A 115,343-nucleotide genomic window follows, 5' to 3' on the forward strand; every position below is an offset into this window, starting at 1 on the left:
CAGAACCTACAGAGAGCCATGGTGCTAAGCAAGTCCTTAACTGAGACTACAACCAGCTTGGCTATGGCGCTTAAGACCATATCAGAGGTTGAAATGCCGTTATGCGGTATCACAGCGGACGACTTCAAACAATCAGATCAAGACCGCCGCCGAGGGGCATTGGCCGCATTGGGTGATATTGATCAAAAAGAGCGCGAAGCACGCGAACGTTTGCAGCCTGAATTGCATGAGCGCTTGAATCGCATTAAGGCAGCAGAGGCAAGCGCTGATTTTGGCCTTGATGATGAAGGTAATGAGGGCGGCGCCAATGACATTGATGAGGTAGATTATACAGACGTTGATTAAGGAAGTTCTAAATTGGACCAGTAGGAACACCAAGACCGCCGTATCGCTTAGCAGTGCCATAATCTAATGACCGAATTATCAAAAGGCATAGATCATGACATACCTAAACTATGATGCTGGCGGCTTTATCGTTGGCGTTAACAAAATGAATGATGGGATTGACCGCGTGCACGATGACACGCAAGAGATCATCCAAATATTAAAGAGCCAAAATCAAATTGCTAATACGCGCATGACTGAACTAACCAGGGCGGTGAGGAAGGCGACCTATCAAGCCAGCAGTCAGAGCAGCGTTAACAGTAACCGAGAACGTGCCACCAGTGGTCGCACCTCATCCTCCAGTCGCATTACTGGTGAACCCGCCAGCATAACCCGACAAGCGCCAAGCGCCAGCCGGCGCACGCAACCAAACAGCAATACTCAAAACATTGGCAGTCAGGCGCGCGCCGCAAGACGCAACCAAGGCAGTGATCAGGCTGGTAGCGACACCGTACCGATCAGCCGTGACAGCACTAATGCCAGCAGTCGAACGCGCAGCCCTAACAACGACAGCCCCGCCAGTACGGACACAGCAGGGCGCGAACGTGACGCGAACGGTCGTTTCATTGGGGGTGGCGGCTCAAGATCGAGTACGGCGGGTAAAAACGGCGGTTTTGGCTCACTGGGTGTAGGTCGTAGTGATACCACTGGCATTGACCCGCTGGTAGACAGTTTTAAAGAAGCAAAAGATCTTCTATCCCCGCTTGGTCGTGCTGGCAAGCTGGCAACACGCGGCGCTAAATTTAGCCTATCAAAACTAAAGGCCATGAAGCGGCGGGAACCGTTGCCAAATGATCAAGATCGCCACAACAACGAGAATGAGAAGCTACTAGACAAGATATTAAAAGCCATTAGAAAACAGCGCGGCGGCGCTGGCGGTGGGTTGCTTGGCGGCTTACTTGGCGGCAGTGGTCGTGGCGGCGGCCTTAAAAAGCTATTCAAAAGTATGGGTGGCCTAAAGGGGTTGGGCGTTATTGGGGCGCTGGCTGGTACAGCCGGGCTTGCGATGGACTGGGATAACCTCGATCATCAAGGCAAGTCGGAGGGTGTGGGTAAACTGGCTGGCGCTGGCGCTGGTGCAATCGCTGGTGCTACCGTTGGATCAGTCGTGCCAGTCGTCGGCACAGTGGTTGGCGCAGTCGTTGGTGGCTGGCTTGGTAGTGAGGGCGGCGAATGGCTTGGCGGGGTTGCCTCACCATACATTGAGAGTTGGACAAGTGCGATCACAGCCTACAACTTGCCAGCAAAAATGAGCGATACATGGGATAACGGTATTAAGCCGTTTTTTGATCGTATGGACGCCCTGGCGGGTAAAATGAGCGCGTGGCTGGATAAAAAAGCGTCCGACATTGGTGATGCGGTATCATCTACTGGGGCTGGGCTTAGTGAAGCGCTTGGACTGGCAGATCTTGGCTCAGTGTCCGAGAAGTACGAGTCAGGCGGTCGCGGGGTTGATACGGTATCGACTGGTGCTGGGGATCATGGCGGCGTGTCTTATGGTACACACCAACTATCGTCAAAAACTGGCACTATGGCCGCTTACCTAAAAAGCCCTGAAGGACAGAAATTCGCTGGCGAGTTTGCGGGGTTGTCAGCAGGATCAGCAGCGTTTAATAGTCGTTATAAAGACGTAGTGAGCCGACGCGGTGATGAGTTTAAGAAGTCGCAAAAAGACTATATTACCCGAACTCATTACATGCCAGTCAAACAGGTGGCTGAAAGTTACGGATTCGACACCAAAAACCGTGGCATTCAAGAGGCTATTTATTCGCACGGCACACAATACGGCCCAGGCCATCATTCACGGTTTAAGCGCGTGGCGCAGTCAGGCGTTGATATGACCGATAACGAGGCTGTTTTAAAGGCGTTCTATGCGGACAAAGCGCGTCGTGTGAATAGTGACTTTCCTAGCAGCTCAGCAGACACTAGGGCTAGCGTGCGAAATCGCATCAAGAGTGAGCAAGCGGACGTATTGGCTATTGCCAAGGTATCGGACGTTAAAAACTTGGTTAAAGATGCCGTCACGCAAAAACAGCCTGAGAGCAAGGAGGTTGAAGGTTCGCTGGCAAGCAAGGCTAAAAACAACAGTAGTGCGCTTGGTGTTCAGCTTGGCAATATGACACCTGATAAGAGCGCCGCTGGCGTTAGCGGTAACTTTAGCGACAACACACCCATGATTTTTGACTCAAGCAAGCCAGCTGGCAAGGATCTTGGTTATGCCCCCGCAAACTTTCCTACCGCGCCTATGCTAAGCGTGCCTAACATGCCAAAAGTTAAGCAGCGCGTCGATAGTGGCGGTGCTGACAAGCCGATCATGATACAGAGTAGTAATGACGGTATTAATCAAAACGTATCAGATCGTAGCTTGGCTCATGCTATTACTGGCGGGTTAGGTCAACAGCGCCAGTGGGGGTGACGTGGCGCTACTGGCGGTGATACAATCGGCGAAATATCAGATAAAAGGACGGAGTATGCGGTTACAAGTGCGAGAAAGAGTTATTGTAGCGGCTGTTTTTGGGGTGTTGTCGCTTACCGCCTGTGATAACCAGTCTAATGATGATGTCGATGATGCGATCGCAGCGACTTCTGTGCAAGATTCAGACGCAATAGCAGAGAATAATAGCGAAATTGCCGCTAACCCTTGTTTAGATCCAATAGTTATATGGTCTATGAAAGAAAAAATCATAGACAGTGCGATCAATAATGTTAAAAATAACTACGCATCAGACACGATTGATCCAACTGTGATTCGTGACGCTGAGATAGATTTTGACTATATTACGCAGCCGACTAGCACCAATGATGGCGGGTGGTCTTGCGGGGCGCAAGCAAATGTAACCTACATAAGTAGTCTAAATGACGATTTAATGGTAACGGTTAATCAGGTGATGAAATCAAATCATTCCCGCGCCCTTCCTGATATGGGTATCAATTCATACAATATAGATGATTTTCAAGATATAAGCGGGAACAGCTTTTCTACACCTATTGAGTATCAAATAAATACGACCTACTCAGAATCCGGTGAGGAACAACAAAGCTGGCAAGCGTCAATAGTTGATATCTCTAATATGTTGGCGTTGATCGCAGTCGCTGAGGATCGAATACAACGTAATAGAGCTTGGGAAAATAGGAATACAAAATACCAAGAAGATGAGGTGGTTGAAAACACGTCTTATCAAGATGAGCTGGCGACTGAGCGTAAGCAACAAGAGATTGACGGTGCAACCCGCGCTGACAGTTATTATGAAGATCAATCTATCGAAGATACAGAGCAAGGCATGTCGGAGGAAGATACTTACTAACTAGGAACACCCCACCAGCCAGCCCCCGCAAGCCCCTTAAACTAGACGTATTCACTACGTTTACTTAAGGGGCCTTTTTTATGTCAAAAAGAACAGATCCAATCACCTACAACCTAGCAGACCGTGACCGCAAGCATGTTGGCGTTGATCGATCAGACATGAACATTCGATCGATGATTGAGCGTATTAACGCGCCTGATACACAAGAGCTTGTCGCCAGCGGCGATCTATACGGCTATTACGGCCATGAGATACGCGCACGTTTTGGCATGAACCCGCCTGATGTTTGGGTGAACCCTAAAACTGGCGAAAATATCCGTATCGAGCCAGCCCTACGCACAATCGAGCTGAGCGCCGACAGTGACGGCAATGTCACATCAACACATGAGTTTTTAGATACCGATACTGGTAAATACTCACAAAATCTTTATACGAGCAAGGCTGGCGGGTTTAGCAGCGCTGTTATGCGTAAGCGCGGCGCAGCTGGCAAGTTTGATATCACAGGTTTTTATGGGTTCGACTATGTTCGCCAGCCAAACTACAACACCAACCGTGGCAATGGCATGTTCGACAGCTTGTTTTGGCTTGATGAAGATGAAGCTGAAATGGCTTTTGACAGCATGGACGGTTTAACCCCGCAGCAAGCCAGCCACAAGTCAGCACTTGAGGCTGCTATTTTGCACCAGTACGACAGTATAGTAACCGCCAATAACGCCGACACCATGATCAGCCATTACCAAAACGAGCTAATGCAATCACAGGACGAGCAGATCAGCCGCCGAGAGAAGTTGGAGCGCCTACGCCAGCGCCGCCACGATCGCAAACTAGAGGTTTTTGACAGCATGATTTGTCCGTCAGTGTCGTTTGATGAAGCCGTGGCACAGTGGGATAGTTTCAACACACAGGGCACAAGCGATGCCGACCTACGCACGATAAGCGATAGTAAGAAAGCTGATGCCAATCAAAAGAGACAGCAGCGCCGCGAACGCACCCGCATTTTTAAAGGTCGCTAATTAGGGGGTTGTATGAGTAAGCACTATAAGGCTGGCTGTGTGTTTTGTGATCACTCAAAAATACAGGCTGGGGATATAAGAGAGCACCACTTAAGAGGGGCTGACTTTCTATCTTTTACGCCGCTTAACCCTATAACGCGGGGGCACTTGGTGGTTATACCAGTGCCTCACGTTAACGATGCCAGCGCCGCGCCTGATATTACTGGCGCAACATTCGAGCTTGCCGCCATGATCGCTAACGATCTTGGTATCGATCATTACAACTTGATTGTGAAGAAGGGCGCTCATGCAGATCAAATCGTTTTTCATTTGCATGTTCACATTGTGCCGCGCTTTAAAGGCGATGAAACAATCACCGTTTGGAATACCAGTGAGGCAGTACAAGCACGCTCAGAATTTACCGACCGACCAACCATTTTTAGACGTACTTAGGAGATTATTTTGAGCAAGGTTAGCCGTTTGTTATCCCCGCTTGAGTCAATGCAGAACGCATGGGGATTGTTGCTTAGGGATTTTCGCCAGTGGTGCACGCCAGCTGGCCAAAAGTCCATTAGAGACTGGAAAACGCGCCGCATTGAGGGCGCTATCATCGTAGCCAAAGGCAGCATGGTTGATGATGTTGAAAAAATGCTAAAGGCGGTACAACAGAACGAGAACGCCGAGGCGATGGGTGACACGACCAATTCAGGTACGTCAGTCAATCTACCAGTCATGGTGACGGCAATCAGTGCTATTGAGTCGTCGCCTGAACGAGAAGTCGTTATTGGTTCCTCAACGTGGCAAAACGTGGTGATCCCAACCGACCCGCTACAGCGTGTCGTACAGGCGAGAACAGCGGCCGTGGGTTATCGATGCCAAATTGCCTTTTTTGCGCCTGATCCTCACGCCGCGTCATCGATTACTAACCAGCTTGTCAGTTTTTGGAAGCACGAAGCCAAGCGCAGTTTCAAGGTTAATTATGAATTGGGTTTTGCTGGCGAGTCGATCATTAGTGATCAATGGGATTTTAGAGTGGTAGAAAACAGCCTATACCCTGATAAGGCAGAAGTAGGCATTGAGACAGTGCACGCCGTGACGATTGATTGCGTTGTGGTAGGCGTTGAGCCAAACGTGGTGGGCTTGGGCGGCTATGACGATGACATTACCGATACTGGCGAACCTGACGGCAGCATACCGCCACACTTGCCACCAGTAGGCGGCCACCGTGACCCACCTGAGAAGCTAAACAGCTTTGTGATCGAAGCGGACGTGATCGAGCGTGAAGCGAACCGACACACCCGCGTAACCGCCGATCCGATTACTGGTGAGATCAATCAATACGATATTAAGGACGACACACCATGAGTGATAAAAAACCCGCCAATCCAAACGCCGTTTATATCGACGCACGCGCCGCTACCTATGACGGCGAAGCCATACGCATTTTAGCCGTTACCCTTACTGACAGCGGCAAGATCTTGATTAGTAAAGAGGCTGAGTGGCGCGACCAACCGACAGCCAAGGGCGACACGATCGTTGTTACCGACACGCCAAGTGTTTTTAACCACTGGGGCTTGGCGTTCAACGAAAAAGAGCAGATGCAAGCGGTTATGTCTGCTTATAAAGCCGTACAAGCCGCTGGCTTGTTGGTTCTCAGTAGCGAGGTGCAGCGCTACGATCCCAAACAGGTTATTCAGACGCGTAAGGTTGATGAACGCGGCAAGGCGCTCGACTTTGACAGCATGGGGATTAATAACGGCCATATTGCGGTATTACTGGCAGTATGGGCGGCAAGATCAGCACACGGTGGTTATGTCATGACCCGCCAGCCCGAAGCCGAACAGGGCGAGGCGCAGGACGACGAGTTCGACATGATGCCGTTTAGCGTTTAGGCGGTGGCGGTATGGTTGATAGTTTATTAGAGCTACCCGAATGGCTAGAAGTGTGCGACCGATACCGCTATGACATAACACGTTTTGCGGTTGAAGCGTTAGACATGACGATCGAAGCAGGTCAGGCCGTAACCCCGCAGCAGGAATTGCTTTTTGAGTCTATCCAAATTCCAAGTAGTCGCACGTCCGTTGCGTCAGGTCACGGTACAGGTAAATCACGTAGCGCTGGCATCATTGCGCTATGGCACTTACTTTTTTACCCTGAATCGGTCATGCTTTTTACCGCGCCGCAAATTGGCCAGCTAAGGACGGTCGTTTGGAAAGAGATTAATATTTGTATTCAGCGTTTACGCAACAACCCCGCGCTGGGCTGGCTTGCTGATTTTGTCGTGGTACTGGCAGAGAAGATCTACATCAAAGGTTTTAAAGATACGTGGTTCGTTTTCGCCAAGACCGCGCCTAAACATCAACCGACTAACATTGCTGGCCAGCATGGTGATCACTACATGGTGTGGGCTGACGAGGCTTGCGGTATCGATGATGCGGTGATGGAGGTCGCTATCGGTGCACTGACCCATGAAAACAACAGAGCCGTACTGACAAGCCAGCCAGCGACCAATACTGGCTTTTTCTATGACACCCACCACAAACTAAGCTACACAAACGGCGGCGTTTGGATATCGTTAGAATTTAACGGCGAATTATCCCCGCTGGTGAGTGAGTCCAAGTTGATCGAGGCGCTATACCAGTATGGCAGCCGTGATCATGCGGGTTATATGATTCGCATACGTGGCAAGTTCCCCGAGCTAAAGGGTAAATTCTTACTGACGCGCTCAGAAATAACACAAATGCTTAAGCGTAAGCCAGTGGTCACGGAGGACGACGAGTACGGCTATATCATAACTGTGGACGTTGGCGGTGACGTTGGCCGTGATAGCAGCGTGATTAGTGTGTTTAAGGTGGTCGATAAAGACTACCAAGGCCGCATTGAGCGCCATGCGCACTTGATCGATATACCGCTATTTAGCAACCGCGCCAATATTAACGAGTTGAAAGCCAAGATCTATGCCACCGTTGCCGAATATGCTGGCGCGACCATTGTTATCGATCCTATGGGCGCTGGCATGGGATTATGCCAGTCGCTTAAGGCCGAGGGCTTGTATTTTGAGACTGTAAACTGGGGCGTGCCTTGTTTTAACAACAACCTAAAAACGCTTTACTTCAACAAACGTGCTCACGCCTATGTGACCATGGCAAAAACCGTTGAGCGTGGCATATTCAGTATTGCGCCAAAAGTGCGCCGTATGCACCAAACAATAACTAACCTTGAAACGCAAATGAGCCGCTTGCCGTACTTCTTTGATGAAAAATCACGCTGGGGCATTACCAGTAAAAAGGACATGCTAAAAGACGGTATCACGTCACCTGATATTGCCGATACATTCGCGTTCGCCTTTATGGAGAACATCAATTACACGCCAGCAAACAAGGTCGGTTTTAAAGGCAGTGACAAGGACAAGCAGCAATGGGAGGACTTGGACGAATTAGCCGAGCTAATGGGATAAAGCAAACATTAGTTTTATTCTATTTTTTTTGGCCAAAAACGCGTTTGTATATATATCAATAACTTATGCCTTAAATAAATTCTGCAGGATTGATAAATAACTAAACGGTTGTTTGTTGGATAAAGACGGAGCCACAAGCAAAAAAAACCCGCCGTGACCGTCACATGACCGTCACATGACCCTAATAAAAGCGATGGAACACAGCCCAGCACGCCAGCTGGCACGCGGTAAAATTATTCATACTCATTAATTGAATAGCGAATAATAATTATGACGGCAAGCACAACACCCATTGTTCTTAAGATCACCAGTGCTGGCAAGCAAGCGGCGCTACAAGCCAGCGGCGATGATACGAAAATACTTATCGATCTAACCCATGTTGCCGTTGGTAGTAGCGGGTACACACCGTCAGGCGGTGAAGTCTCACTGGCTAATGAAGTCGGTCGCAGCGATATCGTGTCAGGCGAGGTGGTAGGCGATACCTTACGCTTTACCAGCACCATGCACACGGACGAAGTGACACCAGTTTATGAAATGGGCGTATTTACCAAGACAGGCGTTTTGTTTGCGGTGGCCGCATCGAGTACAGACCCACTTGTCACGCTTTACCCTAACATTGCGTTTGTGGCCGCGTTTGGTATAACGATAACCGATATCGATACAGGTAGCGTCACAGTCAACGTAGACCCTAACGCCAGCCTAGCAACTGCTGTTATGCAAAACCACTTGGCGGCAACCGATCCACACCCGCAGTACGTGCCGTTAAGCCGCTTTCAGCTTTTACTTGATGTTATGTTCCCAGTCGGTTACTTGCACCACACCAACAGCACAGCCAACCCAAAACCTGAGTTTGACCAGCTGCTAGGCATCGATACCGCTTGGCGTAGGCTGGCGGGTAAGATCATCGTAGGTACAGATCCAAGCGACGACTATATCAAGGACGTGGGCTTGGTTTTAGGTCAAAAAGGTATGACAACCCCCGCAGTCAATAACGAGCGTCCGAACGTTTACCCGCTTTACACTAAAAACATTTTTGAGCGTTACAACCCTGATGACGTGATCGAGACTGTGTGGAATGTGACCGCCGATAAAACATCGATCACCGAGGGCGGGGCGGTGCGTTTTTCGGTGACGGCAAATAACGTTCCTGATGGTCAGATCCTTAACTGGGCGGTAAAAGAGGGCGCGTTAAACAGCGGTAGCAATGACATAACCGCGCCTGATAAGTCCGAAAGCGGCACGGTTATCTTAAGAAATGGCATAGCGTATATCGACTTTATCACCACGCCTGATGACAACGCCGACGAATCCCAAAAGCATGTACAGCTAACCATAGGCGCACCAGCCAGCCTATCGATCAATGTACCGATCAATGATCTTGGTAACACTGAATCGATCGTCCATATCACCCAAAGCACAACCAACGGCATACAGCTTGACGAGTATTACAAGCAACAAAGCGGCGCTTATCCTACGTCAACCGATAATATCCGTTTTATCGTTGACGAGGGCGTGGACATTATCGCGCCTGATACTGACACGCCAGCCATAACAGAGGGTGCAAACTGGCCAGCTGAATCACAGCCAGTCGTTGAGAACCACGGACGTATTTTAGGGCGCGGCGGTGATGGTGGGAAAGCGGCAACGACTTACTATACATTTGACAGGACTGATGAGCGCGTAAGTTTATATTCTAGGCAAGCAGAGCTAGGCGGCAATGGCGGCACGGCGATAAAAGGCGATATCACAGTAGATAATTACGGTTTGATAGCTGGCGGCGGTGGTGGCGGTGGCGGCGCAGGTTTGTTTATTAGCGGTGAGGGTAACTTAAACGGCAGTGATACTGGTGATGGTAGCACTAGAGGTATGGGTAATAGTGGCGGTGCTGGTGGTGGCGCACCACTAGGCAGACGTTACCCTAACCCTCATTCGTATGAGGAATATTTAGAGTTCTTCCCTACAGAAGAAAAGTATATGTTACCGCCGCTAAACAACCCCACAACAGGGCGTACTTACGATGTTTACAATGAGCTTGATATTAAAGATCCCAGCGGCACTGAGTCTTATCAAAGAAGCTATATCAGGGGCGAAGTCTTTAACCCTCAAAACGGAGGGCTAAAGAGCGAAATTATTAGATTTGACGGTTTTAGGCATTATGAGGCTGGACTTTCAGCCACCTTTTACATCCCTTATTATCTTGATGATAGCAAGACAACTTACAAACAGTGGTCTTGGACTAGCGATAGCGGGTGGGTAGACATAGGATTGCGACAGTCAAGCAGTGCAACGATAGACCAAAAAGGACTAGGCGGGATGGGCTTAAGCAGCGCAGGAGGGGTGGCGGGAACGAAGCGAATATCGGAGATCCCAAATTTTGATATTACCAAAAACAAAGGTGGTGACGGCGGCGCGTTCGGTGAGTCAGGGCAAGAATCATTGCTTGATTTAATATATATGACCGTTTATGACGGCTATACCACTACGACCGCAGAAATTATACCAAGGTCAGAAGCCACCGTAATAATGGAACCAAAAGACGGCGGCTTGGCGGGTTTTGTTAAAGAGGGTGACGTAACGATCACCAACTACTCAGCTGGCACAACCAAGGGGCGTTAATCATGGCTGACGCTATCATATTTAAAGTGACCAACGCTGGCAAGCAAGCACTAGCCAGCGGGGGCGTTATGCTGTCTCACTTGGCGATCGGTACAGGCAGACATGCCAGCACTGGTAATGAAACCCAGCTTGTAAGTGAAGCGGCGCGATACGCGATCATTAGCGGGGGCGTTGAGACAATCAGCAACGTACTACGGTTTAGCGCCGAGGTTTTTGTTAGTAGCAATCAATCTGTGTTTGAGGTGGGCGTGATCACTGATGACGGCGTGTTATTCGCTATCGCCAGTTCAAATGCAGCGCCATTTTTTGCCGTAAGCCCAACCCAAAGCCTTATGGCCTCGTTTGGCATGTTGCTTGATGACAGCGAAGCCGCTGGCGTGTCGGTTGCCAATAACAACCACAACAAGCCGCTGGCGATTATGGAGGGGCATTTAAGCACACCTAACCCGCATGGCCAGTATTTAGACATACTAAAAATGCAGCACTTGCTTGATACCGCAATCCCTATCGGTTACTTGTACTTTAGCCACAGCGATATAGACCCAAAGCCGTTGTTTGACGAGCTTTTAGGGGTAGAGACTTACTGGTGGCGCGTTAAAGGCAAAATTATCGTTGGCTCAGATGGTAATGACAAGTTTGTTGAGGTGGGCGGCTTTACGTTAGGGCAAGAGGGTATGACGACCGAGGCGGTACAGCAACAACCGTCTATGTATAAATTGCATACAACGCATATATGGGAACGAATATTACCGTACAGGTACTTCTACGACGGCAAACACAACTACGACGGCAGCGCCAGCTACCAGTAACCAATATCAATCAAGGACAAAAAAATGAGCAATTTATCCCTAACCCCGCGTTGGAACCCTGATATCAATCAAGTTGACATAAACGAGCCAATTTTAGGCGGTGACGGCGGTAACGCCAACCAAGCAACCCGCCAGCTGGGTGAGAATGTACTATGGTTGCGTGAATTGATTGAGAAGCTAGAACCAATCAAGGTGAATGACATTTACACCACCACTATAAACCACGCCAACGCCGCCGCCGTAGCAGCGCATCATGGCTATGGGGAGTGGGAACGATACGCGGAGGGTAGAGCGCTTGTGGGTTTTTCTACCAAGTCAAGCGACCCTGACGACTACAAAACCATGGGTAATGAGTTTGGGGCTAACACGCATCAATTAATCGAAGATGAAATGCCTATTCATGATCACGAGTTGGGAATATCTACTAGAACCAAAATCGCTCATGATGACTCACAAGAAAGCGATAGGACTGTAGACACAACAGGTACAAATGAGGATGGTTATGTAGGCGAAGCTGGCGGGAACCAGCCGCATAACAACATACAGCCGTCACACGTTGTCGGTCATTGGTTGCGCACAGCTTAATAAGGCGATCTTTTATGCAAAATATCTACCTAAACGCCGTTAGAACACACGTTGACTTACTGGTACGCCGATCGCGTACCGATAAGCTGATCGTGTGGGATATTGGCACGGACGAAGTGCACGACCCCAGCTTGATTGCTTACCGCGCCTATGGGAACCGCGATAATGCAGACATTGTAATGTTATGCGCTGGCACGAACCGCATAGGGGAACCGTTGCCGCGCCGTACAATCTTTTTACCCTTGCCAGCAAACTTAGCACAGCTTAAGCGTGAGCACATGAGTACAGGGGATAGCATCAATGGATGATTACCCCGAGGACTTTTTAAGCCCTGATCGTGAAGACAGCACCAGCTATCAAGATCGACAGCTTAACGGCATGACGCTTGACGAGCTTAGACGCTGGCGAACACAAACAGGTAAAACCGTTGGTCAGCAGCGCAAGCACGCCAGCCGCCAAAAACAGTATTTTAAGGACGTGCTACAGGATATCGAGCACGGCGAACGCCTGACGACCAAAAAACTACAGTCATTGGTTAAAACAGCCAAAAACCGCGCTGGCATTAGTGCTGGCGAGTTATTGGAATTTACACTAGGCGATACCAAGCGCAACCGCGAGTTAAAAAAGACGCTTAACGCCGCGATACTTGATGCCTATCTTGCCAATGTCAAAGCGGCCTCAAACAAGTTCTTAGGCGGTATCACGCCCCAACAAGTGATCAACCAATCCCGCGTAGAAGATATCAAGCGTGCTAATACTCAGATCCACCTTGCCAGCGTGTTTAAGCGCAAGGGTAACGTGATTCATTTTGTCACGAACGCGGGTATCGGTAGTAAGGATACGCACCACTATGTCACGGTACAGTTGCTCGACTATCCAAACTTGCTGCTAGGTCGCACCAAAGCGCCAACCGTTGTTGACGTTAAAAATGCGGTTATTGACGGCAAGATTCGCTTTGACTGTGATTGCGGTCGTCATCGCTACTGGTACAGGTATGTGGCCACCGTTGGTAAGTATAATTACGGCATTGACGAGAACCGTTACCCCTCAACACGTAACCCTAAATTAACTGGCGTGGCTTGCAAACATGCCTTACGTGTCATGAAGTACGTCACCAGTGCGCACATGATCGCCAAGATCAAAGATTATGCGCGTGAAGACATAGCCAAGGCCAACAACCAAGTCAAGTCGCACCGTAGGCCAGCCAAGACGCTAGAACGTGAAGCCATGAAGCAAACCGAGGCGCTTAACAACTGGAATGGCCGTTTGCATTGGAGTAAGCGGATTAAGCAAGCCGTTACCGCCGCTGAGAAGCAGATCAAGGCTGAGCAGAAGCGCCAGCAAACCAATTCGCCCCACCAGCCCACACAAGCCGAACGCGCCAGCTACCAGTACGCTAAAGGACAGATGGGTAAAAAGAACGTGCCAGCCAATTTTAAAGAGATCTATCAAACCGAGATTAACAACTATCAGAAAAAATGGGGCAATAAATGAGCTTACGGATAGAAAACGAGCTAGTAACCAATGGCCAGCGCTTAACCAATCGCATTATCACCTTGCGCAGTCAGGGAGTGATACCGACATTCGCTTTTAGACGTGTGGTTATACCAGTCGGTAACAGCACTGACGACCGCGCCAGCGATACATGGTCAGGACTTGGTACGGTAAGCAATAGCGACGAGCACGCGATCGACTATGAGCCATTAGGTCATGCAATGGTGTTAATGCTCGATAGCTTAGGCGGCGCGTTTCACGATACTGGCGGTTTTGTCTTGCCCGAGGAAATGTCATCAATCGTACTGGTTGAGCCTTACGATATCGAATTAGAGGGCGATGAACGCTTAAAAAATATGCCAAACTGGGAACCAAAAAAAGGCGATCTTCTTTGTTTTATGTTGAATGGTCATAAGGAGTACCACGAAGTCACAGGTATTATGGCACAAGCAATGCTTGCCAGCGCTGGCAAGCGATACGCATTGTCGCAGCGGTTCGATCTTGATTATCTTGATGCGTTTGATGAAGCTAAGATCAAGGACGTTGCCACGCCCTATGAGTAAAAACCGACACGCCAGCCATTAAACAAGCCGCCTAACAAGCGGCTTTTTTGCGTTTGGAACACCCCTAAAACGCCCATTTGAAAGCCTATTAATATTAATCCTATCAGTTTAGACGTTCTATCACTATCCAACCGACCATATAGGATTAATCCCATGGATAAGAAGCAAGCAGCACAATTCGACTCAGCAGCACATAAAGAGGTGCAAGCAACGCGCCGCCTTATGCGTTTTTTGGGCGACCAACACAACAACGGCGATCAGGTTGCCGCGTTTGACTCAATGCTGGCAAGTCACAGCAAAGGCCGTGATGCGGCTATGAGTGAATTACCTGAGTCGCTACAACGTATTTTAAACAGTAAATACATGGAAGACGGCCAGCAAGCGGTATTTGATGGTTTAGAAGACGGTATTATCGAATTTAAGCGCCGTAACGGTGGTGAAATGCCGTCAGAATATGCGCTTGCAGCAGCATTGACCACAGCGGCCGCGCCGTTTGGTGGTGGTGAGAAGCAAGACGCTGGCGCTGAATATGCGTTTGATAGCTTAACACTTGGTCATCATGAGGCGCTATCAATCGTGCCAGCCGCAACACAGGTGATCATTGCCTACGGTATCTCTAACTCACTACCGCTACTGTCAATGCTACCTAACCCAATGGGTAGTAATGAATTGCCAATCGTTTACGGTACAGCGGTTGCAGGTTTAGACATGGGCGTTATGACTCGTGGCGAATTGATGGACGGCGACAAAGCGGGTATGCCATACCTTGAAAACCGTCATACATTGGCTATGGAAAAGACGGCCGCTGGCACGTTCTCTCTTGAATCGCATGTGGCCTACACAGCACACAAGCACACCGATAAAACGATCAAATTTGTGGTGGATAAAAACTCAACTACAGCGCCGTTCTTAGGCGGCCGCGTTACCGTTATGGTAAAAGGTGTTGAGATTGCCAATGACAAACATCGTGATCACCCAACCAACGGTGGCCGCAGTGTGTTACAGCCGCTAGACCCAGTAGAGATCGGTTCAGATACTTATATCGTAACGACCGCCGTTGCTGATCTTGATACCAACACCGTTACCGTTAATTTTGACACAGCAAACGGCGTTGATCCTGAAGACTACGATGTAACCGTCGAATTGATCTTTGACTACGAGCGTAAAGACAGCAACGGTAACAGCATTTTGCGCGAACCATCGGTAGATATGGAGTTCTTACACCGTTCTATCTATGCACACCCGCACCGTTCACGTTCAACCGCGTCAATCGATGCAATCACTCAGCTATCTAATGAGCTTGGTATTAACTGGTACGGCGCGGCGCAAACAATCGCTATGCAGCGTTACTACTTTGAGCAGACAGGCCGCTTATTACGCACCGCGTTTAATATGTGTATGTCTAACCAAGATCCTAAAAATGGCCGCGTGGTTACGTTCGACTTTAACAAGACAGGCGTATCACCAACCAACCTACCTGATGCGTTCTCTAACATCAATATCACGTTGGGGCTGGCGCGTACTCGCTTATCTCGTTCTATCAATATGGCGATCGCAGGTTACGATCTTTATGTATCAGATCGCGGCGCGGCGTTCTTCTCAGGCATGGGTGGCCAAAACTACGAATCAACAGGCGTACCGTTTGGTGATCAGTATTCGGTCTACCGTATTGGCCGTCTTAAAAACAACGGTGCAAACGTTTATTACGTGCCAACAAGCATGGGCGTTTTTGACGAAGAAAACGACACCACAACCGCACACGCTTTGTTAGTGCCACGCGCTATCACGCCAGCACAAGCGCCGTTCGTAGGCTTTACCGCAGTACCGCCGATGGTACTAGCGTCTAATGCTAACGCGTTTGAAAAAGACGTGGCTATTTATAGCCGTATGGCTGGCGAAGTAAACCCAGTTCCACGCTATCGCAACCAGTGCATGTTGATTGAAATGATCAACTTGCCAGCGCTTTAATAAGTAAGCACAGGTTTAGCCACTAAAAGCCTTGCTGTCATAAGTGGCAGCAAGGCTTTTTTTAATCATAATTTTAACCACTACCCAAGGATTACCAATATGTCAGACGTAAAAGCATTGCCTGAAAACCTAGAGCAGCTAGAGCAGCTAACAGAGTTCAAGCGCGTATATAAAAAATATACGGTTGATCAGCTAGAAGATCTATTAACCGAAGCCGAAGTAGACTACCTAAGCGCTGATAATAAGTCAGAGCTTACATGGCGTTTGCTCGATCATCGTAACTTTGATTTTGAAGCCGCGCTTGCCGAAGCGAACGGCGAACAGTCAGAGCCACAACCTGAGCCACAACCTGAGCCACAACCTGAGCCACAGGACGCGCCAGCTGACGAAGCAGACGAGTCGACCGATCAGCAAGTGGATGAAGCAGAGCCAGCACCACAGGACGCGCCAGCAGACGAAGCAGCAAGTCGCCCTCAACGGATGAACCCTAGAGAAAGACACCAAAGAATGTTTAGAGCTTTGAACCCTACGCCAGCTGGCACGGCAGAAGCCGATCATGTGGCTGTTTTTAATGCAGGTTCGTTCCCTTTTTTCGAGACAGCGACCAGTACGCTAGTTCCCGCTAAAAAAACAACTAAGATCTATCCTAAAGCCTCAGCTGATAAAGATCAGATCTTGCGCAATATTAAGCAGTACAACCATACACGCGGTAATAAGCTACGCGTGAACAACTAAAGTGCTGGCGCGTTGGTGGCGATCGTAAGCAATTTCGATCGCCATTTTTTAAATATCATAAGGGGTTGATTATGATCGAGAGTAAAACACTAGGTAGCGCGGCTGGTATCCAGTATCAAGGCGTTATCGATAAGACAGAGACAAGCAGTTTACCGTCATTGGCCAATGGGGTTGTTACTGGTAAATTCAAACGTGGCCGCATGGACAAACCGTTCAAAGTTACGGCAAGCAACTATCAGGCGTTGTTAGGTCGTGATCCGTCTAATCCAAGCTATTTAGCGGTAGAAGACGCGTTCAAGCGTGGTATCAGTCAGCTTAGCGTATTGCGCACTGGCAGCAGCGCAAGCGGGGCAGCCAAGCCAGCGATCCCAGTTAACACAGGAACCGTTATTTTTAGCGTTGAGAGCTACGAGAACCCATCTAGCGAATATCCAGTATATATTTATATGGAAGATCCAGTGGGTGACTGGGCGCTTACGGAGTCAGGCGAAGTTATTGCTGATTCCACAGGTTTTACCGCTGATGGTGTTGAGGTGGATTTGTTCGAGGGCGGCGTAGATATATCGCTCACAGTTGTTACACCTGAAAAGAGAGATTTTGAGCTTGATGTAACCGCCGCTTATGTTGAGCTTTATTACGACGGTAATCACGACTACTACAACTCAGTAGGGATGGGTGCTGAGCCTATCGACAATCCACTGGGTGAGGTTGTTATTAGTCAGTTTTCGTCAAAAGTACCCAGTTTTTCAACAACACTTTTTAATACGCTCTTAACCGTGCCTGAGCATATACCGCCTGAGTTGGTTGATATTAGTTATTTGTTTTACCAAGCCTCACGCTTTAACCAAGACATTAGCATGTGGGATGTAAGCCATATAGTTAATATGAATAGCATGTTGGAACAGGCTGGCATGTTCAACCAAGATCTGTCTAATTGGTGCACACCTAATCTACCGTTTGGTGCAGCTAATATTGATAAAGGCGCTGACGCATGGGTGTTACCTCGTCCAGTATGGGGCACTTGTCCACGCGGTGAGAACGGTCGAACCGATTATACCGCTGATCTACCACTACCAAGCCAGCAACCAAGCGCACCTAACAGCTATATTCGAGTAACCCCAGTAACGCCAGTAGACGGTCTATTGGTTGGAGAGTCAAACAATACAGGAGAGGGCTTATGGCTGTCATAGCAGCTTGTTTAAAGACACGAATTAACAGTCAACCATTCGAGATTCAAAATTTTGTCGATCTTGATTATAACGAAGCGCCAATATCCAGCAACGAACAATTATCAGCTATGCGTCTGCTAAAGCGCTTTTTTACAGGGCTTGATAGATGGAAGGCTGTTATGCCTGATATGCCTGATCCGTTTGGCGGCTTAGGCGGCTTAGGCGGCATGGGTGATTTAAGCGCACCACCTGATGAAAGCGGGTTTATGATCGGTTCTCTTTTTGGTATCGAACACCCGCAATCGTTGACGGCCTACAATGAGCAGGAATTTAGATTAATGCTAAGCAATCTAAAGTCTGTGTTTACACCTTTTGAGTTTAGCGATCTAGTTGCTGCTACTGATCTTAACGACTTGCAACAGCTTATTGATACTGAGATCAACAGTCAAAACCCAACATATCAAATAACCGTTTATGTGGAACCCATAACCCTAGAGATCCACCGATGCAGCGAAAGCGATATAAACTCGCTTTTTGTGGAAGGTGTGCAAAGGCACGTTGATATGTTTGATTCGATAGTAGAAATGCTACCGCACCACTCACCAACGCTTGATGCAGACAATTACGCGCCAGCATGGTATGACCCATTTTTAGATACGATATTTTTTAAATCTCAATACGGTATCCATCAAGAGGCATTAAACGTAGCATGATAACGGAACACGCCAAAAGCCCTTAGTGCAACAGAGCCTATACTATAAAAACAGTATAGGCTTTTTAATAGGATTAATTATGATCGAGAGTAAAACACTAGGTAGCGCGGCTGGTATCCAGTATCAAGGCGTTATCGATAAGACAGAAACGGCCAGTTTGCCAGCGTTAGCTAACGGCGTGGTCATTGGCAAGTTTAAGCGCGGCCGTATGGATAAGCCGTTCAAGGTCACAGCCAGTAATTATCAAGCGTTACTTGGCCGCGACCCCACAAACCCTAATTACTTAGTCGTTGAGGACGCGTTCAAGCGCGGTATTAGCGAGGTAAATATACTGCGTACAGGTGGCGGCACAGGTGGCACAATCGTTGAGCCAACAAGGTACAGCTATCTTGATTTATCGCTAGGTAATCCTGATCCAAGTATCGCTATTCTTTCAAACACCTAAATTATTATATTTAACGACTAATAAACAAGAGGTAATTTATGTTTTATGCCGCATGTGCCAAGGTACAGATGAATGATGGTGCGCCATTTTTAATCAGTTTTTCAGATACTTATTTTCGTGATATTGTCGATCAGATGCCAGACGCAGACTTTGAGGACGCGGCTATTTTGGCATTACTAAACGGCTTTTTTCTAGCTGGTGATAGTTTTTTCAATGAGGGCTGGGGGCAGTATACCCCCATGGTTAATTTTAATAGCCCCGAAGCAGAACCCATTATTATAGGGGTGGTGTTAAGTCCTAATACTTATAGCGACTACCCAAATCAAACGACAAACAGCCTCGCTTGCTTTACTCAGGAGCTAGTGAGAGATTTTTTCAGTATAAGCGCACCCGTTAGTGAAATGTACACCCCTGAGCAGTGGCTAGAGGCGATCAGAACAACGCCGTTTGACGAGCTACAGGACTTAATCAGCCAAGCGTCAAGTGGCGGCATAGAATTTACAATCAATAACGCGCCAGCCACGCTAAGGGTGATGCCTTGCACGGACGATGACATGGCAGAGCTTGACCCATGGGGCGGCCTTGACTTTCCTAGAAAAGATATCTTTGATCTTGTAAAGGCGCGACTGACTAATACCAACAGCGCTTTAAATGAAAAAGGCTTAGCACCCGCCACGTATAATGCTGACGGTGATTATGTTGAGTTTCTATCAGAGTGCTCTATGGGTTTTTCATTTCCCGAAGCAGTAGTGGGCTTGCCGCGCTAATAATATTGGCTATGGAACACCCCTAAAAGCACAAATCAAACCTTGCCTATACTGATGGAATACCAACACAGTATAGGCAATTTATTATGAGCGCTCAGACCCTTTATTTAAGTATTCTAGCGTCTTCTATGACGCTTACGGAATCACCCAACCCCGCAGCGCTGGCAAGCGTTGAGCTTGTCACACAATACGCGTTTGACTCAAACGTTGTGGCAAAAGTTGTGGCGGTCGATGAAAAGACTTTTGCACCCAGTGAAGATCCCCTAAATAACCTTGTTTTTAAGATCAGTTTTAGCGACAAGATCGACGGCAGCGTATTAACGGAATTAAAAGGACGTTTATACACTGGTGGCGGCGTTGAAGCGTTAGAGGAACAGCACGCCGACGATTTTAGCTATATCACAGGTAAGCTAGACTTTTACGGCGCACTAGATAGCAATTACGACTTTTTCGAGTCGGTCAATACCAGTTATAGCGCAAACGATGCCGCCGCGATCATGACGGCGCTTGATGCTATGGGCGCGTTAAACGAGCTTGGCGCGTTTAGAACCAAAGAAGTTGAGTTGGCCGTACCAGCCAGCACCGTAACCGATCTTACGCCAAAAGAGATCAAAAACGCGTTGCTAGACATGCGCGACCGTCCACGCTACCTAGTCTCTTGTGAGGTGGCCAGCCTACCTAACATTGAAGCGCTGGCAGAGGTTATGGGTAAGATCAACTGTCACGTATTGCTTGATATTGGCAATATCACGGACTGGCAATCAGCGGTCGCACTGACTGAAACGCTAAGCATTAACGACCATCGTTTTTGGGTGTTTTGGAACCCTAACAAGTCACGCCCTAGCACCGCAACAACCGTACTGGCGCGTAAAAAATGGCGACCTTGTGTTGGTGACTACCTCGCACAACTATTGATTCGCAATGCCGCCAGTAACGCCGCAGGTATCCCGCCGATCTATCGCCCGATTGCGGGTTACGACTTCCCAGTATCATTCCGTGATATGGAAAAGATCAGCGGCTTAACGCTTGACGAAGAAGCGCAAAACGCCCTTGCCAGCGCTGGCGTGAACGTGGTCATCAATGAACGCTTTGAGGGCGGCGACCGCTTTATCTATGGCGATGCGCTAACCCAGTACAACAGCAAGACAAGCGCCTTACGCTTGATCAACTCGTCCGAGATTGAGACTTATACCGCCAATGTCGTGATCGGTATTGTTAAAAAGCATTTACTAAAGGGTATGAGCAGCTTTATTAAAGATGCGACCAGTGAGTGTGAGCGCTTTTTAGACGCGTGCGTTGTTGATGATAGCGGTAAGGGCTTATTGGTGCGCTCGTCGGAGCTTGGCGGCCGTTATTACGCGCTCAGTATCACACCACGCGCTGATGATCCGTTCAGCAAGGTAGATATCAAGTTTAGCCGCCGTCCGCAAGGTTGTGCACGCCAAGCATTTTTAGAAACCACAGTAACGAAGTAATAACCCCGCTGATCGCCAGCACGCCAGCGTTAGCGATCAGTACCAACCACAGTGTAAACACCTATTTTTTCAAGGAATAATTATGTTAAACCCAATGATGAGCCAACGCCGCCGCGATCGTAACCATGAGCGCCAACAAGCCCAGTTTGACGCGCTAAACCCAAAAGATGCCGCCGACAAGTTGGGCGCTGATCCAATCAGTGAACGTATGGCCATGGTCGCAACCAGTCAAATGCGTATTCAGGCACTATCTGTGTCCTTTATGCTTGCCGCCACGCTATCAGAAGCCGACTATGACGACGAAGATATCTTGCCAAGCGAAGTATTAGACGCGCTAATGCTTGAAGCGTTTGTCGATGATGACGACGAAGATATCGAGGGTATCGATCAAGACGTTAAAAACGTATTTTCAGCCCACGTTGCCGACGCACTATCTACCCTTGGCGTTGAAGACTCAGTGATCGATGATATGTTTGATGATGACGTTGAAGTGGCAGATGCCGCAACGCTTGCCGCCGCCGAAACGGTACTAGAAAACATGCCTGATGATGGTGATGATTTTGATGTGTTTGTGGCCGCGTTCGCTTATAGCGATGAAGACGTAGATGATGCCGAGGAATCAGGCGCGTTTGACAGCATGGACGGCCAACAGCCGCAGTTTGATGCCGCTGGCAAGAAATTACGCGTTGGCAAAAAGACGGTGAAAAAAGTCAACGGTAAAACACTGACTTACAAAGCAGTCAAGGCGATCCGTAATGGTAAAAAAGTGACCATCAACAAGCGTATCGGTGGTAAGCCATTGCTTAAGGCTGGCCAAAAAGCCGCGCTTAAAAAAGCACGCCGTAAAGCGGGTACTGGTTCCGCGATCAAAAAGCAAATGAGATCGTTTGGCAAAGGTATGCGCATGAATATTTACAAAGGCAATAAAAACCGCCTAAACGCCTTACAAAAAGCAGGGTCAGCGCGTTATTTTAACTCCTAATAACGACCAGCCAGCCGTAAAAAACCGCCTCAATATGGGGCGGTTTTTTTATTGGAACACCGCCAACGACCCGCCAAGCTATCCACCTACAATAGAGAAATAAACCAACATTCATTTTATACAGGTGGCACATGAAACTATCCGAGATCACAAAAAAGACCAAATTGGTTGCCGACTTCTCAAAACGACTGGCGTACAGCACAAAGCAAAAGGTAGTAGACACCGCCATTGAAAAGGTAAAGCGCATATCAGGCGCAAGCGTTCGCCCAGTCAGCATGGCGCTAGAGAATGGCCAAACGGTCAAGATCTATTTACGCTTGGTTGATGACGGCGAAAAATACGACATTTTCCGTATCGATGTTAACGGTAAGATGATTCCATTATCAGGCGATTTTGATAACGGTTATGACGACTCGTTTAATGCCTCAGTCGATGCACTGGCAACCATGATCAAGACAGGGCAAAAGAAATTTGATACCAAGCGTGCCAAGATGAAAGTGCGTAAAACCCCCGCTAAAAGTGGCGGCGGTAGCGCTAATCGACCAATGAATAAAGCCCAGCAACGTAACGCCTTGCTTGATGAGGTCAAAGAGCTGGACGTTATTATTCAAAACAAAGCCACCGAAAAGGCTGAGTTAACAGAGCAGTTGGCCAAGATCAAAGAATCCAATAAATAATAGGTGACACCATGCAAAACAGCTACATAGTAGACGCTTTTTTAACTGGCGCGGCGTGGATGATCCTTATCTTCTTATTTTTCGATTGTAAGGCACGCATTAAAGCGCTGGGTGACATGATGAGTAGTACCACATTAGGTGTGGCGCTAACCAAATCAGCCAAGGGTGCAACCAGTGTTGCCGTGCCGCTTGCCGCGTTCTACTTGTTTTTACTATGGCGCTTTTACGCTTTGATGGTGCAGACGCAAACGTGGGGCGCTGGCGGGGTAGGCTTACTGGCGATACTGGCGATTATGGGTGTGGGGCTGTTATGGCTGCTAATGATGCTTGTTTTTGTGGCACACAGTCCGTTTGCTCAGTTGGCCGCGATCGATGATGCAGCACGTAAGCGACCTATTAAAACAGACCAAGATATGCAGGACTGGCCATGATTGATGCCCCAAAAATAAAAGACATGATTGATCACTGGCTGGCCACGCCGCCAAATGGTTATTTTGGCCAAAGTTACGGTGCAGACGTGCGTACTATGCTATTGCGTGAGCTTAGCACTGATAACGCCGATGGTTTTTTAGCGCAGTTACGCCGTGATATTCCGCTATTAAACCAGCTTAGTGATAGTCAGCTTAGTATCAACACGGCCACCGCTGGCTATGACAAGTTATATATCTACCTAAGCGTAGGCGGTATTGATATCGAGCTTGGCGAGTCAACAACAGAAACCGTAGATCAGGACTACTACAATGTTCGAGCGCAATAATATACTAGAAAGCATAAACAGCAACATTAACGATTATCCCGAAGTGGCCGAACGCTGGCGTGCTGGCGATCCAACCGTTCGTGCCATGTTAACGTCCATCGTTGAGGTGGCGTTATTCCTAAAACGTGACAACGATGTGAACGCGATTGAGCCGTTTATTAAGTCAAAAAACCGCACCATTATTGCTGATGCAATCAATAAAGGCGTGCTACCAACGGCCACACCTTGCCAGCACCTTTTGACCGTTGAAAACAACGCCCAAAGCACCTTGAATATGTCGCAAGGCCGACTGATCGAGGACGGTACAGGGCGACAATGGCGCTTGCTTGCCTCACTCACGCTGGGGGCGGGTGAGGTTAAAACCGTTTTAGTTGAGCAAAGTATTATCAACCGCGTCAGCATGACCGTACCAGTAAATGAGCCGTTTTATACCGTGTCGCTATCAACCACAGACGGCGCGTACTTTTCAGGCATTGGCGTTACCAATACGACTACTGGTGAGATCTACCAGCACGCGCCTAAATTCATGAACGCCGCAATAGACGCGCCAGCCTATACCTTGCAAAGCGATGATCTCGTTAAGATCAACGTTATTTTTGGGGCGAGTGATCGCGCTGGCAAGACCGTACAGGCGGGTGAGGTTTACGAGTTTGCATTGACACAGAGTTACGGCGAGGTCGATACCGCCAGTCTAGGGCAAGCGGCGCTCAGTGAGATCAATACCAGCGATGAAAGCAAGCTAAACCTATATTTCAAAGCTGGCGATATGATCCGCGCTGGCGCTAACCCATTGACCATCAATCAACTTAGATTGTTAGCCAGTTTTCCATCAATGTATGACCGTAACGCGGTTTTCATGGGTAATTTTACCTTTTTGATCATGCAGCACTTTATGAGCCGCTTTGATTACATGGCGATATGGAATGAAGCCACGCATGAAAAATACTATGGCGCGTCATTGGATAGCATCAATCACTTAAACCTTGCGATCGTGGCTAAAAATGACGGTTCCAGCGAAGAAGCCCAGCTGATCACCGATATCAAGCAATTAGTCGCACGCGCCGACAGTTTGTTAGATGGGCGCGTTAGGGTTAGATCTGTGGTCGAGCGACCATACAACATAACCATTACAGGGCGTTTGGCCGCCGTGCACGATATGGACGCGGTACGCACACAGATTAAAGAGTTGCTATTGATCGGTTACGGCAAAGGTTCGCTTGCCGCAATCCACCATAACGCCGATGGGTTCAATCAGCTAGAGATTGCAACGCGCTTGCGTACTGATATATCAGCGTTCCAAGATCGCATTAGTGACTTTACCGTGAGCAGTGAAGACGTGAGCGCTAACCCAGTGAAACCGCATGAATGGGCGTTTTTGAATAGCGACAGTATCACCATTAACCTAACCCGAACAGCAGACAGTGGTAACGCGATATGGACGATGTAAGCCTAACAGCCAGCGACTTTTTATCACCGATTTTGAGTAGCAGCGCAGCCAATGAATTAGAACGCGCTATGGCTGGCGTGTTTGTCGCTACCATTCAAGATCAGATGATCGACCAGCTGAATGATATTTACAACTACGGCGTGCCTTGGCAGGGTGGTCGTACCGTTGTTGAGCGCTTTACTAAGCTAAACGGCCTTGCAGTGCTACGGCGCAATGATGACGGCTTAAGCGACAAGCTAATGAGCATTATTTATGCAAACTGGGAGTCTATGGCCAGTGAGCGCGGGTTAGGGTTTTTGCAATTTGTTTTAGACATGCTGTACCCGAACCAAAGCGAGGTCAAACAATTATGGCACTCAAAAGCGCTAGCTGACAGCTACCCAAACCACGTCAGAGAAACGAGCGCCGATGGGCTGTTTTTAACCAGCCGCGTGCGTATCAAGATCGATGCGTCAGTAAATATTGCTGAGCTATCAGAGCTTGCCCCAACAATGACTCGCCTTGTACCGTGGCAAGTTGTGCCTGAGATCGCCGTTAGCCTGAGCACCGAGGACACAGGGTTAACCGTGGCCGCCGCTGGCACGTTGCACCAAATAGCCAATTTTTCACCTTACTAACCTTAGATCGTAACGCGATCGATGGAACACCCCTAAAAACCCCGCCTAATAACTTGTCAAAATAGCTTTATCACTCATTCATTGATAAGGCTATTTTTTCATGAAAACAAAAACCCCCAGTCTTGCAGCCTACCGCAAGCAATACAACACGATGAAGTCGCTAGGCGCGGCTATGCTGGCGTGTAATGCGGTGTTGGTCATTGATGGTTACGAAGACCTATATATGCTGCTACAGAACTTCCAGCGCCCGATCTCAAGCCACCATGACCCCGCTGATGTAGATTTAGCACGCGGCCTACAAGCACACGCCGCTGGCACGCGTAAGACCAACTTTGAGAGCCAATGGACGTTTATTGAAACCGAAAGCGGCGCGATCTCACGATTTGCTGATGATCTCGTCAATATTCATGACGGCGTTATTCCACTGGTACGCATTTATGACGGCTTTGTTGATGACGGCGATAACATCAAAGGCGTGCGCGAATATGAGCTTATTGATTGCGCGATCACGTTTGCTGACGGCGGCGGTGAGATTGATGCGGCCAGCCGCAGCCAAATTTTGCAGGTACAGGCAGCATGTCGTTATAACTATTTTGGTGATGCAAGCAAACTTGGCTCAACAGGTACGGACGTTTTCGCTAACACCTTGAACAGCGCACTAAGCGCCCTTGGTGGCTTAACGCCTACTTTTTCATCAAATGACGTTACCATTTTTGGTTAAGGTGGCCTTGTGAGCGTTAATGATACAGACGTAAATCACGTTATTGGCACGATCGAAGATGCAGCCAATGATTTGTATGATGAACTTTTAACGACTGGATATTCTTTATTGCTCAGTGACGTTATCAAGGTGTTTGTTATTAATACCAAAAAGTATGCGGGGTGGTCAGGCGAGTTGCAGCATTGCCCCAAAAGCGATCAATCATGCGATAAACCGCTATTGGTTATTGATAGCAATACCGTTTTAGGTGTGGATAACTGGCTTATTGTTGAGCCAGTTATCCGCGCTCATTGCGATCTAGTACAGGCGCGGCGTATGGAGGGGGCGCAGAATTTGGGCGTTCAACCCGCTGGCATGTCATCAAGTGAAGCACGCCAGTTGTACGACGAAGCCGTAAGGGTTATGCAAAAAGAGGCGTTCCAATTCCAGCCGTTTAGTATTGAGATACCCGATGATGACCCGCGCTATCCCAACACTAGCCCTTGGCTGGTATGGCAATCATAAGACATGGCCGCCGATCTACTGGTGGCCACACCACCTAAACCATTATTACTTTTGAGACAAACGCGTGAATATTCAGCTTGAAGATGGTAGTCAAATTGGCGGCGGTAATTTAATCAGCGCAATCTATCGAACCGACCTTGTGCCAGTACCAGTGACATTAGAACTGGTGGTAAAGGCTGATGATAGATTGCGTGATTTATTTACCATTGGTCGCAAGATGACCACACCAAAAGGCGTGCCGCTGGTAATTATTAAGTCACAAGTGATCAACGAGCAGTCGGTTAAAGCTGGTCGCCGCGTTGCTGCTATCCATGTGATCGCCGTTCTTGCTGGCTGTGAAGCATTGCTTGGCGTGACCAGTAAGGCCGTGCACTTGGAAAAAACCAGTTTTAACGAGGTTTACCGAGCGCTTGGCGCGAAAGTGAGAATAACGCGTGATATCAAACTTGCCAGCTTTACATGCCTAAAAGGACAGCTACCAACCGTACCGATTGCACTGGCATTGCAGCGAGAAGCCGCCGTGGTATGCAATACCGAAAGCGGTCTATCTGTTATACGCCTAAACGAGCTTACGAACGGTAACGCTATCCTTTTTGATAAAAGCGCGGTTCAGTGGGTAGACAACCCTAACGAGGTCAGGCACGGCAACGTTAACTACCTATCGATCGATGACAATGGATCAGATATTTTAGGCACGGCAAAAGCTGAGCGCTCAATACAATACTATCCCCGCGCCGATACCCGCGAACTACAGAACCTACGCCGCATTTTGATCACTAAAGCCACAATCACGCGCCAGCTGGACGAGCGCTTGGACGCTGGCGCGGCCATAACGGTTGACGATCAATTATTGGTCACACTTACTGGCGTTCACAAGTACGAATCAGGCGCGTTAGGCGGTCGGTCAGTCGCCGCAACAAAAGCATGGCTGGCTCAGGTCGAGGACACCAAACAATGAGCTTTATATCCCCTTATATGCACCCCGCCAAACTGGTGAGCTATGACAAGGTTAACCGTACCGCCAAAGTCGCTATTGCTGGACTCACAGACGGCGTGGCAGACGGTATCACCGCAATGCTGGCATATCCCATTGGCGATGACGACTTGGACACCGAGCGTGAGCTATTGGCGGGGGCTGATGTATGGGTGTTTTTTGAGCAAGGTGATGTATCAATGCCAGTGGTGGCGTTTTACCGCCGTCACGGACAAGGCCGCGCAACCGTAGACGTGCGCCGCATACGTCAAGAGAATATCGAGCTATTGGCGCGTACCAGCATAACGCTAAGTGCTAAAGATTTTATCGACTTAAAAGCCAGCAAAATAAACCTTGATGCCGATACCGTGACCATTAACGCCAGTGAGCTAAATATCAATGCTGAGACAAACGCAAAAGGCGATATTAACCAAGTTGGCAATTACTTTATGACAGGCAATCAGCTGATCAATGGTGGCCAAACGATCAACGGCAACAGCGTGTCATACGGCAATCAGACTATTAACGGTAGCGTAAGCGCCACGGTAGACATTAAAGCCGCTGGCGTGTCGGTTAAATCGCACACACACGGCGGCGTGAAGTCAGGCGGCAGCGACACCAGTACACCCAACTAATTAATCAGGCGGTAATATGAAACTTTTTAAAAGAATGGCGGGTATGCTTATAACCGACCGCGAAACGAGACACGCACGCACGCCGTCAAGTATTCATGATGCAAATCATCAATACGATGCCATGAACCAATTTGAGCTTGGCACGTTCTACAACAAAGAAAAAATACCTCGCACACGCCAGCAGATCTACACCATGTGGGAGATTATGCAAAAAGACCCACAGATAGCGGAGGCGTTAAATTTGCACACTACCGCCGCGCTGGGTGGCCACGAAACGACAGGGGATATGATCTTTATGACCCCGCATGATCGCATTAGAGGCAAAGGCCGCCGCGCCAAAGAGCTACGCGATAAGGTAGAGCGTGAATCGCGTCACATGACCGAGATTATCAATCGTCACATATTCCCGCTGGCACGTCAGGCGGTCGGTTTTGGTGATAGTTATGCGCGTATCTATACCGACAAACGTACTGGCGTGGTTGGCTTGATGAATAACCGACACACCGCGCCGCCGCTAATCATGCCGTTTGAGCAAGCGGGGGATACAATCGGTTTTCATGCGTTAGAAGAAGAAGACTTTGAACGTTCAATCGCCAAGCTAACGCCGATGCAAATGCTGCGGGTAAAAATGCCGCGTATTACCAACGTACCGCAAATGTCGCTACAAGTTTGGCAAGATGAAAAAACACTGATCTATGACAACCGCTATGACAATCCGATCTTACCAAGCGAGGTTGGCGGCTCATTCCTATACCCAATCGAGGAACCGTGGCAGGACGTGACTATTAGCCGCGCTGGACTTAATAACCAACAGATTGCAGACAGCGTAAAGCAAGCCTTTTTAACGATAAACATGGAGGGTATGCCCCCATCGCAAGCTAAGAAGTATAGAGAGGGGCTTACCAAAATGCTTAGCAACTATCGCGGACAGGTAGAAGACGCGTTTAAGGGCGGCGAAGCGTTGTACGGTACAAGCTATCACGTTATGCCGCAATGGGGCGATAAGCAGATCTTGCAGTCAGTGGGCGATCTATCACAGCGCCAAGCGCCGCTTAATGAGGGTACGTTGATGCTTAACCTAAGACGCTTAGCGGGTGGCCTTGGTATTGATCTCGCACTGATGGGGTGGGCTGACATGCTGGCGGGTGGTTTAGGCGATGGGGCAGCGTTCCATACGTCAGCACAGATCATGAATAGATCTATGTTAATTCGTCAGGCAGTCATTGACGCGCTTAATCACCTAATGAGTATTCATTGGGGCATCAAGTACGGCGAACACTTTGATTCTAAAGAGTATCCATGGCAATTTGATTTTTACAGCGACCAAAACGCCGCCGCCTCACAAGCGCTCAACAACAAGCAAAACCGCGCTAATACAACAACCATTCAGGCGCAAGCTATACAAATGATCAAAGAGCTGGGCTTGGACAAAGAAACCTCGCAATTAATGCTAGAAGACGAAATGGGTTATGACATGGCCATGGCTGAGAAGATCGCTATTTCCATTACCGCGCCGCCACCAACTGAGGGCGATCACATGATGATGCCTGATGGACAACCCGCGCCGCCGCAAGACGACGAGCTACCCGACGAATTGGACTTTGACGATGAAGACTAACTTTTTTAACAGTGCAGCCAACAACGCTACCAGCTATGCCAAAAGCTATGCCAACAACGCTATCAACGCCGCTAAGAGCTACTTGCCAATACAGGATCTTAGAAAAATGTATGGCGAAGCTAGAGCGCATGAGATTTTGTTGCAGTGTATGTATGTCGTGACGATCGAAGATATCTACGGTATTGGCGGCGGCATACCGTGGTTTACTGATCAGACCTTAAGTTACCTTGTGACCGAGGCTGACTTGTCACTTGGTAGCGCCGATGCTGAATCGTTTTACGCTGGCGCGTTACCCGCCAGCTATCTAACGCAAAAGACCGCCGATGAAATGGACATGACGTTTATTGAAACCAGTACAGGCGCGATATTTAAGTCGTTCAGAGCGTGTTACGACTTGGCGTTCAACAAAGATGGTACGGTCAACGTACCAAAGGATTATTGTTTTAAGTTAACCATTGGCTTGATCAACCATAAAAAACCGCATGACCCGCCAGCCGTCACGCGATCTTGGATTGTGGCGGCCAAAAGCGGTCGTGCTGAGACTGGCGCGACTGGCAGAAGTGAAGTTGTAAAAGAATCAATCACTTTTCAAAAAATGCGGCCGTTAATTTTCGAGCGTTAACCCACGGAACACCCCTAAAGCACCTACCTCAAAACTTGTCAGAATAACCGTATCTTATTAATTACTCATAGGTACGGCGAAATGGCATACACCACACAGAATAAAGCGCACAGCACCCACCACATTACAACCCCCAACGGTCAATCGCTCAGTCGGTACAGTCGTTATGAGACTGGCCGCATTACTGGGCGCTATCGTGATATCCCAGCGGTACTAGCAGACAGCACAGGCTTTGACAGCGTGAGCTTTGATAGCGCCGTTGGTAGTGCTGATGACAGCTGGCACGTTGTAAACATTTTTGACTCAATAAATACCTATATCGACAGCATGGCCATTGGTGGCGCGATGGACAGCAACCACGCCCTACAGGTCGCCAAGACTCAGCTAGACAGTTTGGGCGGCACTCATTGCAAGCTGATCGCCAATAACGCCATGCAGTTTGACGGTATCGATCAAGATCACGCATGGTCGATTGACGCTATCAACAAGTTAATGAATAACCCTTCACAAAACAAAGGCTATCTACCAGTAATTACCGCGCCTGAATTGGTCGTTGAGTCCGAGCGCGTCACGTTTGACAGCGTTGAATGGGATCATAACGACAGCCTAGTCAGTCATGGCGGCAAAGATCGCAATTTGTACCTTGATCTTACCCGCGCCGATACCCGCCACGAGCTTGTCACTGATTTTGACTTGGCAGACGCGCTTTTTGAAATGGACGCGGAGGAAGCAGAGTTTGATGCGTTGATGGACACTAAAAGCCGTCTACCACTGCTAAAAGACCGTTTGTTCAAGGCGCTTAGCGGCCTAAGCAGCGACGATCTATCTGTAACCAACGTCACGCAAACTAAAGAATTTAAGCGCCAAGGCGTGATTAACATTGCGTTTGTCTTTGATCTATCGGACGGCCAAAAGCTGTCTATTTGGTTCCATAAGCCGCTAGAGTCGTCGTCAAAACTACTACCAACCGATTACATGGTGTCGTGGAAATGGATGTTAAACAAGCGTGACGTAACCGCCGCTTTGTCACCAAAACACGGCGAGAACGTGCAGCTACCCGCGCTGGCACGCCGCATCATGCGACTGGCAGCTAAGAACTCTAAACGCTTTAAAGCCGCGCAAGCACGCAAAGCCAAGGTTGAGCAAGAGCTATTGGACGCAGAACAGACGGTCGCTGATAGAAAGTCTACGATCAGCATGTTAGATATCGACATTATGGACTTAAACAAAAAAATCGATATGGCCATGCAAGAGCGTAAGAATGAAAGCGAAAAACCGCCTGAGCCTGAGAAGCCAAAGGGCGGCGCTTTTTCAGAGGGTGATGCGGTTATATGGATGGGTGAGTACGGCGAGATCAGCCGTGGCATATTCAAAAGCTATTCACCTGATGGAACTACGGGAATCTTTATTGATGACGGCGGCTCAATGAGAGCGCCCATAAGCCAGCTTGTTTTTAATCCTGACGTGCAGCTTACCGATGAACAGATCGCAGCCAAAAGCGAGGCCGACAAGTACAACGAAATGGAAGCGATTATCAACAGTTTGTCATCTTCTAGTATGCGCTTTAAAAAATGGGATATGACCGTAGAGTCTGTCCAAGCGCTACCTAAAGAGCAGTTTTTTAGACTGGCTGATGCACTAGCAAAGGCAGCCTTGCCAGCATACGAGCAGCTATTGATTGCTTATCGCGTAGGCCGTCAAGACTTAATCGGTATGGCTCAAAGTATCATGGATAATGAGAGAGCCGCTGGTGAAACGACCCCTGAAATCACCAAACGCCGTGATCGTTTGGCGCAGATATTAAACACCGAATTAACGTTGGCGGGATCAAAAAAAGACGATGACGATACGCCAGTTTCTATCACAGGCAATGAGATAAACGTAAGCGAGGGCGTAGACTTCAAAACAGCCAAAAACAATGCAATGGCTTATTTTGATGAAAACCTGAGAGACAAAGTGATTTTTTGCCAAGCCGTTGATAGCGATGTTCTTCTAAGAAGACGTGGCGGTAAACATATTGCAAAAGCAAATCATACATTCCGCGATAAATTGCAGCTGGTGGCCGCTATACCTGAAATGATTAAGAAGGGTAAGTTTGCCAATTATACAGATGCAAGCAAAAGTAAAGACTCAAACATTGAGGGATATTATGTTTTGCATGTTGATGTTGCGGTAGATGATGTTTTGAAAAGCGCAAGAGTGGTTCTTGAAAAAAACAATGAAGGCAAGGTTTTATATGACATTGGTATAAACAAAAAAGAAGCCTTGGCAGCTCTAGGGGATACTAACACAAACGCAATGTTTGATGGGTTCACCGAATCTAGCCAATACCAAGACTTCTTAGGTAAATCCTATCAAGATGATCATGAAAATGTCAAGCAATTTGACAAATTATCAACAAATGATGCAGCAGCTAGCGATCTCATCTTAAATATTTTCTTTGATGAAGATTTAGACCTTGCCAGCGACACTACCACGGATGACAAAGTAACCAAAGGCAGCGTCAACGAGTCAACGACAGTCAAAGGCACTAAGATCAGCAGTAATTTTGCGCTAGTAGAAGCAAAAAAACTAATCGTATCGCATGATGCGGCAGGTGTTGCCAATCCTGATTTTCCACAAGCATTACAGCCGCGTGATCGTAGCGATAAAAAATCCGTTGAGGCGATCAAGGCTAATGCTAAAAAACTTCAAACCGAAAAACTAGGTCAAACAGACCGAGTGGGGAACGGTGCACCTATCGTGGGCGATGACTTAATTGTTGAAAGCGGCAACGGTAGAGCTATGGCCGTAAAGCTGGCATACGATAATGGCGATGCCGAAAACTACCGCACATGGCTTATTGAAAACGCTGATGAGTTTGGGCTTAGCGCTGAACAGGTCGAAAACTACAAGCAACCAGTGCTAGTAAGAGTTCGTACTACTGCTATAGACAGAATGGATTTTGCTATTGAGGCAAACCAAGACGGCTACCCGCAGTATTTTGACAACGAAGAAAGCAGCAATGAAGTAGAAAAAACCGTTTCAGTCTATGTTAATAGCCGTGGTCGCGTATTGGCCACCGTAACCGAACAGGCTGGCAAGTACCATGTAAAAGGCGAGAACTTTAGCGGCGGTAACTATCCTGATGATGCCAGCGTTCTAAAACAGCTTGAGGTGGTCAAAGCAAATAATGCGTCTATGAAGTTGAAAGAGGGTAAAGAGTTTTTTAGCGCTGATGATACTGGCAAGAGCTACCCGCCAGTCGAGCGCGGCGAAAACGGTACTTATATCGCTTACATGAACAGCAAGAAAAAGGACAGCTGGCAAGCTATCCCTAATTCAGACGGTAGATTCACCGTTTACGCTGACAACGCACAAACCCGCGCTTATAGAACCAGCACGCCAAAAATATTTAACAGCCTTGATGAGTTGCTAGCCGCATACCCAGCGTTTAAAGGCATTAAAGAGCTTTATGCAGAAGATCAAGCCAGCGATGATGACGAGTACGACGAGATCGACAGCAGCGAATACCCGCAAATGTTCCTAGACCGTAACAAGGACAAGCTAAACATTTTAGGTATTGGCGATGATGATATTCATGTCGGACTTGAAGACGACTACGAAAACAAATCGAATTATAACGAGCTATACCACATTGATAACGGCCTTTTTGCACGACAAACGCTTAATTTTGCCGATGCCGTTTGTAAGACCGTGGACGCGGCGATCTCACTTGGCGCTGATGCTGTGGTCGGTGACTTCACAGCAACCGCTTATCAAGATTCAATGTTTGACGGCCTCGACAGTAAATCCAACCCAACTTACGGTATCACCGTTCAGATCGAAAAGGGTGGCGTTTACTTGCGTGCCAAGATCGATGCGTATGGCGAATGTAATATCTTAAAAGGCGCAAGCGGTACTGACGTTATCACCACGATTAAGCACGTATTCACTGACAACACTAACGAATATCAATCAGCGCTTGCAGACGCGCTAGACATACAGGTAGATGACGATATGAGCACAACAGACACGCATGATGAACCTGATACAACTGAGACAACTGAGACAACACCAGTAACGGAACCTGAGCCAGCAGAGAGCGCCGCCGCTAAACGTATTAACGAGATCGAGCAGCAAATGAGCGCCCCCGATTTTGACCCTATGACCGCCGATACTGACGAGCTTATCGACTTGGTAGATCAGGTTGAGGATGATGCGGAGCTGAGCGCGAAGCTGGACGCTATCAGCGTGACCTTGCAGCAAAAAATAGTTGCCGTCAGCATGAAAGTCCTTACTGATATGGCAGGTGCGTAATGCTGGACGCGCCAGCCAACAACAAAAGCCAAAAGCCTAACGGTAAAACGTTAGGCAGCGTTTGGCGTGAAAAAGGCTTAAACAAAAACCTTGTTGTAAACATTAGGCCAGTCGTTGAGGGCAATATCGAGGGTGGCCAAGGTCAACAAACCTATAGCGTTGATACCAGTCAGCCTACGGTTGAATCCATTTTTGAAGACGCTGATTTTTCGATTGAAAGCCAATACAGCACGCCTTTTGAGTCATCAAACCCCGAAGGGCGCTTACCTAACCTGATGGGTATGATTCAGTCAGGGCAAATCAATGCCGCTTATTACAGCTTGTTTGCCCTATCAAATGATCCAACTGGCGTGGGGGCTACGGTTGCCGAGGGCGTTTCAATGGCGGCTAATGTAACAGGCGTGGGTGATATGCTGAGTGAGGGCGCAGACAAACTTCAAGGCTTATTGGGGCGCTCAAACTTTACCAAGTTAAACAGCCGTCAGATCTTCACGTCTGCTAGCTCAATTCGTATCACTGGCACTCTATTTTTCCAAGCGTGGGCGAACGCGCAAACAGAAGTAGAAGACGCGTTGCAGCAATTACAAGTATGGTCGTCAGCCGCCGAGCTATCCAGTCAATCGCTATTGATTGGCGGGATAAAAGATGGTTTTTCAGAGGCCATGTTTCCCTCAATTATTCCCCCATTGGTACAACTTCAATACGGCGGTAAAACCTACAGCCCCATGGTGGTCGAAAGCGTATCAGCACCGATTACAGCGCCTATGACCAAAGACGGCAACCGTATCGCCGTTAGGGTACAGGTTGTTTTCTTATCATTAACCGCATGGGATGCACAAAACATCATTAATACAAGGCGTTAGTCATGACCACAACACTAGATATTAAATTATTAAACGAAAGCGTGAGCTTGCCTGATCTCAGTATTGGCGATGCCATAGACATTGCACACATACCGTCAGAATTTAACGAAAAACGCTTAAGCGCTTTAATTGGCCATTTAAGCGGTGATGCAGCGCTGGCAGGTCGATTAACCGCGCAAGAGCGTTATTACGTGCTGCTAAACCATCAAGCGACCACTGATCACAATTACAACGCCGATAGTGCTGGCGCGAACGATGAATACCTGATTCACACGATACAGCTAGACGTACCACATGAGGTGCAAGTGGGTACGTTGACTGTTAATCACTTGCTAGGCGCTCATGTCGTCGTTTTAGAGGGGATCTGTGAGAACGTGGCCGACTGGCTTATCGGACAAATGGTGTGCCAGCTTAGCGGTAACTTGGCCAGCGCTATTGGCGGCGATGATGTTATATGGGAACCAATACCGCCAACCATGACCGATAGCGAGATCAACGCTGTCATTCAAGAGCGTTTTAGCTTTATTAGCGGCTTGTCTGCTACAAGCCAGTTTAATGATCTTGTTGAGGCTTGCAGCAGCGGCGCAAGCCAGCTTACGCACTTTGTCAGATTAGGTAGCGACAACAGCGGGTTAACCGTACTAAAAACAGGAGGTGACGGCGCTATTGAGCCGTCACGATTTCACACCCTTGGCCATTTATCAGGGGCAGCCGCAAGACTTGCAACATGCGTTGCTTGAAGACGCTTTTACGATGGTGGAACACGGCAAAATGAGCTTGCCCGAAGCCCTTAAAATGGGATTGTCTTTTATAAAACTGTATCGAGACTCACCAAGTTTTGAGCGCGTATCAAAAACCATTGAGAACGAGCGTCTTTACAAGTCTGGAGTTATTGCTCGTTTAGATGCAGTGGTTACGACCAATTCAGCAAGACGGTAAATATATAAAATTTAGCATAATAAAAGGAGTGACACGGTATGAGCCACAAAGTCGCCACCGCAAAAATTGCGCTGGCAAACATTGTTGGTAACGGCGCGAATGTGGCTGCTGTCGGCGCAGGTGGTGAGGTTTTCGCCCGTGAGCTCGGTCAGACGCATTTGTTCTTATACCTAAATTTACCCATTTGGGTGTTCTTTATCTTGACCGTGGTGCTGGCCGCCATTGGATCGGTTGCATCCTTATACGTGGATGTAATGAAAGAGGCACGTTTGTCTTATACCCAAAAGTTTATGAATCTTGTGATGGGGTTTTTAGCGGGATTGATCGGCGCATTTATTATTTTACCTACGTTTGTATCGAGTCCAACAATGGCGATGCTGATGTTTACAGGGCTATGCTCAGGGTTTGCAGGCACGTTACTGGTCTTCAATCTTGGCGAGGCTATCCGTAGTACTGAGCTCTGGGATGGTCTAAGAAAAATATTTACTACCTTTACCCTTAACGGTATCAAAACAATGGCAATGAGCCGCCTTAGGTTATTGGCTGCGTGGATTTTAAAGGGGGATGACAAGTGAGCTACCTATACGCACTATTTGACTGGCGCTTGATCAATCTCATTGCCCCATTTATTGGTATTACCGTATGCGTTTACCTACTGATGAGTAAAAACACTTGCACGGTCCAAAAGTCAATATCAACCATATTGGCGCTGGGCGTACTGTCGTGGCTCATGCTCATTTGGGCGGACTGGGGCAGCACAATATTTGAGCCCTCTTATCAGAGTGCTTTAGCACGGGTAATCATGGTCTTTATGATGCTGATTGTGGCTTTTGTTTTACGCCGTGCGACCAAGCGCAATCGTTCTTTATCAATCAAAACAAGGATATTATCCGCTGAAAATGAGCTGCTAAAAGAACAGCTTAATATCATGCGCGGCAAAACCGAACCCACACAGGAGTAATGCTTTATGACTACTACCACAGTCACCGACACCGATATCTTTGCCAAATTGCGTGAGCACGTATCAGGTACCAGTATGCTGACACAACTGCTTGTTGATACTACCAATAAGGCAATGGAAGACGCAGCATTTCGCGATGAGCTGATTGAGCGCTTAGGCGTAATACCTGCCGTATCAACAGAGAACAGACCATACAATCTCACATTGGCGAACCTTCGTAAGGTTTATCCTGGCGTTAATGCTGAAGCGATTCCACTTATTTTAAAGTATGCACCGCAGTATGATATTTTGACTAAAAAGCAAATGTGTTCTTTCCTTTCAAACTGCATTGTTGAGTCCAACGGCTTTAATGCCAAGCGTGAAAGTTTTGCTTATACAGCGGGTCGATTGCGCCAAGTTTTTAGCACTCGCATTGCCTCTGTTTCGGCTGCCAAGAACCTGATCGCAAAAGGGCAAGTTGCCGTTGCCAATTATCTGTATGGTGGTCGTTATGGCAATCGCCCTGGTACTAACGATGGTTGGGATTATCGCGGTGGCGGCATCATTCAAAACACGTTCCGTAGTAACTACTATATCTTGCAGAACACGACAGGTATTCCGTTTGGCGACAACCCAAAGCATATTGAAGATTTAGAGAATGCAGTAAAAGCAGCAATGGCTTTTTGGCAGTTAAACGGCTGCAACGCCAAAGCTGAAAAAATCAATACGTATGATGATGGTTATACACTAAATACGCTGACTTCAAAGGGTATTGAAACCAAAGATTATAAGATGAATTATGGCGCTCGCATTGTCCGTGAGACGGTCAATGGTGGACTAAATGGCTATGAGCATTTTTGTCAGACATTAGAAAAGTGCTTGCGGTTTCTGTAATAACATTTATTCAAAGTCTAAATAGTAGTTGATAGGTTTAATAAAACCCCATCATTTTTGATGGGGTTTTTTGTTAGTACAGTGCAAAAATTGCCAGCCGTTTATGTGCCATATTTTGACTGGCATATAGAAGATTGACTTAGCGTGACGACATATTATATGTTATAGCTTAGCTCTATGTTACTTAAAATCTAATTTAGCATAGTGCTACATCCACTATACCTTTCATTATTGATATGGTCATCAATAATGAGAGGTATAAGCCTTAGTCTTATATACTAAATTTTTATACCCCATAATATTCTAACTTCTTGCAATAAAGCGTTTATTACTGGTTCATTAGCCCTGCTTTTAGCTACAACAAAATGTAATGTAGTAAAAAAATTTAATGTCGATATGATTTTAATATTGTTGTTTTTCTCAGCCAGAAGTGCTTCTTCCATTTCGAGAAAACTCAGACCTAGACCGCTTTTTACCAGTTCTAATCGAGTACCGTCATCACTGGTTTTTAATACAGAGGGTATGCCACTACCTAGCTTTCTTTTTAAAAATGTATCAAAAGGGCAATAGTCGCCCATCATTATCCACTGCTGCGTACTTAGATCTGCTTGTGTTAGTATTTTACTGCAATCAAGTGTTGTTGGTGCAATAGTCGTAATTTGTTGTTCCATAACTGCTACGCTAATAAAGTCATCGGGAATCTCACCAAAAATATAACCACCATCTAGTCGATTTTCTTTAATGTTATTAAGGGTTTTTCCAGTTGATTGTTGGTGAATATCCAAGCTAATACCTGGACAGTTTTCTTGTAGATTCTCGGCTAACTCATGAAGCTTTACCTGCTTTGCAGTTAAGTTAATACCTAGGCGGAATGTTCCTATTATTTCATGTTGGTTATTAGCCGCTAAATTTACTAGATCAAGAGCACTATCTAGGGTGATTTGTGCTTTTTCTAATAGAGCTTGACCTTTATCAGTTAAAGACATGCCTTTATGAGATCGGATAAATAAAGGGGTTGAGAGTTCTTCCTCAAGCGTTTTAATATGAGCACTTATCGCTGGAGGTGTTGTATACAAACGTTTTGCTGCTTTAGTTAAATTACCTGTTTGAGCAACGGCAACAAAAGAGCGTAAATGGTAAAATTCCAATGTCAATTTCCTCAATCAATTCAAAGAATACAGGATCGTATTCTCAGTCAGTATAAAGGCAAATTTAATACCTACTTCATTATTCCACCATTCATACTTATTGAACACTGCCTTCAGAAATCATGAATTTTGAATTAAATCAAATTGCGCTAATTTAGCTTCACTGAAGACGAACAGTATGATTCAGTCCCACACAACGAATAATACGAGGAATATTTATGCCTAACAATAGCAATGCATTTTCTTACCAAGCTGCTCTCACTCAACAATCAAACGAATTTTTTGCGACTAAACTAGTTTGCGAAACCGATTGTTCAGATGTTTACGCGGATATCAAGGAGCAAACTAAAAGCTATATATTATTAGACGTACGTTCTAGAGAGGCTTTTGATAAAAGCCATGCAATAACCGCTGTAAGTATGCCTCACAGTGAAATTAATAGTGAGTCATTTGCAATGTACGACAAAGACACTTTGTTTGTTGTTTATTGCTGGGGTCCTGGTTGTAATGGCGCGACTAAAGCAGGATTAAAAATATCAGCACTGGGATTTGCTGTAAAAGAAATGATCGGTGGAATTCATTACTGGGAAGATTTTGAACGATACCCTGTTAACCGTCGGGTGACTGAAATTCAAAAATAGCAATAAATATCTCAGTGCAACCACTGCTGATAGTAGTGGTTGCTATACTCACATACTCTAAAAATTAGCAATTTATATGATTACTTGTTTTGTTGAATATATTGTCCATACAAATAAAATCAAAGAGCTTTAATCGTACGCCAAACTCTGGATTCTATGAATGAATAAGTACTTTAGGAGTTAATATGGAATACTGTATTCGTGTAGCGCAAGTCAAAGATCATGAATTTCTATTATTATTGATGAAAGATCATGCTCATTTCGAGGGTCATGAACTTGTGTTATCTAAACAGCATCAACAGTTAGGTAGTTTAGAGTCACTTCCACTAACCATCTTCGTTGTGGAATCAAATAACAAGCTAATGGGTTATATGTCAGTAATAAAACAGTTTTCAACTTGGGACATGGACTGGTATCTATACCTTGACTGCTTATACTTGAATGAGGAAACTAGAGGCCAAGGAATTGGTATGGAGTTAATGCAAAAGATTAAACTTTTTTCACAAGAAAATAATATAAATACGATCCAGTGGCAAACACCGAAAGACAACCTTTCTGCCATTAAATTTTATCAGAAGCTCGGCGCAACTAACAAAGAGAAGCATCGATTTTTCTGGTCAGCGTGATGCTTTCCTAAATCCTGTGTAACTAAAGATCATTCAATCTGTAGAGGTCTCTAGAAATATACCTATGTCGAAATAATCAAGTGCTTCCACTGGTTCGGCATCCTAATGAGGACTTGGATATTAGGCTGTAAAAGAGTGATAGCAATGGTTTAGAAGAGTGAGGTATTATCCATGTACTTCGTTGTGTACATGCAGTGAGCTTTTGAATAGTAGATCACGTTATCCTTATTTACCGTAAACGCTATTATAGGAATAAGTACAGCTAACATCATATTGGCTGGCGCTTTCTTCCCAGTTTAATTTTCATATTCGCTAGTACCAATCCCGACAATATCAATGCCATTGCTAGCATCTTCCACCATGTCACGACCTCTCCTGTGAGCAGCACTGAGGTTGTCATACCGAATACTGGCACCAATAGAGCAAACGGCATAACCTTAGAAGCCGTATTTTGACTAAGCAGATGCGCCCACAGTCCAAAGCCTATTAACGTTGAGACATACACAATAAACCCAAGTGATAACCAAGACTTAAGCGATGCCTCGGTAAACGTCGCTAACTGCCATGCCTCGGTCTCAAATATGAGAGAAGATAGAGTTAAAATCACGCAAGCGATCAGACCACCCCAAACCACGAGAGTGAGAGCAGACAATGCGGATGCCTTATTCTTTCCAGTATTAGACGAAATAATAGCTCCGTCTGATCCTTGCTGCGTCGCTTGTGTTGACACCTGTTTTGAAGCAATGTTACCAAAGCTCCAGCCTATGGCCGCAATCAAGATACAGACAAACCCAGCCAAAGGCATATCACCACCAAGATTTAACGCGATGACGCTAAGCCCTAGAACACCAACCAGCATACCGATGATTTGCATGCGACTCACTGCCTCACCCAGTATAAAATACGCCAACAATACGGTGATAAAAATCTGAACTTGTAACAATAGTGCCGTCAATCCTGCTGATGCCCCTAAGTGCATGGCAGTAAATACAAAAGCATACTGCATGACAAACGTACCGATAGCATAGATAAATAATGTACGATTAAATTTTGGCAGCTTCAGAAAAAAAACCAGTGGCACAGCGGTAAAGAAGAAACGCAGGGCGGTGAGCATTAGCGGTGGAAAGCTTTCAAGTCCCCATGCAATAAAGGTAAAGTTCACACCCCAAATAAAGGTAACTAGTACAGCCAATGCGGTGTATATAGGAGTCATATCGTTGGCCTAAGAAATTATGGCTGGTTATTATATTTAAAAATTTTATGACAATCTCGTATTAACTATAGGAGGCTTTTAGAGAGCGAGCACCACACTTACAAACAATAGAACGGAAATGAACATCAATGTTACGCCGCCGATTTTTGTAATCAAGTATAGGTTATCTTGAGCTTTCCATAGATATCGACTGGCTAAAGCAAATACTTCTGCATAGCAGAAATGGATCAGTAAGACCAAGAAGCAAAAAGCTGAAGCTAAAATCAGAAATTGAGAAAGATAGGTTTGCTCAGTGTCGATAAATTGCGGAAATACAGCCATAAAAAATAAGATAGGTTTTGGGTTAGAAAGAGAAGTTAGCAAACCTTCTTTGAATAACCTACCAGCACTTGTACTACTCACATCTAACGTGTTGCCAGAATCTAGGACAAATGATTTTCTTTTTCCAATGGCCATTTTAAAACCCAAGTAAAATATATACATTGCACCCACCAATTGAATGGCCAAGAACATTTTCGTTGATGTTGCGATCACTAGTCCAATACTAGTAGCTGAGACAATAGCCACGCCTAGCATTCCTAGAGAGATACCTAAGATGCCATAAGCGGTCTTTTTTCGACCATGCGTGAGGGAGTTTGTAATACTTAGAATGACACCAGGACCTGGGCTAGCAATAGTGGCAGAGGCTATAAGGATATATAGGGCAATGTTATTCATTAAAATACGACTACCAGAGTAAGCTTTTGTTGGCATTCTAGCATTTAATTGATATTTTAAACTATGCTTATTTTAGAAAGGACAGTCATTCCGAAAAACGAAAGAGTATACGCCATAAAAACTTTCTATAGTCAATCCCCTACAAATTGGATACGGTGTCAGGCTCGCTTAGTCTACGACTTGTAGTGCTTTCACTCGCCTTCCTTGTATCCAAATTATATTGAACCGACTATAGTTTAAGCTATTTAAACTTACCAAAATTGGATTTGATAAAATATCTAATGACGAAAAACATTAAGATATTTCCCATAAATAACACAAGCATTAAGTAGGCATGGCCAACATTTACGAGAAGTTGATTCTTACCTTTGTGTATCTGATAAATAATTTCATCATCAGCGCTAATACTTATAAGTTGCTTATAAGGGTTGTGATACCAATATAATGTGGGTATTTTATACCAATGAACAGTAACTTCCTTACCTTGAATGAGTGTTATCTTTTCAGAAGGTATGCGACAACTGCCATTTCCATTAGGCATTCGCGCACCCAAATAACAATTGATAATCGTGTCGCTTCCATTGCTATTTAGGTTTAGCCAATACTCATTACTATAGGTTTCTCTTAGTGTTAAAACGCCTTCGCTGCTATAGATACTTGATTCATCAACCGGATATTCATCAGATTTTCTATCTACATCCATCACAATAAGCATGTAGATGGTACCTACTAAAACCATAAAGGTTAAACAAACAATGTATAGCTTTCCAAGGGTAGATAAATCACGAAAACTTAAGTTCATTTACTGATTTTTCCAAGTAGCAGCTTGTTGAATGTATTGTTAGTCTGCCAGATTCCAGTGTGAGTAGCTGGCATAGTCGTATTGAGTGCAAGACCTGTATAGCACACTGACCATAGATAGAATGTGTATGCTAAGTACACTGTGACTATTTCAGCGAGTTAAAACGTTGATATCATCACCCTACAGCCTATTATTAAATTTCTCACTAGGGTGCCATGCTTCTTCTGATAAGAGAGGTTATTGAATAATTGGAACAGAGAGTTATTTAAAATATCTAAGTGTTTATGTTTAATAAGAATGAGTGTTCACGTGGATCAATACCTTCCAAGTGTTGTTCAGTATGATATGTGATTACTAAAGATTAGCATTTTTAGATGACTTTTTTCCCTATGATACAATAAATAATTATCCTCAACCCATTTTTATCATAAATAAAATCAATGACTTAAAAATTTTCTAGTATGATAGGTGATTACTCAATGACTCATACATAAAATAAAAGTTAGAAGTCTTTAACCATTTAATCTACAGGAGGATTTGTTGTATTTCATGCACTTCTAACAGATTCATGCTTATGTAGGGTTTTTTTATTGGAACACTATAAAAAGCATACTTTTTTTGTTTGCCATAATTGATCATCTAAACACGATCAACTGGACCCATGGTTATGAAACAAAAACTCGCTCAATTAAAACGACTGCAGACAGCACTTGCCAGCTTGCAAGCGGCCACAGACATAAAGGCGCGCTTAATAGCCGCAAAAAAGCTCACTGACATATTGAAGGATATCGGTGCAATAAGCCCCCTAACGTTAAAAGAGGTCCAGCAAGCTGCTACTGTTTACGAATTGAATAATACGGGTGATGACGATTACAGTGACAATCCAAACGATGAGAATTATCGTTATGCCGATACCGGCTATATCGCAGGGTCGCACAAAGAACGTGCCAGTAGCCGTATTAAAGATTTGGCCAAAGACGGCATTACTGTTAAAGCTACTGATATTGAATGGGATGAAATCGAAGCTGATGCTTTAGTTGCTGAAGATGTGATTAAAAAATCTAACATTATGGGGAATGTGGACTATCAGGCGTTAAAAGATCAAAACGTGGAAGCCGGTACCGCCTATCTTATTCAAAAGGTTTTAGCCTCTGTGGCACCTGAGCCTTATTGGGATGTAATGGGTTTCTTGCAAAATAGCACATCAGGGCGCCGAGTTATTGGCGGCCGTACTGAAAATAAGCTAAGACTTGCTGCGCATTTTAACGCTATTCCAATTATTGATCAGAAGGCGCTGGCTCGTAGGGCCTATGTTAACGGTATCAATACGCTAAAATCACGCCTCACTGAGAATAAAAATATTATTGGTACCAGGGACCTGATTGCTGAGCTCAAAGCTATTGCCAGCGAAATGTCTGGTCACACTATTAGTGCATTGGATGAGGGCCAATATAATCAAGCAGTTATTAAAGTAACAGAGCAAAGAGAGTTTATCGAAAATAAGTCTTTTGAGTTTGAGAGCGAATACAAGGCGGCTGAAAAGCTTGCACTAGAAACCTTGGATGTGCCTAACGATACTGCCAAGGAGCAAGGTTTTGTAGAATATGTGGGTGGTAGCTTTAGGGCTGCTCGCAGCCGTGGTAGCTACTATGCACGTCAAACGTCAATGAGAAGCTGGCTTGCTGAGAAATATCCTAATATTGAATTCAACAAAAGATTTGCAAGAGATATAGCGCCGGTTGTCGTTAGTGAAGATATTGATAAGTATAAAGAGCTTGTGGACGACGTTGAACGAATCGCTCTGGCCAACAAGTTAGTGGCACTGGTTGACCCGCTATCAACCTTAGCATGGATATCGCTAGGAGAAAGATTCTGGAATATTGTAGAGCTGCAGTCAGACGCCTTTATCAAACATGCCAATAGGGCCATTAAAGGTAAATACAATGACTGGGAATTAACTATTAAGCCTGATAAAGGTCCATCAGATGAGCAAGGCAAGCATAAGGGTAAGAGAAAGAGCACTTTTGAGTTGATTGTTGCTGACAGTATTGAGCGTATTGGCGGTGACCCGGTAATGATTAACTCTACTGAAGAGTTAAAGGATACGTTTGGCTTTCGTGATATTCAGTCAGGTAATTGGGTACTGAAGGATAAAACCAGTGCTAAATTTCACGTTGAGAATGCGGCAGCCGCTATGATGGACCTGTCAGACATCGTGAAAATTGATCCTAAATCCTTGGCTTTTGGGGGCAGGCTAGCACTGGCTTTAGGTGCCCGTGGTACTAAAGGAGCTTTGGCACATTATGAACCGGTCCAGCGTGTCATCAATATTACTAAAATGAAAGGTGGTGGTTCGCTGGGCCATGAGTGGTTCCATGCGATCGACAATATCTTGGGCGAAGTGTTAGGCGTAGATGGTGCGACTGGTGCTGGCAAGTACTTAAGTATTGATCCTATGATGGTAGCTGAGAAGTCAATCAATCTGTCAGTAGCTTTTGCTAAGCTACAAGAGGCCATGAAGACGGGCGATGTTAGAGCACCTGAAGTATTTAGAATTACTGATAAGGATGTAGAACTTGCGCTACTTAATATCAAAGAAAATAGTACGCGCTTGGCTAAACTGATATTTGACGCTAAGGACGCCAAAGAAGCGGTAGATATTGTTGATTCAAAGCTTGGTTCGCCGCATAGGTCTAAGCGTAGGAAAAACCATAGCCAATGGCGCAAGGTTGCCGTTGCCTTTTTCAATCAAGATAAAGTAGGGGAGCCGATTGTTTTAAGCACTGGTGAGCCTATATCAGAGTTTTATGCCAATTCTAAGAAGCTTGATGCTGAGCGTTCAAGGCCTTACTGGTCAACCACACACGAGATGGCCGCACGTGCGTTTCAAGCTTTTTTAGAAGATAGTCTCAAAGACCAGAACAGACGTAATGATTATTTAAGCTATGGGGCAGATAATGCGCTATACGGCGGCTATCATCAGGCTTATCCTGAAGGCGAAGAACGTAGGAAAATTAATTTGGCCTTTGAGAGCTTGTTTGAGGTGATTAAAAGCGAGAAAATCTTTGAGAACGCTAGTGCTGACCAAGCCATGATGGATGCTATCTTCGGTTCGTCTAGTGTCTTCTTTGATGATAACTATAGAGATATACACTCACGGCAGTTATTTGATTAATGGATAGTAAATTATTTATAAATATAAAAACATAAGTAAGATAGTGATTTATCTAAAAATTCTTAAAAAACAATTGTAGATAATATACAATTGTTTTTTATTTTTATGATAGACACAATCATGTCATTTGCGAATCATCTAAAACCTGTTTTGATAACCAGTATCCAATTATGTAGCCTAGGTGGTCTTACCTGTCACGTCTATGCTCAAGCTGATCTAAATCAGATAGAGCAGCAACAATACAATCAATATCAACAGCGCCTTGATAATTTAGAGGATAAAACCTCTAAACCCTTTGTGAACTTCAGTGAACCAACGCCAGATACTAGCTTGAAACAGCCACCGCTTGGTGAAAGTCCTTGTTTTAATATCTATCAAGTTAATTTACAACTGCCTGATGAATCTGCTCTCAAAAGACAGTTTGCCACTATCTTAGGGCCTATAAAATACGGGCAGGGATCTATACTAGGTAAATGCATTGGTCAGCAAGGTCTGAATTATGCGTTGCGTAATGTACAGAATGAGCTAATCGAGCAAGGGTTTATTACCACTCAAGCGAGTTTACTTGCCCAAGACTTAACCAGTGGTACGCTTGAGATTACCATTACACCTGGTCGACTTGACAACGTATGGCGCGGTGAAGATGGTCACCCAAAGGTTAATGTTAGCAACGCCCTTGTGTTAGACAAAGGCGATGTTATCAATTTAAGGGATATTGAAACCAGTCTAGAGAACTTTAGATTACCGCAATCACATAGCACGACGATTGATATTATTCCAAGCATCAACGCGGCTGATAATGAGCAGTATGGCAGTAGTGATCTCGTTGTGACTCAAAAGCGTGCTAATCGTATACAGTGGCAGCTTGGTATTGATGACTCTGGAAACAAGGATACGGGTCAGTATCAAGGGACGGTGAGCGCCACCATCGATAGACCACTAGCATCAAACGATGTTCTTAATCTATCTTACACCCATACGATTGATCCTTGGAATAACGTAGATAGTGCCTCTAATAATGAAAGTATCTATGCGAACTACCGCTACCCCTATAAGAACTGGCAACTGCAACTAACACATAGTGATTATGGTTTCGATCAAACCTTAGCAGGACTGAATGAAGATATTATCTACAAAGGCAGATCCGATAATAGCGCTATTGATGTAAAAAGAATCATCCATAGAAATAGTAAGTCTAAGACGATTGCTACCATAGGTGGTTACCACGGTAATTCAAAAAACTTTTTTGATGACATCGAGATTGAAGTACAACGTCGTCGATTTGCAGGTTGGAAAGCCGGTATCACTCATCAACGCCAAACCAGCTTAGGTGAGTTTAATGCCAGTATGCAATACCAAAGAGGCACGGGTGCTTTCTCAGCAATAGCAGCTCCTGAGAGCTTTATCAGTGAAGCGGAATCACAGCCCAGTATATTGGAGGCGCAATTAAACCTCAGAAGTCCTTTTTATATCTCTGATGCCTCTTATCAATATAATCTGCAATGGCGCGGTCAATATAGTCCTGATGTTTTAATACCTCAGGACAGGTTCAGTATTGGTGGACGTTACACCCTCAAAGGGTCAAGTGAAGAACAAAGTCTATCAGGTGAGAAAGGAATGTTATTACAGCAAGAGATTGCGCGCATACTGCCGCTACCGAATCAGATGACGCTTATGCCCTATGTCACTGTGGATCAAGGCTGGGTCGATGGTGATAGTACGCAATTCTTAGCAGGGAAATATCTGGTCAGCTCAAGTCTTGGTGCTAGGCTCTATGCAAGCAATATCAGCATAGACGGTTTTGTAGGCAAGAGTCTGCAAGCGCCTGATTCATTTGATAAAGACACGGTCGGAGGTTTTAGAGTGACGGTGTATAATTAAAGATAATATAAAAATAAATATATAATCAGCAGATTTAAGTATACTTAGCTCATCTTAATTACTTTTAAGTATTGCATGTTGACTTTTTCGAATGTAAACCAGAATCTAGTAAAGCCTACAGTTATGTAGGCTTTTTTTATGCGTTAGAAATAATTTTAATAGCATTAAACCTTTGATATGGCTGTTTATATAGTATTAACTATAACATCAAAAAATAGTTGAAAATAAAGCTAGTATTTACAATAGTTCAGGATTACAATCTGAAAAATTAGTTACATTTGCTAACATTTATTAACTATTTAGAGTGATTTAGGACATGAATAAACAATGTTACCGCGTAGTGTTTAACAAAGCCCGTGGCATGATGATGGTGGTTAGTGAGGTAACCAAAAGTCAAAATAAAAAAGCAGGCAACAGCAGCGGCAAGAAATCTCCCGCTGCAAAATCAGAATCAAACTCCGGTATCAATGTCTCTTATCATCGTTTGGCCATGGCCATTCTATGCTGTCAAAGTATGGTCTACACCCAAGTACAAGCGGCAACCTCTGCCATACAAAATACGGCCAGTAATGTCCCAGTTGCCCAACGAGCGGCGCTCTTAAAAGCAGCCAACGGCACGCCTATTGTTAATATCCGCACCCCTAACAGTAATGGCTTATCGCACAATACGTATAACCAGTTTGATATCGGTAGTAACGGAGCTGTCCTTAATAACAGTATGGGATCTGCCAACACACACTTAGCAGGTAATATTGCGGGTAACCAATATCTTGCACAAGGCGTTGCCAATACTATCTTGAATGAAGTCCGTAGCAATGCTGCAGTCAAGTTTCAAGGCAATATTGAAATTGCAGGACAACGAGCTGATGTCATTATTGCCAGTCCGTCTGGACTGCAAGTACAAGGCGGCGGTTTTATTAATGCCAATCAAGCCACCTTAGCAACTGGTACGCCTAAGATTGACAGTGCTGGCAATCTGACAGGATTTGATATCAAGCAAGGACAGGTTCAATTTGATAATGCGGCGACAGGCAATGCACTGGGCGGCGATCTATACGATGGTAAAAACAAAAACCAAGCCAACTATGTAGATGTCCTAGCAAGGGCAGTAACAATTAACGGTCAGATTCATGCCAATCAAGATATTAATATCGTTAGTGGTAGTAACACTGTTGATTATGATACTGGCACAGCGACTAAGATCACTGGGACAGGAACTGCCCCAACCTTGGCAGTCGACGTCAGTGCGCTTGGTGGTATCTACGCCAACTCTATTAATCTTGTCGGAACGGAGAGCGGCTTAGGCGTTAGAAATGCTGGTAATATCAACGCTACTCAGCAGATTGTACTGACCAACTCGGGAAAAATTGAGAACACAGGTACGATAAAGACCACAAAAGCCCAAACCAGTTTAGTGAGTGTCAATGCCACAGGCACGACAGGTAGCATTGAGCACAGTGGCACCATCGGCAGCTATGGCATGATTGATATGCAAGCTGATAAAGACATTCTGCTAAATGGCGGTATCATCAGAAAGGAAAACCCCGGTACGAATGCTCAGTTGATGCCAGACATCTTACGAATGGATGCTGCTGGCGACCTGAAGATGTCAAATACCTCAGATGTTCGGAACTTCACTGTAGTAAACAATGAAGCAAATATTTACATGCATTCAGGTCGTGATACTTTCGTGGATAGTCAAAGTATCGTAGGCTCAAACGGCGGTATCTCTATAGATGCTGACCGCTATGTGCGTCTACTTGATGGTAGTAATACTTTTTCTCGTTATGCGCCACTGACCGTACACTCTCGAAATGGAACCTTGATTGATAATAGCAGAGTTACTAGTCGTGGTGATATACATATTAGCGCAAGTAAAGATGATAATACTAAGACTGCAGATACAGTGATTAGTAATAACAGTAAAATAACTGCCGAAAAAAACCTAACTGTTAGCGGTGAACGTGACGCTTATATCAAATCAGGTAGTAGTATCGCTGGAGCAAATGAATTTGCACTACAAGCTGGTCGCAATGCAGTAATTGACAACGCTGGTAGTATCAAAGTTACTAATGATGCTGCCCTACAAGCTGGAGAATTAGCCTATCTAAAGGACAGTATCCAACCTATCACTATTGGTAAACAGCTAAGTATTGAAGGTAAACAAGCAACAGTTTTAAATAGTACTGCTAATGCTAACGATGGTATTTACATCACCAGCCAAGGCAAAGCCACTACGATCACCAATAGCACTTTAAATAGTACAAAAGGGGCAGTTACGGCTATCGCCAATCAAGCAGCCCTAAACGTCAATAAGATGACCACCGATGCCAATAGTACTATCTTGGCAGCTGGTAGTAATGTCGGTGTTACGGCTAGTACCATTAAAGCCGATAATATAGTCGTTGAATCAGGAGCGACGACCACTATTAACGGACTTATGACCGCTGCTAAAGATACTAAGCAGATAGGTGGCACTAGTATATTGTCAAAAGAAAATATTAACGTCAGCAATAGCACATTAAATAGCACAGGCAATATAAATTTAGATAGTGATGGAAGCCTAATTCTCATAAATGATAAGATTAATGCTAAGGGTGTTAACTTAGAAACAGCTACTCCTAAAGTCGGTAGAAACGTTGAGACTAATAGAGTATCTGATGGTTATGTTGATTTTCAAGGAGAAGGAGATATTTATCTTCAGAAAACTGAAGTAGTATCAACTGGAACTTCAGGTACAGGAATTAATATAGTTTCTGGAAACTATTTAAATCTTGCCGATACTAAAACTAAATCTACAGGCAATACTACGCTAAAATCTAGCAATCTAATGGCTATCAATAATAGTGAAGTAAACTCTGATAAACATCTGGTCTTAGATAGTAATGATGAAATTCTTACCAATGCTCAACGTTATATATGGGGTATAGAGCCATTCGCACCATCGCTGGATAATCCATATTTTTATTGGAATCCAACTAACTTTGTGCCTGCTGAAAAAACTTGGATTACTAGCACAAGATCTCTGCCTGGAAATACAACGCTAAAGGCAGGCGAAGTATTATCTGTTGATAGCGCTTCAACTCAAAGCTATCAGAATACAGACATCATAGGTGGTGCTGTTCTTATCAATTCAGACTCTAATATTGCTCTTAATATTAATACTAGTATCGCAAGCACTGGAAATAATAAACTTGCTACCAGTAAAGAAAAACTTCCCGATGGCAAGGCTATCAGCACTCTTAATGGCGACCTATCAATCGCTAGCAAATCAAATTTAACCATTGACCCAAAAATTGTTAAGGTGCAATCAAGAGGTGATATCAGCTTAACCTCTAGAGAAGGCAAGCTTCATCTTAAAGGCTATGCGGGAGAAAGAAGTAGTTCTTTAGTTGTCTCACGCGGAGAAACTGTAAATTTAACAACTTCAGGAAATATTAATTTAACTGGCAAAGAAGTTCTGATCGAAGCTGCTATCTTGAAAAATGAGAACGACAAATCTATTGATTACATAGATTATACTAATGTAGATTTTACTAAATCAGACTATCAAGAACAAATAAATGCTATTGACCAAAAATATGTACCTGGTTTCAAAAGAGATTGGACAATTCCTTATACTCCAACTGGTCCAAATGAATATGTTAGAATCAATAATGAATATCAAGCCATAAGAGCGTTAGAAATTGCACAAGGGATTAACTCAACCAAACCTGTAGTAGGTGGTGTTAATATTACTGCTACTAATGGTAGCGTAGAGCTAAAGGGTATTAAAGAGAAAGTTAGTGATTTCACATGGGGTGTTTGGGAACCTATATTTTATGTTTCTAGTCATAGAGTTCAAGTTATTGAGGATCAAATCAAGTTAGTCAATGCTGAAATCACAAGTACGAGAGCTGATACTAAGCTATCAATACAGAACAAAAATATAGAGGTTGCTAAATTACAAGGAACGTTATCAGATCTCAATAAAATTTTAGAAACTTCAAAAAAAGCAAGTCGAGGTTATGAAAATAAAACAGTAACAATTGATTCTTATGGAACCGTTAACGTTAGTGCTCAGAATGGCGGCGTTTTGATGGAAGCTACAGATGTTACTAGTCGTAACGGTGGCATCAATGTTTTAGCCAAAGGCAATCTAAAGCCTATAGCCTTTACTGATGGTACAAGAAAGGACACTTACAACGATAGTATTCGTATTACGGGACTTGTCGATGTGTTCGAACAAGGAGATATTAGTGCAGGTAGGATTACAGGATCTAATTACTCTGATCATCAGATTGTTAATCAGCCAAAGCTTAAAGCAAAAGGTAATATACAAATATCAGGAGAAGGTAGTTTAGCTGAAGCCTCTGATACTTATAATTCTGCTACTAAATCCTACATTACTAATAATGGGGTTGTCTTAAACAGTGCTGACATCATCTCAACCGCTGGTAATGTTCGTATAGATGCCTCTACTGGTGATATAGATCTTGAGGCGTCTCAAGCATCCTTCTTAGATCGCTCTAAGTCAACGTCCACCTCTCGTAAGTGGTACGGCAAAAAGAAAAGTACTACAACTACTAAGGTTTCTAGCAACAACAACGCAGTTACAACGGATATTCAAGCGAATAATATTAGTCTAACATCTGATGGCAATATCAATATCTATGGTTCAGATATAGCAGCGCCTACTGGTACTATCAATATATCAGCAGGTAAATTACTCAATTTATATGCTGTTGATGATGTGAATTATAACAGTACTGAGATTCAGAAAAGATCTAGCTTCTTGGGTGTTCGCTACAATAAAGATAATACCAACGATACCCGCCAAGAGCTGACCCAACTACCAACCACACTGATTGGTGACAAGGCATACACTGCATCAGGTGGCAGCACGTTGTTGGAAGGTACAGTATTTAACACTTTACAAAAAGCTGTCATCAAAGTTGGTGTTGGGGAATATGCAGACGATAACGCTGTAGTGATCTTAGCACCTATTACTAATCAAATAACAACCACGCATACGCAAGATAGAGAAAGCACCGTTTGGATGAAAAAGGTCGATCAAGGCAGTGTCGTCACTATTGCATCGCTACCTAAGTTTAATCAGGTTCCAACGATCACTTCACCAGGTGGTGTGACAGTAGCTGTGCCAGTCGAAGTCACTGTCGATGCGAATAATAAAGCTAAGACTGATATTCAAAAGAGTTCAGCTGAGCTAGGCAAGATCGCACTTGATCTATCTAAACAACCAGGATATGAGTATCTTGCGACACTGGATAAAGATAACGATATCAATTGGGTACAAGTTGATCTGATTCAAAAGAATTGGGACTATACGCAAGAGGGTTTGACGCCAGGGGCAGCGGCTTTGATTGCTATTGCTATTACTGTCGCAGCAGGTCCAGCAGGTAGCGGCCTTACCGCATCTATGGTGGCTACTAATGCTGCTGGTCTTGCTTTGCAGACGCAAGCGGTTATTACACTGATTAATAACAAAGGCGACATTAGTAAAACGCTAAAAGATATGGCGAGTAGTGATACCATACGTAATATGGCAACGGCTGCGTTAACGGCTGGTTTAACTGCTAAGCTCAATTTACCACAAATGGCTAATAACGACTTTGCCAATAAGTTAGTAAATGGTGTTGCTGAAGGTGCGACTGGTGCATTTGTTAATGCTGCGGTCAACGGTGTGAACTTGGAAGATGCTCTAAAGAATAGTTTGCGTAGCTCATTAGTGGATGTATTTGCAGCTGAAACCTTTAGTAGCTTTGTAAAGAATATTGATACAAATGATTTTGCTGATAATCTTGCACATAAGCTTGTAGCCGCTGGTGTCGGTTGTGTGACTGCTAGTGCTAAGAAACAAAGCTGTGACGCTGGTGCACTTGGTGCAGCTGTTGGCGAGATGTTTGGAGATTATTTAGTTGATAATCCTAATGCGCTAACAGATATACAAAAGCAAGAAATTATCAATGCTGCTAAGTTACTTGCAGGATCTATAGCATTATTGACTAACGTGGATGTCAATGCAGCAGCTGAAATCGCTGGAACTGCCGTTAAAAATAATTCTTTGAAAAATATTGAAGATTACTGTGGTAGTTTTTCTGATTGTTTTGAAGAGTTCCGAAAGAAAGGTAGTATATCTCAAAGACCTACGGATATATATAAGGGGGACTGGCAGTTAATTGCAGTTTTGGACAAACAAGGTAAGACTATAGGCTATACTGCATATAACACTAAAACGAAAACTACAGATTTTATTGTACGTACAAATGAGGTTCAAGAATTTAAGAATGCAACACCTACATTAATAGAGAACGCTGTTGCTTTATTTGCTTTAACTCAAATGAAACCTAAGTATCAATACGATGCTGAAGTTGCTATTATGAATAGAGATGTAAATGCTTTTGGACAAGCATGGACTGATGCACTTTCTTCCCCTGGATATTATTTATTTGTCGGCTTAAACGCTACAGGAGGTGTAATTGCCAAAAATATTGGTAGTAAAGTTTATGTCTATAGAAAAATGTCCGTGGTGGAAGCTAACGTGACAAAAAGTTCCAATAGGTTACAACCTTCCATTTCTGGTTCTAACAGCAGTAAGTATTTATCAGAAGATCTTGCAAAAGTTAAGGCGTTCTCAAACAAAGGTGTAACTGAACCGCAAGTGATTGTCAGATTTGAGTTAGATCCTATACAGTATAATTCTATGATGGCAAAAGCAGTCAATCAAAATAACTCTAAAGGCATTAACGCTATAAAATTAAATAATGAAGGTATAACAAATCCTAAGTTAAATAACATTGGTGTTCCTAGTGGCATTTTAAATGACTTCAATAGAGCTATTAAACCTAATGGAGTGAAAATATATGAGTAGTACTAGAAAAAGTCAAAATATTATGAAAGAAATTACTGAAAACTTTAAAAATATGGATTTTGATACAGGTTATAATTTGCTCAATAATTCAGGTTTATCAGACGCGAATATTTTAGTATGCAGAGGAAATGCTGAATTCTATAAAAAGAATCACAGCAATGCCTTTGATTTTTATGGTCAAGCGATGGAAATAGATAGCACTCTGCGCATATCTAGAGATTTTTATTTATGGGCATCAAAGTATCTAGCTGAAGGAGATTTAGTACAAGCTTTTCAATATTATCAAGAAGCGATTGATATAGAGCCAGATTTTGTAGATGCTTATATTGACCTAGGAGCTTTAATGATAGAAATAGGAGAGTTTGCATCTGCAAAAAAATGTTATACAGATGCATTAGCCTTAGATCCAAACGATATTGGAATTAAGAAGAGTTTGGATAGCTTAAGTAAGTTTTAAAAGCACTTATAGAGTAGATTAAGGCAGTATTAGAAATTATGACTGAAATAGTTTAGCCCTTGTAAATAGACATCGAACAACTATTGCTTTTCGATGTCTATTTACCTAATTAATTTTGAATAGTTAAAACAATAATTGATTGAACGGAGCTTACTCAATAAATTACTTAAAATTTTCTGTTTAATAGTTTCTAAATAATTTTGGATTTATATTAAAGTTACTTCTAGACACTTCTCAATCAATTATTAATAATAATCGGATAAGAGATAACCCGTGGCTCAGGTGGTGGCGCCGTTCGCACTACCTCGGTCACGGGCTTATCTGTCGCTTTGTCTTTGATCCAAATATCAGCATAGCTGTCTTTACCAAACCATGCCGTACCGATATCAGTAGCGAAGTCCAGCTGATAATTCTTATTAGCTTCAGCATCAAAGGTAATCTTGGTCGGCTGCGTATAGTGCCCTGCCATACGGTAAGTGACGGTCATCGTATGCTCACCCGTCGTAATCGGGTAGACACTATCCCAAGTATCGCTGTAACTCTCTTTACGCTCTTTAGGGACGCGCTTACCATCGATCTCCATAATATAAGCGATGCGATCACCAACGAGTTTGGTATGTCGTGGTTCCATCCTACCCACGATAGTTGCGCTCGTACCTGATACGGGTGGCTGATAAATCAACTCAGGTGGTAACTCTTTTACATTTTTCATGCTCATACAAGCGGTCAACAACGGTAGCATACATACCAATACAGTCCATTTCATCGCTTATTCTCAGTAGAATTTATTTAATAATAGTCAGTTTTTCAAAACATCGGTTGGTAAAAATTCAATTGGTATAGTTTACCCATTTCTTCTTAAAACAGTAACGTTTTTATTAGAAATTATCATAATAGCTAGCGCGTGATGTGCTTTGAGACTGTTTAATCACTATTATTAAGATTTTTGGGTATACCCCAGCGGAACTCATTACTTCAACTTTCAAGCCTATTAATAGACTACTATAATGGAACCACTTACAACAGAGTTTTTTAATTCAAAAATTAAATAGTAAATTATTCTTCCTTTACTACAGTCATAATTATTAATCAGTAGTTGCTTTCAACTCGTCTAAATAATCAGCCCATGCTTGCATCATCACTTTGCGTTCTGGTAAGAACACAGTGCGATTATAGGCTCTGCCATGCATGTCTCTTACGCGATGAGCGAGCTGCTGCTCTACCAATGCTTCAGGAAAACCTAGCTTCTCTACAATCAAAGTCCTTGCTGTGGCTCTAAACCCATGTACTGTCTGTTTTGATCCACTGTAGCCAAGCCGCTTCAAAGCTTGATTCATCGTGTTTTCTGAAATTGGCTGGACAGTGGTATGAATAGCTGGGAATAGGTACTGGCTACGGGCGTGTAGGGATAACTCACGTATTAAAGCAATGGCTTGCGTAGGTAGTGGAACGATAAGAGATAGGCCAGTTCTGCGTTGAGTTTTTCTTGGCGTAAAAGTCCAGGTGCCTTCATCAAGATCAAAGTCATCCCAGAGAGCGTAACGTAGCTCGCCAGCCCTTACGAAAAGCATAGGCATTAGCTTGATAGCGATCCTAACTTCAAATGACCCTTGATACTCATCAATATCGTTAAGCAATCTACCAAGCTCATCCGTATCTAAGATAGTAGCATGATGTTGTACGACTGGTGTCTTTAATGCACCCAATAAATCTTGCGTAATATCACGCTCACAGCGTCCAGTCTGCACAGCATACCTAAATACTTGTCCTGCCATCGTACGCATCTTTACCGCTGTCTCAATAAGCCCTTGTGCTTCAGCCGATCTACATGCTTCTAATACATCCATTGGCTTGATATCAGTTATAGGCATGCTACCAAGGTATGCATTTAGCCGTTTCAGCTGCCTATAGTTATTTTTGATAGTAGAGGGGGCTATATGAGTCTTGCGGCTCATATACTCTTCAGCAACCATAGCGAATGTATTTTTAGACTCAAGCAACTGCTTGCGCTCTTCATCTCTTTTGATATCGCGTGGATCATCACCGTTAGCAAGATGATACTTAATATCAGTCCGCATCTGTCTTGCAGCTGCTAAAGTGATCTCTGGGTATTGACCTAGTGTTACTGTGACACGCTTTCTTGTGATAGGTGTCGTGTAGTCAATGCGCCAGGCTTTTGTGCCGGCCTTGCTAATATGTAAATAAAGACCACCGCCATCCGTTAAGGTATAGGGTTTGTCCAAAGGCTTGGCCTTATCGACTTGAGTATTGGTAAGGGGTTTGACGGTTTTTGCCATTTTTACAGTATCCTCTACAGTATTTTTGCGCTCATACTGTATAGAATACTGTAAAAATTACAGTAAGCAAGGGGTAATTATGGGTATATAAGGTAAGTTTTGGACAATAAAAAACCCCTGAAAGCCTCGTTTGTGGGGCGTTAAGGGGTTTTTTAGTGTATTCATGTGGTGCGCCCACCAAGACTCGAACTCGGATCGATCGCTTAGGAGGCAATTGCTCTATCCTGTTGAGCTATAGGCGCATTGTGGAGTGACATTGTAGAAAAAAGCAGTCGTAAAAGCAATCAGCAAAAAGGTAAATACAAATAATTTATTGCGATTCGCTATTACCAAGCGCATCAGCGACATTTACTGGGTTATCACCGGATGCCTTGCTCGCCTGTGAGGATGGTTCAAATAAGTCGTTTACACTGTTCTCATAACCATTAATATTATAGTACTCGTATTTTTCTAATATAGTTTGACCGGCACTTGAGAGTAAAAAGTTACGGAAACTAACGGCAACAGGATTATCGGTCAAAACCACACCTTCAAGTGCTTGATCGTCTTTTAGAGCATAATTGAAAGAGGTTAGCGTGCGTGCTTCTTTGTTGGTGCTATTGGCAGTAATGTCATCACTGTCAGTCTTATCGTCATCCGTATTGCTATTGACCGAGTTAGTACCTGTTTGATTTTGATTGCTACTGTGTTGAGTGGCTTTTAGCTTCTCTTGTATGGGCGAGAGACGCTCTTTGGACAGCTCGTTATTGGCAATAATAATATCTGTATCAGAGATAAGATCAGAGCGTTCGTCGTTCGATATCGTTAGTAACGTATTAGCAGGAATATAATTCGCCAAAACTTGTATATGAGGATAGCGAGACTCAAAGCTTACAATAACGTCATCTATCGGTACTTGTAGGCTTTGTTCCGCACGAATAGAAAGCGTACTATCAGGGGAGGTGTCCGTGCTTTCTTCGTTTGCGGCAGGTGCAGGTTGCCTCTCATTGGTCATAATAGGCAGCGGATCTGTATTTTTGTGATTACTGGTCCACAACCAAGTAAAGAGAGCGATAAAAATTGCTACTAGCAGCGAAATTAGTCCAACCAGTAGCAGTTTGTAGTCTTTCATATATTACTGCTCTCTATCTATTAATGGGTTCGTCTCAAAAGTTGTATCAGTCACTATATAGGATATAGCGTTTCTTTAAAGCTTGTGATCCATGACTTCATCAGTTAGCTCTGCCAACATATCCGCAAACACATCCTTTTCTATGGCAGATGATTCTAACGATTCATCGTGTTTATTGCTATCACTGTCATTAGTATTGAAATTAGAGGGTTGAACGCTTGCATCAATAAACTCATTAGCAGTCGTTCTTTCAAAGCCCATTGCTTGATGAGCTGCTAATGGTGATTGTCCCGCTGTCAGTCTGTCTTTTAACCATTTAAAGCCATGTGTCTCCCACCACAACTCAAAACGCGATAACGTGCTACCCCGCACTGCAGCAGGTAAATCTAAGGTGCGTAGTTTTTGTGCCAGTATAGGGTCGCTAATAGCTTGGTGAATACTAAGATATAGTGAGCGACTGTCATCAACATACGGGCGCCTGTTTTGCCATGATCTGTCATCGATTTTCATCCGTGGTAGGCACCAAAGCTCACCACGATAATAAACAACGTACAAACGCTGCTTAGGATGGACAAAAATAGCATCAATAGGACGTAATGGCATAATATTCAATAACCCCGTAAAAGTGTCGTTTTAATATAGGGTGTAACAGCTGATTTGAAAAAGCCACGCCCTTCATTTTTCATAGTCAAAACACTTATAACTATGCTCATGCTCAATGCGACAATAGATGTCGCAAGGTATTACAATATTGGTATTTATACTAGCAAACGATAACCATCAATGGCACACTGATAAATAAAGTGATTTTTTATCCTCTCAATATCTATTACTATCGTTTCCAATGCGCTTGGGTCATATATATAATGACTTTTGCTCATGATAACTAGCATAACGACCCATATACTAGCAGAAATGCCATACAGTAACGACTACCAAACATGCATTGATGAGTGTTGTTTTCAGCGCTGTCCATGCAGTGGCTGATTACTGACATGAGGCTTTTACTAGTATGTTTTAGCCTGTCAGTCACAATAAACAGCCTTTCTTAACATTCATATTCTACGCCTACTTTAATCAGATTATTGTCTATGTTTACCATCATTCAGTCGCACCGTACCGAAAACCTTGTCGATCAACTACTTGAACAATACCAGTCAAAAAGCCAGCATGTTTTTGAGCCCTTTATTGTTATTGTGCCCTCGATGGTATTGGGTGATTGGTTGGATAAAACAATTGCCAGCCGTGCGGGGATTAGTACATTGGTGCGTACTAAGTTTTGGGGCCAGTATCAATGGACACTCATGCAAGATGTGCTCACCAGGCACAATGCCTATTTGTTAGAAGCAGATCCTGAAGCGGCTACATTGAATGTGCCTGAAGTTGCTGTGTTGTCACCAACGGTGATGCAGTGGCGCCTGTTTGGTTATCTCACTTACTATCAAGATTTGATTGTTAAGGATGACACCCACCCAGTACATCCGCTATTGGCATCCTTGATTGATGAGCCGCAAGTAGCAACGACGCAAGAGGGCGTACAACAAGATAAGGCACAACAAGACGCCCGTATTTGGCAGCTGGCAAGTGATTTGGCAAGAGTGTTTAATCGTTACTTAACCCACCGTGAGGACTGGCTTGCGCTATGGTCACATAATACGCCGCTCAATGTAGACGCATTGATAGCAGATAAAGATGCGTTATCACTACGCTTTGATCAGTACGCACGGGGGACGCCGGAGTGGTTGGTGGCGCATTATGTGGAGCTTGAGGCAGCGCAGCGATTCTTATGGTCGCATCTGTTTGCCGACGTGCATCAACACCGTGTAAGCATTGAAAACACTTTTTGGTCAGCTCTGGAAAATAATAACGCGAATGAGCGTGCTCAGTTGCCCAAAGTATTGCGTATTTTTACTATTCAGCAACTGCCGCAAACCGAGCTCGATTTTTTGCAGCAGTTGTCCAAATATATGAAGATCACCCTATTACATTATAATCCTTCTAAGCTATTCTGGGCAGATATTGTTGATAAGTCTTGGCTACAGCGCCAGCAAATCATTAACCCTGAAAGTGTATTTTTACGTGATTATGGACATAGCTTACTGTCACGTCTGGGCAAGCAGTCTCGTGATACTTTTGCCATGCTTGCCAATTTATCAGGTAACGAGCAATATCAAGATGATTTAGTAGAGTGGCACGATAGTTTTGATGATAATCTTAGCCGTATCAGTGATGAAAGTGAGCACAGCATGGCTGATTTTGGTCGCTCTCAAGCCATACAAAACAGCCCAAGTTTATTGCGACGTTTGCAAAATGACGTATTGATGCTTGATGAGCAATCGACCCAGCAAGCTGCGGCAACAACAGTCTCTCAAGCCGTAAATGAGCAAATAGTGTTGGGCGCTGAGCCAGAGTCGCCATGGTATGACGATGACGTACTAGAAAACAAGCGTTTTGAAAAGGATCGTTTGTGGGCAATCTCTGCTCAAGACAATAGCCTAAGCATTCACTCCTGTCATAATTTGCAGCGTCAGCTTGAAGTACTGCGTATTATGATTGGCCGTTGGCTCAATGAACCTATTAAAACTGGTGAGAAAAAACGCCATATATCAGATATCGTGGTGTTATTGCCAGATGTTGAGCGCCATCATGCGCTGATTGGCTCTATTTTTGTTAGTGGCAAGGGTCAAGATGGCTTAACCTTGCCTGCGAAGGTGACGGGTGTTGTTGATGCTGATATTCGTCAGTTGTGGGAAGCGATTATTGGGTTTTATAAGCTGCTCGGCAGTCATAGTGCCCGTTTTGAGGCGGCCGAGGTTTTAGACTGGCTGATGCTGCCGCCCTTATTTGAGAGTTTTGGATTGACCCGTGAGCAGATGAGCCGTGGCTGCGATCTGCTGCTAGAAGCAGGCTTTGTTCGTGGTTTTGATGAATGGCATCTGAAACAAACTTTAGATATTAACGACTATGATTATCGCTTTAGTTTTGCCCAAGCGTTAGACAGATTGACTTTAGGCCTTGTGATGCCAGAAGCGAGTCTTAGTGACTGTTTGTACCCTTTAGAGGAGGGTGAGTGGCCAACTACTGCTGTGCCCGAGATGAGCTTGCCACTGGCGCAGGTCAGCCTAAATGACGCCATGATTGTAGAGGCGCTTTGCCGTATCTATACAGGCTTGGTGGCAAGGCGTGATGATCATACACAAAAAATGAAAGCAGAAGATTGGTTGGATCAGATTGAGTCCCAAGTGATCCACCGCTACTTTGGTGATGTTGACCAAACGCGTACGATGCGTGCCATTTACAATGCGATGAATGGTTTTAAATCAAGCTTACGTGCCAATCGTCACTACAGACAGTACTCTAGTGGTGATATTGACAACAGAGAAGTGGAGCAAAAGCTGGCAGGCGTTGAGCAGCTGCCACTAAAACTGAGCTTTATGCTAGACAGTATCGAAGCTGAGCTTGAGAGTCAGCAGGTCAGTGCGGAGCCTACTGGAGTGATTACTTTTGGGCGGTTTGGGGCGCTCAGAAACGTGCCTTTTGAACTGGTGGTGATGCTCAATATGGATCTCTCTGAGTTTCCTGGACGTGATCGTGACAACCGGTATGATTTGATGAAAGCAACCAATTCACGTCGCGGTGATCGAGTCAGCGAAGATGACGACAATGGGGCATTTTTGGATGCGCTGCTATGTGCTCGCAGTGCATGCTGGATGTTCTACAATGGCCAAAGCTTGACCGATACCCATGAACACCTACCTGCCAACCCAGTGAGTGAGTTGCTACAGTTTTTACAAGGTGAGGTACAGTGGCAGGTCAACTCACTTGAGACGTTGTCTGAGGATGTCGATCCAACGACAGAAAGCCTTAAACGTTATCTACCAAAGCTCATCAAGCAGTGGCTGGTTACTGAGCATCCAGCCCTGCCTTTTCATAAGAGCTTATTTGAAACAGATATTGAACATCCCCCTGTGCAAAATATTGATACCTACAGTGTCAACATTGACCCAAGCAATGACCCAAGTAATCCCGCTGATGATGTTCAGAATAGCAGTCCTACCGCTGCGGCCGATGAGCTAGACAATTTATTAAGTAAAGCTATGCGAAGCACCAAACTTGCTCAGAAAAAACAATTCCCACCTGCGCCGCTGTGGCACGCTGTGTTTGAGACACTACAAAGAAGAGAAGCCAGCAAATACCTACAACTCGTTGGCCTACCTACAAAAGCACAGTATGAATCAATAGCTAAGCTGCTTGGTCGTAGTATGGGTCAGCTTGGACAGGTAGATGACCAAACCATGTCTACATTGGCTGATATGCTGGGTCTAGATACACTTTTAGGCAATAGCGATACTGACAGTATGAATAGAGCAGCGCTTATCCAAGCAGTATCTGATAGCGTATTCAACATCGGTGAGATCGATGTTGAAGGTATGTTGATATATCAAGTACGCCACCCTGCCAAAGCTTTTTTGCGTACCCAAAAGGTACATGTAGTACAGGGCGAAGATGCATTAGCACATCAGGAACCGCTATTTTTGGACAGCTTAACGACTTATCAAATCAAAGAATATTTAATCAATAAGCTGGCGGCTGATAAGCGTACTGACAATACTGCTCCGCAAGATATCTCAACCTTGATGTATCAAAAAATCATACCAGCAGGGGTAGCACGCCAAACCACCCTACCTAACCAACAACAAAAGCTGCAGCAGCAGTGCATAGAGTTTGAAGAGCAATTAATTGCTAATGGATTTGTTGATAGTAGCCTGCTAAGTGAAGGCGTAGCAGACAACACTACAGGCCTACAGTTACTAACGCCCACCGCTGAACATCCTATTCAGGTGGCGCTGCCAACGATCTTGAATGGTACTGATAACGAGATACTGTGCAAGCTATTACCCGAAAAGGTTAAGATTAAAGGGGTAGTGCCGATATTACAATCAAAATCAGAATTACAGGCACTAGCACCATCAGTCCCTATAGATAATCATGCTAGCCGCGCTGCTGTTGAGACAGCGACGGCCTATGCTGAGCAATCACCCAAGCAGTGGTTGAATATACTGCCCAATTCTGCCAGTCCAAAACACTTACTCAAATTTTGGCTGTCGCATTTATATTGGCAGGTTGCCAGACGGACCACTGCTGAGCAGATAGCTTTAGATGACGGCGTGAGTATTTGGCGCTTTAATAAACCCAGCTCACAGGTAAGTGCCTATAAAGATTTCATCGCATTTAAACTAAGCCCCATCGTCTATGAAGATGCAGTGATAGAACTGATAAAGTGGACGATTTTTGGCAACCTATCGGGCCAAGTTCCCATGACATTATTGCCTGAGTATGCGCTCAATTATCTGGCTAAGTGCTCCAAATCGCAAGAAGATGATAATGAAAACGACAGCTATTGGCCAAAACGAGCAGACTTCTCAGATTGGCTAAGACCTAATTATAACTCAGACATGGTATACGACACTTGCTCTCAGCATGCCATTTGGCAATATGTACTGCGTGATCAAGATGCCTTTAGAGCATTATCAGCATCATTAACTACTTTGGCGCAGCCGTTGTATGCGCCGATGCTTACGGCACTAAAAGGATTGGATAGCTAGTGCTTAGTGTCTTTTTTATTCTTTTGATCTCATTAATAATAATTAAAAGTATGCGCTTATATGACAGATTTTACTGATACAGCCGATATTATTGAACCTTCTGTACAACCAAATTTATTTGATGATCATTCAGATGTTTTGGGTGACTCAGGGGCTATAGCTGAAGAAAAAGAAGAAATAGCGCCAGCGGTTGCTGTTGCATTAACGGGTCGTCATCTTATCGAAGCCTCAGCGGGGACAGGAAAAACGTGGACGCTGACTGGCATTGTGCTACGACTATTGATTGAAGCGCGGCGTGCACCGGAGCAAATCATCGCCACAACCTTTACTCGAGCTGCCGCCGCCGAAATGCGTCAGCGCATCCACGACCGTTTGGTAGAGTTCTATCAGCTATTACAGTGGGTCAACAACCTGAGTGCAGATACCAATAATAAAGATAACTTATATCCCAACCTATTGCAGGTACTGCCTGACAGTGACGATAACAATAACAATAACAATAACAATAACAATAATAACAAGGGTAAGTCGGAAAGCAATGACTCAAGCGTCGAATCAAATACCGAAATAGATGTTGATGAGTTTAATCAAAATGCTAGCCATGATAAGCAGATGGCTAGAGAAAAGCGCGCACAAGTCAAAAAACAGCGTGAAGAGTGGTTAATAGAGCAAGCCGAACATGTACGCCTAGATGGCATCATGCAAGATCCCGTGAATCTGCACTTGGTCGGTTATTTGCTTGATCATGTGTATAGCTATCCTATGGCAGAGGCGATTCGGCGCACTGCATTAGTATTAACGACGTTAGATAAGCTATTCGTCGGGACGCTCGATAGCTTGGCGCAAAAGTGGCTGATCGAGTACAGTAGCGAAACGGGTCATCAGCAAGGCATGGCGATTATCGAAGACAGTAGTATCGAGCAGGTTACGGACAGTATTATTCATGATGAGCTGCGTCAGTTTCAAAGCCGTTTATATCACGAGCAGCCCAAACTGTATGCGCTTATGGATCAGCAAGGTAAGCTGACTGCAATAGGTGATCATAAAAAATTCGTTTCTCGTTCGCTGAATTTTATTTCTGCGCCGATTGATGAGATAACACTAGAGCAAGGTTTTGATTTTGATGCGTATGAAAAGCTGATTCATGATTTTGCCCAGTTAGATCTAGCAGATATTCAGCCCTATCTAAATTCTGATTACAGAAAATCTCAAGGATTTAATGGGCGTTCCAATCTATTTAAACAGTTCGATGCACTTGTTGATGTCCATCAAAAGGTAGCACAATATCAGCTGACATTTAACAGCTATTTGAATGAACGTGAAAATAAGATCTTAACGTCGTTGCAGGACGCCAGATATCCAAATGAAGATGGCAAAATTAAGAATTTCAATAAGAATAGAGAAAAAGAGCATCAATCCCTCTTTGAGCTAGAGACCATCAGTAAGTTGATGGCGCTTTTAGATATGATGGAAGGGTTAAATCAGCATATCCTATTGGTTTTAGCCAACCTTAATCGTCATATCGTGCTTGCGGTACGCAATAGACTGCCAGTGATTTTAGAGGAGCGAGGAGAGACCACATTTAGTCTACAAATGGTGCGCTTAAACCAAGCATTAACAGGTCGGCAAGGCGACAAGCTGGCGCGTTATATACGTCATCATTACCCCATTGCATTAATTGATGAGTCGCAAGATATTAATGGCGAGCAAGCCATTATGATCGAAAGTATTTACTTGCCAAAGAGTAAACGCAAACAGTCGGATAATGACAAGAAATCCACCACCAAAAAATCCAACCATGAGTTTTTGCTACTGGTTGGTGACCCAAAGCAGGCGATCTATGGGTTTCGTGGCGGTGACGTGACCAACTATAATTATATGAAAGCGCAGTTTGACAAAAGCACCATTTGGACGCTCAACACTAACCGGCGCTCCACTCTCAGTTTGATTAATGCCCTCAACTGCTGGTTTGGTATACCTACAGCAACAACTGCTGAGAACAAGCTGGCGCAGCTAGGCAGTGGTATTTATTATCAGCACAGCAAAGCCGCAAAAAAGCAGAGTGAATTGTCTTGGTTTAAGAGTTCAGACGAAAAAGATAGTGGTTTGATGACAGAGGTACTCTCTACTCAGCCAGTGAGTGTACTACACTTGCCTAATGGAAAAGATAGCGAGCTTGACTATGATGAGTATGAAATCACCGCACGTCATATTGCTAGCTTGCTCAGTAGTGGTCAGACATTAAACGATCAGCCGATTCAGCCCAGTGATATTGGGGTGCTAGCCCGTACCAAAAAAGATCTAAAACAGGTTGAAGATGAGCTAGTCAAACTGGGCGTACCCACCTTGACCACCAGCGACGTCAGCATCTTTGAAACGATCATGGCAGAAGATATCGCAGCGCTACTTAGTGCCATGCTATACCCGTATCGTCATGACATGATTAATCGAGTGTTGACCAGCCATCTGTACGGACTGAGCATCAAAGATGTCCAAGCTATGATGACGGATCATGAATCAGGTGTGGTTGAGAGTGATGACAGACTTAATAGTATTAATCCAAATAGTAGCGATGTTCGAAACATAGAATATAAAAAGAGCTATCAGGATTTTATTACGTATCTAAAGGAAGGGGCACAGCGTTGGCAGCACTTTGGTATCTTGTCAGCGCTGCACTATTTATTGGATAGAAGCCCCATACAGTCACAAGGCGTTTGGCAAGCTCTAGCCGCTCATCCAGAAGGTGATCGACATATCATGGATTTACGCCATGTGATGGATGTATTGGCACAGTATGGCTTAGGCATGGGTGAGCATGAGCTGCTGGCTTGGTTTAGGCAACACATAGAGACCGCACCCAATAGTGATTGGGCGAAGCAGTATCCGCTACCGACAGAGTCTGGCGTGCAGCTCATGACTATTCATAAGTCAAAAGGGCTTGAGTTCCCCATTGTCTATGTACTGGGTATGGGAGACGCCAGTAGGAAGTCAGGCAATAATGAGAAGCATGGTCTATATCTATATAATGCCCAGCAATCGCCTTCAGCGTTAGTACAGCAATCCACAGAAGGTCAGTCAATAGGTAATCAGCGCCGTTTTTCTGCGTTACAAGGATCTGCCACTAAAGATGCTTACTTCACTGATATCGAGACAAATGAAGGTTTTGATGAGCTGCGCCGGCTTGGATATGTGGCATTTACGCGGGCTAGTGAGCAACTTTATGTGGTGTTGCGAGATCCTAAGAAGAATACAAATCCTGAATTAAGGCCAGTATTTTATTGGTTTGACTCTGCAGACGCAAAATTTGAATTACCTGACAGGCTAAAAGGCACGATAGGCATGCTTAGAGGGCATAATATCAATGAGTTTTATAATAGTCATTATGCTAAAACAGTAACGTCGACAGATACCAAGCTTACCATCGCACCCACGACAGAAACTATTGAGTATGCTGCTTTTACTGATGTCATGAAAACGAGCTATTTTTATGGTTGGGCTAAGACCAGCTTTACGGCGTTAGCTCGTCAGCTAGACGAATCAACACAAGCAATGGCTGTCGTAGATGAGCGTATTGATGATGCGATAGATATTGATATGACAGACACCGCAGGATTGGTTGAGTCTTATCCTAATAGTAGCCTTAATAGTAATGCGTCTCTCGAAAAAATTGATGAGATGAGTCTCAAGTCTGAAGACGATATTCGCTTTACCTTCATAAAAGGCGCTAATGCAGGTACGTTCTTGCATGAGATATTCGAAAAAATTGACTTTAACAACAAACTGCAGTGGTCTGGTGTGCTCGATAGAGCTATCAGTAGTTATCAGCTACCGCTGGTGTATAGCAGTGCTGAATATCAAAGCCGTAGAGCACAAGGCAGCCGAGAAGAGAGTGCTGTCTCACTTAACGCTGACGCAATAGATACAACGAAGCATGAGGCGTTGATTGTTTGGATTGAAGAGGTTTTGCGCACCCCGTTATTGGCGTCCAGTCAGCCGCTTTATTCTCTCAATGTAGAGCAACGCTTCGCTGAATTAGAGTTTAACATGGGACTGTCAGAGCGCTTTAAAGCAGAGGATATCAGTAAACTATTTCAACAGTATTTACCTGATGAGACAGACAAACATGTCAACCTCGTGCCGCAAAATAGAACGCACTTGTATCGTTACTTGCGCGGTGAGATTGACTTGGTTTATGAGCATGCTGGCAAGTATTACGTAGTCGATTATAAGAGTAATTATTTAGGAAATAGCCTAAGCGATTATAATGAAAGTACACTCAAAAAAGCCATGTCTAAAGCAGGATACTGGTTACAAGCAGCGATTTACCAAGTAGCATTACATCGATTCCTTTCAATGAGAATCGCTGATTATGCGGGTAATGAGGACAAGTATTTGGGAGCGGTAGAGTATATCTTCCTACGAGGGGTATATAACCCCAACGGTCAAGCAGCTGCTAGCGTATCGCAAGCGGCTAATGAAACGAGCGAATCACCCTACAACGGTCGCTATGGGCTCGTTACTTGGGATATTCCAATTGATTTTATTAAGGGGTTGGATGCGCTGTTTGGCATGCCTGACTAGTGGGCTCTGTACAACGATTTGATACCCAAAAACATTATATTGATTCACCAGATCATCACAGAGACATATCATGAGTAACAAGAGCAACAACAAAAGCAAAGCGACGGTTGGCCTACAACAAAGCTGGGCCAATACTATTAGTGACTATATTCTACTGCGTCGCGGGCAAACCTACTCAGCATATCAAGCGATAGATATAGAAGCTGATACTGGTAGCAGCCTAACCGATGATCCAACCGATAAGTTAGAAGACAGCTACTTATTTACTGCTTTATTTATGATGTTAGCGACTCATTTAGAGGAGGGGCATACTGTATTGACTATCACCGCTATTGAGCATGAAGTACCGTTACAAGGTCAAATTAACCATGAAGTAGTCACGCTATATGGCTGGCAGCAACAGTTATTGGAAATGCTAGCTATGCCGCTTTTTGTTCTGATAGATGATGTACAGCCAAGTAATGACGCTGGCGCCGAAATGTCCTTGTTTGATTTATTAGATACTTTATTTAGTAAGCGAGATCAGCTTTGGACACAGCTCTCGCTCAGTAACCATGAAAAGGACATGCTAAACAAGCGTTTTGATACGATTGCTATGCTATATCAAGTACTAAGAGATATGGATTTAGTTTCTTTCATGCATTTAATTAATGTTCATGCTTTGTTCGAAAAAGTTGAAACTAGTAGCAATAATAATAAAAATAGCCTAAGCAAAAGAAATAAACCAGTTATGTACAAAGAAATCCGCAACAGAAGTGCAGGAAAGTCTATAACTTTTTGGCTTCATCGTGCATGGCAAGCTGAATTTAATTTAGCAAAAAATATCAACAATATTTTGAATCAAAAAGTAAGCCCTCTACAAATAGCAATACCTCAGAGTCTTCACGAAAATCAAATAAAGGCGATTAATGTCGCTAACAATAACGCGTTTAGTATTATTACCGGTGGCCCAGGGACGGGCAAGACATATACTGTGGCTCAGCTAGTGATCGCGCTACAACAGGCTTCAGAGGGTAAGGGTACTGAAGAGAATATTATATTTAGTACAGATAGTGCCAGCTTAGCGTTAGCAGCACCAACTGGGAAAGCAGCGCAGCGTATGCAAGAGTCTCTACAAGTGGCTCTAGATGCAGCAGATGTAAAGCTGCAATTGCAAGAAGCGAAAACGATTCATCGTTTATTAGGTATTGGTCGAACGGGTAGTCCACGCTATGGTGCTGATAATCCACTGGGCGAAGATATCATTATCGTTGACGAGGCATCAATGTTAGGGGTTGAGCTTGCAAATTATCTTGTCAGTGCGGTAAAACCAGGCGCAAGACTTATATTATTAGGAGACGCCAATCAACTAGCAGCAGTCGATGCAGGAGCAGTATTGGCAGACCTGTGCCGCATTCCATTACTACAACCTATACATGCGGAGTTAACTGAAAGTCGCCGATTTAGTGCCGATTCAGGTATCGGAAGATTAGCTTACGAAATCAACAATACAAAAGCAGACACAAAAGCAATTTGGCAACTCCTAAAAAATGATAACGCATTGAACTTTCAACATATAAATATGATCCAGACAGAAGACTCTAAAGGTAACAAACTAATAAATAGCCTAAGCAATGAAAAAAATATTTTAAAAATCACAGAGAATTATAAAAAATATCTGAGAAAAGTAGAGAGTCTTTTGGAAACCCCGATAGAAAAATCTGTGCCACATTCGGTAAAAACTACAGTCGCATCACTAACAGAAACCTTCAACGAATTTAGAATTTTGAGTGCTGGTCATAGTGGAGAATGGGGCGATCATTATATTAATAATTATCTTACCCAGTGGCATCTGACTGAGCTAAAACTACCACTCGGTCAAAACACATGGTTTCATGGTCGCCCAATCATGGTGCTACAGAACAATTATGAGTTAGGACTATTTAATGGTGATATTGGGTTTTGTTTACAAACCTTAGATGATCAGAGTAGGTTGGAGGTGTTTTTTGAAAATAAGACGCAAGGGATTGCGGTCAACTTACTGAATGAGGAACTGATTGCTACAGCATATACAATGACTATCCATAAGTCACAGGGGTCTGAGTTCGATCATGTGGCAATTACTTTTGACAACAGCCATACTAGATTGCTGAGCAAAGAGCTTATTTATACAGCAGTCACACGTGCCAAGAAAAAGGTGACGATATATAGCACCAAACATGCTTTTGAAATAGCAGTTAAGACACCAACAGAGCGTCACACTGGTTTAGCCTTGCAGTTTTAACCATTGTTATCTATTTACTCTGTTTTTCATGCAATAAAAAAGCATCCAAGTTGGATGCTTTTTTATGATTGACACATTTCAAAGAGTATAAGGCTTAAACTTTATCTTCTTTGATAGCATAAATACCGGGTAGGTGACGCAAGTAACCGTGGAAATCCATACCACAGCCATATACATAGCGATCCGCCACGTTGATACCTACAAAATCAACATCAAAATCTGCAACTTTACGCTCGTGTTCTTTGTTTAATAGTACACAGCACTCAAGCGATAAAGGTTTTTCTTTACTTAGCTCTTCGACAACGGCTTTTAGGGTAATACCTTCGTCAAAAATATCATCAATCAATAATACGTGCTCGCCCTCAATGCTCACGTCAGGCTTGAATTTCCAGTCGAGGTCATTAGTACCTTCGTTGTCACGATAACGCGTCGCATGGATATAGTGCATACGATGATAGAACGTCAGGTGGGTAAGTAACTGGCCAGCTGGAATCAATCCGCCATTCATAACAACCATTACAATTGGGTTCAGACCAGCGTAGTGTAGATTAAGTTGAGCGGCTAGGCGCTCATAAGCAGCGGCTACTTCGATACTGCTGATAAGGCACTCTGAGTTGCGTAATGTTTTTTCGATTTCTTGGTTACTGATTTGGGTCATCGGGTGCGCCTTTGGTAAAAAGTGCCGCTTATTTTAGCAAATTTTAGTGAATTTGCCCAACGTCATAAAGCGTTTAGGACAAAATTAATCTAACTTTTGGGGTTATTCTGGCTTTTCTACAATAAATGGGCGGTAATAATTTGCTAAACGGTTAAGCGAGTCATTGGGTAAGTCGGGTAATAGCTTATTGAGGGCCATATTCATACCCTTATCAATTGCAGATTTGGCAACCGGTACTGACTTACGCTTGATCATACCAAGCTTTAACGTTTCGGCATAGCGAGTTACAAAATGGGTTAGTGTGGCATCGTTCATCGTTTCTAGTGCTGTCTTGAATTTGGCTCTATCTACGTGGTCTGGCGTGATAGCAGCAAACCCTTCAACGATGGTTTTTGCGTTTGTTTCAGACAGTTTAAAGCCGACCCGTTTGGCTCCCTCATTATCGATAAATGTCGCATGATCTCTCAAAAAATGAAAGCTCGGTAATACTTCTTCGTTATTTTCTTTACCCAATAAGATATTGAGTAGGGTATCGGTGGTACTTTCAATCGTTCCAACGATTTTACGCATAGATGCTTGACGCTCAGGGTTTGGAATAATCTCTACCAAACCAATCAATAAATTGTCCGTCAAGTCACGAGCAGTCTGATGTGTAAGCGCGTCGCGATAAGGATAATATTCCACATGTTCATCTGAAGCAACGACTTGTTCGGCCTCACTAATTAATGCTTTTAATTTATCTGAAGGGTGGAATCCAAAATAATGTGCCATTGCGCTTCCTTTATTTGTTGTTTTTCATCTCTTACATACGTTACATTTGTCGTGAAATCGGTTACTATTCAACCAGAATTTTAAATAAAGACTCACAACACTATATGCTACTTAGTGACGTGCTCTAATTGTAAAATGCAAGATTGTACTGATATTTGTCTTTCAACATTCCTACGATTTATCCAACTATGGGTGAGATGAGTCACTCACCGCACACTAATTTAGCATATTTTTTATATTTTGATTTAAAAAGCTTGAACTTATACGGCTACCTACTACTTGTCTAGGGAGAGATAAGATGAATAGTGCTATTGTACTTCTATTCGGCGTTGCTGCCATGCTGTGCGGCTACGTGTTTTACTCAAAATTCATTGCTACTAAGATATTGGCATTGGATAACAGCCGTCCCACGCCAGCACACACTATGAAAGATGGGGTCGATTATGTCCCCACCAACAAGTATGTGCTTTGGGGACATCACTTTACATCGGTGGCAGGTGCTGCACCTATTATCGGTCCTGCAATTGCTGTCATTTGGGGCTGGGTACCTGCCGTTATTTGGGTAGTATTTGGTACCATCTTTATGGCTGGTGTACATGATATGTCTGCCATTTGGGCAAGTATGCGCAACAGAGGTCAGTCGATTGGCTCTATTGCTGGTACTGTCATGGGCACACGTGTCCGTAGTCTGATGATGGTTGTGATTTTCTTGCTATTGCTGATGGTTAACGCCGTATTTGGTGTCGCTATTGCAAACATGATGATCAAAACCCCATCTGCTGTACTGCCAGTTTGGGGTGCCTTGGTAGTTGCGCTTATCATCGGTCAGTGTATTTATCGCTACAAAATGAATCTCGTTTGGGTGTCTATCATCGGTGTTAGTGCACTATATGGCCTTATTTATCTTGGCCCTATGTTCCCGATTGTATTGCCTGAGACTGTCTTTGGACTGCCTGATAATGCCGTCTGGATTATTATTTTGTTCAGCTATGCAGCTATCGCCTCGTTATTACCTGTATGGATGCTGCTCCAGCCTCGTGATTACATCAACGGATTACAGTTATTTGTCGGTTTGATTCTGTTATATGCTGCTATTTTTATTGGTACGCCAGACATCGTGGCACCAGCAATAAATACAACATTGCCCGTTGATACACCGTCACTTATGCCACTATTGTTTGTGACCATTGCTTGTGGTGCGATATCTGGATTCCATGGACTGGTTGCGACAGGGACGACATCTAAGCAGATTGATAAAGAGGAAGACGCGCGTTTTGTTGGTTATTTTGGCGCATTAGGTGAGGGCATGTTGGCGCTTGGCGCAATTTTAGCAGCAACAGCAGGCTTTGCGACACTCGGAGATTGGCAAGCGGTCTATCAAAAATTTGGTGATGGTTCTATCGGTGCCTTTATTGATGGCGGTGCGACTATTTTGAATGCTGGTGTGGGTATCGATATGGTGTTATCGCAGACGATGCTTACAGTTATGGCAGCATTGTTTGCAGGTACGACCATGGATACTGGCGTACGCTTACAACGTTATATTTTCCAAGAGTTTGGCGAGTTTTATAATTTACCAATACTGAATAAAAGCGTCGTGGCAACGTTACTTGCTGTTGGCAGCTGTTTACTATTAGCCTTTGGTGCTGGTGGTATTGATGGTGCTGGTGGTATGATTATTTGGCCATTATTCGGTACGACTAACCAGCTCATGGCAGCCTTGACCTTAATGATTGTAACGGTAATTTTGCTACGCAAAGGCAAGCCAGTTTGGTACACCTTAGCACCGTTGTCGTTCCTGTTGGTCATGACTGTCTTTGCATTGCTAATTCAGCTAAAAACCTTCTTTACTGATGGAAATTGGCTACTGATCATTATGGATATTATTATCTTGATCGCTACGGTCTTAGTGACGTTTGAGAGTCTATCCGTACTCCGTAAAGAGTGGTCGATACATAAAGGTAAAGGCGGAGAAGTTTAAGCCTTTAGCTGTCTAACATATTTAACAAACAAAAACGCTAGCAGCAATTGCTGGCGTTTTTTGTATCATATAGGCATGATAGATAACAATAAATAGGAAAAGGGGTGAGTGTATTATGGAAAATAAAAATATCTTAGCAGACACCAAAAATGTCCAACCATGGTGGCAACGGTTTGCTGCTGGTCTAAATGAGTTTTATCATGCGCCTTATCGACAGACAATGGCACGAGCTGCCCGTGATGAAGAAGATTTTTTTATGCTACTCATGTTTGCTGAGAGTTTGGGCATCGATAATCCTGCCAGCTTTTATACGTTAGAGTTGCAGCCATTATTTTTAGAGAACTTTCATGAGTGGCATACGCGTATGGGCATGGATAGATGTCCATTTGATCATGTTGGTTGTTGCTAGTGATTTGGTAGCTAGAGAAAAATAAAAACAGTTTGAAAAATGAGATAGAGATATGGCATTACATCCCTTACATGGATTCGTAGAACAGCTAACGACACAACCGATTATATTTATCGGAGGCAAGGGCGGTGTAGGGAAAACCACCACTGCTGCTGCACTTGCCAGCTATTACGCAAGCCAACAGCAAAAAACCTTAATTGTTTCAACCGACCCTGCACACAGTTTGGGCGATGTCCTAAATACCCGTTTAAAGAACGAAAAAACAGTCATCTCTCCCTACCTAGATGCCATCGAGCTAGATCCTGATATTATCGTTGACGAGCACTTTGCCCAAGTTGAGCGTACGATTAAGTCCTATGCCAATCCAGATATGATGCCCAAAATTCGTGAGCATTTGAGACTGTCAAAGTCAGCACCTGGTGCCCAGGAAGCAGCGATGCTTGAATCAATGTGTCAGCATTTGGTTGCAGCCGCGAGTGCAGGTTATGAACATATTATCTTTGATACCGCACCAACGGGACATACCTTAAGATTATTGGTACTACCAGAGATGATGGGAGCATGGACAGATGGTCTACTAGCGCAGCAGCGCAGACAAGCCAAACTGCGCTCAGTGGCGACGCATTTGGACAGTCACAATCAGAAAAGTAATCAAAAGAGCCATCAGACCGACAATCTCACAAAAGAAGTGCCAAACCCATTTGCAGCAAAAAAATCTGACCGCTGGGAGCAAGCGGTATCGGTATTAGAGAAGCGCAAGCAGTTGTTTCGACAGGCAGGATTACTACTACATGACCGCACCCAAACCGCAATTGTGTTGGTTATGACTGCGGATGTTCTGCCATTGGCAGAGACCAAGCGAGCTATTGAGCAACTAGAAGAGAGTAAGCTCACACCAGCAGCGATAGTTATTAACCAGCTGATAACGCCCACTCAATCGGATGAGTTTTGGCGCCGTCGTGCTGAGCGTCAACAGCAATTGATGCAAGATATTGAAAATAATTTTTCCAAGTATCTCTTGTATCCGATTTATCTACAACAGACAGACGTACGCGGCACAGAGGCATTAAGCGCTTTATTAGAGGCAAAAAGTTAGCGACAAAAAACCAAAGTAGCCCTATTAGGTTTTGCTTACTATATATGGTTACGATTCGCGCTTATATGATTGCAGCTTACCTGACAGCGACCATGCCATGTCTGTGCGTAGCAACTGCGCTTGTTCGGACTTGCCACTGCTAAGCGATGACCATTGCGGTTTGCCGCGAGCTTTTTTTAGCTCGCTTGGCAATTTGTGTGTGGGCCATACGGTAATAGATTGAACCTCTTCATTATCGTCATCATTATTTAATGATGTCTCAAGGCTATCTTTTTCGCCTTTGTATAACAGTTGAGTGGCGTCTGTCGCAGCATGACCGCGATGACGCAAGGCAGTGAGTAAGTCTATCGCTCGGGTCGCAAGCAATGTCAATGTCGCAGGATCGATATACAAGCGTTTTACTCCTGTGATTCTATCAGCAATACTACTGGTATTAGACAGTAACCCGCCTGCGATACCGCCAATTGCAGCACCTAAACCCAATGTCGTGCCAAGCGCCGCTGCATCAATACCCAACCCCAGTAGCGCACCCGCTGCGGCACCAGACGTGGTGCGGATACCATAGCTTTTGAGCAATTCAGGATCGAATGGGTCTTGTTGGTAGGCTTGCAGTTCAAGTGGGGTTGCCGCGACGGCATTGTCATAGAATTTATAAAGATTAAGAAGGTTGTGCTGCATCGCACGCTCACTTTGTCTGACCGCTTCTTGCATTTGGGCCAATACAGGCATCGGGTCATCATCTTCATTGATCTCACGTACGAATGCAGCGACATTCAATAAAAAATCCGCAATGATGATATTGGCTTCATCATACAGCTGTGCCCAGTCCTCAGTCCGGCGCTGCATCAATTGCTCAAGCATCTCAGAGTGGGTGAGCATGGTAGCAAGATTGGTCCATAAACGCATCTCGTCCTCAAACTCAAACGCAACGGAATCAAAACGTGTAGAGATATGTAGATTGCGTCTTGCCAGCATGGTCTGCCAGTCATCGATATTGGCATCCTGACTGTCAGTAAAATTAAAAACGGGCATGACAGGAATAGCCGCCCAAGATAAAATAGCCAGCTCGTCTTTATATTTACCCAATACAGGCTCGCGCGCATCTACCACATATATGGCCATATCACTTGCTAGCAGCTGACGAATCACCTTGGCTTCTTGGCTATAATCATAGGACAAGTCATAGCTGTCTGCACCTTGAGCAACATCGGCAGCCAAAAATTGCTGCAAACGCTCAATACCATCACGGCGACTGGCGGTATTATCCTCCAACCAGTCCATCAGTCCTGATGCATCCTCTAGACCTGGCGTGTCGTACAATGCTACCAGTATCTCCCCCGTTTTACTGTCTGTCAGGCTTGCTTGTTCTACATGGCGTGTGGTTGCTGCTTCGTTTTTGACCTCACCAAAATACACATCTCGCAATAAGGTACGCAGTATGGACGTCTTGCCAGTATTGGTATGACCAACCACTGCTAATTTTAGTGCTTCGCCACTGGCAATGGTTTTCTTTGTCGTATTTTTGGTTGCAGTTGGCGCTTGCGAGCTATTGGGGCTACTATTGAGATTGTCGTAGTTATTTGAGTCACGAGGCAACGCCTTATCTGCAAAGAGACCAACAGGCTTATGGTTTTCGTGAACATCTTTTTTATTATCATTATTCATAATTGCGTCTTATCATTATTGATGACTAAAATAGCCATATAAAGTAGCCATGTATTGTAAAACAAATCTGGTTGAGTGTTGGTTATGCATACGTACTATTGCTTCGATACATCGCCGTTATAAATCACTTATGAGATTGCGCTAGGCGGGCGTAGTAGTACCTTGAGCTTTTTCTTAAGCCCTTTAGCACGAAAAAACCGCTGCCACATGCGGTAAAAGACCCCAAATATCAGACTAATAATATTGTCATGGCTATCCTCACCAACTGCACCATATCTGACGGGATTATTGCTTATATCTTCTTCTACATAAGTACCAAACCAACGGTCAAAAATAATAAGGACGCCGCCGTAGTTTTGGTCAATATATTCGTTATTGGTGCCATGATGGGCGCGGTGATTGGATGGTGTGTCAAAAATATACTCAATCCATTTTGGGAATTTCCCAACCGTCTCGGTATGGATAAAGAACTGATAGATCAAATCTAGAGCATAAAAGAAAAACACCCATACCGGGTGAACGCCTAGCAACATCAGTGGAACAAAGAACACCCACCAGCCCGTTACTGAGTACAGCAGACTCTGGCGCATAGCAGTCGATAAGTTCATATTATCATCTGAATGGTGTACGACATGCGCTGACCAAAACCAATTCATACGGTGTGATGCACGGTGAAACCAATAGTAGCTAAATTCAACAGCGACAAATATAGGGATGGCTGTCAGCCATGTCACCTCGATGGTGAACAATCGATACTGATACAACCACAGGCAAATAGGTAGCACGATCAGTGCTTGGACAATCAGCTCAAACCCCAAGTAGGAACCACCCAAACTAAAATTGGTCATCGCACGGCGCCAGCTAAAGTGCTTACCGTTACCACGCCTAGACTGATAGAACCACTCCGCCAAAAACAATAAGAAGAAGGGACCGCCTGCCAGCGGCAATAACCATTCTTGCCAGTGTGCAGGTAAGATACTTGCCAGCATCGGCTGCCATGACTCGGGGGAGGCCGCTAGTATGCTTTGGTTTAGTGCCTCTTTGTAATCGTCTAATACCTGACCATACTGACCGAGCGTCAAGAGAGTATTGTCTGCTGCCATATCGGGCTCCTAGCCACTATAAAACATCCTTGTTAACTCAATGACCTTTATCGCTAATTTTTATCGGGTCATGAGAAATCCAACCGTTTATCCATCATACTTGTTTTATGTTGTTTTAGTTACGATGACAATTGCCATGAAAAAAGTGCCGTTAAAAATACGACTCTAAAAAAGTCAATAGTCTAATAATTAACGTCAACTAAACCAATTTTTCGCGCAGAGAGTGCGGTTTGCCACTGCTGATAGCGAACGGCTTGTTTGTCTATTGGGGCATCGTTAGGTGTAAAATCAGTATCAGTAAGTGGTTGAGTGTCACTGAGTAGCTGTACAATCAGTCCATCTGTTGCATGAGCGGCGATTTGGTCAAGCTTACGTAGCGTACCACGGTCAGGCAATGCCTTACTATGAATACCCAGTAGTACTTGTACTGGATGCTCATCCAAGTAGTCTTTGAGACGTGCCATGTCCTCACGGTCATCCACAATACCGAAATTCTCAATGCTTTCTGATTTTTCAAGACCTGACTGCCACCATGTTTGCTGATCTGAGGGGTATTCGAGTAGGGCAACCAGTTTTTTGCCAGCACTCACCGCCGCTTTGGGTGCGATAGGTGCTGGCGCTTCTGTAAAGTCATCGGCATCAACCACATGGCGCTGCCAAAAATTGATTATCTTTTGATAATACGGTTGCTTGATGTCCAAACGCATTTTTTTGCGGCGGAACATCAAGGCACAAAATGCCCATGCTATCGCGCGCGGCACAATACCGTACATAAGCAAACTACCCACTAGCAAGCCTGCCCATTGCCGCGCAACAGACAATGGCATGGCGTCTGTCACAAGGCGGCTTTGGGCAATGGCAGTACTATCTGGCACATCGAACCCAACCATACTGGGCAGCCAGCCGAGGATTTGAGTCAAGCTTACTAGCGCCTGATCAGAGAGTAGGGTCGACTCCCAGCTAAAGCTATACTGGCGCACAATCAACAAAAATATAATTGCAAGCAGCATACCCGTCAATGTCGCAAGCCACAACTGATGGCTAAATCTGCCCAAATACCAGCGCATACCGCTATGCTGCAACTGCCGCTCATAAAGATCGACTGCCGCCTTGGTCACATCGTCTTTACCGCGTATAAGGTAGCTTGGACTGGCAAAGCTGGCAAACCAACTGGGCGCTTGTTGGTCTCGATTGATGAGTGTCATGACAAGCCAACCGCCAAGCATAATAGTGTGAAACCCAAGCAAGCAGACCAGTACATAAAAGAAATTAACGACGTTGGATTGCAAGAGGGTAAATAATCCCAAAAATCCCGAGAGGCACCACACCACACTCATGACAATCATAATGCCTTTTATGCGACCATCAATTTTACCAAGCACCCGAGCGAGCGCCCCATTGCTATCGATACGGGATGCACGTCTATGCAGTTTTTGGATAGGTGTGCCAACCTCACCCTGTAGCTTTTCAGTGATAAGTAACGGGTCAGTAGCAAACACATGCTGATCGCTCTCTAAGGCACGTACTAGTTCGGTCAATTGGTCTTGAGGTGATAGCATAAGGCGCTGATATCCGTATAAAAACATCAATATAAAAATAAGATACAACAAAACGTCGGTTTAATCGCTAGCAATTATTGTAGCGTATATTGACTATAGCAAACCCTCATAAAATCAGCCAAAATAAATAAAGACTTATAAACAAGGAAAAGTATCACATGAATGACAAAATTTATTTAATTATCGGTGGTACAGGCGGTATTGGTCAAGCGATGGTTCAGCAGCTGGTGCAAGCCAATAACAGCCATGGTGTACAAATATTTGCCACTTATCATCGCACTGAACCTGATATCGAAACAGAAAACCTGCACTGGCTACCGATGGATATCAGCGATGAGGACAGCATCAAAAACGCGGCCGATACCATCAAGCAGACAGTCGGCCATATAGATTGGGTCATCAACTGTGTGGGGTTATTGCATACAGATACCGCGCAGCCAGAGAAAGCGCTGCGACAAATGGATACCGAGTTTTTTTTGCAAAATATGCAAATCAATGCGCTAGCAGGGTTGCTCGTCGCCAAGCACATCAAGCCATTGTTCGCCAAAGCTGAACGTAGTGCTGAGCATCCAGCGATTTTTGCGACCATATCGGCCCGTGTTGGCAGTATTACTGACAATCAGCTCGGCGGTTGGTATAGCTATAGAATGAGTAAGGCGGCGCTCAATATGGGTATGAAAAATCTAAGTATCGAATGGGGCAGGTCACTAAAAGACGTGTGCGTGGTTGTCATGCAACCAGGCACTGTTGATACTCAGCTCTCCGCGCCGTTCCAAGGCAATGTTGCTGAAGGACATCTGTTCTCACCAGCATATAGCGCGAAGTGCTTATTAGATGTCCTATTAGGGATGACGGCAGCCCAATCAGGCAGTTTTGTCGATTGGGCGGGAGAGTCGATACCTTGGTAGCAGTTATATTAGCTAAATAAGACCATAAAAGATGCGCCGTTAATCAGCCATAATTAGTAAGCCATGAATAAGTCCATAAACTCATTTACCGGTGTTTGTTCTAGTCTTTCTTGATCGTCACACAATTCAATGATCTGCTGACAACGGCTGTCGACAAAACGAGTTGCCAGACTGGCACGGAACTTTGCCTCTAATACAGGAATGCCTTCGGCGCGTCGGCGTTTATGACCGATAGGATATTCAATGGCAACTTTTTCTGTGCTGCTACCATCTGCAAAAAATATTTGAATGGCATTGGCGATAGAGCGCTTACTGGGATCATGATAGTCCTTTGAGTACTGTACGTTTTCTTCTACTACCATTTTGCCGCGTAGCTCATCAATGGATAGATGCTCCTCGTGATAGTCGTTCTCGTAGTGCTCCGCCATTAGATCACCTGTCAATAGTGGCACGGCTACCATATATTGTAAGCAGTGATCGCGATCGGCTGGGTTGGCAAGCGCGCCTTCTTTCGAGATGATGCGAATCGCTGAGTCATGCGTGGTCAAAACGATTTTTTCGATATCATCTACTCGGTCTTTGACATGTGGATGCAAAATGACCGCTGCTTCACAAGCGGTCTGAGCGTGAAATTCAGCAGGAAAGCTTATTTTGAATAAAATATTTTCCATCACGTAACTGCCAAAATCACGCTGAAAGGTAAAACGGCGCTCGTCTTGTGGCTTTGTGGCCAGATCCTGATTGGTATGGCTGAACAGCACATCATAAAATCCCCACTGCGGTGCGGTTAATGCGCCTGGGATACCCATCTCGCCGCGCGCGGTGATATCTACTAGGCGTACTGCACGACTGGTTGCATCACCGGCTGCCCATGATTTTCTACTACCAGCGTTGGGGGCATGGCGATAGGTGCGCAGTGCCTGACCATCAACGAGGGCTTGCGAGATGGCTGCCATGATGCGCTCACGGGGTAGCTGGTAGAGTTTGGCAACTACCGCAGTGGAAGCCAGTTTGACCAAAAACACATGATCGAGCCCCACACGGTTGAATGAGTTCTCAAGCGCGAGTACGCCTTGAATCTCATGCGCCATGATCATCGCTTCAAGCACGGCCTTCATCGTAAGCGGCGCTCGTCCTTGGCTGATATTTTTCTGACTGATATAGTCCGCGACCGCCAAGATACCACCCAAGTTATCAGAAGGATGTCCCCATTCGGCAGCGAGCCACGTGTCATTGTAGTCAAGCCAGCGCACGATACAGCCGATATCAAAAGCGGCTTTGATTGGATCTAGCCGATAAGCAGTACCAGGAACACGCGCGCCATGTGGTGTTATCTGGTCGGAACAATTAGGGCCTAAGTGCTTGGTACACTCAGGAAATCTCAGCGCCAGCAGACCGCAGCCAATGGTGTCCATCAGGCAATAACGCGCGGTGCTCCATGCCTCAGCAGCGTTCGATGATTCGTCATCTATTGAATAATTAAGCACATAATCGGCAATCTTTTGGATTTCGACGTCGTATTCCGGACGAACATTGCTCTCTACGGTTGCATTTTTTGTATTTGCATTGGCTGTATTTGAATGATTATCTGAGTGATTATTTGACATGGTTGTGTCCTCTTCCTTGAGTGTGCCGCTTTATTAACCAATGATTCTGGTTATCCTTTTAAAGCCATCGTCATTTAAAAGTAGCACACTCAATATGGAACAACCAATTTGAATTGTGTTAAGAATTAAGACCTTACTTGCCGTTTAAATCATGAGATATAGCAACCCTAAGATAAACAGCGCCGCTATAATAAACAGCAGAAAACTCAAAACTTTGGTTGTGGTTGATGCGGTGTCGGTGCTCTCTTTTTTGACTTTATTTTTCTTGGCGACATACAGTACCATCTTTACATGCTCGATATTGTCCTCGAGATAATGCTCGCCTTCAGGCACAAAGCCCAAAGACTCATAAAAACTTAGCAAGTACACCTGGGCCGAGATAATAATCGGGCGCTTTTTGCCATATTTTTTGCGACAGTGGGCAATCGCTTGTGTCATCATTTGCCGTGCTAGACCGTCACCTCTATGCTCGGACAGTACGAGCACTCTACCAATAGCTGGCATAGTAGTGTGGTTGGTTTTGATGGCAGGATCAGCAACCGATAGATTTGATTTTAGTTTGTTGAATTCGGGCGGAACGATGCGGCAATAGCCTACTAACGCTGCGTTTTGATGGGCAATAAGGTGCAAGCAATCGAAATCGACCTCATCCATATCTTGATAGGCGCAGCTTTGTTCGACGACAAAGACCTGAGAGCGTGCTTTTAAGATATGATAAAGATCAACTGAGGTCAGCTCGTCAAAGGTTTTTAAAGAAAATTCACAATTCATAATGGTCTAGCTTCTGGCAATAGGCGGTAAAATAGGGGCATTATAACGATTTAAACAGGCATTCACCATGCCTAACCATTTAGGGTTTGACTGATTTTGTCTAAGTTTAGACTATCGGACATAGCACTAAAGATCTCAAAATACTTACCGCGCTGGGCATACAGTACTTCATGTGTGCCTGTCTCGACCACTTCACCATTTTCTATGACTACCAGATCATCAGCATCGATGATTTGAGCAATATTGTGTGAGACCATGATGACGGTACGGTCTTTTTTGATGAGATCTAAGCTTTTTTTGACCTGCTGACTGGCGATAGCGTCTAGGCTGGCGGTCGGCTCGTCCAAAAACACAATAGGTGGGTCTTTTAGAAACATCCTTGCCAGCGCGATACGCTGCTGTTGACCACCTGATAAGGATTTGGCGGTACTCTCATAGCCATCAACTAACCCTATAATCTGCTCGTGGATAGAGGCTTTTTTTGCCGCAATAATAATGTCATCAATGCTGGCATTCATATTGCCGTAGCGGATGTTTTCACTAATCGTACCCGAAAAAATATGATTGCTCTGTAGTACTAGCCCAATGCGTTGACGCAGCTCGTGGGTATCGCAGTCGGCCAAATCATGCCCATCTAAACATATCGTGCCAGCGTCTGGCGCGTAGAACTTGACCAACAGATTAATAATGGTGCTTTTGCCAGCACCAGAGAGACCCACTAATGCAGTGATACGATTGGGCTTGATGGTGAAGCTGACGTCCTTTAGCGCTTGTGTACCATTCGGATAGGTAAAATCAACATTTTTAAGCTCGATATGACCTTTTAGATTGTCGCTACTGATGCCAGCAATATTTTCGACTTGTTTATCGTCTTCTAAAATATCAAAGAAACCTTCGGCATAGGTCAATGCATTATTGATCTGGTCGTAGATACGGTGTAATTGACGGATAGGGGCGGCGACGTTTTGAAACAGCATGACATGAAATAAAATCATGCCAATGGTCATCTCACCTTGTAGGACAAAATAAGCGGTGAGAAGGATGATAACCACGACGCCAATCTGCTCGATAAAGGTTTTGATAGCGTCATAAACAAAACCAATACTGCGAATACGCAGCTGATTATCCGTCATCTCTTTTTGAATGGCTAAGTGCTTCTCAGCTTCGATAGACTCACGAACGAAAGATTTGACGACGCTGATCGAATTGATCAAGGAGATTACCAAACCACTTTTGGCTTCGCGAAACCCGCGCATCTGCCGACGAAACCCTTGCAGACGACGTGCTTGCTTTTGGCTGATAAAGAAGTAAATGGGTATGATAATAAGACCGACCATACCAACCCAAAAATTGGTCGAAAACATGATGATAAGTGCCACAATTGCATTGGCAAATAGCGGTAGCATATCGATAAAGAAGTTTTGCACCAGGCTGGTTAAACTGCTAACCCCGTAATCGATACGGGTTTGCAATTTACCACTGTCATTTTCACTACTGGTATAAAACGCCATACGATAGGTAAGGATGCGCTCAATGATTTTTTGAGACAAATCACGAGACAAGTTGATACGAATCTTTTCACCAAAAAAACGCTGACCGAAAGAGATGAATATCGACAGGATCTCTTTGGTCAGGAGGACCGCACTAATAATCCCTAGCATACGTAAACCCGCCTGCCATGGCTCAGCAAGCGTGGCAATTTCTGTCAAGGTATCGACGGTATAACGCAGTACAAACGCATTAACCTGTGCGGTAAAGGAGCCTAATGCGGTCAGCGCCAAGGTAGCGATAATAAGCAATCGATAAGGTTTAGCAAATACCGCCAGTTTTTTGAGGATATCCCACAGCAGTGCCCGCCGTTCTTTCTTTTCGACTGGAGCTTTCTTGTCTAACTGTACACGGCGGGGTTGGGGAGGTGTCGGCATAAAACTCTATCGTAAATTAAAATAAGCCATGGCTACGCTTAAAATGCATCCGCTGGTACAAAAACTTCACCAATCATAATACGCCTTGCTGAGCGGCTCATCGACACTTTTTTGGCTTGCCAGCGGCCATCGACCAGTTCGGTCTTACCGCCGACGAGCAATGTCCCTGATGGATGACCAAAACGTACCTCTGTCAGCTCGCCAGCACCTGCCGCTTGATTGACGAGTGTGCCTTGTGTGGTTGCGGCAGCAGCAATAGCGACCGCGGCTGTACCCATCATGGCGTGATGCAATTGACCCATACTCATGGCGCGTACGACTAAATCAATCTCGTCTGCATCGACCGATTTACTACTAGAGGCCGTATAGCTCTGTGCTGCACCAACCCATGCGAGTTTGGGAATGTGTTGGCTAGTCTGTGCTTCACTTATGTCTTTGAATAGCCCCATTGCCACGCCGCCTGTAGCGCGAATCATCTCAAGCTTGGTAAGTAGCTCGCTGTCGCTATTGATGTCGCCTTGCAACTCCGTACCGGTAAAGCCTAAATCTTCCGCTTTCATAAAAATGGTTGGAATACCAGCGCTGATAAAAGTAGCTTTGACGCTGTCAGAATGTAGACCGCAGCCCGTCACATCGAAGTCATCGACCAAGTTGCCAGTAGGGAACATATCGCTAGTGGCATCTACAGGATCGATAAACTCAATTTTGACTTCAGCAGCTGGGAAGGTGACACCGTCTAATTCAAAGTCGCCCGTCTCTTGAACCTGTACTTTATCATTTGCATCTTTATAGACTGGCACATGGGCGATGATGGTTTTACCGATATTCTCTTGCCAGATAAGGACTTCGCAAATACCGCTTTCAGCATCTTCGTCGATACTATTAGCAATTTTGTCGGCATCGACCAGACCCATATTAATGGCACAGGCACCAACAGCTGCGGTTAAGTTGCCACAGTTTCCCGCCCAATCAATCATAGGCTTTGCGATATTGACTTGGCCAAACAGATAATTCACATCATGATCAGGTCTATCTGATTCGGATAAAATAACCGTCTTTGAGGTGCTGGAGCTACCATTACCTAGACCATCAATCTGCTTACCGTAAGGATCTGGGCTACCGATAACACGTAGCAAAAATTGATCACGTGACTTGCCAGCGACTTGGCAGCGCTCAGGTAAATCAGACAATTTAAAAAACGTACCTTTTGAAGTGCCGCCACGCATATAGGTGGCAGGGATGGGGATTTGGGGGGCGGCGGAAGTGGTGACTTGGGTCATCTTTAAGAGTCCTCTATAATATAATTGAGTCATAAATCCTTTAAAGTATTAGTTTAAAAAAATTAAGGGCTTTCTAATTTCTTTAAAATTAATTCAAATTCATAACAAGACATATTTTCTTCAAATATTTTTCTCAAATCTAGATAGTCGTCCGATATGTAATATAAAGTATCTTGCCTCTTTTGTGAGGTAGCTTGTTTCTTTGATAAAATAACACCAATGCTCATTAATTTCTCAAAAGTCTGGTAGATATTTTTAAATCTATTTTTAGCCTCTCGTTCAAGCTTGTCTGTAAAATAGCCATTGTTCCAAAAATAGCTAATAATCCTTTTTACACTTCTTCGGTTTTCATCTTGCTTTACATCTTTTAATGCAGTTTTCATTTGAAGCAGGTCATCAAGCCCTACAGTATTGCAAGTTGAAAAATCTATATTATTGTTTGAAATATTTGTAGTTAGCCCCTTATGCGACAACTTAGGCTTGAATATAGTATTTTTGAAAATAGTATTATCGTCAAAGACGCATTCTGAAAATCTATCATAGTTATCGAATAGACAGTTATTAAATTTAAGCCCTCTAAAATCGAAAGTTATATTTTTAGAATCTGAATGTAGGTCTATAATACTTAAGTTTTCTATATAGCCGTTTTTTTCGTACATTTCCTGGAGCAATCCAGTCCTTTCGCTTTTATCTAAATTATTACAAATATCTAGTAATAGAATAAATAAAGATGAACTAAGTAACATTAATTTCCTATCATCTTTTAAGTTATTTAGTTGGTAACCACCATCTATTAGAAACATTATTATTAATTTTAAATCTTCTGAAAAATTAGGGCTAAACCTATTTTTTAACATCGACGTAAATTCATTACCAAAACTAACTTGACGAATAAGAAGGCTAAAAATAGTTTCATCGATAGTATCAAAATTCTGATTAGCAAAAAAACTGTAAAGGTGTAAACATTTAAAGTAAGTTGCAAAGAAATCATACCTAAATGATAAATTACCATTATCATGAATAAGAAGAGGGTGATCCTTAAACTTTTTAAGATTTTTGGTTGCATGCATGCTTTCTAATATTTTTTCTAAATGTATTTCATTTAAAATACCATCATAGTCTATAGCTATTTTATTAAATATTTTTATCTGATCATCGATTTCGAGATTATCTAGTTTTATAATTTCACGTTCACATGATTTAGCAACTAAATAGTCATGAACATTAGAGCTATATTGAAGGACTTCGGTTTTAAGATCTTGGGTTAGATTATTTTCATCAGTAATAATATTTTCTTTTATCATATCTAGTATATAAGGTATGTATAGCGCTGGTTCATCTTCGCTACCGTTAATCTTGAAGTCAGATGCTATAGTCATGGATTGACGAATTTTTTTGCTATCACTATTAAAAACTTTGTTGAAATATTTTTCAGCTAGTTTTTCATCAAATGGTTTAAGCCTAAGAGTTCTTAAATCGCCTATTTTTTGTGAATCATCCCAAAAAAAGTCTCTACACGTCATTATTACTTTTGTTTTATTTAAATTTCCCGAGTAGTCATTAAATATAGACTCAATTAAAGTATCGAGTTTAAAGTCACTACCTTTCTTTGCAATTACCTCATCAATACCATCAAGAACTATAACTAGATTTCCATTGTCACTAGAGAGGGCTAATAATTTTTTATTGAACTTTTCTATTAAGTTGTTTTTTATTGCTAATATAGAGTAGAAGTCAAAAACATCTTCTATTTTATCCATCTTCATAATATCGTTAATTATTTCATGAGAGTTCACATATAAAACATTTACATTGCTTTGAGAATTAGATAGGTTTTTTATAAAGTTTTTAACAACAGTTGTTTTTCCACAACCACCACTTCCTTTAAGCACAAGTAAGGGATGGTTGTCACTTCGATACCATTCATTTATCAATAAATCTGCAGTTTTATCTGAGCTTTCCTCTGTATACGGTTTAATAAAATTCTTATTTAAATTTTGACCTTTATAGAACACGTTATTATTAAATAATTCTTCATAAAGCATGACTAAAGAAAATCTATCGATATAGTAAGCTTCTGACTTTTCATAGGATTCTTTAAATATATCAGATATCCTATTTATATCTATAAGCCCGCCTTTTTTGTTTATCGTATCAAGTAGAACAAACAATTTTTCATTTTTATCAATAACATTTAAACTCTTAATATGATCAAACGTCTTATTTTGAGATGTTTGTTTAGTGAAGTACAGGAAATATATTGGGTTTGAAAATTTACCTTCTATACTATAAAGCTCATAACAAATCCCAGTAGTGTAATTTCTTTCACTAGATATGTTTATTATATCTGCATTGGGAAGATTCTTATCTCTAAATGCATCTACAACTTTAAATATTGTAGTTTCATTTTCTGGATAAGATTTTATTTTTATATCTTGTATTATTTCTATTAATTCGCTTATTTGTGAATGATTAGCTATAATATTTTCTGGTGTTTCATCTGATTTTATTTTTCTGATCCAAACATCCCCATTCCTAGTTCCCTTTCCTGTGTTCGATTTTTGTTGTAATAAATAAGGAGCGTTATGTATAGTTAAAACTAAATTTACTGTATTGGAATACTTAATCTCCTCAATTTCTATTAGGCTTTCAATTTCATACAGCTCAGAACTATTTTTAAATTCTGGATAGCAAGAAAATCTATTTCTTATTTTCTTGATCAAATCTTTTTTTAGTTCTTCTAAGTCCATTAGGTCGTCTATATCATTTCCGCTTTTATCTTTAAAATAATTGTTATGTTCTTTAGTCTTCTCATCATAACCGAATATTATATATTTTTTAGGATTTTTTTGGTTCTCTAGACTTATCGTATTGAACATTGCTGATACATCTTTTAATAATTCATTCCATCCTTCTTCTTTCTTTTTAGACTCACCGTTCCAGTACCAATATGATTTAAATTCTAACCAAGTACTTTCATCACTAGCTACTAAATCTTCAAAAAAATCTATCATCTTTTAAGTCCTTTTTTATTAGTTGGCTGTAGCATGGATTTTCTGAATAAAACAACCTATACATCATATATAATACGTAGTCAGCTGAGTTCTATGAATTAAAAAATTTGAACCACCCCATAAGATCCTCAACAAATGGTGATAATAAATAGAAGCGTTATTATGCATAAAATATTGATAAATGTTGAGTAAAATATAAGCAGTAAAATGCGTTATCTATCTATAAGGCTATTTTTTACTTGGTTTATTATTTGCTGGGTTAATAATGATAGCGACAAGAGATAATCGTCAGATAGTTATCATCGACGGTATATACCAACCGATTAACGTCATCGATGCGTCTTGACCAAAGTCCGGATAGGTTTTCTTTTAGGGGTTCAGGCTTGCCAATGCCTTCAAACGGATTACGCTTACATTCGGTGATGAGTTTGTTAATGCGTTTGAGTGTTTTTTTGTCTTGCGTTTGCCAGTATAGATAGTCTTTCCACGCAGCATCTGTCCATGCTAGTTGTTCACTCATTGTTAGACCCTTTGCCTTTGGATGGATTACAGTCTTTGAGTTCAAGCATTTTCAATGTCGCTATCCGTATGCTCATTGTCATCGCTGCTACCATTACTTTTATCACTATCTTCTGCCGTATCAATTAGCTCACGCGTAACAGTCTTGCCAGCTTTATATTGGGCAATAGAGTCCGCTAAGTGCGCTGCATTGGCAGGAGATTTTAGCAGATAGACGGTTTCCATCAGGCTGTTGTAATAATCAAGCGACATCACAACGGCATCATCAGCGTCACGGCGGGTTACGATAGTGGCGTTGGCATCATCATTTACCGTGTCTAGGACGGACTTTAAGTGCTTTCTGGCTTCTGAAAAACTAACGACTCTCATGGCTTACTCCTTTCATGATATTTTGCATAACTTGTACAATATATAGTACATATTACGTCATTGGTTAAGTAAACTCAATATTTACCTACTATCTAGTACTTAGGAGCAAGTGACAAAACTCAGTGTATAGAAAGAAAAAGCAAATAAAAGCCGATGTCATATAAACAGGTTATACAACATCGGCGACTTCTATACTTTACTGCTTATCACGCTAAAACTTACAGGATAGCCTTAGACGATATCAAGCGTACCTTCGATGAATTCTTTAGCAAAGCGCTGTAGCATACCGCCTGCGTTGTACATTTTGACTTCATCAGCCGTATCTAAGCGGCAGATAATCGGCGTCTCAGTGGTACTACCATCGGCACGATGGATTACTAGAGTCATCAACCCGCCAGCAGAGACTTCACCTGTGACATCAAAGGTTTCCGTACCATCGATATTTAGCGTATGGCGAGTCGTACCTTCTTCGAACTGTAAAGGCAGCGCGCCCATGCCAACTAAGTTTTGGCGATGAATACGCTCAAAATCTTCAGCAACGACGGCTTCTACGCCAGCGAGACGCACCCCTTTTGCAGCCCAATCACGACTTGAGCCTTGACCATAGCCATCACCTGCGATGATGATAAGTGGCTGCTCACGGTTCATGTATGTCTCAATCGCTTCCCACATGCGCATGACTTGACCTTCTGGCTCTACGCGAGCCAGTGAACCTTGGACAACCTCGCCATCTTCATCACGTACCATCTCATTCAATAGCTTGGGGTTGGCAAAGGTGGCGCGCTGTGCGGTTAAATGGTCGCCGCGATGAGTCGCATATGAGTTGTAGTCCTCAGCAGGCAAGCCCATGGTATCCAAGTACTCGCCAGCAGCGGACGTACCAAGAATAGCGTTTGATGGTGACATATGATCGGTTGTAATATTATCACCTAGGACAGCAAGTGGACGTAGGCCTGTCAGTTTGTTTTTCTTAGCCATTTTGCCTTCCCAGTACGGCGGACGGCGGATATAAGTGGTCATTTCGCGCCAGTCGTATAGTGGGCTTAATGCCTTGCCCGTGTCTTTTTTGGCTTCATCAAACATAGGAATATATACAGAATTGAACTGCTCAGGCTTAACAGCCGCCGCAACGATGGCATCGACCTCATCATCATCGAACCAGATGTCTTTTAGATAGACGTCATTGCCATCCATATCTTGACCCAGTACATCTTTTTCAATATCAAAACGAATGTTACCTGCGATAGCATACGCAATGACCAGTGGCGGTGACGCTAAGAATGCTTGCTTAGCGTATGGATGAATACGACCATCAAAGTTACGGTTACCCGACAGCACTGCCGTGGTAAATAAATCATTATCAATGATTTCTTTTTCGATATCAGGGTCTAGCGCACCGCTCATACCGTTACACGTCGTACAAGCAAAGCCAACCACATCAAAGCCGATTTCTTGCAATTCTGGCATCAGACCTGCTTCTTCTAGGTACATTTTGACCGTTTTTGAGCCAGGTGCTAAGGATGACTTCACCCAAGGCTTACGTAATAATCCTTTGGCATTGGCGTTACGAGCAACTAAGCCTGCGGCAACCATGTTGCGTGGGTTTGAAGTGTTGGTACAGCTGGTGATCGCAGCGATAATCACTGCGCCATCTGGCATTAGACCATCTTTTGGCTCTGGTAGTTTTTGATCGGGCGCGTGGGCGATACCTTTGGCAACCAAATCATCAGTTGATACGCGGGCATGTGGACGCGACGGGCCTGCCATATTACGACCTACTGACGACAAATCAAACTCAAGCACACGTGCGTACTCGGCTTTTTCCATGCCGTCAGCCCATAGACCTGTCTGCTTGGCATACTGTTCAACCAATTTTATTTGTTCTTCACTGCGACCAGTCAGTCGTAGATAGTCAGTGGTTTGCTCATCGATATAGAACATCGCGGCAGTGGCACCATATTCAGGTGTCATATTAGAGATTGAGGCACGGTCACCAACGGTCAGCTGACGGGCACCTTCACCAAAGAACTCAATATAAGTAGAGACCACACCTGCATCACGTAAGAATTCAGTCATCGCCAGTACCAAATCCGTACCGGTAATGCCTTTTTGTAATTTGCCTGTTAATTTAACACCAACATAATCAGGCAGACGCATATATGATGGGTTGCCTAGCATGACGCTTTCAGCTTCTAGACCGCCGACACCGATTGAGATCACACCTAGGGCGTCGACCATCGGCGTGTGACTATCAGTACCAACTAGCGTATCGGCAAACGCGACTTCTTCACCTGCTTTATTGTGCACAACCTGTACGACAGGTGACATTTTCTCTAGGTTGATCTGATGCATGATGCCGTTGCCAGGCGGTACGACGTTTACATTGTCAAAAGCATACTGACACCAGTTAATAAAGTGAAAACGGTCATCGTTGCGGCGCTCTTCAATCGCACGGTTTTTCTCAAACGCATCTTCTTCAAAGCCTGCATGCTCAACGGCCAAAGAATGATCAACAATAAGCTGAGTTGGCACAATAGGGTTTACTTTAGACGGATCACCACCTTGCTCAGCGATGGCGTCACGCAAGCCTGCCAAATCAACAAAGGCCGTCTGACCCAAGATATCATGACAGACTACGCGGGCAGGGTACCAAGGAAAGTCTAAATCTTGCTTACCCTCGATATGCTGTTTTAGGGCATCGGTTAACTCTTCTGGTGGGCAACGGCGTACTAAATTTTCACACAATACTTTTGAGCAGAATGGTAGCTTGTCATAAGCACCTTCTTCGATACGCTCGACCGCTTCACGGGTGTCAAAGTAGTAAAGGTCAGTATCGGGAAGTGGTTTTTTGAATTCATCGTTCATGGGTTGTACGAGGGCGTTGTCCATAAGTCACCTTTGGCTGTTGGCTAATTTTCATAAATAGTTGAGCGTTAATATCAGGTAAAAAGTCATTCCTTTAGCAAAAACATCGTTTGCGTAGGCTTTGCTAAAGAAGTGATATTAAAAAATAGAAAGGTATGGTTTATATAAAGAGTAATAGGCATATGATGATTAAGCCTAAACAGTCAACAAGACTCAATCATCATATCGTTATCAGCCAGCACTATTGCTCGCTGATAACGTTACTCAATAAGCTGCCTAATAATAAGCATTTAACACTAAATACCTTAGCGCGCACTCATATCTGGCACTGGACGCAGATCTTCACCCGTATACTCTGCACTTGGGCGAATGATACGGTTATTAGCACGTTGCTCAAACACGTGAGCAGCCCAACCAGTCAAGCGTGAGCAGACAAAGATAGGTGTGAACAGTTTGGTTGGGATGCCCATAAAGTGATAGGCAGATGCATGGAAAAAATCAGCATTACAGAACAGTTTTTTCTCGCGCCACATCACTTCTTCACAGCGAACCGATACTGGGTATAACACTTCATCACCGACGTCAGCAGCCAGTTTTTCAGCCCAGCCTTTAATCACCACGTTACGTGGATCTGATTCGCTATAAATTGCATGACCAAAGCCCATGATTTTGTCTTTACGAGCCAGCATGCCCATCATCTCTTCTTCAGCTTCATCAGGTGAGCTAAAACCTTCAATCATATCCATAGCCGCTTCATTCGCGCCGCCATGCAATGGACCACGTAATGAGCCGATGGCACCAGTAATGCAAGAGTGGATATCAGATAGAGTTGAAGCACAGACACGAGCAGTAAAAGTCGACGCATTGAACTCATGCTCTGCATATAAGATAAGCGAGACGTTCATGACTTTTTCGTGTAGCTCATTTGGCTTTTCGCCTTTGAGCAAATGCAAGAAATGACCGCCAATAGTGGCATCATCTGTATCAGTCTCGATACGCACATTATCATGGCTAAAACGATACCAATAGTTGATAATCGACGGGAACGCTGCCAGCATACGGTCAGTTTGATCATTTTGCTGAGCAAAGTCAGTCTCAGTTTCAAGGTTACCGAGCATCGAGCAACCAGTACGTAGCACATCCATTGGATGCGCGTCGCTTGGAATGCGCTCAAGCACATCTTTTAATGCTTGTGGTAGCCCGCGTAGTTTTTTTAGCTTGGCTTGATAGGCATCAAGCTCGCTTTGCGTAGGCAAGTTACCGTATAGCAGCAGGTACGCCACTTCTTCAAAAATACACTTGTCGGCTAGCTCTGATACGTCATAGCCGCGATAGGTCAGACCAGAGCCTGATTTGCCGACGGTAGATAGAGAGGTTTTACCAGCGACTTGTCCGCGTAGACCTGCGCCTGAAAGTTCTTTTTGTGCTGCCATGTTTACATTCCTTTTGTGGGTAGCTTTTTTGGGTGAAAACAGTATATCTAACGATGTTTCTGATGAGAAATTTATTGGTTAATGACTGACTATAGCGCCAGTTGAGCGTTATGCAGGCTGTTCAGGCTGTGGACCGTCTAAGTCGACATTACAACGCTTAAACTCAGCTTCAATAGGGCCGTTCAAGACCTCCATCGCGCTGCCTTCGCCTTCTGCATTATTGATTTCCATATACTTGACACCCAGTGGCGACTCCATAAATGTCTGGATTTCAGTCATTTCTTCTGGAGTGGGGTCAGCCATTGGGGTTGCGACTTCTTCGCCATTCATGACGCGCAATTGCTCATTGCCAAAAGCAAGCAGCTTTTTGCCAACGTCCGACGTATAAAAGCTATCTAGCTCTTTTAACTCTGCATCGGTGAATTGACCTCTATAAAAGCTATCAACTTCGGCTTTACCCAAGTCCTTATTACGCGATTCAAGGCAGCTGACTTGCTCTTCACTGAGCGCACCACTATTGATAATTGGCGCAAACAGTAGACTGTTAACGGTATCTAACGTAATTGTCGTCATGACCAAGTCGTCTTGAGAGACAGCATCTGATGGCACAACTTGGGTCGCAGCAGTATCGGTTGCTTCACTGGTAGTTGTGTCAACGTTATCGACGGTTTCTGGCGTGTTATCACAGCCAGTTATGAGTAGCAGTGCCGCCAGCGTACTACTGAGTAGTAACGCTCTAAAAGCAGTATGAGAAGTAAGCAATGACATAAATAACCTAAAGGTAAATGAATACGAATTTTAAGAAGATAAAACACCCAGAGGTAGTTTATCTTCGCAGCGTTAATAACAACCAATCGCTAGTTACTTGTTACTAGCAAATAGCTTGTCTAATGTCTGCTCAAACTCATGATAATTTAAGAAGTCATAAAGCTCCATGCGAGTCTGCATGGTATCGACGACTTTGTCTTGTGTGCCATCATTGAGTAGATGCTGATAGACGTTCAGTGCCGCTTTGTTCATGGCGCGGAAGGCTGATAGCGGATACAGCACCATCTCGACGCCCACACTATACAACTGATCAGTGGTGTATAGATCTGTCTGACCAAACTCTGTCATGTTGGCCAGTACAGGAATGTCCAATACATCAGTAAACTTATGATACATCTCGATATCGGTTAGCGCTTCTGCAAAAATCATATCTGCACCCGCTTCTTGGAACGCAACAGCACGTTCAACCGCAGCATCCAACCCTTCTACCGATAAGGCGTCAGTACGAGCCATCACTACAAAATCAGGGTCAGTTTTGGCATCTAATGCTGCTTTTAGACGATCTACCATCTCTGAGATGCTGACGATTTCTTTGTTAGGACGATGGCCACAGCGCTTTTGAGCGACTTGGTCTTCGATATGTACAGCAGCGACGCCTGCTTTTTCCATTTTTCTAATCGTTTGAGCGATGTTAAACGCGCCACCAAAGCCTGTATCGATATCTACCAGCAGCGGTGTATCGACTGCGTCAGTGATACGGCGAGCATCTTCTAATACATTATCGAGACTGGTCATACCAAGATCAGGTAGACCAAATGAAGCATTGGCCACGCCAGCACCAGAGAGATACAGCGCTTGATGACCGACTTGGGTGGCCATCATCGCTGTATAAGCGTTGATAGCACCTGCGATTTGTAATGGTTGATTATTGTCATTTTTTTGAGTGAGAGCACTGCGAAAGCGCGCGCCTGCTGAAGAAGTTGTCATGCTAGTATCCTTGCAGATAGAGAAAGTATTATCGTTGTTGTGACTAATTATACCCAATTATTGACCTCTAAAAAGCTCGCTAATAGAATTATTAATTATCTAAAATAAAAATATATATTAAAATATTTAACAGTATTCATAATACGAATAGCATTATGTTTATATTGATGTTCCATTAGAATAAGTATTCATATTGCTCAAATAACCGTATTAGATAATAATCCATATTTTACATTTAGTTACAATTACTAGACCTATATTTTCTCTTTTGTTGAGAGTTAACCATCAAAAAAGCCCTAATAGCTAAGCTATTAGGGCTTTTGTTTGAGCCAGACTATAAATCTTAGTTTAAGAGAATAGACCTGCTAGGTTTGCTAAGAACAACAATGCAAAACCTGCCAAGAATATCAAACCTGCGATAGATAGTGCATTCATACCTGCTGATAGTTTCTTATGTTTTTTGACCAGTGAATAATTCAACCAACCAAAGATAGGTGCAGAGACAAATGCCGATATCATGGCAAACTTAAGCATAGCGCCTAATTGTCCGGTAAAGAACGTGATAATCACAAGCCCGCCACCGATAGCATAAGTCGTCCAAAAAGCGATCTGCTTTTTATTGATCTCACTCTCGCCTTTAAGCAAACGCCAGCACTCAGCGTTGGCGCGTCCATAACCATCAGCACAGGTAATAGTCGTGCCGAACATACACATAAAGGCGACAAAGGCCACCAGTAGTCTCGACCATTCACCAATAGTTGCGGTATACATATTAATCAGCTGGTTGATATACGCGCCGCCAACCAATTCAATCTCTTGCCCTGAGCCATACTGGACAAATACACCTAATGATAAGAAAAACAACGCCAAAACCGCTGAAACCGCATAACCCACATTAAAATCTAACAAGCCTTGGCTGTGTGTCGTGTGATCTGCTTTCACCTTGGCAGAAGTCCACATAGAAGTGATCGCTGCAAATTCAAGCGGTGCTGGCATCCAGCCCATCAGCGCCACAATAAAGCCTAATGTCGCCAAATTCCAAGGAGAGGCGGCAACAAAATCTACTGCCATCACGGTTGGCTTGCCAGCAGCAATGATAACCGCTGCGATGGTCGCTGTCGTAAGCGCAATCATAATCCACTTAGTGACGCCATCAAGTAGCTTATAGTGACCGGCTATCAAAAAGAACCAAGAGACCGCAACGATGATGAGAGACAACGCCATCGTCGATAGTCCAAGGGAGGCGGGTAGCATAAAGCCCAAAATTACTGCCGCAATCAGTGAGACCGCACCAGTGCTAATGACCGCTGATAGGATAGAGAGAATAAAATACACCCATAGATATAGCTTTGAGCGTTTGGCGTAGCCTGCAATTAAGCTCTCACCAGTATCGTAGACATAATCCGTTGCAAAGCGAAAAAACGGATACTTAAAAACGTTGGCCAAAACAATCATGATCGCAAGCTGCCAGCCATATATGGCACCAGCCTGTGTTGACGAAATCAGATGCGATCCACCGATTGCAGCGGTCGCCATTAAAATACCTGGACCAAAGATGCGCCAACTAAAGCCTTCTTGCTGTGCTGTGACCGTATCGTCAGTGGTACTTGGGTTATTGAGTGGTTGTGTGGTCATGAATACCTCTAAATGTTTAAAACGGCAAATTATCACTTACCTGTGTCAGCTTGCCAATGATCAGTAGACAATCGATTTATGAGTTGTTTTCTCTATAACGATTAATCTTGTATCGACTTTAGCACACCAATACGCTTCAGGAGAATGATTATTCTATTTATTAATAGTGATAGTTATTACTATTTGTTTGCATTGCCATTCTTTTTGGTTAGCATAATCACTCGCTAATATCAAGCATTAGTGAGTGATTATTTTTTAGCGGTTCTTTATAACACAATATCTATCCGATATCTGCTCATTTAAGCTTGAGAGACAAACTTTTGCGGTCGGTACGTAATACCTCGCTGCTCGTATACTTGATAGATGGCGCTCAATAAATTAGAGATACTTGGGTGGACAAAGTCTTTGAGGGTATGTAAGTAGATAGGGGAGGTGACATTTTCGTGTACCAAACGTTGATAGCTTATTTGTTCGGTACGTACGGTTTTTAGGCTGGCAGGTACCAAAGTAATACCTTCTCCGGCCGCGACCAAACCTAGTGCTACTTGCAAGTCACTTACCGTCGTCGTCATATACGGAGATATGCCGTACTGTGCAAATAAATGTAGTAAAGGTTCAGTGATCGGCTTATTAGATGCAAGTTGCTCGCCAGCATCAGCTCTGATTGGTTCATCTAACTGGGTGTTGTCTGAATAACTACGAGCGTGCGCCGAAGGCGTTACTGTGGCTGCTATCGGTAAGTGCGTTTGATGGTATAAAATCAAGCGGTTGTTTGCCAGATCTATCAACCGCTGCTCATCTACATAGGCAAGAGGATGCGATTTGGGTAGTGCGACCACATAGCGCTCATGACGCAGTAGTATTTGCTGAATCCAAGGGTCTTGATGCGCAAAACGCCCAAAACCCACGTCAATATCACCAGACTTGAGCGCCTCCATTTGCTGATATGAGCTAATATCTTTTAGATTAACCTCGATATCAGGGTCAGACTGTTTTAGCTTGGCGATGATTTCGGGTAGTAGACCATATAGCACCGAGGGCACAAACCCAATGTTGAGCGCAGTACTTGGCGCGGACAAGCGCTGGGTCATACTGGTCACGGTCTCGATTTCTGTCAGTATGGTGCTTATCTTATCGTAAAAGAAACTGCCCGCTTCAGTCAGATGCAGAGGTCTATGGTAGCGATCAATCAGCACCACACCGATATCGGTTTCTAGCTGCTTAAGTAGACGGCTCAAACTTGGCTGCGACAGCCCTGTTTTTGTCGCAGCAGCACTAAAGCTACGTAAATCTGCGACCGCAATAAAGGCATTAAGCTGTTTTAAATCCATATTATTGAGCCTATCATGATATATAGTCTTCATTAGGTGTTGTCTGAATAGGTGTGTATGCAATCATTTGAGATGATACGCATAAATATTAGTGATATCGAACAAATTGTGCTTGAAGATAGGAGTGTGAGCAACTATATTGAGAACTAATGGTGCTGTTACATTTTAGCAAGAAAATTATCATTCATCTTAGCAATCATTTACTGTCAGTTGAATAAACTGGCTTGGTGTTATTCTATGAGCGACGACAAAAAAAACATCGGTACTGACTTTGATGAAGAGTTGGCCAAACTGGTGCAAGAAAAGTCGCGTAAGCGTACCAAAAACGATATCTATGAGCGTTTTATTAGCCGTGTTAAGAGCACTGAAGATGACGAAAACATAAGTAACACAGATAAGTTAAAACCACTGAACACGGCAAATAAGCTACCTGCTTTTGAGCCTTTGAGTGCAACAGAGCTACTACTCTTTGAAGAAGACAATAGCGATCAAGCGCAAGTTTTAGAACCAGTAGATATCAAAACAACAAACGCTACCTTTGATTTTTCAAATCAAAACGCACTGTCCCAGATCAGTCGACCGAGTACAGATGCGCTTAGTGGTACTCTTAAAAGCAACACTCTGAGCAAGAATAATTATACGGAAACCCAGCGCCTCGATACTGGCTTGGACGATCAGTATGTAGACGATAATGAGGAGACAGATACTTCTTTTACTGATGAAGATTCGGATACTGAAGGCACATCATCAGAACCACATATCGCAGAGACAGCACCCTCACAGAGTACGACCACAAGTAATAAAAAACCTATCATCATTGGTATGATTTTTGGCTCATTACTGATCGCTATAATAGTGCTCACACTCATATTCACAGGTGTATTATCAACCTCTACATCTGAGGCTGATCGTAGTCTCGACAACAGCGCAGAAGCAGCACCTACTACAACCGATACGGCAGCTACAAACCTTGATTCAACTACTGTTAACGCTGATAACCAACCTACCACAGAACCTAGCTCTGACGATGACGCACTAGTACCAGTTATACAGCAAAGCACTCCAGATGACGATGTACAAAACATACCTAAAATACCTATGAGCGATGAGGTAGAGGAAGAGATTGCCAGCGATGTAACTACCTCAGAGGCCGAGGCAGCCATCACTTATGAGGATTTCAGGGAAGAGTCACAGACCACATTATATCGCGAGACCAACGATTAATTCAGTATGTAGTATCGTGTTGGCATCTATCATCATCCCATAACATTCTATCTAGCAGCTGACACCATCTAACCGCTATTTTCTAGATTTATTAAAAACGCTGTAAAAAACTGACACTTTAGTGCCATCGGTCATCTAATTTTGCGCATTGGTACCAAAAGACATTGTAATGTAACAAAAATACCATATTATTATACATATAAGGCGATTAGCAAACCGTCAATCATATGGACTGATTTGGTACTTACTTATGGACAGCTTAGAGAATTCAGGTAGTAAAGGTATAAATCGACCTACCAGCATGTTGTCTCCTACAAATACCAATAAACGACGAAGCACTGTGTTTACCATAGTCAGCGTCTTTCTTATTTTTGTAGTAGTGACCGCATTTGTCTCTTATCGTATCTCATCAACTATCTCTCAAACCTCAAATTCGGGAACTGGTTTAACCATTAGCCATGAGCACTCTTTGCTTTCTAGCCCAGAACACATACAGAACCCAGATATCCAAGTCAGCCATGTCATAACTGATGTTAGAGAATCAGACACCATTATTAACTATAATGAGTTTAAACAAGAAGCTCAAAACATACTGTTCCGTGAAGAAGAGGAAATCATACAGGCGCAGTCCAATCCACATACGCAGTCCAATCCACATAGTATCGCGCCTACGGTTAGCACAGAAGGTTTTAGAACAGAAGCGGATAAGACCTTATATCGTGATAGTGAGTATTGAATGTCAGTAATTGATGGTGATGGTTACCGTATCGGTGTACTGATCGGGCATAAAATCCGTACTCGGGACAGTGACGTATACTGTCTGAGAAGTGCTCGTACCGGTCCCACTACCAGTGACGCCATTGCCAGTCGCGTTTGCTACGTTACCCCATATGGCACCACTAGGACCTGCAGTACGGCGTAACTGATAAGGTACCTTGTCTGTATTGCTATCAGTACCACTCATCACACCAGCGCCAGCTGTATCACCGTTCGATGGTGCCAGCCCGATATAGTAGGGCGCTGCATTTGTACAAGTTATGTCGATAGCATCATTATTACTGCCGACGATAGTGGTCTGATTGGCCATTTGATTGCCCAAATTGATATCAGAGGTTGCATTGATAAGGCAGCTAGGCACTACTGTTGCCTGAGCGCTAAATAGTAATGGTTTTGTTTCCTTGCCAATGTCGGTAATACAGTTAGGGGTAGATAATAGCGCTAAGGTATCCGAATAAGTAATAGCAGTACCACTGGTGTTAAAATTGTTGATATATGTGCCTTGTGTGGCAAGGTTATTACTATAGCTTGGTAATAAAGACAGCTTGATTGGCACATCGACTGAGATACTACCTCTGGGGGCAATGGTATGTACGACCGATTTGTAGACTGAACCAGGCGTATTGCCCCATATTCGCTCTCCTGGTAACGTCATATTAAAGGCTAGGCGAGAGTTATTAATGGTGTTCTTCAAAAATCGTGGCGATATCACACTTGGGTTATTGTCACCACCATCAGCTGATAGGCAAACAGATACCTTCATACTAAGCAGCAGGTCAGTATTCTTACAGGTGTAGTTTAGCGTTGCATTGATACTGGCATCGTCAGCGTTGCTGGGTGTGAGCGCTGTACTTATAGTAATAAGGCTAGGGCTGACACTTGCGTTACAGTCTGCTGTCAAAATAGCATTGGCATGGCGAGCCGGTAGACAGCAGCCCATCAGTAGCACAACCCAATAACACCATTGATATACCGATTTCATGGCTGTTCCTTTTCGCAAGTAATCGGACCAATAAGCGGAATGTTATTGTCCTGATGCTGATAATCAAAGCGTACTTGGCAAGTATTGCCGTCAGGTGTAGTGACGTGTAGTACGTTTTTTTCAGCCAATATATCTAGATATACCTCACCATCAAAGCCCACGAAAGCATCTAATGTATCTACATTATTTACAGTTTTATTCGATATTACCTTTACCTGACTACCTAAGGGTAAGTGGGTACCTGTACCATCTTGTAGAATAACAGATGCTGCATTCACTGGTGTCATGTCTATATTTACTATCATGCCCACTTGTTCTGCTGGCGTTGCTTTCATACTGACTTGATCGACTCTCATGTTGGCAGGCAAATCCATAGGATTGATGCTTATTTTGTTATCCTGATAGGCATTGAGCGGGGATAGTAGCAATAATCCTTTATCATTGGTTCTGCCAATTGGACTGTTCTGCAATAGGATTGGCACATCAGCCACACCGCTTGTAGAGACAACGGCAAAGCTACTATTGATACTCTTTGATGCAAATAGCCCGCCGCCCATCATAACCAGAGCACCTGACGCACCGCCATACAAAGAATGATGATCCTCATTTAAGGTTATACCTGCTTTCAATTGTCCATAGCGTCCAAGATGGTTCAATTCCGCTAGTATGTCATGACGGTCCGCACTATAGCGAGATTGCGCGCGCCAGCCCATACCGCCAATATTGGGTGCCGCTTGTACCACATCAGCGACCAACAAAGATTGCTGCCCTTGCTGTTGCAAACTGCTACTTGCTGCGCGCTGTTGACCCAGTGATATAGAGGCACCAATGAGTACACTGCTATCAGCATTGTGAAAGTCGTGGTTCAGGTTGGCAATTAGCCGTATACGCTGGCCTATGTTTTTGCTCCAGTAGGCACGCGCAAGTTTTATTGAGTCCTGCTGATCGTACGTGACTTTATTGTAGCCAATACCAAAGCTTCCTGCATATTGGGTATTATAACCTGCTGATATCTGCTCGCTTCTATGAATAGGGGTGGATCCGTATTTGGCAGCAATGTCGCGATAGTTACCCTGTGTACCAGTAATCCCGACTCCTATATTGATACGACGGTTACTCCACGAATAGTTTGCACTATATTGCATACCATCAGCGTCTATATCCTGGCTACCCGCTAGCGATACAAACAAAACCCCACCGGTACGTCCTAATAGCCATGTGCCGCCCATACCTGCATTTTTGAGATTTTTGGTCGCTTCTATGTGAGTTTCTGCAGTGAATCGGTTGTTTAGACCGTAACGCCACGTACCACTAGCGGCGATGTCTTTAGCATAATGAAAGGACTCAATACCGTAATCTTTACGGACAGCGCCTACTTCAAATGACCAGTCTGATAACCCTGATTGCAATAATCGATGTGTGTTATATAAAGGAAAATCGAGCGTTTGGTTTTGACCTAGGGCATCAGTTACAACCAATTGTGCCATACCTGCACCCTCAAAGCTTGGCACGGTGGTCAGCTCAAAGGGACCTGCAGGCACGTTGGTATCAAACTGCTTAAGTCCATTGACATAGAGTTCTACTGCCGACGGCAGCGTCGCTTTACCAAAAAATGACGGTAGCGGTGTGGTTGTCTTATAAGGTTGCAGTGCAAAATTGCTACCGACCTGTAGACCACCTAGACGTGTGGGGCGCGTCCATGATAATGCACTGGTCAGCATATCACCTGCTTGAATACTCAACAGACTATCAGGAAATGACTGACGCCAGCTGGTATCTAAGCGTACCGTACGATGGTGCCAACCATCTTGAGCATGACTTTGTGCTGCCGTGATTGCTGTGTTTTTTAGTACCCCAAGTTGATTGAATGCTCGCATCTCTGTATAAGCATTGAGGCTATGGGTACTATCATCACCGTATGTGCCATATAGCGAATAGTTCAACAAGACGCCAGGCGATGTATGAGCCGTTGAGTGTTTAGGGCGATAAGTGCGATATACCGCTGGTTCTATGTCCAGAGCATCGATGGGCGCTATAAGGGTTAGGGTTTGCAAGCGAGCATTATAATCGATACTCAGTCCAGGGATATCACTTAGTGAGAGCGGTGTCACTGTGCTAGGGGGCAGCAAAAAACCAATGTGCCGTAATACATTGGCGCTTGCCCATAACTGCTCATCATGATGAATGAAATGAACCAAGCCGACATTCGAGCCATTCAACGTCACTTCTAGATATAAATCAAGACCTTCGTCCGGGTCGTTTGAACCTAACTCTGCACGTACGTCCTTTATATATGAATCGCTATGATCGCTTAGACCAAGTTTTGCCAGTCTTTGCTGATCAGCCTGATCTACTAGCGAATCAGCAGCATGGACACTAGATGTGACAGTGATGCCTAACACCAAGTTAGTGATCAATACCTGATAGCGTGATGTCGGGTATGATTTTATCTCCATTCATAAGCACCTCAAATTGACCACCCGCGGTGAGTACGGTGGGTGGTAGCTCGAACACCCATGTCATGGTGGCACCTGGTAATACGTAACCTAATAACCCTCTGGCAAGAACAGTATGGTTGTTACGCTTGTCTACAAAACTTAGTGCTGCGAGCTGGGCATGAGCATTACCACTATTGCTCACCTGCAGAGTTATCTGCTTGGTACTAGGCTGTCTCTGCATCTGCCACTGTAATATCGGCTGAGGTTTCTCTATAGATTTGGGCTGAATAAACACAGGCACAGAGTAACTTAAAACAAACTGTATCCCAGATTTTTTATTGGTCGTGTCGATGGGCAGCTCATTGATCAATAAACGATAGGCATCTTCTACGCCTGCGTCCTTGTTTATTTGCGTATTGGTTTTGATAATACGAACAAGCTGCTGTTCACTAGGGTTAAGTGATAGCATCGGCGGGCTGGCAAGTAGCCCACGTGATAGCTGTAATTGATCACCCGTACTATCTTGTGTCCAGTGATACACGCGTATTTGTGCACTGACCTTATCATGACCTGTATTCATCAATGTCAAACCGTCGGCATTTTGGTGACTCTGTAGCGAAAGGGAGATAGGAGATACTTGTAGTCCGCTCGCGCTTGCGCCACTACTATATATAAGTGTTCCAAAGAATCCACATATCGCAATGTGTCGTAACCTGTGACCTAACATGGTTGTCAGTAGGTCACATTGACAGCGACAGTGTCAGAGTAAACACCAGGCTCAACGTCTGTTGTAGAAGTCACTTTGGCATAGACCTTATAGCTGTCGGCCGCAATCGCCAATCCATTACCGATACCAGAGACGCCATTGCCATCGTCAGTTAGGTTTCCAGTATTGCCCCAAGCAGAACCACCTGCTGTCTGCGTCAACTGATAACCAATCGTGGCGCTATCAGGTCCTGTCATAACACCAGCGCCTGATGTATCGTTATTGGATGGTGTTAAGTTCACGATATAAGGCGTGTTCTTAGAGCAGGTTACGGAGATGTCATTGGCAGATGATTGTTCAGCAATATCTACTATCGCTGTATTGGCCACATAAGTACCAAAATTGATATCTTGATTGCCTGTTGTGGAGGCGACAGAACAAAAAGAAGTGATTGTTAGCTTAACATCAAAGGTGCCTGTTGCAGTCGCGGCCTGAGCAGTAGAAACGGCTGCTAAGCTACTAATAGCAAGAAAAGCGGTAGTAATTAGGTTTTTTTTCGATGACATGATTATTCTCCAAAATTATTATTTCGAGCGTTTATCAATACAACGTAGCGTTTTTATATGTACCTGCTCAGCACCTTCAGTGACCAGTTTAGTGAATAGAGTAATTATTAAGGATGCCTACAGAAACCATAAAACAAATATATCTAATTTATTATTGCACAACTTTTGTTTGATTGCACGGCAAATATATAGTGCTTTGATCATTGCCAGTTATCACTAAGCTATTGGCTAATGATCATTACGATTTGGTATACGCTTGATGTCACATCTTATTTATCTGCTGTACACAGAGATGAGGATTTTTTTGGTTTAATACATCATGCTCTTTTGTATGTCATCTGTTGCGCTCAACGCTACCGCGACGAAAGTGGCAACTGTCGCACTGTTATTGGACTGCTTGTATTGGATATGCACGGGTATGTGTGTGCTGACGTTGTTTAGTGTCATAAAGTGACACCTTTCACTATAAAGCTTGCGTACACAATAGGGCGCAATCGCTACCCCTAAGCTTGCAGCCACTTCAGTCACCAAAGTTTGCATGTGTTTTGGTTGGCTAATGATATTGGGTGAAAACCCAGCCTGCTTACACAGTGTGATGATCTCATCAAAGAGACCAACCGCTTCATCACGATTAAAAATAATAAATTTATCGTTTTTTAGTTGCGCTAAATCAATGGTTGTCTGATCGGCTAACGCATAGCTTTGGTTCACAATTGCTACCAACTTGTCGACATAAATACTGTGGCTGATAAAGTCATCGGCAATGGCGCTTGGCAATGGTCTTGAAAAAGCAATATCGATGCGGTCATTGTTGAATGCTTCTATTTGTTCGGTCACCGTCATCTCAAACAATGACACATGCACATGCGGAAATTTTTCTTTATAACTGCGTACCAGTTTAGCCATAAAGGTTAGGCAGGCCGAGCTTAGATGCGCAATATTGAGTGTGCCGACTTGTCCATCATGGGCATGCTTGACTTGTGTCTTAGCTTGTTCTAACAAAGTCAAAATAGTGGCAGCGTCTTTTAGCAGCTGCTCGCCAGCGGGCGTGATAGTTACCTCACGAGAAGTACGATTAAACAGAACAACACCCAATTCGGTCTCTAATGATGAAATATGACGACTGATAGCAGGTTGTACAGTATACAGCTCACGCGCCGCTTCCGAAAAGCTCTGATATATGGACACTGCCATAAAGCTTTTAAGTGTTTTTATATCCATATCATGAATTCCTTTTATTAATGTCTTTCATCAAAATCTTGCTCAGTCTTAATTTTTATCTATACATTATTCGTATGGATTCAATCATATATTATCGTTTTTGTTATGGATTGATAGATTCTATACTTGCGGCATGATTTATTAAGCCGAACAGTTATACCAGTAATAGATATCGAAATGACTAAGGACACATATGAACCAATTAAAAACCGCAGGTAGTTTAACCTTACTGTGTATTGCCAGTTTGACCATTATGGTCGGTACGTTACTGGCACCCGGCTTGGTTAGCATTTCGGCAGGTTTGGGTATTACCGACAACAGCGTGCTATTAATTACCTTGCCGTCATTGGGTGCGGTGGTATTTGCGCCACTGGCTGGCAAGTTAATCGATAAATATGGCGCGTATAAACTCTTGATGATTGGTTTGTTTTTATACGGACTTGCGGGCGCCAGTGCTTATCTTCTACATGGGCCAGCACAGGTGTTTAGCAATCGGTTTCTATTGGGCGGTATAACGGCAGTCGTCATGGCGAGCTGTACGGTACTAATCTCAACGTGGTATCAGGGTGAGGCGCGTCTAAAAATGATTGCCAAGCAAGGGATGTCCATTGAGCTGGGCGGGGTCATCTTCTTGTTTTTAGGTGGCTTGCTGGCTTCACAGTTTTGGGCATTACCGCTATCGATTTATTTGATTGCGTGGGTGTTCTTAGCCATGCTACTACTGTTTGTACCACGGCATCATGCAACTGCTGTAAACCATGAGCAGATTAATGAGGACGATAGCAAAACCATCATTAGTGGCTTATTTATAAAAAATGTGTATCTTATCTCAACTTTAGCGATGACCATCTTTTTCACATCGACCGTGTTACTGCCCATCACCATGAATGAGTTGAGCTATAACGAATCACAAATTGGTCAACTTCTGGCCTTTATTTCTTTGGTAGCGGTCGTTACCGCAGGCTTTATGCCAAAAATAATCAAATGGTTGAATGAACCAAAAGTATTGGCATTGGCATTTTTAGCGTTTGCATTGTCATACATTTGCTTTACGCAAGCCAGTACCTTGCTACTAACATTAGGCGCGCTATTGATCGGTATTGGCTTTGGTTTCAGTATTCCGCTGTTGAACCATATGACGGTAGAGCTAAGTGCTGCTAACGTACGCGGCCGTAACTTATCCTACTTTACGATGGCAGTGTTTTCTGGTCAGTTCTTTACCTCATTTATGGAGTACATGCCGGGAGGCGCACATAATGTGTTTATTATGTGCAGTGTGTTCAGCGTTATCATCAGCGTGGTGTTATTTGTGAAAGGTCGTAAATTTGCTTGATAGATTTCTATAGTGCTATAGAGATAAAGCAGAAAAAGGGAAAGGGTTAATAATCCTTGATTAAGCCAGTTGCTTTTTAAGCGTTCGTAAACGGCTTTTAAACTCTGAGCGGTCAACATAACAGCCTTTGAGACGACGGTCTCCAACATTTTCATCAAATGCATTACGACCGTGCAGGACGCGGCGATTATCAAAAACCACCATTTGACCCGCTGCTAATTTCAACTCAATCTTATAGCGACTGTCCTTTAATCGAGCCATCAGCTCTCGATAAGCAAGATAGTAGTCGTACATAACATCACTTGGTAAATCAAAAACATCTGCAAGATGGGCGTTGTATTTGATTTCGATAATATTGCCAAAGTTGTCTAGATTGATGACGGGGTGGTGCTCACGGATATCATGGACAGTGTCATGAAAACGAAAGGGAATAGCATACTCGGCAAGCAAGCGAAAATACTCAGGCTGATCTTCTCGTAACCCTTCTAACACCTTTAATCCGTCTACAAAAGTAGATTCGCCACCTATACTTTCATTGCTCAAAAAATGCAAAAATTGATAGCCTGGAGGCAATTCCTGATTTGGCAAATCGGTATGCAAAGGTAATGAGAGCGAGGTATAAGCCAAATTGATCGGTGACCTTTCTGATATCACATCGAATGTCATACCGAAATTGGTCTGCCGAAGATAATCGACTCGCATGGCGGTCTGCACACCAGCATCAGAGTCATCTGGCATATTATCAATGATAGTAAGCCCATATTTATCCAGCGCACTCATCCACTCATATAAAGCGCTGTCACTGGTCATGATGCTCTGTTGGTCATACATCGGAATGTGGTCAATAAACGTGCCATCCCAACTTTCGTAAGGACTGCTATGGTCCTTGGCCAACGCACTAGAATAACCGAACTCACGTAACCAGCTTTGTTCAAAGTGGCTGATATGCGCTTGTTCTGACCATTCAATCGTCAGCGTTGTATCATCAAAAGAGACAGAGAGTGGATGGATATCTTTTGAGACACTCAGTAAATCAAAGCTACGCTCGCCAGTGTGCGGATGAAAAGCCGATGGGCAGTTATCACGCAGCCAGATATAGTGATACGTACTGTCGATACCATCATTCCAGCGTATTTGAATGGCGTGATCAATGAGCGCAACGGATTCTATTTGATAGTCAGTTGCTACGGCGATGTCTAGAGATGGTGTTGCTTGAGGCGTTTCCATTGGAGCAGACCCTACATATACATGAAGTAAAAATATATTTTACGGTATCTTGTTAGGATCGGTTATTCAAACACCGAATTACGAATCATCTAATGGGCAATACAAATCAACGCAGTACTAAACTGCGATTAATATTTGGTGAGCTATTTTTTGAAGGGTTTTAAAAAAAATTGAGGCTTCGCGAACGAAGCCTCAATTAATGTAAGTGTTTTATTTGTCCCAAAACGGCTCTTAACCAGTATTGCGTAAACCCGCTGCTAGTGCATTAATACTACGGATTAATGGATCCTCTACGTTAATGTCGTCAGAATCTTCACTGCTCACAATATCTTGCTGTCTGGCACGCTTTAATAGCTCAATCTGTATATAGTTGATGGGGTCTAGATAAGCATCTCGCCACTGAAGGGAGGCGGCTAGATTTTGCTGGCTAGACAATAAAGAGTCTTGCTCAAGTAAGGAGTTCAATCCTGAATAGGTTAGTTTATGTTCATCGAGGACTTCGCTCATAATTTTCTCACGTAACGGCTCATCGTCACACAGTTGGCTATAGGCCTCGGCAATATTCATATTGGCTTTGGTAAAGGCCATCTCAATATTGCTCATAAACACACTAAAGAACGGCCATTTAGCGTTCATCTCTTTCATCAATGCTTCGTCAGCCTTAACGCTATCTAGGGCACTGCCGACGCCGTACCAAGCAGGTAGGGTAAAGCGTGCCAATGACCAGCCAAATACCCAAGGGATGGCTCTTAAGGTAGTTTTACTTGGGAGGCCTTTTTTGCGGTGGGCAGGACGTGAGCCAATATTTAATAGAGATATCTCTTGTACAGGCGTCACCTCTGAATAAAACTGATAAAACCCTTCGGTGTGATCCGTCAGCTCGCGATAACGTTGCTCGCCCGCGTCCGCTAAGCGTGTAAACAGCGCTTCATACTCTGGCAGCTCGGTCGGTTGTACCACAAACCTTGTTGAGCAGGCTTTGAGTGTACCCGTGATGGCCATGGTCAGCTCAAATACAGCAGTATCTGTATTGGCATACTTAGCATAGAGCACTTCGCCTTGCTCAGTCACTTTAATCTGCCCATGTAGCGTGCCGGCTGGCTGTGCGGCAATGGCTTTGTGCGTTGATCCACCACCACGGCTGACTGAACCACCACGACCATGGAACAACCGCGTTTTGATGTCGTATTTTTCAGCAATACTATTGATAGTCTGCTGGGCACTATAAAGTTGCCATGCTGAGGTAATGATTCCGCCATCTTTTGATGAGTCTGAATAACCCAGCATGATCTCTTGTGTATTATCCGTATTCTGTAGCAGGCCACGATACAGTGGATTATCTAACACGGCAGGCAATATTTTATCGATATTTTTTAGATCTTCAATGGTTTCGAACAACGGCGCAACTGGCAAATCAGCAGACAACTGGCCTTCGTCATCAATTCTGCATAAGCCTGCAAACCGCATGAGCAGCAATACCTCTAGCAGCTGGCTGGCATTATTGGTCATCGAGATCACATAGCTGCCAAAAGTAGCCTGTCCCACCAGTTTGCGTAGAGTAGCGACCGAATTCATCAGTGACAATTGTTCACGAGTTTTGTCTGTCAGGTTGTCAGTATAGATAAGCGGCGTGCCTGGTTTTTCTAGCAAGCGCGTCAACCACTCTTGACGTTCGGTTTCGCTTAGCGTTTGATAATCAGGCAGGTTAGAAGCACTGGCAAAGATATCTGCAATCACTTCGCCATGGTATGACGACTCTTGACGGATATCCAGCGCTGCCAAATGAAAGCCGCAAGTCTTGACCAAACGAATGATATCTAGCAATAAGCCATCGCTATGTGCTATATCGTGTGTACTGACACTTTGACGGATAATGCGCAGATCTTCTAATAACTCTTCTGGATTGGCATAGGCATCTTTTTCGGCTTCACTGTCCGTACCTTTGCTTTGGATGCGGCGATTGGTGGCTTTGACTTTAGTCAGGATTATAGAGAGCAGGCGACGATATGGCTCATTACTATAGTCATCGAGGTTATAGTCAAACACCCGCTGATCGAGCTCATCATAGCTTTTAATCTTGTCATATACCTCAGCTGAAACGGTGACAATAGTGTCACTATGAATCAGCTGGCGGCGCAGTTTTTTGAGTAGCACCTGATAGTGACGCAGCACGGTATCAGCATGCATCAGTACGGCAAGTTCTGTGGTCTCAAAAGTCACAAAAGGATTGCCATCTCTATCACCGCCAATCCATGAACCAAAGCTCATAAATGCAGGTAGTGGATAGTTTGTGAGCTCTGGATAGATATCGACAATGGCTTTTTTGATATTACGATATACTTTAGGAATGGCATTGAACAAACTGGCATTAAAGTAATGCAGACCGTTATTAATCTCGTCATATACCAATGGCTTACGGGTACGTACTTCGTCAGACGACCATAATAGATCAATCGTTTGCGCCGTTTGTTCTTTGGCTTGCTCGTAGGCGAAGCTGTTTTCAGACACGTTGTTTAGGGCGTCGCTATGCGTAAATAGACTTTGTAAGATATTCATCGTTGTACGGCGACGCGCTTCGGTAGGATGCGCCGTAAATACAGGTGTAAACTTCAGCTGATCAATGAGCTCTTGCATTTGAGCGGGCTCAATATTGCGCTCACGACACTCAAGTAAGGTACGACGAAATGATCCTTCCCAGCTTTGCTCGGACTGCATACGCTGCGCATGACGCTGCTCACGCAAATAATTCTCTTCGCTTAGATTGGCTAGGAAAAAATAGATAGAAAAGCCGCGTATGACGTTTTTTAAGGTTTGATTGTCCAAAGAAGCAATAAAATCGATAAGCTGCTGTTTATGTGTCTCATTCGGCTCACGGCGCTGTTGAATAAAGCCTTTGCGTAGCGTCTCAATCGTATCTAGCGTCTGCTCACCAGATTGGCGAGAAATAGCATCACCTAATAATGAACCCAACAAGCTGGTGCGTTTACGTAATACGTTGTTATCTAACGTCATCTTCAAACTCCTTCTCAAATGAATGGATATAATACTGTGGTTATCTTATGCGCAATATCCTATAGTTTTTTGCAATTTAACATAAATAGGTGAGACCTGCTTAATGTTAATGGTCAATTGTTTGTTTTGTTGACCCTTATCATACTATTGCTTATGTTTGGCTCAGTTTGTTTCTAACTTTCTTCATATATCTAACTGGTTTTAGTACAAGTTTGTCCTAATTACGTTCTAGGATTGTCTTGCAATTTATTTACCTCGCAGCTCATCTATATAATCAGCCCAATCTTGCATCATCTGTATCCTAGTATCGATTTCATCAAGTCTGTTGTAGGCCCCGCCATGTGTGTCTTTGATACGATGACCCAGCTGTAATTCTGTGACGATATCTGAATAGCGTAGCTCAGGCTGTTCCATAAGCAAGGTTTTAGCTGATGCTCGAAATCCATGCGCACATTGCACGTCTTTATATCCGAGCCGATGAAAAACCTGTACCAACGTCGCTTTGCTGATATAAGCATTGCTTGAGCCACGCATTGAAGCAAACACATACTCCTTATGCCCTGTGGTTGACTGGATATCTCGTAGACGCTCGATAACTTGCTTGGCTAAGGGAACAACTAAGTGCGAGACCATATCATCGCGTCCTTCGCCTTTGGTCGGGGAGAACGCCCATGTATTAGTATCCCAATCGATATCATTCCAGCGCATCGATCGCAGATCGATACTACGTACAAATACATAAGGCAATAAGTTCATAGCCTCTAGTGTGATTTTACTTGCGCCTTTGAATTCAGACATATCTTTTAGAAGTGTCGCAAACTGGTCTGGCTTAGTAATAGCAGGTAAGTG

General features: G+C 44.0%; 88 protein-coding genes, 1 tRNA gene and 1 pseudogene (2 of these 90 only partly in view). 55 read left to right on the top strand and 35 right to left on the bottom strand.

The window, feature by feature from the left end:
• The 39 genes from AC5JPT_RS02675 to AC5JPT_RS02865 form a co-directional block, all read left to right on the top strand.
• Positions 1-345, top strand: the final stretch of a protein-coding gene (locus AC5JPT_RS02675; RefSeq protein WP_493857009.1) for a hypothetical protein. The gene continues 597 nt to the left of window position 1, outside the view; the window shows 345 of its 942 coding nt (coding positions 598-942); the start codon falls outside the window, past its left edge; its stop codon occupies positions 343-345.
• Positions 346-439: 94 nt separating this feature from the next.
• Entirely contained in the window at positions 440-2,800 is a 2,361-nt protein-coding gene (locus AC5JPT_RS02680) for a VgrG-related protein (protein WP_493857010.1), read from the top strand.
• A gap of 55 nt (positions 2,801-2,855) precedes the next feature.
• Positions 2,856-3,689 carry a hypothetical protein gene (locus AC5JPT_RS02685; RefSeq protein ID WP_493857011.1) on the top strand — a complete coding sequence of 278 codons (834 nt, stop codon included), beginning with the start codon at positions 2,856-2,858 and terminating at the stop codon, positions 3,687-3,689.
• An 80-nt stretch (positions 3,690-3,769) separates the two neighbouring features.
• The gene (locus tag AC5JPT_RS02690) at positions 3,770-4,702 is read left to right on the top strand and encodes a hypothetical protein (RefSeq protein WP_493857012.1); all 933 of its coding nucleotides are present in this window, start codon (positions 3,770-3,772) and stop codon (positions 4,700-4,702) included.
• 12 nt (positions 4,703-4,714) lie between these two features.
• Entirely contained in the window at positions 4,715-5,134 is a 420-nt protein-coding gene (locus tag AC5JPT_RS02695) for an HIT family protein (RefSeq protein WP_493857013.1), read from the top strand.
• A gap of 9 nt (positions 5,135-5,143) precedes the next feature.
• Positions 5,144-6,046, top strand: a complete 903-nt coding sequence (locus AC5JPT_RS02700; protein WP_493857014.1) for a hypothetical protein — start codon at positions 5,144-5,146, stop codon at positions 6,044-6,046.
• Positions 6,043-6,573 carry a hypothetical protein gene (locus AC5JPT_RS02705; protein ID WP_493857015.1) on the top strand — a complete coding sequence of 177 codons (531 nt, stop codon included), beginning with the start codon at positions 6,043-6,045 and terminating at the stop codon, positions 6,571-6,573. The genes AC5JPT_RS02700 and AC5JPT_RS02705 overlap by 4 nt, the downstream gene beginning before the upstream one ends.
• 11 nt (positions 6,574-6,584) lie before the next feature.
• Positions 6,585-8,138, top strand: a complete 1,554-nt coding sequence (locus tag AC5JPT_RS02710) for a hypothetical protein (RefSeq protein WP_443526571.1) — start codon at positions 6,585-6,587, stop codon at positions 8,136-8,138.
• A 270-nt stretch (positions 8,139-8,408) separates the two neighbouring features.
• Positions 8,409-10,754 carry a hypothetical protein gene (locus AC5JPT_RS02715; RefSeq protein ID WP_493857016.1) on the top strand — a complete coding sequence of 782 codons (2,346 nt, stop codon included), beginning with the start codon at positions 8,409-8,411 and terminating at the stop codon, positions 10,752-10,754.
• Between the two features lie 2 nt (positions 10,755-10,756).
• A complete protein-coding gene (locus AC5JPT_RS02720; RefSeq protein ID WP_493857017.1) occupies positions 10,757-11,563 on the top strand; it encodes a hypothetical protein in 807 nt (268 codons plus the stop codon).
• Positions 11,564-11,587: 24 nt separating this feature from the next.
• The gene (locus tag AC5JPT_RS02725) at positions 11,588-12,148 is read left to right on the top strand and encodes a phage baseplate protein (RefSeq protein ID WP_493857018.1); all 561 of its coding nucleotides are present in this window, start codon (positions 11,588-11,590) and stop codon (positions 12,146-12,148) included.
• Positions 12,149-12,162: 14 nt separating this feature from the next.
• Positions 12,163-12,456 (top strand): hypothetical protein, encoded by a 294-nt coding sequence (locus AC5JPT_RS02730; protein ID WP_443526565.1) that lies wholly within the window; start codon positions 12,163-12,165, stop codon positions 12,454-12,456.
• Entirely contained in the window at positions 12,449-13,642 is a 1,194-nt protein-coding gene (locus AC5JPT_RS02735; protein ID WP_493857019.1) for a hypothetical protein, read from the top strand. The genes AC5JPT_RS02730 and AC5JPT_RS02735 overlap by 8 nt, the downstream gene beginning before the upstream one ends.
• Complete coding sequence (locus AC5JPT_RS02740; protein WP_493857020.1) at positions 13,639-14,205, top strand: hypothetical protein; 567 nt, start codon at positions 13,639-13,641, stop codon at positions 14,203-14,205. Before AC5JPT_RS02735 ends, AC5JPT_RS02740 begins: the two co-directional genes overlap by 4 nt.
• Before the next feature lie 153 nt (positions 14,206-14,358).
• Positions 14,359-16,173: a hypothetical protein gene (locus tag AC5JPT_RS02745; RefSeq protein WP_493857021.1), complete on the top strand. Its 1,815-nt coding sequence runs from the start codon at positions 14,359-14,361 to the stop codon at positions 16,171-16,173.
• Between the two features lie 99 nt (positions 16,174-16,272).
• Positions 16,273-16,908: a hypothetical protein gene (locus tag AC5JPT_RS02750; RefSeq protein ID WP_493857022.1), complete on the top strand. Its 636-nt coding sequence runs from the start codon at positions 16,273-16,275 to the stop codon at positions 16,906-16,908.
• A gap of 71 nt (positions 16,909-16,979) precedes the next feature.
• Entirely contained in the window at positions 16,980-18,098 is a 1,119-nt protein-coding gene (locus AC5JPT_RS02755) for a BspA family leucine-rich repeat surface protein (RefSeq protein ID WP_493857023.1), read from the top strand.
• A complete protein-coding gene (locus AC5JPT_RS02760) occupies positions 18,086-18,790 on the top strand; it encodes a hypothetical protein (protein ID WP_493857024.1) in 705 nt (234 codons plus the stop codon). The genes AC5JPT_RS02755 and AC5JPT_RS02760 overlap by 13 nt, the downstream gene beginning before the upstream one ends.
• 79 nt (positions 18,791-18,869) lie before the next feature.
• The gene (locus AC5JPT_RS02765) at positions 18,870-19,235 is read left to right on the top strand and encodes a hypothetical protein (RefSeq protein ID WP_493857025.1); all 366 of its coding nucleotides are present in this window, start codon (positions 18,870-18,872) and stop codon (positions 19,233-19,235) included.
• Positions 19,236-19,273: 38 nt separating this feature from the next.
• Positions 19,274-20,002, top strand: coding sequence for a hypothetical protein (locus AC5JPT_RS02770; RefSeq protein ID WP_493857026.1), 729 nt, complete (start codon positions 19,274-19,276; stop codon positions 20,000-20,002).
• Between the two features lie 86 nt (positions 20,003-20,088).
• Entirely contained in the window at positions 20,089-21,477 is a 1,389-nt protein-coding gene (locus tag AC5JPT_RS02775) for a hypothetical protein (RefSeq protein ID WP_493857027.1), read from the top strand.
• A gap of 82 nt (positions 21,478-21,559) precedes the next feature.
• Positions 21,560-22,459: a hypothetical protein gene (locus AC5JPT_RS02780; RefSeq protein WP_493857028.1), complete on the top strand. Its 900-nt coding sequence runs from the start codon at positions 21,560-21,562 to the stop codon at positions 22,457-22,459.
• A gap of 131 nt (positions 22,460-22,590) precedes the next feature.
• Positions 22,591-23,136 (top strand): defense against restriction DarA-related protein, encoded by a 546-nt coding sequence (locus AC5JPT_RS02785; protein WP_493857029.1) that lies wholly within the window; start codon positions 22,591-22,593, stop codon positions 23,134-23,136.
• Between the two features lie 11 nt (positions 23,137-23,147).
• A complete protein-coding gene (locus tag AC5JPT_RS02790; protein WP_493857030.1) occupies positions 23,148-23,567 on the top strand; it encodes a hypothetical protein in 420 nt (139 codons plus the stop codon).
• The gene (locus AC5JPT_RS02795) at positions 23,564-23,893 is read left to right on the top strand and encodes a hypothetical protein (protein ID WP_443526544.1); all 330 of its coding nucleotides are present in this window, start codon (positions 23,564-23,566) and stop codon (positions 23,891-23,893) included. Before AC5JPT_RS02790 ends, AC5JPT_RS02795 begins: the two co-directional genes overlap by 4 nt.
• Positions 23,877-25,340, top strand: a complete 1,464-nt coding sequence (locus AC5JPT_RS02800; RefSeq protein ID WP_493857031.1) for a hypothetical protein — start codon at positions 23,877-23,879, stop codon at positions 25,338-25,340. Before AC5JPT_RS02795 ends, AC5JPT_RS02800 begins: the two co-directional genes overlap by 17 nt.
• On the top strand, positions 25,328-25,957 hold the full coding sequence (locus tag AC5JPT_RS02805) for a hypothetical protein (protein ID WP_493857032.1): 630 nt from the start codon (positions 25,328-25,330) through the stop codon (positions 25,955-25,957). The genes AC5JPT_RS02800 and AC5JPT_RS02805 overlap by 13 nt, the downstream gene beginning before the upstream one ends.
• Positions 25,958-26,057: 100 nt before the next feature.
• On the top strand, positions 26,058-26,678 hold the full coding sequence (locus AC5JPT_RS02810) for a hypothetical protein (protein WP_493857033.1): 621 nt from the start codon (positions 26,058-26,060) through the stop codon (positions 26,676-26,678).
• Between the two features lie 9 nt (positions 26,679-26,687).
• On the top strand, positions 26,688-27,182 hold the full coding sequence (locus tag AC5JPT_RS02815) for a hypothetical protein (protein ID WP_493857034.1): 495 nt from the start codon (positions 26,688-26,690) through the stop codon (positions 27,180-27,182).
• Between the two features lie 64 nt (positions 27,183-27,246).
• Positions 27,247-28,140, top strand: a complete 894-nt coding sequence (locus tag AC5JPT_RS02820) for a hypothetical protein (protein ID WP_493857035.1) — start codon at positions 27,247-27,249, stop codon at positions 28,138-28,140.
• Positions 28,137-28,790 (top strand): hypothetical protein, encoded by a 654-nt coding sequence (locus AC5JPT_RS02825; protein WP_493857036.1) that lies wholly within the window; start codon positions 28,137-28,139, stop codon positions 28,788-28,790. Before AC5JPT_RS02820 ends, AC5JPT_RS02825 begins: the two co-directional genes overlap by 4 nt.
• Before the next feature lie 16 nt (positions 28,791-28,806).
• Entirely contained in the window at positions 28,807-30,408 is a 1,602-nt protein-coding gene (locus AC5JPT_RS02830; RefSeq protein ID WP_493857037.1) for a hypothetical protein, read from the top strand.
• Positions 30,398-31,030, top strand: a complete 633-nt coding sequence (locus tag AC5JPT_RS02835) for a hypothetical protein (RefSeq protein WP_493857038.1) — start codon at positions 30,398-30,400, stop codon at positions 31,028-31,030. Before AC5JPT_RS02830 ends, AC5JPT_RS02835 begins: the two co-directional genes overlap by 11 nt.
• Positions 31,031-31,111: 81 nt before the next feature.
• Positions 31,112-35,329 carry a defense against restriction DarA-related protein gene (locus AC5JPT_RS02840; protein WP_493857039.1) on the top strand — a complete coding sequence of 1,406 codons (4,218 nt, stop codon included), beginning with the start codon at positions 31,112-31,114 and terminating at the stop codon, positions 35,327-35,329.
• Positions 35,329-36,192: a hypothetical protein gene (locus AC5JPT_RS02845; RefSeq protein ID WP_493857040.1), complete on the top strand. Its 864-nt coding sequence runs from the start codon at positions 35,329-35,331 to the stop codon at positions 36,190-36,192. The genes AC5JPT_RS02840 and AC5JPT_RS02845 overlap by 1 nt, the downstream gene beginning before the upstream one ends.
• Positions 36,193-36,194: 2 nt before the next feature.
• The gene (locus AC5JPT_RS02850; protein ID WP_493857041.1) at positions 36,195-36,932 is read left to right on the top strand and encodes a hypothetical protein; all 738 of its coding nucleotides are present in this window, start codon (positions 36,195-36,197) and stop codon (positions 36,930-36,932) included.
• Positions 36,933-37,169: 237 nt separating this feature from the next.
• Positions 37,170-37,706: a hypothetical protein gene (locus AC5JPT_RS02855; RefSeq protein WP_394211193.1), complete on the top strand. Its 537-nt coding sequence runs from the start codon at positions 37,170-37,172 to the stop codon at positions 37,704-37,706.
• Positions 37,703-38,092: a hypothetical protein gene (locus AC5JPT_RS02860; RefSeq protein ID WP_493857042.1), complete on the top strand. Its 390-nt coding sequence runs from the start codon at positions 37,703-37,705 to the stop codon at positions 38,090-38,092. Before AC5JPT_RS02855 ends, AC5JPT_RS02860 begins: the two co-directional genes overlap by 4 nt.
• A gap of 6 nt (positions 38,093-38,098) precedes the next feature.
• The gene (locus tag AC5JPT_RS02865) at positions 38,099-38,965 is read left to right on the top strand and encodes a glycoside hydrolase family 19 protein (protein ID WP_493857043.1); all 867 of its coding nucleotides are present in this window, start codon (positions 38,099-38,101) and stop codon (positions 38,963-38,965) included.
• A gap of 278 nt (positions 38,966-39,243) precedes the next feature.
• Here the strand turns inward: AC5JPT_RS02865 and AC5JPT_RS02870 are convergent, their stop codons facing one another.
• Positions 39,244-40,113 (bottom strand): LysR family transcriptional regulator, encoded by an 870-nt coding sequence (locus AC5JPT_RS02870; RefSeq protein ID WP_493857044.1) that lies wholly within the window; start codon positions 40,111-40,113, stop codon positions 39,244-39,246.
• Between the two features lie 218 nt (positions 40,114-40,331).
• Between AC5JPT_RS02870 and AC5JPT_RS02875 the strand changes: the two genes are divergently transcribed.
• Both AC5JPT_RS02875 and AC5JPT_RS02880 read left to right on the top strand, forming a co-directional pair.
• Positions 40,332-40,754, top strand: coding sequence for a rhodanese-like domain-containing protein (locus AC5JPT_RS02875; protein ID WP_493857045.1), 423 nt, complete (start codon positions 40,332-40,334; stop codon positions 40,752-40,754).
• A gap of 185 nt (positions 40,755-40,939) precedes the next feature.
• Positions 40,940-41,380 carry a GNAT family N-acetyltransferase gene (locus AC5JPT_RS02880; RefSeq protein ID WP_493857046.1) on the top strand — a complete coding sequence of 147 codons (441 nt, stop codon included), beginning with the start codon at positions 40,940-40,942 and terminating at the stop codon, positions 41,378-41,380.
• Positions 41,381-41,648: 268 nt separating this feature from the next.
• Here the strand turns inward: AC5JPT_RS02880 and AC5JPT_RS02885 are convergent, their stop codons facing one another.
• From AC5JPT_RS02885 to AC5JPT_RS02895, 3 genes are all read right to left on the bottom strand, one after another.
• Positions 41,649-42,593, bottom strand: coding sequence for an EamA family transporter (locus tag AC5JPT_RS02885; protein WP_493857047.1), 945 nt, complete (start codon positions 42,591-42,593; stop codon positions 41,649-41,651).
• A gap of 78 nt (positions 42,594-42,671) precedes the next feature.
• A complete protein-coding gene (locus tag AC5JPT_RS02890) occupies positions 42,672-43,310 on the bottom strand; it encodes a LysE family translocator (protein WP_493857048.1) in 639 nt (212 codons plus the stop codon).
• A gap of 241 nt (positions 43,311-43,551) precedes the next feature.
• The gene (locus AC5JPT_RS02895; protein ID WP_493857049.1) at positions 43,552-44,025 is read right to left on the bottom strand and encodes a hypothetical protein; all 474 of its coding nucleotides are present in this window, start codon (positions 44,023-44,025) and stop codon (positions 43,552-43,554) included.
• A gap of 754 nt (positions 44,026-44,779) precedes the next feature.
• Between AC5JPT_RS02895 and AC5JPT_RS02900 the strand changes: the two genes are divergently transcribed.
• From AC5JPT_RS02900 to AC5JPT_RS02915, 4 genes are all read left to right on the top strand, one after another.
• Positions 44,780-47,287 (top strand): LPD1 domain-containing protein, encoded by a 2,508-nt coding sequence (locus tag AC5JPT_RS02900; RefSeq protein ID WP_493857050.1) that lies wholly within the window; start codon positions 44,780-44,782, stop codon positions 47,285-47,287.
• 120 nt (positions 47,288-47,407) lie between these two features.
• A complete protein-coding gene (locus AC5JPT_RS02905) occupies positions 47,408-49,168 on the top strand; it encodes a ShlB/FhaC/HecB family hemolysin secretion/activation protein (protein WP_493857051.1) in 1,761 nt (586 codons plus the stop codon).
• A gap of 316 nt (positions 49,169-49,484) precedes the next feature.
• Positions 49,485-56,039, top strand: coding sequence for a two-partner secretion domain-containing protein (locus AC5JPT_RS02910; protein WP_493857052.1), 6,555 nt, complete (start codon positions 49,485-49,487; stop codon positions 56,037-56,039).
• On the top strand, positions 56,032-56,496 hold the full coding sequence (locus AC5JPT_RS02915; RefSeq protein WP_493857053.1) for a tetratricopeptide repeat protein: 465 nt from the start codon (positions 56,032-56,034) through the stop codon (positions 56,494-56,496). The genes AC5JPT_RS02910 and AC5JPT_RS02915 overlap by 8 nt, the downstream gene beginning before the upstream one ends.
• 238 nt (positions 56,497-56,734) lie before the next feature.
• Here the strand turns inward: AC5JPT_RS02915 and AC5JPT_RS02920 are convergent, their stop codons facing one another.
• The 5 genes from AC5JPT_RS02920 to AC5JPT_RS02940 form a co-directional block, all read right to left on the bottom strand.
• Entirely contained in the window at positions 56,735-57,262 is a 528-nt protein-coding gene (locus tag AC5JPT_RS02920; protein WP_493857054.1) for a hypothetical protein, read from the bottom strand.
• A 319-nt stretch (positions 57,263-57,581) separates the two neighbouring features.
• Positions 57,582-58,793 carry a tyrosine-type recombinase/integrase gene (locus AC5JPT_RS02925; RefSeq protein ID WP_493857055.1) on the bottom strand — a complete coding sequence of 404 codons (1,212 nt, stop codon included), beginning with the start codon at positions 58,791-58,793 and terminating at the stop codon, positions 57,582-57,584.
• A gap of 166 nt (positions 58,794-58,959) precedes the next feature.
• Positions 58,960-59,035, bottom strand: a tRNA-Arg gene (locus AC5JPT_RS02930).
• 68 nt (positions 59,036-59,103) lie between these two features.
• Complete coding sequence (locus tag AC5JPT_RS02935) at positions 59,104-59,904, bottom strand: hypothetical protein (RefSeq protein ID WP_493857056.1); 801 nt, start codon at positions 59,902-59,904, stop codon at positions 59,104-59,106.
• A 75-nt stretch (positions 59,905-59,979) separates the two neighbouring features.
• The gene (locus AC5JPT_RS02940; RefSeq protein WP_493857057.1) at positions 59,980-60,507 is read right to left on the bottom strand and encodes a hypothetical protein; all 528 of its coding nucleotides are present in this window, start codon (positions 60,505-60,507) and stop codon (positions 59,980-59,982) included.
• Between the two features lie 488 nt (positions 60,508-60,995).
• On the opposite strand from AC5JPT_RS02940, the gene AC5JPT_RS02945 reads away from it, so the two are divergent.
• The 3 genes from AC5JPT_RS02945 to recD all read left to right on the top strand — a co-directional run bounded on the left by AC5JPT_RS02945 (position 60,996) and on the right by recD (position 72,354).
• Positions 60,996-65,510: an exodeoxyribonuclease V subunit gamma gene (locus AC5JPT_RS02945; RefSeq protein ID WP_493857058.1), complete on the top strand. Its 4,515-nt coding sequence runs from the start codon at positions 60,996-60,998 to the stop codon at positions 65,508-65,510.
• Between the two features lie 60 nt (positions 65,511-65,570).
• Positions 65,571-70,091, top strand: coding sequence for a UvrD-helicase domain-containing protein (locus AC5JPT_RS02950; protein WP_493857059.1), 4,521 nt, complete (start codon positions 65,571-65,573; stop codon positions 70,089-70,091).
• 70 nt (positions 70,092-70,161) lie between these two features.
• A complete protein-coding gene (recD, locus tag AC5JPT_RS02955) occupies positions 70,162-72,354 on the top strand; it encodes an exodeoxyribonuclease V subunit alpha (protein WP_493857060.1) in 2,193 nt (730 codons plus the stop codon).
• Positions 72,355-72,448: 94 nt separating this feature from the next.
• Here the strand turns inward: recD and AC5JPT_RS02960 are convergent, their stop codons facing one another.
• A complete protein-coding gene (locus tag AC5JPT_RS02960) occupies positions 72,449-73,012 on the bottom strand; it encodes a hypoxanthine-guanine phosphoribosyltransferase (RefSeq protein ID WP_319051655.1) in 564 nt (187 codons plus the stop codon).
• Positions 73,013-73,114: 102 nt separating this feature from the next.
• Positions 73,115-73,783, bottom strand: a complete 669-nt coding sequence (locus tag AC5JPT_RS02965) for a hypothetical protein (RefSeq protein ID WP_493843167.1) — start codon at positions 73,781-73,783, stop codon at positions 73,115-73,117.
• 298 nt (positions 73,784-74,081) lie between these two features.
• Between AC5JPT_RS02965 and AC5JPT_RS02970 the strand changes: the two genes are divergently transcribed.
• The 3 genes from AC5JPT_RS02970 (at position 74,082) to AC5JPT_RS02980 (ending at position 77,269) form a co-directional block, all read left to right on the top strand.
• Positions 74,082-75,764, top strand: a complete 1,683-nt coding sequence (locus tag AC5JPT_RS02970) for a carbon starvation CstA family protein (RefSeq protein ID WP_443526499.1) — start codon at positions 74,082-74,084, stop codon at positions 75,762-75,764.
• Positions 75,765-75,879: 115 nt separating this feature from the next.
• On the top strand, positions 75,880-76,173 hold the full coding sequence (locus AC5JPT_RS02975; RefSeq protein ID WP_493857061.1) for a cory-CC-star protein: 294 nt from the start codon (positions 75,880-75,882) through the stop codon (positions 76,171-76,173).
• A 52-nt stretch (positions 76,174-76,225) separates the two neighbouring features.
• Positions 76,226-77,269, top strand: a complete 1,044-nt coding sequence (locus tag AC5JPT_RS02980; protein ID WP_493857062.1) for an ArsA family ATPase — start codon at positions 76,226-76,228, stop codon at positions 77,267-77,269.
• Between the two features lie 48 nt (positions 77,270-77,317).
• Here AC5JPT_RS02980 and AC5JPT_RS02985 read toward each other — a convergent pair whose 3' ends face one another.
• The 3 genes from AC5JPT_RS02985 to AC5JPT_RS02995 all read right to left on the bottom strand — a co-directional run bounded on the left by AC5JPT_RS02985 (position 77,318) and on the right by AC5JPT_RS02995 (position 81,596).
• Positions 77,318-78,934, bottom strand: a complete 1,617-nt coding sequence (locus tag AC5JPT_RS02985; RefSeq protein ID WP_493857063.1) for a DUF3482 domain-containing protein — start codon at positions 78,932-78,934, stop codon at positions 77,318-77,320.
• A 128-nt stretch (positions 78,935-79,062) separates the two neighbouring features.
• Positions 79,063-80,037 carry a sterol desaturase family protein gene (locus tag AC5JPT_RS02990; protein ID WP_493857064.1) on the bottom strand — a complete coding sequence of 325 codons (975 nt, stop codon included), beginning with the start codon at positions 80,035-80,037 and terminating at the stop codon, positions 79,063-79,065.
• A gap of 182 nt (positions 80,038-80,219) precedes the next feature.
• Complete coding sequence (locus AC5JPT_RS02995) at positions 80,220-81,596, bottom strand: DUF2868 domain-containing protein (RefSeq protein ID WP_493857065.1); 1,377 nt, start codon at positions 81,594-81,596, stop codon at positions 80,220-80,222.
• A gap of 158 nt (positions 81,597-81,754) precedes the next feature.
• Here AC5JPT_RS02995 and AC5JPT_RS03000 point away from each other — a divergent pair, with 158 nt between their 5' ends.
• Positions 81,755-82,504: an SDR family oxidoreductase gene (locus AC5JPT_RS03000; protein WP_493857066.1), complete on the top strand. Its 750-nt coding sequence runs from the start codon at positions 81,755-81,757 to the stop codon at positions 82,502-82,504.
• A gap of 53 nt (positions 82,505-82,557) precedes the next feature.
• On the opposite strand, the gene AC5JPT_RS03005 is transcribed toward AC5JPT_RS03000, so the two are convergent.
• The 13 genes and pseudogenes from AC5JPT_RS03005 to AC5JPT_RS03065 all read right to left on the bottom strand — a co-directional run bounded on the left by AC5JPT_RS03005 (position 82,558) and on the right by AC5JPT_RS03065 (position 101,008).
• A complete protein-coding gene (locus AC5JPT_RS03005) occupies positions 82,558-84,111 on the bottom strand; it encodes a bifunctional 2-methylcitrate dehydratase/aconitate hydratase (RefSeq protein ID WP_493857067.1) in 1,554 nt (517 codons plus the stop codon).
• Between the two features lie 144 nt (positions 84,112-84,255).
• Positions 84,256-84,882 (bottom strand): GNAT family N-acetyltransferase, encoded by a 627-nt coding sequence (locus tag AC5JPT_RS03010; protein ID WP_493857068.1) that lies wholly within the window; start codon positions 84,880-84,882, stop codon positions 84,256-84,258.
• 71 nt (positions 84,883-84,953) lie between these two features.
• Positions 84,954-86,807, bottom strand: a complete 1,854-nt coding sequence (locus AC5JPT_RS03015; protein WP_493857069.1) for an ABC transporter ATP-binding protein — start codon at positions 86,805-86,807, stop codon at positions 84,954-84,956.
• Between the two features lie 38 nt (positions 86,808-86,845).
• Positions 86,846-88,087, bottom strand: a complete 1,242-nt coding sequence (gene prpF, locus AC5JPT_RS03020) for a 2-methylaconitate cis-trans isomerase PrpF (protein WP_493857070.1) — start codon at positions 88,085-88,087, stop codon at positions 86,846-86,848.
• A gap of 62 nt (positions 88,088-88,149) precedes the next feature.
• Positions 88,150-91,101 carry a P-loop domain-containing protein gene (locus AC5JPT_RS03025; protein ID WP_493857071.1) on the bottom strand — a complete coding sequence of 984 codons (2,952 nt, stop codon included), beginning with the start codon at positions 91,099-91,101 and terminating at the stop codon, positions 88,150-88,152.
• Between the two features lie 259 nt (positions 91,102-91,360).
• Entirely contained in the window at positions 91,361-91,621 is a 261-nt protein-coding gene (locus tag AC5JPT_RS03030; RefSeq protein ID WP_493857072.1) for a Txe/YoeB family addiction module toxin, read from the bottom strand.
• 107 nt (positions 91,622-91,728) lie between these two features.
• Positions 91,729-91,989: pseudogene (locus AC5JPT_RS03035) on the bottom strand (type II toxin-antitoxin system Phd/YefM family antitoxin); the annotation flags it as partial.
• A 231-nt stretch (positions 91,990-92,220) separates the two neighbouring features.
• Complete coding sequence (gene acnD / locus AC5JPT_RS03040) at positions 92,221-94,878, bottom strand: Fe/S-dependent 2-methylisocitrate dehydratase AcnD (protein WP_493857073.1); 2,658 nt, start codon at positions 94,876-94,878, stop codon at positions 92,221-92,223.
• Positions 94,879-95,159: 281 nt separating this feature from the next.
• On the bottom strand, positions 95,160-96,287 hold the full coding sequence (gene prpC / locus AC5JPT_RS03045; protein WP_493857074.1) for a bifunctional 2-methylcitrate synthase/citrate synthase: 1,128 nt from the start codon (positions 96,285-96,287) through the stop codon (positions 95,160-95,162).
• Positions 96,288-96,395: 108 nt separating this feature from the next.
• Positions 96,396-97,055 (bottom strand): DUF2059 domain-containing protein, encoded by a 660-nt coding sequence (locus tag AC5JPT_RS03050; protein ID WP_493857075.1) that lies wholly within the window; start codon positions 97,053-97,055, stop codon positions 96,396-96,398.
• A gap of 93 nt (positions 97,056-97,148) precedes the next feature.
• Positions 97,149-98,042 (bottom strand): methylisocitrate lyase, encoded by an 894-nt coding sequence (prpB, locus tag AC5JPT_RS03055; protein WP_319051673.1) that lies wholly within the window; start codon positions 98,040-98,042, stop codon positions 97,149-97,151.
• Positions 98,043-98,390: 348 nt separating this feature from the next.
• Positions 98,391-99,677 (bottom strand): NRAMP family divalent metal transporter, encoded by a 1,287-nt coding sequence (locus tag AC5JPT_RS03060; protein ID WP_493857076.1) that lies wholly within the window; start codon positions 99,675-99,677, stop codon positions 98,391-98,393.
• Positions 99,678-99,976: 299 nt separating this feature from the next.
• On the bottom strand, positions 99,977-101,008 hold the full coding sequence (locus AC5JPT_RS03065; RefSeq protein ID WP_493857077.1) for a LysR family transcriptional regulator: 1,032 nt from the start codon (positions 101,006-101,008) through the stop codon (positions 99,977-99,979).
• Between the two features lie 237 nt (positions 101,009-101,245).
• Between AC5JPT_RS03065 and AC5JPT_RS03070 the strand changes: the two genes are divergently transcribed.
• Both AC5JPT_RS03070 and AC5JPT_RS03075 read left to right on the top strand, forming a co-directional pair.
• Positions 101,246-102,232 carry a hypothetical protein gene (locus tag AC5JPT_RS03070; RefSeq protein ID WP_493857078.1) on the top strand — a complete coding sequence of 329 codons (987 nt, stop codon included), beginning with the start codon at positions 101,246-101,248 and terminating at the stop codon, positions 102,230-102,232.
• 340 nt (positions 102,233-102,572) lie between these two features.
• On the top strand, positions 102,573-102,968 hold the full coding sequence (locus AC5JPT_RS03075; RefSeq protein ID WP_493857079.1) for a hypothetical protein: 396 nt from the start codon (positions 102,573-102,575) through the stop codon (positions 102,966-102,968).
• Positions 102,969-102,971: 3 nt separating this feature from the next.
• Here the strand turns inward: AC5JPT_RS03075 and AC5JPT_RS03080 are convergent, their stop codons facing one another.
• From AC5JPT_RS03080 to AC5JPT_RS03100, 5 genes are all read right to left on the bottom strand, one after another.
• Entirely contained in the window at positions 102,972-103,991 is a 1,020-nt protein-coding gene (locus AC5JPT_RS03080) for a Csu type fimbrial protein (protein WP_493857080.1), read from the bottom strand.
• The gene (locus AC5JPT_RS03085) at positions 103,988-106,447 is read right to left on the bottom strand and encodes a fimbria/pilus outer membrane usher protein (RefSeq protein ID WP_493857081.1); all 2,460 of its coding nucleotides are present in this window, start codon (positions 106,445-106,447) and stop codon (positions 103,988-103,990) included. Before AC5JPT_RS03085 ends, AC5JPT_RS03080 begins: the two co-directional genes overlap by 4 nt.
• Positions 106,398-107,156, bottom strand: coding sequence for a fimbrial biogenesis chaperone (locus AC5JPT_RS03090; protein ID WP_493857082.1), 759 nt, complete (start codon positions 107,154-107,156; stop codon positions 106,398-106,400). The genes AC5JPT_RS03085 and AC5JPT_RS03090 overlap by 50 nt, the downstream gene beginning before the upstream one ends.
• Before the next feature lie 5 nt (positions 107,157-107,161).
• The gene (locus tag AC5JPT_RS03095) at positions 107,162-107,701 is read right to left on the bottom strand and encodes a Csu type fimbrial protein (RefSeq protein ID WP_493857083.1); all 540 of its coding nucleotides are present in this window, start codon (positions 107,699-107,701) and stop codon (positions 107,162-107,164) included.
• A gap of 309 nt (positions 107,702-108,010) precedes the next feature.
• Complete coding sequence (locus AC5JPT_RS03100; protein ID WP_493857084.1) at positions 108,011-108,922, bottom strand: LysR family transcriptional regulator; 912 nt, start codon at positions 108,920-108,922, stop codon at positions 108,011-108,013.
• A 193-nt stretch (positions 108,923-109,115) separates the two neighbouring features.
• On the opposite strand from AC5JPT_RS03100, the gene AC5JPT_RS03105 reads away from it, so the two are divergent.
• Positions 109,116-110,255 (top strand): MFS transporter, encoded by a 1,140-nt coding sequence (locus AC5JPT_RS03105; RefSeq protein ID WP_493857085.1) that lies wholly within the window; start codon positions 109,116-109,118, stop codon positions 110,253-110,255.
• A 60-nt stretch (positions 110,256-110,315) separates the two neighbouring features.
• Here the strand turns inward: AC5JPT_RS03105 and AC5JPT_RS03110 are convergent, their stop codons facing one another.
• The 3 genes from AC5JPT_RS03110 to AC5JPT_RS03120 form a co-directional block, all read right to left on the bottom strand.
• A complete protein-coding gene (locus tag AC5JPT_RS03110) occupies positions 110,316-111,482 on the bottom strand; it encodes a TauD/TfdA family dioxygenase (RefSeq protein ID WP_493857086.1) in 1,167 nt (388 codons plus the stop codon).
• 231 nt (positions 111,483-111,713) lie between these two features.
• Entirely contained in the window at positions 111,714-114,494 is a 2,781-nt protein-coding gene (gene ppc, locus AC5JPT_RS03115) for a phosphoenolpyruvate carboxylase (protein ID WP_493857087.1), read from the bottom strand.
• Between the two features lie 246 nt (positions 114,495-114,740).
• Positions 114,741-115,343, bottom strand: the 3' portion of a protein-coding gene (locus tag AC5JPT_RS03120; RefSeq protein ID WP_493857088.1) for a tyrosine-type recombinase/integrase. It continues 663 nt past the right edge of the window; the window shows 603 of its 1,266 coding nt (coding positions 664-1,266); the start codon falls outside the window, past its right edge; its stop codon occupies positions 114,741-114,743.

This window comes from Psychrobacter sp. H26 (assembly GCF_059073035.1).

Bases quoted from the DNA above. Each gene is read 5' to 3' on its own strand.
- AC5JPT_RS02680 (WP_493857010.1), top strand. From the start codon at position 440: ATGACATACCTAAACTATGATGCTGGCGGCTTTATCGTTGGCGTTAAC.
- AC5JPT_RS02685 (WP_493857011.1), top strand. From the start codon at position 2,856: ATGCGGTTACAAGTGCGAGAAAGAGTTATTGTAGCGGCTGTTTTTGGG.
- AC5JPT_RS02690 (WP_493857012.1), top strand. From the start codon at position 3,770: ATGTCAAAAAGAACAGATCCAATCACCTACAACCTAGCAGACCGTGAC.
- AC5JPT_RS02695 (WP_493857013.1), top strand. From the start codon at position 4,715: ATGAGTAAGCACTATAAGGCTGGCTGTGTGTTTTGTGATCACTCAAAA.
- AC5JPT_RS02705 (WP_493857015.1), top strand. From the start codon at position 6,043: ATGAGTGATAAAAAACCCGCCAATCCAAACGCCGTTTATATCGACGCA.
- AC5JPT_RS02710 (WP_443526571.1), top strand. From the start codon at position 6,585: ATGGTTGATAGTTTATTAGAGCTACCCGAATGGCTAGAAGTGTGCGAC.
- AC5JPT_RS02715 (WP_493857016.1), top strand. From the start codon at position 8,409: ATGACGGCAAGCACAACACCCATTGTTCTTAAGATCACCAGTGCTGGC.
- AC5JPT_RS02720 (WP_493857017.1), top strand. From the start codon at position 10,757: ATGGCTGACGCTATCATATTTAAAGTGACCAACGCTGGCAAGCAAGCA.
- AC5JPT_RS02725 (WP_493857018.1), top strand. From the start codon at position 11,588: ATGAGCAATTTATCCCTAACCCCGCGTTGGAACCCTGATATCAATCAA.
- AC5JPT_RS02730 (WP_443526565.1), top strand. From the start codon at position 12,163: ATGCAAAATATCTACCTAAACGCCGTTAGAACACACGTTGACTTACTG.
- AC5JPT_RS02735 (WP_493857019.1), top strand. From the start codon at position 12,449: ATGGATGATTACCCCGAGGACTTTTTAAGCCCTGATCGTGAAGACAGC.
- AC5JPT_RS02740 (WP_493857020.1), top strand. From the start codon at position 13,639: ATGAGCTTACGGATAGAAAACGAGCTAGTAACCAATGGCCAGCGCTTA.
- AC5JPT_RS02745 (WP_493857021.1), top strand. From the start codon at position 14,359: ATGGATAAGAAGCAAGCAGCACAATTCGACTCAGCAGCACATAAAGAG.
- AC5JPT_RS02750 (WP_493857022.1), top strand. From the start codon at position 16,273: ATGTCAGACGTAAAAGCATTGCCTGAAAACCTAGAGCAGCTAGAGCAG.
- AC5JPT_RS02755 (WP_493857023.1), top strand. From the start codon at position 16,980: ATGATCGAGAGTAAAACACTAGGTAGCGCGGCTGGTATCCAGTATCAA.
- AC5JPT_RS02760 (WP_493857024.1), top strand. From the start codon at position 18,086: ATGGCTGTCATAGCAGCTTGTTTAAAGACACGAATTAACAGTCAACCA.
- AC5JPT_RS02765 (WP_493857025.1), top strand. From the start codon at position 18,870: ATGATCGAGAGTAAAACACTAGGTAGCGCGGCTGGTATCCAGTATCAA.
- AC5JPT_RS02770 (WP_493857026.1), top strand. From the start codon at position 19,274: ATGTTTTATGCCGCATGTGCCAAGGTACAGATGAATGATGGTGCGCCA.
- AC5JPT_RS02775 (WP_493857027.1), top strand. From the start codon at position 20,089: ATGAGCGCTCAGACCCTTTATTTAAGTATTCTAGCGTCTTCTATGACG.
- AC5JPT_RS02780 (WP_493857028.1), top strand. From the start codon at position 21,560: ATGTTAAACCCAATGATGAGCCAACGCCGCCGCGATCGTAACCATGAG.
- AC5JPT_RS02785 (WP_493857029.1), top strand. From the start codon at position 22,591: ATGAAACTATCCGAGATCACAAAAAAGACCAAATTGGTTGCCGACTTC.
- AC5JPT_RS02790 (WP_493857030.1), top strand. From the start codon at position 23,148: ATGCAAAACAGCTACATAGTAGACGCTTTTTTAACTGGCGCGGCGTGG.
- AC5JPT_RS02795 (WP_443526544.1), top strand. From the start codon at position 23,564: ATGATTGATGCCCCAAAAATAAAAGACATGATTGATCACTGGCTGGCC.
- AC5JPT_RS02800 (WP_493857031.1), top strand. From the start codon at position 23,877: ATGTTCGAGCGCAATAATATACTAGAAAGCATAAACAGCAACATTAAC.
- AC5JPT_RS02805 (WP_493857032.1), top strand. From the start codon at position 25,328: ATGGACGATGTAAGCCTAACAGCCAGCGACTTTTTATCACCGATTTTG.
- AC5JPT_RS02810 (WP_493857033.1), top strand. From the start codon at position 26,058: ATGAAAACAAAAACCCCCAGTCTTGCAGCCTACCGCAAGCAATACAAC.
- AC5JPT_RS02825 (WP_493857036.1), top strand. From the start codon at position 28,137: ATGAGCTTTATATCCCCTTATATGCACCCCGCCAAACTGGTGAGCTAT.
- AC5JPT_RS02830 (WP_493857037.1), top strand. From the start codon at position 28,807: ATGAAACTTTTTAAAAGAATGGCGGGTATGCTTATAACCGACCGCGAA.
- AC5JPT_RS02835 (WP_493857038.1), top strand. From the start codon at position 30,398: ATGAAGACTAACTTTTTTAACAGTGCAGCCAACAACGCTACCAGCTAT.
- AC5JPT_RS02840 (WP_493857039.1), top strand. From the start codon at position 31,112: ATGGCATACACCACACAGAATAAAGCGCACAGCACCCACCACATTACA.
- AC5JPT_RS02845 (WP_493857040.1), top strand. From the start codon at position 35,329: ATGCTGGACGCGCCAGCCAACAACAAAAGCCAAAAGCCTAACGGTAAA.
- AC5JPT_RS02850 (WP_493857041.1), top strand. From the start codon at position 36,195: ATGACCACAACACTAGATATTAAATTATTAAACGAAAGCGTGAGCTTG.
- AC5JPT_RS02855 (WP_394211193.1), top strand. From the start codon at position 37,170: ATGAGCCACAAAGTCGCCACCGCAAAAATTGCGCTGGCAAACATTGTT.
- AC5JPT_RS02865 (WP_493857043.1), top strand. From the start codon at position 38,099: ATGACTACTACCACAGTCACCGACACCGATATCTTTGCCAAATTGCGT.
- AC5JPT_RS02875 (WP_493857045.1), top strand. From the start codon at position 40,332: ATGCCTAACAATAGCAATGCATTTTCTTACCAAGCTGCTCTCACTCAA.
- AC5JPT_RS02880 (WP_493857046.1), top strand. From the start codon at position 40,940: ATGGAATACTGTATTCGTGTAGCGCAAGTCAAAGATCATGAATTTCTA.
- AC5JPT_RS02885 (WP_493857047.1), bottom strand. From the start codon at position 42,593: ATGACTCCTATATACACCGCATTGGCTGTACTAGTTACCTTTATTTGG.
- AC5JPT_RS02890 (WP_493857048.1), bottom strand. From the start codon at position 43,310: ATGAATAACATTGCCCTATATATCCTTATAGCCTCTGCCACTATTGCT.
- AC5JPT_RS02895 (WP_493857049.1), bottom strand. From the start codon at position 44,025: ATGCTTATTGTGATGGATGTAGATAGAAAATCTGATGAATATCCGGTT.
- AC5JPT_RS02900 (WP_493857050.1), top strand. From the start codon at position 44,780: ATGAAACAAAAACTCGCTCAATTAAAACGACTGCAGACAGCACTTGCC.
- AC5JPT_RS02905 (WP_493857051.1), top strand. From the start codon at position 47,408: ATGTCATTTGCGAATCATCTAAAACCTGTTTTGATAACCAGTATCCAA.
- AC5JPT_RS02910 (WP_493857052.1), top strand. From the start codon at position 49,485: ATGAATAAACAATGTTACCGCGTAGTGTTTAACAAAGCCCGTGGCATG.
- AC5JPT_RS02915 (WP_493857053.1), top strand. From the start codon at position 56,032: ATGAGTAGTACTAGAAAAAGTCAAAATATTATGAAAGAAATTACTGAA.
- AC5JPT_RS02920 (WP_493857054.1), bottom strand. From the start codon at position 57,262: ATGAAATGGACTGTATTGGTATGTATGCTACCGTTGTTGACCGCTTGT.
- AC5JPT_RS02925 (WP_493857055.1), bottom strand. From the start codon at position 58,793: ATGGCAAAAACCGTCAAACCCCTTACCAATACTCAAGTCGATAAGGCC.
- AC5JPT_RS02935 (WP_493857056.1), bottom strand. From the start codon at position 59,904: ATGAAAGACTACAAACTGCTACTGGTTGGACTAATTTCGCTGCTAGTA.
- AC5JPT_RS02940 (WP_493857057.1), bottom strand. From the start codon at position 60,507: ATGCCATTACGTCCTATTGATGCTATTTTTGTCCATCCTAAGCAGCGT.
- AC5JPT_RS02945 (WP_493857058.1), top strand. From the start codon at position 60,996: ATGTTTACCATCATTCAGTCGCACCGTACCGAAAACCTTGTCGATCAA.
- AC5JPT_RS02950 (WP_493857059.1), top strand. From the start codon at position 65,571: ATGACAGATTTTACTGATACAGCCGATATTATTGAACCTTCTGTACAA.
- recD (WP_493857060.1), top strand. From the start codon at position 70,162: ATGAGTAACAAGAGCAACAACAAAAGCAAAGCGACGGTTGGCCTACAA.
- AC5JPT_RS02960 (WP_319051655.1), bottom strand. From the start codon at position 73,012: ATGACCCAAATCAGTAACCAAGAAATCGAAAAAACATTACGCAACTCA.
- AC5JPT_RS02965 (WP_493843167.1), bottom strand. From the start codon at position 73,783: ATGGCACATTATTTTGGATTCCACCCTTCAGATAAATTAAAAGCATTA.
- AC5JPT_RS02970 (WP_443526499.1), top strand. From the start codon at position 74,082: ATGAATAGTGCTATTGTACTTCTATTCGGCGTTGCTGCCATGCTGTGC.
- AC5JPT_RS02975 (WP_493857061.1), top strand. From the start codon at position 75,880: ATGGAAAATAAAAATATCTTAGCAGACACCAAAAATGTCCAACCATGG.
- AC5JPT_RS02980 (WP_493857062.1), top strand. From the start codon at position 76,226: ATGGCATTACATCCCTTACATGGATTCGTAGAACAGCTAACGACACAA.
- AC5JPT_RS02985 (WP_493857063.1), bottom strand. From the start codon at position 78,934: ATGAATAATGATAATAAAAAAGATGTTCACGAAAACCATAAGCCTGTT.
- AC5JPT_RS02990 (WP_493857064.1), bottom strand. From the start codon at position 80,037: ATGGCAGCAGACAATACTCTCTTGACGCTCGGTCAGTATGGTCAGGTA.
- AC5JPT_RS02995 (WP_493857065.1), bottom strand. From the start codon at position 81,596: ATGCTATCACCTCAAGACCAATTGACCGAACTAGTACGTGCCTTAGAG.
- AC5JPT_RS03000 (WP_493857066.1), top strand. From the start codon at position 81,755: ATGAATGACAAAATTTATTTAATTATCGGTGGTACAGGCGGTATTGGT.
- AC5JPT_RS03005 (WP_493857067.1), bottom strand. From the start codon at position 84,111: ATGTCAAATAATCACTCAGATAATCATTCAAATACAGCCAATGCAAAT.
- AC5JPT_RS03010 (WP_493857068.1), bottom strand. From the start codon at position 84,882: ATGAATTGTGAATTTTCTTTAAAAACCTTTGACGAGCTGACCTCAGTT.
- AC5JPT_RS03015 (WP_493857069.1), bottom strand. From the start codon at position 86,807: ATGCCGACACCTCCCCAACCCCGCCGTGTACAGTTAGACAAGAAAGCT.
- prpF (WP_493857070.1), bottom strand. From the start codon at position 88,087: ATGACCCAAGTCACCACTTCCGCCGCCCCCCAAATCCCCATCCCTGCC.
- AC5JPT_RS03025 (WP_493857071.1), bottom strand. From the start codon at position 91,101: ATGATAGATTTTTTTGAAGATTTAGTAGCTAGTGATGAAAGTACTTGG.
- AC5JPT_RS03030 (WP_493857072.1), bottom strand. From the start codon at position 91,621: ATGAGTGAACAACTAGCATGGACAGATGCTGCGTGGAAAGACTATCTA.
- acnD (WP_493857073.1), bottom strand. From the start codon at position 94,878: ATGGACAACGCCCTCGTACAACCCATGAACGATGAATTCAAAAAACCA.
- prpC (WP_493857074.1), bottom strand. From the start codon at position 96,287: ATGGCAGCACAAAAAGAACTTTCAGGCGCAGGTCTACGCGGACAAGTC.
- AC5JPT_RS03050 (WP_493857075.1), bottom strand. From the start codon at position 97,055: ATGTCATTGCTTACTTCTCATACTGCTTTTAGAGCGTTACTACTCAGT.
- prpB (WP_319051673.1), bottom strand. From the start codon at position 98,042: ATGACAACTTCTTCAGCAGGCGCGCGCTTTCGCAGTGCTCTCACTCAA.
- AC5JPT_RS03060 (WP_493857076.1), bottom strand. From the start codon at position 99,677: ATGACCACACAACCACTCAATAACCCAAGTACCACTGACGATACGGTC.
- AC5JPT_RS03065 (WP_493857077.1), bottom strand. From the start codon at position 101,008: ATGGATTTAAAACAGCTTAATGCCTTTATTGCGGTCGCAGATTTACGT.
- AC5JPT_RS03070 (WP_493857078.1), top strand. From the start codon at position 101,246: ATGAGCGACGACAAAAAAAACATCGGTACTGACTTTGATGAAGAGTTG.
- AC5JPT_RS03080 (WP_493857080.1), bottom strand. From the start codon at position 103,991: ATGAAATCGGTATATCAATGGTGTTATTGGGTTGTGCTACTGATGGGC.
- AC5JPT_RS03085 (WP_493857081.1), bottom strand. From the start codon at position 106,447: ATGGAGATAAAATCATACCCGACATCACGCTATCAGGTATTGATCACT.
- AC5JPT_RS03090 (WP_493857082.1), bottom strand. From the start codon at position 107,156: ATGTTAGGTCACAGGTTACGACACATTGCGATATGTGGATTCTTTGGA.
- AC5JPT_RS03095 (WP_493857083.1), bottom strand. From the start codon at position 107,701: ATGTCATCGAAAAAAAACCTAATTACTACCGCTTTTCTTGCTATTAGT.
- AC5JPT_RS03100 (WP_493857084.1), bottom strand. From the start codon at position 108,922: ATGGATATAAAAACACTTAAAAGCTTTATGGCAGTGTCCATATATCAG.
- AC5JPT_RS03105 (WP_493857085.1), top strand. From the start codon at position 109,116: ATGAACCAATTAAAAACCGCAGGTAGTTTAACCTTACTGTGTATTGCC.
- AC5JPT_RS03110 (WP_493857086.1), bottom strand. From the start codon at position 111,482: ATGGAAACGCCTCAAGCAACACCATCTCTAGACATCGCCGTAGCAACT.
- ppc (WP_493857087.1), bottom strand. From the start codon at position 114,494: ATGACGTTAGATAACAACGTATTACGTAAACGCACCAGCTTGTTGGGT.